Source organism: Pseudomonas sp. LB3P81, assembly GCF_054897965.1.
Genome location: NZ_JBUBVG010000001.1, coordinates 5,490,154 through 5,603,039, shown reverse-complemented (window position 1 = coordinate 5,603,039; position 112,886 = coordinate 5,490,154). Strand labels below are relative to the sequence as shown.

At 59.0% G+C, this 112,886-nt stretch carries 111 protein-coding genes and 1 pseudogene (2 of these 112 only partly in view); 69 read left to right on the top strand and 43 right to left on the bottom strand.

All coding sequences use genetic code 11. From position 1 onward, the window contains the following. On the bottom strand, positions 1-296 hold the start of the coding sequence (ggt, locus tag ACYZTL_RS26065; RefSeq protein ID WP_461954147.1) for a gamma-glutamyltransferase. 1,432 nt of this gene lie to the left of the window's left edge; the window shows 296 of its 1,728 coding nt (coding positions 1-296); the start codon lies at positions 294-296; its stop codon lies off the left edge, out of view. A gap of 150 nt (positions 297-446) precedes the next feature. On the opposite strand from ggt, the gene ACYZTL_RS26060 reads away from it, so the two are divergent. Continuing rightward, a complete protein-coding gene (locus ACYZTL_RS26060; protein ID WP_461954376.1) occupies positions 447-959 on the top strand; it encodes a methylated-DNA--[protein]-cysteine S-methyltransferase in 513 nt (170 codons plus the stop codon). A gap of 119 nt (positions 960-1,078) precedes the next feature. Here ACYZTL_RS26060 and ACYZTL_RS26055 read toward each other — a convergent pair whose 3' ends face one another. Together ACYZTL_RS26055 and ACYZTL_RS26050 are read right to left on the bottom strand one after the other, a co-directional pair. Further along, positions 1,079-1,669: an NUDIX domain-containing protein gene (locus ACYZTL_RS26055; protein WP_461954146.1), complete on the bottom strand. Its 591-nt coding sequence runs from the start codon at positions 1,667-1,669 to the stop codon at positions 1,079-1,081. Positions 1,670-1,721: 52 nt separating this feature from the next. Continuing rightward, a complete protein-coding gene (locus tag ACYZTL_RS26050) occupies positions 1,722-2,159 on the bottom strand; it encodes a hemerythrin domain-containing protein (RefSeq protein ID WP_461954145.1) in 438 nt (145 codons plus the stop codon). Positions 2,160-2,307: 148 nt separating this feature from the next. Between ACYZTL_RS26050 and ACYZTL_RS26045 the strand changes: the two genes are divergently transcribed. Further along, positions 2,308-2,733 (top strand): GNAT family N-acetyltransferase, encoded by a 426-nt coding sequence (locus ACYZTL_RS26045; protein WP_461954144.1) that lies wholly within the window; start codon positions 2,308-2,310, stop codon positions 2,731-2,733. Positions 2,734-2,796: 63 nt separating this feature from the next. On the opposite strand, the gene ACYZTL_RS26040 is transcribed toward ACYZTL_RS26045, so the two are convergent. Next, complete coding sequence (locus ACYZTL_RS26040; protein WP_008029480.1) at positions 2,797-3,147, bottom strand: hypothetical protein; 351 nt, start codon at positions 3,145-3,147, stop codon at positions 2,797-2,799. 160 nt (positions 3,148-3,307) lie between these two features. Here ACYZTL_RS26040 and ACYZTL_RS26035 point away from each other — a divergent pair, with 160 nt between their 5' ends. The 8 genes from ACYZTL_RS26035 (at position 3,308) to ACYZTL_RS26000 (ending at position 7,592) form a co-directional block, all read left to right on the top strand. After that, the gene (locus ACYZTL_RS26035; RefSeq protein WP_084321269.1) at positions 3,308-3,553 is read left to right on the top strand and encodes a hypothetical protein; all 246 of its coding nucleotides are present in this window, start codon (positions 3,308-3,310) and stop codon (positions 3,551-3,553) included. A 20-nt stretch (positions 3,554-3,573) separates the two neighbouring features. Continuing rightward, a complete protein-coding gene (locus ACYZTL_RS26030) occupies positions 3,574-3,903 on the top strand; it encodes a DUF6388 family protein (protein ID WP_461954143.1) in 330 nt (109 codons plus the stop codon). Positions 3,904-4,120: 217 nt separating this feature from the next. After that, the gene (gene tusD, locus ACYZTL_RS26025; RefSeq protein WP_461954142.1) at positions 4,121-4,513 is read left to right on the top strand and encodes a sulfurtransferase complex subunit TusD; all 393 of its coding nucleotides are present in this window, start codon (positions 4,121-4,123) and stop codon (positions 4,511-4,513) included. Between the two features lies 1 nt (position 4,514). Next, positions 4,515-4,877: a sulfurtransferase complex subunit TusC gene (gene tusC, locus ACYZTL_RS26020; RefSeq protein WP_461954141.1), complete on the top strand. Its 363-nt coding sequence runs from the start codon at positions 4,515-4,517 to the stop codon at positions 4,875-4,877. Next, the gene (tusB, locus tag ACYZTL_RS26015; protein WP_461954140.1) at positions 4,877-5,170 is read left to right on the top strand and encodes a sulfurtransferase complex subunit TusB; all 294 of its coding nucleotides are present in this window, start codon (positions 4,877-4,879) and stop codon (positions 5,168-5,170) included. The genes tusC and tusB overlap by 1 nt, the downstream gene beginning before the upstream one ends. Continuing rightward, a complete protein-coding gene (locus tag ACYZTL_RS26010; protein ID WP_461954139.1) occupies positions 5,167-5,502 on the top strand; it encodes a TusE/DsrC/DsvC family sulfur relay protein in 336 nt (111 codons plus the stop codon). The genes tusB and ACYZTL_RS26010 overlap by 4 nt, the downstream gene beginning before the upstream one ends. After that, complete coding sequence (locus tag ACYZTL_RS26005) at positions 5,499-6,500, top strand: glycosyl transferase family protein (protein WP_461954138.1); 1,002 nt, start codon at positions 5,499-5,501, stop codon at positions 6,498-6,500. Before ACYZTL_RS26010 ends, ACYZTL_RS26005 begins: the two co-directional genes overlap by 4 nt. 90 nt (positions 6,501-6,590) lie before the next feature. Continuing rightward, the gene (locus ACYZTL_RS26000; protein ID WP_461954137.1) at positions 6,591-7,592 is read left to right on the top strand and encodes a glutathione S-transferase family protein; all 1,002 of its coding nucleotides are present in this window, start codon (positions 6,591-6,593) and stop codon (positions 7,590-7,592) included. Positions 7,593-7,709: 117 nt separating this feature from the next. On the opposite strand, the gene cysG is transcribed toward ACYZTL_RS26000, so the two are convergent. From cysG to ACYZTL_RS25980, 4 genes are read right to left on the bottom strand one after another with little or no spacing between them, the layout of a single operon-like run. After that, entirely contained in the window at positions 7,710-9,104 is a 1,395-nt protein-coding gene (cysG, locus tag ACYZTL_RS25995) for a siroheme synthase CysG (protein ID WP_461954136.1), read from the bottom strand. Next, the gene (serS, locus tag ACYZTL_RS25990) at positions 9,105-10,385 is read right to left on the bottom strand and encodes a serine--tRNA ligase (protein WP_461954135.1); all 1,281 of its coding nucleotides are present in this window, start codon (positions 10,383-10,385) and stop codon (positions 9,105-9,107) included. 15 nt (positions 10,386-10,400) lie between these two features. Further along, on the bottom strand, positions 10,401-10,775 hold the full coding sequence (gene crcB / locus ACYZTL_RS25985; protein WP_461954134.1) for a fluoride efflux transporter CrcB: 375 nt from the start codon (positions 10,773-10,775) through the stop codon (positions 10,401-10,403). Further along, positions 10,775-12,097, bottom strand: coding sequence for a replication-associated recombination protein A (locus ACYZTL_RS25980; RefSeq protein ID WP_461954133.1), 1,323 nt, complete (start codon positions 12,095-12,097; stop codon positions 10,775-10,777). The genes crcB and ACYZTL_RS25980 overlap by 1 nt, the downstream gene beginning before the upstream one ends. Positions 12,098-12,157: 60 nt before the next feature. Here ACYZTL_RS25980 and ACYZTL_RS25975 point away from each other — a divergent pair. Further along, positions 12,158-12,235 (top strand): annotated as a pseudogene (locus ACYZTL_RS25975) (YqgE/AlgH family protein); the annotation flags it as partial. Between the two features lie 13 nt (positions 12,236-12,248). Here ACYZTL_RS25975 and lolA read toward each other — a convergent pair. Together lolA and ACYZTL_RS25965 are read right to left on the bottom strand one after the other, a co-directional pair. Beyond that, complete coding sequence (gene lolA / locus ACYZTL_RS25970) at positions 12,249-12,872, bottom strand: outer membrane lipoprotein chaperone LolA (protein WP_461954132.1); 624 nt, start codon at positions 12,870-12,872, stop codon at positions 12,249-12,251. 65 nt (positions 12,873-12,937) lie between these two features. After that, positions 12,938-15,346, bottom strand: coding sequence for a DNA translocase FtsK (locus tag ACYZTL_RS25965; RefSeq protein WP_461954131.1), 2,409 nt, complete (start codon positions 15,344-15,346; stop codon positions 12,938-12,940). A 294-nt stretch (positions 15,347-15,640) separates the two neighbouring features. On the opposite strand from ACYZTL_RS25965, the gene trxB reads away from it, so the two are divergent. From trxB to infA, 4 genes are all read left to right on the top strand, one after another. After that, positions 15,641-16,600: a thioredoxin-disulfide reductase gene (gene trxB / locus ACYZTL_RS25960; RefSeq protein ID WP_461954130.1), complete on the top strand. Its 960-nt coding sequence runs from the start codon at positions 15,641-15,643 to the stop codon at positions 16,598-16,600. A gap of 63 nt (positions 16,601-16,663) precedes the next feature. Then, positions 16,664-17,344 carry a leucyl/phenylalanyl-tRNA--protein transferase gene (gene aat / locus ACYZTL_RS25955; RefSeq protein WP_461954129.1) on the top strand — a complete coding sequence of 227 codons (681 nt, stop codon included), beginning with the start codon at positions 16,664-16,666 and terminating at the stop codon, positions 17,342-17,344. Between the two features lie 57 nt (positions 17,345-17,401). Then, on the top strand, positions 17,402-18,109 hold the full coding sequence (locus ACYZTL_RS25950) for an arginyltransferase (protein WP_461954128.1): 708 nt from the start codon (positions 17,402-17,404) through the stop codon (positions 18,107-18,109). Between the two features lie 100 nt (positions 18,110-18,209). Continuing rightward, complete coding sequence (infA, locus tag ACYZTL_RS25945) at positions 18,210-18,428, top strand: translation initiation factor IF-1 (protein WP_002553999.1); 219 nt, start codon at positions 18,210-18,212, stop codon at positions 18,426-18,428. A gap of 344 nt (positions 18,429-18,772) precedes the next feature. Here the strand turns inward: infA and clpA are convergent, their stop codons facing one another. Further along, the gene (gene clpA, locus ACYZTL_RS25940; protein ID WP_461954127.1) at positions 18,773-21,043 is read right to left on the bottom strand and encodes an ATP-dependent Clp protease ATP-binding subunit ClpA; all 2,271 of its coding nucleotides are present in this window, start codon (positions 21,041-21,043) and stop codon (positions 18,773-18,775) included. A 30-nt stretch (positions 21,044-21,073) separates the two neighbouring features. After that, positions 21,074-21,436: an ATP-dependent Clp protease adapter ClpS gene (clpS, locus tag ACYZTL_RS25935; RefSeq protein ID WP_046032480.1), complete on the bottom strand. Its 363-nt coding sequence runs from the start codon at positions 21,434-21,436 to the stop codon at positions 21,074-21,076. Positions 21,437-21,661: 225 nt separating this feature from the next. Here clpS and ACYZTL_RS25930 point away from each other — a divergent pair, with 225 nt between their 5' ends. Next, positions 21,662-21,943, top strand: coding sequence for a cold shock domain-containing protein (locus ACYZTL_RS25930; protein WP_461954126.1), 282 nt, complete (start codon positions 21,662-21,664; stop codon positions 21,941-21,943). Positions 21,944-22,004: 61 nt separating this feature from the next. Here the strand turns inward: ACYZTL_RS25930 and icd are convergent, their stop codons facing one another. Further along, positions 22,005-23,261, bottom strand: a complete 1,257-nt coding sequence (gene icd / locus ACYZTL_RS25925; protein WP_038982523.1) for an NADP-dependent isocitrate dehydrogenase — start codon at positions 23,259-23,261, stop codon at positions 22,005-22,007. Positions 23,262-23,751: 490 nt separating this feature from the next. On the opposite strand from icd, the gene ACYZTL_RS25920 reads away from it, so the two are divergent. The 25 genes from ACYZTL_RS25920 to ACYZTL_RS25800 all read left to right on the top strand — a co-directional run bounded on the left by ACYZTL_RS25920 (position 23,752) and on the right by ACYZTL_RS25800 (position 50,998). Continuing rightward, positions 23,752-25,977, top strand: a complete 2,226-nt coding sequence (locus tag ACYZTL_RS25920; RefSeq protein ID WP_461954125.1) for an NADP-dependent isocitrate dehydrogenase — start codon at positions 23,752-23,754, stop codon at positions 25,975-25,977. Positions 25,978-26,206: 229 nt separating this feature from the next. Further along, a complete protein-coding gene (locus ACYZTL_RS25915) occupies positions 26,207-26,653 on the top strand; it encodes an NUDIX hydrolase (RefSeq protein ID WP_461954124.1) in 447 nt (148 codons plus the stop codon). A 59-nt stretch (positions 26,654-26,712) separates the two neighbouring features. Beyond that, entirely contained in the window at positions 26,713-27,858 is a 1,146-nt protein-coding gene (mnmA, locus tag ACYZTL_RS25910; RefSeq protein ID WP_461954123.1) for a tRNA 2-thiouridine(34) synthase MnmA, read from the top strand. Continuing rightward, on the top strand, positions 27,855-28,478 hold the full coding sequence (hflD, locus tag ACYZTL_RS25905; protein WP_017339598.1) for a high frequency lysogenization protein HflD: 624 nt from the start codon (positions 27,855-27,857) through the stop codon (positions 28,476-28,478). Before mnmA ends, hflD begins: the two co-directional genes overlap by 4 nt. Before the next feature lie 127 nt (positions 28,479-28,605). Then, positions 28,606-29,976, top strand: coding sequence for an adenylosuccinate lyase (gene purB, locus ACYZTL_RS25900; RefSeq protein ID WP_017339599.1), 1,371 nt, complete (start codon positions 28,606-28,608; stop codon positions 29,974-29,976). Positions 29,977-30,062: 86 nt separating this feature from the next. Next, a complete protein-coding gene (locus ACYZTL_RS25895) occupies positions 30,063-31,232 on the top strand; it encodes a ribosomal protein uL16 3-hydroxylase (RefSeq protein WP_461954122.1) in 1,170 nt (389 codons plus the stop codon). Next, a complete protein-coding gene (locus ACYZTL_RS25890; RefSeq protein ID WP_461954121.1) occupies positions 31,225-31,650 on the top strand; it encodes a GNAT family N-acetyltransferase in 426 nt (141 codons plus the stop codon). The genes ACYZTL_RS25895 and ACYZTL_RS25890 overlap by 8 nt, the downstream gene beginning before the upstream one ends. A 392-nt stretch (positions 31,651-32,042) precedes the next feature. After that, the gene (locus ACYZTL_RS25885) at positions 32,043-32,804 is read left to right on the top strand and encodes a secretin N-terminal domain-containing protein (RefSeq protein ID WP_461954120.1); all 762 of its coding nucleotides are present in this window, start codon (positions 32,043-32,045) and stop codon (positions 32,802-32,804) included. Between the two features lie 474 nt (positions 32,805-33,278). Next, entirely contained in the window at positions 33,279-34,604 is a 1,326-nt protein-coding gene (aceA, locus tag ACYZTL_RS25880) for an isocitrate lyase (protein WP_461954119.1), read from the top strand. A gap of 136 nt (positions 34,605-34,740) precedes the next feature. After that, positions 34,741-34,947, top strand: coding sequence for a hypothetical protein (locus ACYZTL_RS25875; RefSeq protein WP_461954118.1), 207 nt, complete (start codon positions 34,741-34,743; stop codon positions 34,945-34,947). A gap of 209 nt (positions 34,948-35,156) precedes the next feature. After that, on the top strand, positions 35,157-35,570 hold the full coding sequence (locus ACYZTL_RS25870) for an NADH-quinone oxidoreductase subunit A (protein ID WP_003223812.1): 414 nt from the start codon (positions 35,157-35,159) through the stop codon (positions 35,568-35,570). A 10-nt stretch (positions 35,571-35,580) separates the two neighbouring features. Then, the gene (locus tag ACYZTL_RS25865; protein WP_007946424.1) at positions 35,581-36,255 is read left to right on the top strand and encodes a NuoB/complex I 20 kDa subunit family protein; all 675 of its coding nucleotides are present in this window, start codon (positions 35,581-35,583) and stop codon (positions 36,253-36,255) included. 73 nt (positions 36,256-36,328) lie between these two features. Then, positions 36,329-38,113, top strand: coding sequence for an NADH-quinone oxidoreductase subunit C/D (nuoC, locus tag ACYZTL_RS25860; protein WP_461954117.1), 1,785 nt, complete (start codon positions 36,329-36,331; stop codon positions 38,111-38,113). Positions 38,114-38,115: 2 nt separating this feature from the next. Beyond that, positions 38,116-38,613 carry an NADH-quinone oxidoreductase subunit NuoE gene (gene nuoE, locus ACYZTL_RS25855; protein ID WP_461954116.1) on the top strand — a complete coding sequence of 166 codons (498 nt, stop codon included), beginning with the start codon at positions 38,116-38,118 and terminating at the stop codon, positions 38,611-38,613. Beyond that, positions 38,610-39,965: an NADH-quinone oxidoreductase subunit NuoF gene (nuoF, locus tag ACYZTL_RS25850; protein WP_461954115.1), complete on the top strand. Its 1,356-nt coding sequence runs from the start codon at positions 38,610-38,612 to the stop codon at positions 39,963-39,965. The genes nuoE and nuoF overlap by 4 nt, the downstream gene beginning before the upstream one ends. 137 nt (positions 39,966-40,102) lie before the next feature. Continuing rightward, entirely contained in the window at positions 40,103-42,817 is a 2,715-nt protein-coding gene (gene nuoG, locus ACYZTL_RS25845) for an NADH-quinone oxidoreductase subunit NuoG (protein ID WP_461954114.1), read from the top strand. Then, the gene (gene nuoH, locus ACYZTL_RS25840; RefSeq protein WP_461954113.1) at positions 42,814-43,821 is read left to right on the top strand and encodes an NADH-quinone oxidoreductase subunit NuoH; all 1,008 of its coding nucleotides are present in this window, start codon (positions 42,814-42,816) and stop codon (positions 43,819-43,821) included. The genes nuoG and nuoH overlap by 4 nt, the downstream gene beginning before the upstream one ends. A 12-nt stretch (positions 43,822-43,833) precedes the next feature. Beyond that, on the top strand, positions 43,834-44,379 hold the full coding sequence (gene nuoI / locus ACYZTL_RS25835; RefSeq protein WP_197678900.1) for an NADH-quinone oxidoreductase subunit NuoI: 546 nt from the start codon (positions 43,834-43,836) through the stop codon (positions 44,377-44,379). Between the two features lie 9 nt (positions 44,380-44,388). Then, complete coding sequence (gene nuoJ, locus ACYZTL_RS25830) at positions 44,389-44,892, top strand: NADH-quinone oxidoreductase subunit J (RefSeq protein ID WP_461954112.1); 504 nt, start codon at positions 44,389-44,391, stop codon at positions 44,890-44,892. Positions 44,893-44,894: 2 nt separating this feature from the next. Then, complete coding sequence (gene nuoK / locus ACYZTL_RS25825; protein ID WP_007940879.1) at positions 44,895-45,203, top strand: NADH-quinone oxidoreductase subunit NuoK; 309 nt, start codon at positions 44,895-44,897, stop codon at positions 45,201-45,203. Next, on the top strand, positions 45,200-47,053 hold the full coding sequence (gene nuoL, locus ACYZTL_RS25820) for an NADH-quinone oxidoreductase subunit L (RefSeq protein WP_461954111.1): 1,854 nt from the start codon (positions 45,200-45,202) through the stop codon (positions 47,051-47,053). The genes nuoK and nuoL overlap by 4 nt, the downstream gene beginning before the upstream one ends. A gap of 39 nt (positions 47,054-47,092) precedes the next feature. After that, positions 47,093-48,625 (top strand): NADH-quinone oxidoreductase subunit M, encoded by a 1,533-nt coding sequence (nuoM, locus tag ACYZTL_RS25815; protein ID WP_461954110.1) that lies wholly within the window; start codon positions 47,093-47,095, stop codon positions 48,623-48,625. 7 nt (positions 48,626-48,632) lie between these two features. Then, positions 48,633-50,096, top strand: a complete 1,464-nt coding sequence (gene nuoN / locus ACYZTL_RS25810) for an NADH-quinone oxidoreductase subunit NuoN (RefSeq protein WP_461954109.1) — start codon at positions 48,633-48,635, stop codon at positions 50,094-50,096. Positions 50,097-50,343: 247 nt separating this feature from the next. Continuing rightward, on the top strand, positions 50,344-50,694 hold the full coding sequence (locus ACYZTL_RS25805) for a toxin (RefSeq protein ID WP_461954375.1): 351 nt from the start codon (positions 50,344-50,346) through the stop codon (positions 50,692-50,694). Further along, positions 50,684-50,998 carry a helix-turn-helix domain-containing protein gene (locus ACYZTL_RS25800; protein WP_461954108.1) on the top strand — a complete coding sequence of 105 codons (315 nt, stop codon included), beginning with the start codon at positions 50,684-50,686 and terminating at the stop codon, positions 50,996-50,998. Before ACYZTL_RS25805 ends, ACYZTL_RS25800 begins: the two co-directional genes overlap by 11 nt. A gap of 266 nt (positions 50,999-51,264) precedes the next feature. Here the strand turns inward: ACYZTL_RS25800 and ACYZTL_RS25795 are convergent, their stop codons facing one another. The 6 genes from ACYZTL_RS25795 to ACYZTL_RS25770 are packed head-to-tail and all read right to left on the bottom strand — an operon-like array spanning position 51,265 to position 57,219. Then, the gene (locus ACYZTL_RS25795) at positions 51,265-53,007 is read right to left on the bottom strand and encodes an ABC transporter substrate-binding protein (protein ID WP_461954107.1); all 1,743 of its coding nucleotides are present in this window, start codon (positions 53,005-53,007) and stop codon (positions 51,265-51,267) included. A gap of 47 nt (positions 53,008-53,054) precedes the next feature. After that, on the bottom strand, positions 53,055-53,327 hold the full coding sequence (locus tag ACYZTL_RS25790; protein WP_461954106.1) for a DUF2160 domain-containing protein: 273 nt from the start codon (positions 53,325-53,327) through the stop codon (positions 53,055-53,057). Between the two features lie 10 nt (positions 53,328-53,337). After that, positions 53,338-54,138 (bottom strand): carbohydrate ABC transporter permease, encoded by an 801-nt coding sequence (locus ACYZTL_RS25785; RefSeq protein ID WP_017339615.1) that lies wholly within the window; start codon positions 54,136-54,138, stop codon positions 53,338-53,340. A gap of 8 nt (positions 54,139-54,146) precedes the next feature. Then, complete coding sequence (locus tag ACYZTL_RS25780) at positions 54,147-55,013, bottom strand: carbohydrate ABC transporter permease (protein WP_461954105.1); 867 nt, start codon at positions 55,011-55,013, stop codon at positions 54,147-54,149. Then, entirely contained in the window at positions 55,010-56,125 is a 1,116-nt protein-coding gene (locus ACYZTL_RS25775) for an ABC transporter ATP-binding protein (protein WP_461954104.1), read from the bottom strand. Before ACYZTL_RS25775 ends, ACYZTL_RS25780 begins: the two co-directional genes overlap by 4 nt. Further along, positions 56,125-57,219, bottom strand: coding sequence for an ABC transporter ATP-binding protein (locus ACYZTL_RS25770; RefSeq protein ID WP_461954103.1), 1,095 nt, complete (start codon positions 57,217-57,219; stop codon positions 56,125-56,127). Before ACYZTL_RS25770 ends, ACYZTL_RS25775 begins: the two co-directional genes overlap by 1 nt. A gap of 377 nt (positions 57,220-57,596) precedes the next feature. Here ACYZTL_RS25770 and ACYZTL_RS25765 point away from each other — a divergent pair, with 377 nt between their 5' ends. Then, positions 57,597-59,477 (top strand): sigma-54-dependent Fis family transcriptional regulator, encoded by a 1,881-nt coding sequence (locus tag ACYZTL_RS25765; protein ID WP_461954102.1) that lies wholly within the window; start codon positions 57,597-57,599, stop codon positions 59,475-59,477. A 147-nt stretch (positions 59,478-59,624) separates the two neighbouring features. On the opposite strand, the gene cysS is transcribed toward ACYZTL_RS25765, so the two are convergent. Next, complete coding sequence (cysS, locus tag ACYZTL_RS25760; RefSeq protein WP_461954101.1) at positions 59,625-61,007, bottom strand: cysteine--tRNA ligase; 1,383 nt, start codon at positions 61,005-61,007, stop codon at positions 59,625-59,627. 17 nt (positions 61,008-61,024) lie between these two features. Next, a complete protein-coding gene (locus ACYZTL_RS25755; protein ID WP_461954100.1) occupies positions 61,025-62,722 on the bottom strand; it encodes a glutamine--tRNA ligase/YqeY domain fusion protein in 1,698 nt (565 codons plus the stop codon). A gap of 259 nt (positions 62,723-62,981) precedes the next feature. On the opposite strand from ACYZTL_RS25755, the gene ACYZTL_RS25750 reads away from it, so the two are divergent. Then, positions 62,982-63,485, top strand: a complete 504-nt coding sequence (locus tag ACYZTL_RS25750) for a peptidylprolyl isomerase (RefSeq protein WP_461954099.1) — start codon at positions 62,982-62,984, stop codon at positions 63,483-63,485. Next, the gene (lpxH, locus tag ACYZTL_RS25745; protein WP_461954098.1) at positions 63,482-64,210 is read left to right on the top strand and encodes a UDP-2,3-diacylglucosamine diphosphatase; all 729 of its coding nucleotides are present in this window, start codon (positions 63,482-63,484) and stop codon (positions 64,208-64,210) included. The genes ACYZTL_RS25750 and lpxH overlap by 4 nt, the downstream gene beginning before the upstream one ends. A 97-nt stretch (positions 64,211-64,307) precedes the next feature. Here lpxH and ACYZTL_RS25740 read toward each other — a convergent pair whose 3' ends face one another. The 7 genes from ACYZTL_RS25740 to ACYZTL_RS25710 all read right to left on the bottom strand — a co-directional run bounded on the left by ACYZTL_RS25740 (position 64,308) and on the right by ACYZTL_RS25710 (position 75,543). Beyond that, on the bottom strand, positions 64,308-65,837 hold the full coding sequence (locus ACYZTL_RS25740) for a DHA2 family efflux MFS transporter permease subunit (protein WP_461954097.1): 1,530 nt from the start codon (positions 65,835-65,837) through the stop codon (positions 64,308-64,310). A 225-nt stretch (positions 65,838-66,062) separates the two neighbouring features. Further along, a complete protein-coding gene (locus ACYZTL_RS25735) occupies positions 66,063-67,265 on the bottom strand; it encodes an HlyD family secretion protein (protein WP_461954096.1) in 1,203 nt (400 codons plus the stop codon). Positions 67,266-67,280: 15 nt separating this feature from the next. Then, the gene (locus ACYZTL_RS25730; RefSeq protein ID WP_461954095.1) at positions 67,281-68,750 is read right to left on the bottom strand and encodes an efflux transporter outer membrane subunit; all 1,470 of its coding nucleotides are present in this window, start codon (positions 68,748-68,750) and stop codon (positions 67,281-67,283) included. Further along, positions 68,747-69,220: a MarR family winged helix-turn-helix transcriptional regulator gene (locus ACYZTL_RS25725; RefSeq protein ID WP_461954094.1), complete on the bottom strand. Its 474-nt coding sequence runs from the start codon at positions 69,218-69,220 to the stop codon at positions 68,747-68,749. The genes ACYZTL_RS25730 and ACYZTL_RS25725 overlap by 4 nt, the downstream gene beginning before the upstream one ends. 213 nt (positions 69,221-69,433) lie before the next feature. Then, positions 69,434-73,102 (bottom strand): translocation/assembly module TamB domain-containing protein, encoded by a 3,669-nt coding sequence (locus ACYZTL_RS25720; protein WP_461954093.1) that lies wholly within the window; start codon positions 73,100-73,102, stop codon positions 69,434-69,436. Beyond that, the gene (locus ACYZTL_RS25715) at positions 73,099-74,826 is read right to left on the bottom strand and encodes an autotransporter assembly complex protein TamA (RefSeq protein ID WP_461954092.1); all 1,728 of its coding nucleotides are present in this window, start codon (positions 74,824-74,826) and stop codon (positions 73,099-73,101) included. The genes ACYZTL_RS25720 and ACYZTL_RS25715 overlap by 4 nt, the downstream gene beginning before the upstream one ends. Before the next feature lie 66 nt (positions 74,827-74,892). After that, positions 74,893-75,543, bottom strand: coding sequence for a GNAT family N-acetyltransferase (locus tag ACYZTL_RS25710; protein WP_461954091.1), 651 nt, complete (start codon positions 75,541-75,543; stop codon positions 74,893-74,895). A gap of 309 nt (positions 75,544-75,852) precedes the next feature. Here ACYZTL_RS25710 and xthA point away from each other — a divergent pair, with 309 nt between their 5' ends. After that, positions 75,853-76,665: an exodeoxyribonuclease III gene (gene xthA, locus ACYZTL_RS25705; RefSeq protein ID WP_461954090.1), complete on the top strand. Its 813-nt coding sequence runs from the start codon at positions 75,853-75,855 to the stop codon at positions 76,663-76,665. A 150-nt stretch (positions 76,666-76,815) separates the two neighbouring features. Continuing rightward, positions 76,816-78,156 (top strand): substrate-binding domain-containing protein, encoded by a 1,341-nt coding sequence (locus ACYZTL_RS25700; protein WP_461954089.1) that lies wholly within the window; start codon positions 76,816-76,818, stop codon positions 78,154-78,156. Between the two features lie 168 nt (positions 78,157-78,324). Here ACYZTL_RS25700 and ACYZTL_RS25695 read toward each other — a convergent pair whose 3' ends face one another. Both ACYZTL_RS25695 and ACYZTL_RS25690 read right to left on the bottom strand, forming a co-directional pair. Next, positions 78,325-78,843 carry an ankyrin repeat domain-containing protein gene (locus ACYZTL_RS25695; protein WP_201112685.1) on the bottom strand — a complete coding sequence of 173 codons (519 nt, stop codon included), beginning with the start codon at positions 78,841-78,843 and terminating at the stop codon, positions 78,325-78,327. A gap of 96 nt (positions 78,844-78,939) precedes the next feature. Next, complete coding sequence (locus ACYZTL_RS25690) at positions 78,940-80,778, bottom strand: long-chain-acyl-CoA synthetase (RefSeq protein ID WP_461954088.1); 1,839 nt, start codon at positions 80,776-80,778, stop codon at positions 78,940-78,942. Positions 80,779-81,121: 343 nt separating this feature from the next. On the opposite strand from ACYZTL_RS25690, the gene ACYZTL_RS25685 reads away from it, so the two are divergent. Continuing rightward, on the top strand, positions 81,122-81,400 hold the full coding sequence (locus ACYZTL_RS25685; protein WP_017339634.1) for a DUF3509 domain-containing protein: 279 nt from the start codon (positions 81,122-81,124) through the stop codon (positions 81,398-81,400). A gap of 109 nt (positions 81,401-81,509) precedes the next feature. Here the strand turns inward: ACYZTL_RS25685 and mtnC are convergent, their stop codons facing one another. From mtnC to aroC, 5 genes are read right to left on the bottom strand one after another with little or no spacing between them, the layout of a single operon-like run. Then, complete coding sequence (mtnC, locus tag ACYZTL_RS25680; protein ID WP_461954087.1) at positions 81,510-82,193, bottom strand: acireductone synthase; 684 nt, start codon at positions 82,191-82,193, stop codon at positions 81,510-81,512. Between the two features lie 4 nt (positions 82,194-82,197). Beyond that, positions 82,198-82,743: a 1,2-dihydroxy-3-keto-5-methylthiopentene dioxygenase gene (locus tag ACYZTL_RS25675; RefSeq protein ID WP_034151296.1), complete on the bottom strand. Its 546-nt coding sequence runs from the start codon at positions 82,741-82,743 to the stop codon at positions 82,198-82,200. Between the two features lie 25 nt (positions 82,744-82,768). Beyond that, on the bottom strand, positions 82,769-83,395 hold the full coding sequence (locus ACYZTL_RS25670; protein ID WP_461954086.1) for a methylthioribulose 1-phosphate dehydratase: 627 nt from the start codon (positions 83,393-83,395) through the stop codon (positions 82,769-82,771). Then, entirely contained in the window at positions 83,392-84,537 is a 1,146-nt protein-coding gene (locus tag ACYZTL_RS25665; protein WP_461954085.1) for an MFS transporter, read from the bottom strand. Before ACYZTL_RS25665 ends, ACYZTL_RS25670 begins: the two co-directional genes overlap by 4 nt. A 34-nt stretch (positions 84,538-84,571) precedes the next feature. After that, positions 84,572-85,663: a chorismate synthase gene (aroC, locus tag ACYZTL_RS25660; RefSeq protein WP_461954084.1), complete on the bottom strand. Its 1,092-nt coding sequence runs from the start codon at positions 85,661-85,663 to the stop codon at positions 84,572-84,574. Positions 85,664-85,792: 129 nt separating this feature from the next. On the opposite strand from aroC, the gene ACYZTL_RS25655 reads away from it, so the two are divergent. Together ACYZTL_RS25655 and ACYZTL_RS25650 are read left to right on the top strand one after the other, a co-directional pair. Further along, positions 85,793-86,746, top strand: a complete 954-nt coding sequence (locus tag ACYZTL_RS25655) for an alpha/beta hydrolase (RefSeq protein WP_461954374.1) — start codon at positions 85,793-85,795, stop codon at positions 86,744-86,746. A 98-nt stretch (positions 86,747-86,844) separates the two neighbouring features. Then, complete coding sequence (locus tag ACYZTL_RS25650) at positions 86,845-87,636, top strand: hypothetical protein (RefSeq protein ID WP_461954083.1); 792 nt, start codon at positions 86,845-86,847, stop codon at positions 87,634-87,636. Between the two features lie 160 nt (positions 87,637-87,796). Here ACYZTL_RS25650 and prmB read toward each other — a convergent pair whose 3' ends face one another. Further along, entirely contained in the window at positions 87,797-88,705 is a 909-nt protein-coding gene (gene prmB / locus ACYZTL_RS25645; protein ID WP_461954082.1) for a 50S ribosomal protein L3 N(5)-glutamine methyltransferase, read from the bottom strand. 239 nt (positions 88,706-88,944) lie between these two features. On the opposite strand from prmB, the gene ACYZTL_RS25640 reads away from it, so the two are divergent. The 3 genes from ACYZTL_RS25640 to ACYZTL_RS25630 all read left to right on the top strand — a co-directional run bounded on the left by ACYZTL_RS25640 (position 88,945) and on the right by ACYZTL_RS25630 (position 90,632). Beyond that, a complete protein-coding gene (locus ACYZTL_RS25640) occupies positions 88,945-89,535 on the top strand; it encodes a cysteine hydrolase family protein (protein ID WP_461954081.1) in 591 nt (196 codons plus the stop codon). Between the two features lie 131 nt (positions 89,536-89,666). Then, positions 89,667-89,987 (top strand): hypothetical protein, encoded by a 321-nt coding sequence (locus tag ACYZTL_RS25635; RefSeq protein WP_461954080.1) that lies wholly within the window; start codon positions 89,667-89,669, stop codon positions 89,985-89,987. 87 nt (positions 89,988-90,074) lie between these two features. Then, positions 90,075-90,632, top strand: coding sequence for a Smr/MutS family protein (locus ACYZTL_RS25630; RefSeq protein ID WP_461954079.1), 558 nt, complete (start codon positions 90,075-90,077; stop codon positions 90,630-90,632). 252 nt (positions 90,633-90,884) lie between these two features. Here the strand turns inward: ACYZTL_RS25630 and ACYZTL_RS25625 are convergent, their stop codons facing one another. Next, entirely contained in the window at positions 90,885-91,718 is an 834-nt protein-coding gene (locus ACYZTL_RS25625) for a MinD/ParA family protein (RefSeq protein WP_461954078.1), read from the bottom strand. 136 nt (positions 91,719-91,854) lie between these two features. On the opposite strand from ACYZTL_RS25625, the gene ACYZTL_RS25620 reads away from it, so the two are divergent. Continuing rightward, complete coding sequence (locus ACYZTL_RS25620) at positions 91,855-92,025, top strand: hypothetical protein (protein WP_461954077.1); 171 nt, start codon at positions 91,855-91,857, stop codon at positions 92,023-92,025. Positions 92,026-92,066: 41 nt separating this feature from the next. Here the strand turns inward: ACYZTL_RS25620 and ACYZTL_RS25615 are convergent, their stop codons facing one another. Both ACYZTL_RS25615 and ACYZTL_RS25610 read right to left on the bottom strand, forming a co-directional pair. Continuing rightward, complete coding sequence (locus ACYZTL_RS25615; protein WP_461954076.1) at positions 92,067-92,309, bottom strand: hypothetical protein; 243 nt, start codon at positions 92,307-92,309, stop codon at positions 92,067-92,069. 100 nt (positions 92,310-92,409) lie between these two features. Beyond that, on the bottom strand, positions 92,410-92,652 hold the full coding sequence (locus ACYZTL_RS25610) for a hypothetical protein (RefSeq protein WP_461954075.1): 243 nt from the start codon (positions 92,650-92,652) through the stop codon (positions 92,410-92,412). 532 nt (positions 92,653-93,184) lie between these two features. Here ACYZTL_RS25610 and ACYZTL_RS25605 point away from each other — a divergent pair. Then, entirely contained in the window at positions 93,185-93,814 is a 630-nt protein-coding gene (locus ACYZTL_RS25605; protein ID WP_461954074.1) for a hypothetical protein, read from the top strand. A 77-nt stretch (positions 93,815-93,891) separates the two neighbouring features. Here the strand turns inward: ACYZTL_RS25605 and ACYZTL_RS25600 are convergent, their stop codons facing one another. Continuing rightward, positions 93,892-94,437, bottom strand: coding sequence for a hypothetical protein (locus tag ACYZTL_RS25600; protein WP_461954073.1), 546 nt, complete (start codon positions 94,435-94,437; stop codon positions 93,892-93,894). A gap of 296 nt (positions 94,438-94,733) precedes the next feature. Between ACYZTL_RS25600 and ACYZTL_RS25595 the strand changes: the two genes are divergently transcribed. Continuing rightward, the gene (locus tag ACYZTL_RS25595; RefSeq protein ID WP_461954072.1) at positions 94,734-95,177 is read left to right on the top strand and encodes a hypothetical protein; all 444 of its coding nucleotides are present in this window, start codon (positions 94,734-94,736) and stop codon (positions 95,175-95,177) included. Next, positions 95,177-95,743 carry a hypothetical protein gene (locus ACYZTL_RS25590; protein ID WP_461954071.1) on the top strand — a complete coding sequence of 189 codons (567 nt, stop codon included), beginning with the start codon at positions 95,177-95,179 and terminating at the stop codon, positions 95,741-95,743. The genes ACYZTL_RS25595 and ACYZTL_RS25590 overlap by 1 nt, the downstream gene beginning before the upstream one ends. Before the next feature lie 31 nt (positions 95,744-95,774). On the opposite strand, the gene ACYZTL_RS25585 is transcribed toward ACYZTL_RS25590, so the two are convergent. Beyond that, the gene (locus ACYZTL_RS25585) at positions 95,775-96,245 is read right to left on the bottom strand and encodes a hypothetical protein (protein WP_461954070.1); all 471 of its coding nucleotides are present in this window, start codon (positions 96,243-96,245) and stop codon (positions 95,775-95,777) included. An 87-nt stretch (positions 96,246-96,332) separates the two neighbouring features. On the opposite strand from ACYZTL_RS25585, the gene ACYZTL_RS25580 reads away from it, so the two are divergent. The 4 genes from ACYZTL_RS25580 (at position 96,333) to ACYZTL_RS25565 (ending at position 98,497) form a co-directional block, all read left to right on the top strand. Further along, on the top strand, positions 96,333-96,779 hold the full coding sequence (locus ACYZTL_RS25580; RefSeq protein WP_461954069.1) for a hypothetical protein: 447 nt from the start codon (positions 96,333-96,335) through the stop codon (positions 96,777-96,779). A gap of 66 nt (positions 96,780-96,845) precedes the next feature. Beyond that, positions 96,846-97,457: a site-specific integrase gene (locus ACYZTL_RS25575; protein ID WP_461954373.1), complete on the top strand. Its 612-nt coding sequence runs from the start codon at positions 96,846-96,848 to the stop codon at positions 97,455-97,457. A 22-nt stretch (positions 97,458-97,479) separates the two neighbouring features. After that, positions 97,480-98,025: a GTP cyclohydrolase I FolE gene (gene folE, locus ACYZTL_RS25570; RefSeq protein WP_032832746.1), complete on the top strand. Its 546-nt coding sequence runs from the start codon at positions 97,480-97,482 to the stop codon at positions 98,023-98,025. 100 nt (positions 98,026-98,125) lie between these two features. Beyond that, a complete protein-coding gene (locus tag ACYZTL_RS25565) occupies positions 98,126-98,497 on the top strand; it encodes a glutathione S-transferase N-terminal domain-containing protein (RefSeq protein ID WP_438660711.1) in 372 nt (123 codons plus the stop codon). Positions 98,498-98,666: 169 nt separating this feature from the next. Here the strand turns inward: ACYZTL_RS25565 and ACYZTL_RS25560 are convergent, their stop codons facing one another. Beyond that, on the bottom strand, positions 98,667-99,833 hold the full coding sequence (locus ACYZTL_RS25560; protein WP_461954068.1) for an aminotransferase-like domain-containing protein: 1,167 nt from the start codon (positions 99,831-99,833) through the stop codon (positions 98,667-98,669). An 83-nt stretch (positions 99,834-99,916) separates the two neighbouring features. Here ACYZTL_RS25560 and ACYZTL_RS25555 point away from each other — a divergent pair, with 83 nt between their 5' ends. The 7 genes from ACYZTL_RS25555 to ACYZTL_RS25525 all read left to right on the top strand — a co-directional run bounded on the left by ACYZTL_RS25555 (position 99,917) and on the right by ACYZTL_RS25525 (position 110,692). Further along, positions 99,917-100,363, top strand: coding sequence for a MarR family winged helix-turn-helix transcriptional regulator (locus ACYZTL_RS25555; RefSeq protein WP_461954067.1), 447 nt, complete (start codon positions 99,917-99,919; stop codon positions 100,361-100,363). 247 nt (positions 100,364-100,610) lie between these two features. Further along, on the top strand, positions 100,611-101,960 hold the full coding sequence (locus ACYZTL_RS25550; RefSeq protein ID WP_461954066.1) for an NCS2 family permease: 1,350 nt from the start codon (positions 100,611-100,613) through the stop codon (positions 101,958-101,960). Between the two features lie 185 nt (positions 101,961-102,145). After that, entirely contained in the window at positions 102,146-102,775 is a 630-nt protein-coding gene (locus tag ACYZTL_RS25545) for a LysE family translocator (RefSeq protein ID WP_461954065.1), read from the top strand. Between the two features lie 213 nt (positions 102,776-102,988). Further along, a complete protein-coding gene (locus ACYZTL_RS25540; RefSeq protein ID WP_461954064.1) occupies positions 102,989-106,240 on the top strand; it encodes a calcium-binding protein in 3,252 nt (1,083 codons plus the stop codon). A 40-nt stretch (positions 106,241-106,280) separates the two neighbouring features. After that, complete coding sequence (locus ACYZTL_RS25535) at positions 106,281-107,894, top strand: hypothetical protein (RefSeq protein WP_461954063.1); 1,614 nt, start codon at positions 106,281-106,283, stop codon at positions 107,892-107,894. Positions 107,895-108,155: 261 nt separating this feature from the next. Beyond that, positions 108,156-108,611 (top strand): hypothetical protein, encoded by a 456-nt coding sequence (locus tag ACYZTL_RS25530; RefSeq protein ID WP_461954062.1) that lies wholly within the window; start codon positions 108,156-108,158, stop codon positions 108,609-108,611. Positions 108,612-109,099: 488 nt separating this feature from the next. Next, entirely contained in the window at positions 109,100-110,692 is a 1,593-nt protein-coding gene (locus ACYZTL_RS25525) for a hypothetical protein (RefSeq protein ID WP_461954061.1), read from the top strand. Positions 110,693-110,794: 102 nt separating this feature from the next. On the opposite strand, the gene uraH is transcribed toward ACYZTL_RS25525, so the two are convergent. Further along, positions 110,795-111,148, bottom strand: a complete 354-nt coding sequence (gene uraH / locus ACYZTL_RS25520; protein ID WP_461954060.1) for a hydroxyisourate hydrolase — start codon at positions 111,146-111,148, stop codon at positions 110,795-110,797. A 420-nt stretch (positions 111,149-111,568) separates the two neighbouring features. Here uraH and puuE point away from each other — a divergent pair, with 420 nt between their 5' ends. After that, positions 111,569-112,495 (top strand): allantoinase PuuE, encoded by a 927-nt coding sequence (gene puuE / locus ACYZTL_RS25515; protein WP_461954059.1) that lies wholly within the window; start codon positions 111,569-111,571, stop codon positions 112,493-112,495. Next, positions 112,492-112,886, top strand: the 5' portion of a protein-coding gene (uraD, locus tag ACYZTL_RS25510; protein WP_461954058.1) for a 2-oxo-4-hydroxy-4-carboxy-5-ureidoimidazoline decarboxylase. Its footprint extends 121 nt past the window's final position; only the first 395 of its 516 coding nucleotides appear in the window; it begins with the start codon at positions 112,492-112,494; the stop codon falls past the right edge of the window. Before puuE ends, uraD begins: the two co-directional genes overlap by 4 nt.

The following is a 112,886-nucleotide window of genomic DNA, read 5'->3' as shown; positions in this document are numbered from 1 at the left end:
AAGTCGAGGAAGGTCTTGCGCCCGTCCGCCAGTTGAATGGTCATGAAACCGCCGCCACCCAGGTTACCCGCCGCGGGATACACCACCGCCAGCGCATACCCGACCGCGACGGCGGCATCCACGGCGTTGCCACCGTTCTTGAGCACATCCACGCCCACATGGCTGGCCAGATGCTGGGCGGTGACCACCATGCCGTTTTCGGCTGCGACGGGCGCGACGGAGGCCGCGTGGGCCATCAGGCAGCTGAGCGCCAAGGAGGTCGCGATGAGCGATTTGGCAAAAGGTTCGAACTTCATGAGTCGGTCTCTTTTTGTTTTTAGGGTCGGTAAAAAAACAGAGATAACGTTTCAAGAGCAGTACGCAGTATGGCTGGGATTACGTATTGCGCCTCCCGATCAGGCAGTATGCTTGCCCCCCCTGCTCACCTGTTTTCGGAGTTCGCCGGCATGACGTTTACCTTCACCACCCTGGCCTCCCCGGTCGGCGAATTGAAGCTGGTTGCGAACGGTTCAAGACTGGCGGCCATCCTCTGGGAAAACGACAAACCGAACCGTGTGCGGCTTGGTCCGATGAGCGAAGCCCCGGACAACCCGATCCTTGTCCGCGCCCGACAGCAGCTGACGGAATACTTTGCCGGCACACGAAATCGCTTCGATCTGGAACTGGATTTCGCCGGGACGGACTTTCAGAAGAAGGTGTGGCAGGCGCTATTGACCATTCCGTTCGGCGAGACGCGCAGCTACAGCCAGATTGCCGAGCAGATCGGCAACCCGAGCGCGGTTCGCGCGGTGGGGGCGGCGAATGGCAAGAACCCGATCTCGATTGTTGCGCCGTGTCATCGGGTGATTGGCACGTCGGGGAAACTGACAGGATTTGCGGGTGGGCTTGAGGCGAAGGAATGGTTGCTGACGCTGGAAGGCGGCCATTGGGGCGGAACGGGAAGACTGGAAGGCTTTTGATTTCGTAGGAGCTGCCGCAGGCTGCGATCTTTTGATCTTCCGGCGTTCGCAAAAACGCTAAAAATCAAGATCAAAAGATCGCAGCCTGCGGCAGCTCCTACGGGGATTGTGTACGTTTGTTAAGCCGTGAAGATGTTTTTCATCGCCGCATACTGCAACAGCATGATGGTCTTCGCATCGCAGATTTCGCCGCGATAAAACGCCTCGAGCGCCTCATCGAACGACCACTCCAGCACTTCCAGTTCTTCGGTCTCTTCCTCCAGCCCACCACCCTCGCCCACCTTCGAGGCAGCGTCGTATTCGGCGATGAAGAAGTGCAGTTTTTCAGTCACCGAGCCGGGGCTCATGTAGGCCTCGAAGACCTTCTGCACATGGTGCACGCGATAACCGGTTTCCTCTTCTGCTTCATCGCGTATGCGCTCTTCCGGCGCGGCACCTTCAAGCAACCCTGCCGCCACTTCGATCAGCAAACCGTCGTGGTCGTTGACGAATACCGGTAACCGGAACTGCCGCGTCAACACGACGGTTTTCTTTTCCCGGTTGAAGAGCAGAATCGCCGCGCCATTGCCACGGTCGTAGACCTCGCGAGTCTGGCGCTGCCATTCGCCGTTGTTGCGCTGGTAATCAAAGGTGATTTTCTTCAGCAAGTACCAGTCGTGGGACAACACCTGTGACTCGATGATGTTGACCCGCTCGGCTGTGTTCGGCATGACAAGGCGTCCTTATATCGTCAGAAGACGCCCATCTTAGACGAAAAGACCCTCATGAAAGTTGAGCCTTGTATTCCTTCTCATATTGCCCGGCGAGCGTTTCTTTCTGCTTGTCGTCGAGCAACTTGCCGGCCATCTGGAAGAACTTCTGCTCTTCCTCTTCCAAGTGGTGATGGACCTTCTCGGAGAGTTTCTTCGCGGTCGCCAGCCAGGCCGGGCTGGACATCTCGGTCTCGTCGAGTTCTTCCATCATTTCGTCCATCTCGTGGTGTTCGGAAATCGCATGACGGCTGAGGTCGACGCCGTTGTCGAATTCCATCAACGGGATATAGAAATGCCGCTCTTCAGCGGTTTCGTGCGCCTGGAGTTCGGACTTGAGCTGTTTGTACGCCTCGACGCGTTCCGGGGTGTCGCCGCTGGTCTTGATCAATGCATTGGCGTAGGTGCGTTGGCGTTCATGGCTTTCGCGCAAGGCTTCAAAAATGTTCAAGGCGTGAGGCCCTCATCGGCTGCGTTCTGGAATGACGCTGTAAAGGCTAGACATCTGCGCGCTGGCGACGGTTCCTCTGTTCATCGGGAATAGAACAATCGTCGCGAACCGGATACGCTCGTGCCCCACCGCCATAAGGATGTAGCTGATGACACTGACCATCGAACTGTCGCAAAACCCGACACCGGAAGATCGCGAGGCGATCCTTGCACCGTTGCGGGCCTACAACGTCGCGCAAGCGGGTGACGGCAAAGCGCAACCGCTGGCCTTGCTGGTGCGCGATGACCAAGGTGAAATCCTTGGCGGGCTGTATGGACGGTTTTTCTATCAGTGGTTGTTTATCGAGTTGCTCTCGGTGCCGGAACAGGGCCGAGGACAAGGCATCGGCTCCAGACTGATGCAGATGGCCGAAGACCTGGCACGGGAAAAGGAATGCGTGGGGATCTGGCTGGACACCTTCGACTTTCAGGCGCCGGAGTTTTACAAGAAGCTGGGCTACAGCGAACTGGGCCAGATCGTTGACTACCCGCCGGGTCACAAGCGCTTCTTCTTCCAGAAGCGCCTGAGCAACTGATCAAGCCCCATTTACCTGATCGACACCGCCGCTCCCACAGGGGTACTGCGTCAACCCATCAGATCAGAGGCAGGTCGCCAGTGCCGCCAACCGGCGCTTGGCGACAAAGTCGTCATGCTGCGCGTAGTAACTCAACGCCGTACCCGACGCATCGGTGGTCACGTCCACAAAGGACTCCGCCGATCGCGTGTAGACAGTCGACCCGCCCTTCTTGCCCGGTTGCAGATACGCGCCCGCATCAACGCCGAACACCGCCTCGTCCTGCCAGGCGAACTGCACGCACTGGGCAACGACCTTTTCCGGTTTGTCCGACGTCAGGGTTTTGTACGGGGTTCCGGTACGGGCATCGTTCATTACCGATCCCGCACATCCCGCCAGCAACGTTGCGGCCAGCGCCACCATCAGAATTCGCATTGCATGTGCTCATCAAGAAAAAGCGGACTGTATCACCGTGGGCTGGCGTATCGTTCTGCTTTACTGCATTTATACCGCGACACCGCGCAACGATTCGCGCACCCTGTCGCGCCAAACGCTGCATCGCCCTTATTTCCGGGCCCATTTTTCTGGAACGTCCATGACACCCAACGCCGAATTTTACAAACCGACTGCTGAATATGCCGACAAGCTGATCAGCCAGATCGGCCAGACACCTTCGTGGATCGCCAAACGAATCGGCGTCACCGACAAGCGGATTCGTTACATCCTCGACGGCGAACGCACCGTCAAGGGCGAAACCACGCCGATCCAGATGACCTATTGCGAACAGTTTGCCCTCGAATGCCTCGCCGCAGCGGCCAAGGCCAAGAAACAATCTTCGTAACCCATTCTCAAGGAGCGACCATGGCGGCAACCGAACAGCAACACGAGCAGGCGCTGCAGAAGTTTCTCGATGAGCGCCCCGAGCTGCGCCACGCACTCGACAACCTCAACCCGCTGCTAGCCCAGGCCAAGGGTGAAACAGCGGAGCAATTCCGCGACGAGCGCTTGCATGAAGCGTTCGAAGCCGAGGCCGAACAACTGGGGTTGTTCGCCTGGGAGCTGACCCTGCAACTGACCGCCGCCACGCCTGAAGAGTATGAAACCCGGCGTCTGGAAGTGCACAGGGAAGTGGCCGAGATGGCGGGGATGGACTGGCTGGAGTATTGCGAGTTGTATGGATTGGGTAAGTAGCTGTCGCTGATCGAGGCTATTGCTACAGATGGCGTCTGCGACCACGATCTCACTGTAGGAGCTGCCGCAGGCTGCGATCTTTTGATTTGCTTTTAAGATCAAGATCAAAAGATCGCAGCCTGCGGCAGCTCCTACAGATCACCTCCCCCGGGAAAGCCCTTCGCCGCCCCGGCGATAAAGCTTTATCATGGCCGCAGTTTCGCTGATCGAGTCCGTCATGAAGTTCGCCATCGCGCTGTTTTCCGCCGCCCATGCACCCTCCTCGCGCCGCGCCTTGCTGTTCGCCCAGGCTGCGCTGGCCGGCGGGCATGAAATTGTCCGGCTGTTTTTCTATCAGGATGGCGTGTACAACGCCTCCGCCAGCGTGGTCACGCCGCAGGATGAACAGGATTTGCCCAAGCAATGGCGTGCGTTTGTCACCGAGCACCAGCTGGACGGCGTGGTCTGCATCGCCGCCGCCCTGCGCCGTGGTGTATTGAACGAAGAAGAGGCCGGGCGCTATCAGCGTGAAGCCATTGCGGTCGGCGCGCCGTGGGAATTGTCCGGTCTCGGCCAGTTGCATGACGCAGTGCAGGATGCCGACCGCCTGATCTGCTTCGGAGGTGCGTGACATGCCGAGATCCCTGCTGATTATCAGCCGTCAGGCACCGTGGTCCGGGCCGAATGCGCGGGAAGCGCTGGACATCGTGCTCGCCGGCGGCGCGTTCGACCTGCCGATCGGCTTGCTGTTTCTCGATGACGGGGTGTTCCAGCTCGCCGCGAAACAGGACGCCAGGGCCCTGCAACAAAAAGACCTGAGCGCCAACCTGCAAGCGTTGCCGATGTTCGGCGTCGAAGACCTCTTCGTCTGTGGCGACAGCGCCGCTGAACGCGGTCTGGACCCGACAGGTTTGGCACTCGAAGAAGCCCAGGTGCTGGCCGCCGACGAAATCACCGCCCTCATTGACCGTTACGACCAGGTGATCACCCTCTGATGTCGACTTTGCATGTGTTGTCTCATTCCCCGTTCGGCGACGATCGCCTGACCAGTTGCTTGCGCGTGATCGGCGCGAACGATGCGCTGCTGCTGACCGGCGACGCGGTGTATGCGTTGCGCCCTGGCACCGCGCCTTTCAGTGCGCTGAATGATCGCACCCCGACGCTGTTCGTGCTGGCCGAAGACGCCCAGGCACGCGCGCTGGAGATTCCTGACATGGCCAAGGCCATCGACTATCCCGCCTTCGTCGAGCTGTCGATTCACTACGACAAGGTCAACAGTTGGCTATGAATTCACTGACCGTCGGCGCTCGCGCCATCGAGCTGGACAAGGATGGATTCCTGGTTGAACTGAGCGACTGGTCCAGCGACGTGGCCACCGCCCTCGCCGCCGCCGAAGACATCGAGTTGAGCCCTGACCATTGGGAAATCCTCGAACTGCTGCGCAGCTTCTACGCCGAATTCCAGCTATCCCCGGCCACTCGCCCGTTGATCAAATACACCGCTTTGAGGCTCGGCCCGGAAAAAGGCAACAGCCTGCACCTGAACCGACTGTTCAAAGGCACCCCTGCCAAACTCGCCGCGAAACTGGCGGGCCTGCCCAAACCGACGAACTGCTTATGACCGACTACCCAGCGCTGACCCTCAAAACCCCCGCCGAGCACCCTTTCGCTCAATTTGTGCGGATCCTCGGCAAAGGCAAGCGCGGCGCCCGCGACCTGACCCGGGAAGAAGCTCGCTTAGCCATGGGCATGGTGCTTGACGACAAGGTCGAGGACACCCAGCTCGGTGCGTTTCTGATGCTGTTGCGGCACAAGGAAGAAAGCGCCGAAGAAATGGCCGGGTTCACCGAAGCCTTGCGTGAACGTTTGCAGGCACCGGCGTTGAATGTCGATCTGGACTGGCCGACCTACGCCGGCAAGAAGCGTCATCTGCCGTGGTATCTGCTGGCAGCCAAGTGCCTGGCACAAAATGGCGTGCGGATTTTCATGCACGGCGGCGGCGCACACACCGCCGGGCGGCTGTACAGCGAGCAACTGCTGGATGAACTGAAAATCCCGTTGTGCCGCAACTGGCAACAGGTTGGATCAGCCCTCGATAACGGTGGCCTGGCGTTCATGCCGCTGGTGGATTGGGCGCCGCAACTTCAACGCATGATCGACCTGCGCAACACCCTCGGCCTGCGTTCGCCGATCCATTCCCTGGCGCGAATTCTCAACCCGTTGAATGCTCGCTGTGGCCTGCAAAGCATTTTCCACCCCGGCTATCAGGCGGTGCACCGCGATGCCAGCGGCTTGCTCGGCGACACCGCAATCGTGGTCAAGGGCGATGGCGGCGAGATCGAGATCAACCCGGACGCCGACAGCCACTTGTACGGCACCACCGGCGGCGAGAGCTGGGATGAGGAATGGCCGCAGCTTTCGAGCCAGCGCCACGTCAAACCCGCCTCGCTCGACCCCGAGCATTTGAAAGCCGTATGGCGTGGCGACGTGGTCGACAGCTATCCGCAAATGGCGCTGATTTCGACCATGGCCCTCGCCCTGCGCGGCCTCGGCAAGAATCCCGAGCAAGCCTTTGCAACCGCCCAGCAGTATTGGGACGCTCGGGACGGATCGATTTAACCGATCATAAGCCCCCAACCTTTGCGCTTTTTTATCGAACCCATCCGAATAGACTCCTCTCCAACGCTTATCGGTTGAGGAGTCTTGAACATGGGTTTGTTAGTTGAAGGTCGCTGGCATGACCAGTGGTACGAAAGCAGCAAGGACGGCGCATTCCAGCGTGAGCAGGCGCAACGTCGCAACTGGTTGACCGCCGACGGCAAACCCGGCCCGACCGGTGTCGGTGGCTTTGCGGCCGAAGCGGGTCGCTATCACTTATACGTGTCCCTCGCCTGTCCGTGGGCGCATCGCACGCTGATCCTGCGCAAACTCAAAGGCCTCGAAAGCCTGATCGACGTGTCGGTGGTCAGCTGGTTGATGCTGGAAAACGGCTGGACCTTCGACAAGCACTTTGGCTCGACCGGCGACAAGCTCGATAACTTCGACTTTATGCACCAGCGCTATACCGCGGATACCGCCGACTACACCGGCCGCGTCACCGTGCCGGTACTCTGGGACAAACAGCAGAATCGCATCGTCAACAACGAGTCGGCGGAGATCATCCGCATGTTCAATGGCGCGTTCGATGACTTGACCGGCAATGACCTGGATTTCTATCCGGCGCCGTTGCGCGGCGAGATCGATGCGCTGAACGAACGGATTTATCCAGCGGTGAACAACGGCGTGTATCGCGCGGGATTTGCGACGTCACAGAAGGCTTATGAAGAGGCGTTCGATGATGTGTTTGCCGAGCTGGATCGACTGGAAACGCTGTTAGGCGCCAATCGTTATCTGGTGGGCGAATACCTGACCGAAGCGGACATTCGGCTGTTCACCACGCTGATTCGCTTTGATGCGGTGTACCACGGCCACTTCAAGTGCAACCTGCGGCGGATTGCCGATTATCCGAACCTGTCGAACTGGCTGCGGGAGATTTATCAGTGGCCGGGGATTGCCGGGACGGTGGATTTCGAGCACATCAAGCATCACTACTATGGCAGCCACAAGACCATTAACCCGACCGGGGTCGTGCCGAAAGGGCCGGCGCAGGATTTCACGGCACCACATGATCGGGCGCGGTTGAGTGGGAAAGGGGTTTGGCGCAGGGCCTGAGGTTTGTGCCGTTTTTGAGGCCCCCAATCGCTAGCAGGCTAGCTCCTACACTGGATTTGTGTCGTTCACAAATCCCCTGTGGGAGCTAGCCTGCTAGCGATTGGAGCGACTCGGTGTTCAGACCTGCCCCTGAGCCCCTTCAAACCAAGCCAGTTTCTCGCGCAATTGCACCACTTCCCCAACAATCACCAGCGTCGGCGCATGCACTTCATGCTCCGCCACCAGCCGTGGAAGATCGGCCAACGTGCCGGTAAACACCCGTTGATTGACCGTGGTGCCCTGCTGGATCAACGCCGCCGGGGTATCCGCCCCGCGACCATGCTTGATCAACTGCTCGCAAATGATCGGCAAGCCCACCAGCCCCATGTAAAACACCAGGGTTTGCGCGGGTGCGACCAGATCGGCCCAAGGCAAATCGGTGGAACCGTCCTTCAAGTGGCCAGTGACAAATCGCACCGACTGCGCGTAATCGCGGTGGGTCAACGGAATCCCGGCATACGCCGCGCAACCGCTGGCCGCCGTGATCCCCGGCACGACCTGGAACGGAATGCCATGGGCCGCCAATTCTTCGATCTCTTCACCGCCGCGTCCGAAAATAAACGGATCACCGCCCTTCAACCGCACGACGCGCTTGCCCTGTTTGGCCAGATCCACCAGTTGCTGGTTGATCTGATCCTGCGGCACGGCGTGATCGGCGCGACGCTTGCCGACATAGACCCGCTCGGCATCGCGACGGCATAACTCCAGAATCGCCGGTGCCACCAGACGGTCATACAGCACCACATCGGCTTGCTGCATCAGGCGCAAGGCGCGGAAGGTCAGCAGATCCGGATCACCTGGACCCGCACCCACCAAATAGACTTCGCCAGTGGCGACAGGTGCTTCGCCATCGATTTTTGCCTGCAACAGACGCTCGGCTTCGGCGCCCTGCCCGGCCAGTTGCCGGTCGGCAATCGGGCCCTGGAAGACATCTTCCCAGAACGCCCGGCGCTGCTGTACATCCGGGAACAGACCTTTGACCTGGTTGCGAAAACGCGCCGCCAGGCCGGCCAGTTGACCGTATGTTGAAGGAATCCAGGTTTCGATTTTCGCGCGGATCAGACGCGCCAGCACCGGCGCATCGCCGCCGCTGGACACGGCGATGATCAGCGGCGAACGGTCGACGATCGCCGGGAAAATCACGCTGCACAGCGCAGGCGCATCCACCACATTGACCGGCACGCAACGGCGATGGGCATCGGCGGACACCTGCGCGTTCAGAGGCTCATCGTCGGTAGCGGCAATGATCAGCCCGCAACCCTCCAGATCCGCTTCAACGTAACCACGCAACAGGCACTCGCCACCGCTGCCGGAAACCAGCTCGCGCAGTTGCGGTTCGATTTCAGGCGCGACCACCCGCAGCAGCGCACCGGCTTCGGCCAGCAGGCGGGATTTGCGCAAGGCAATCTCCCCCCCACCGACGACCAACACACGACTGCCGCGAAGGTTGTGAAACAGCGGCAGATAATCCATTTAGCCGATGACCTCAAGGCCACCCATGTACGGTTTCAGCACGTCAGGCACACGGATCGAACCGTCGGCCTGCTGGTAGTTTTCCAGCACGGCCACCAGGGTACGACCGACCGCCAGGCCGGAACCGTTCAGGGTGTGAACCAGCTCAGGCTTGCCGGTTTCCGGGTTGCGGAAACGCGCCTGCATGCGACGGGCCTGGAAATCGCCGCAGTTGGAGCACGACGAAATCTCGCGGTACTTGTCCTGGCTCGGAATCCACACTTCCAGGTCGTAGGTCTTGACCGCGCTGAAGCCCATGTCGCCGGTGCACAGCGCCAGAGTGCGGTAAGGCAGTTCCAGCAGTTGCAGAACTTTCTCGGCGTTGGCGGTCAGGCCTTCCAGCGCTTCCATCGAGGTCGACGGCTCAACGATCTGAACCATCTCGACTTTGTCGAACTGGTGCTGACGAATCATGCCGCGCGTGTCGCGACCCGACGCGCCGGCTTCGCTGCGGAAGCACGGGGTATGGGCGACGAACTTGATCGGCAGCAGTTTCGAATCAACGATTTCGCCGGCGACGATGTTGGTCAGCGACACTTCTGCAGTCGGGATCAGGTACAGATCGGCTTCGCCTTCGCGAGCGATCTTGAACAGGTCTTCTTCGAATTTCGGCAACTGACCGGTGCCTTGCAGCGCCGGCGCCTGGACCAGATAAGGCGTGTAAGCCTCTTCGTAACCGTGCTCGGTGACGTGCAGGTTGATCATGAACTGCGCCAGGGCACGGTGCAGACGTGCGATCGGGCCGCGCAACAGGGCGAAACGCGCGCCGGACAGCTTGGCGGCAGTTTCGAAATCCAGCCAGCCGAACTTCTCGCCCAAGGCGACGTGGTCCTGAACCGGGAAATCGAACGCGGTCGGGGTGCCCCAGCGGCGCACTTCGACGTTGCCGTCTTCGTCATCACCGATTGGCACGGACTCGTGCGGCAGGTTCGGGATGCCGAGCAGGATCGAGTCCAGATCGGTCTGGATCCCGTCCAGCTCGACTTTACCCTCGCTCAATTCGTTGGCCATGCGCTCGACGTCGGCCATCAACGGCGCGATGTCTTCGCCACGCTGCTTGGCCTGACCGATGGATTTGGAGCGCGCATTACGTTCAGCCTGCAGTGCTTCGGTGCGGGTCTGGACGGTCTTGCGCTGTTCTTCCAGCGCTTCGATGCGCGCAACATCCAGCGTGTAGCCACGGGATGCCAGGCGGTCCGCTACGTCCTGAAGGTTGCTACGTAACAGTTTGGAATCGAGCATGTCGGTCTCTCGTTATCAAAGTTTGGTCAAGGACAGGCCAGCCCAGGTGGCGAGCAGCCCGCCGAATACACTGATGGCAGCATAGCCCAGGGCCAGCGGCACCTGCCCGCTTTCCAGCAGGCGCACCGTATCCAGTGAAAAGGATGAAAAAGTCGTCAGCCCCCCGAGGAAGCCGACAATCAGCCCGGCGCGCACTTCAAAAGGCACCTCCGGGCGTATCAAAAACAGACCGTATAGAACGCCGATCAGCAAACAGCCGACGATATTAACGGCCAGCGTCGCGGTATAGAAGTGCCGCGGCCAATTAGCATTGATCCAGTTACCCGTGGCGAAACGCAACAGCGTGCCGGCGATCCCGCCGATGGAAACCGCAACGATCAATGGAAGCACTATTTTCTCCGCTGCCGGGGGCTGAGACGGTCAAGTTGTGCAAGGTGATTGAGCTTCTCGCCGATCTTAAGCTCCAGGCCGCGCGGCACCGGCTGATAGAACGGCTGCGGCTCAAGCGCTTCGGGGAAGTAGTCTTCGCCGGCGGCGTAAGCGTCCGGTTCATCGTGGGCATAACGGTATTCGTCGCCATAACCGAGTTGCTTCATCAGCTTGGTCGGCGCGTTGCGCAGGTGCAACGGCACTTCGAGCGAACCGTGTTCGGTGGCGCTGCGCATGGCAGCCTTGAAACCCATGTACACCGCGTTGCTTTTCGGCGCGCAAGCCAGATAGGTAATGGCCTGAGCCACCGCCAACTCGCCTTCCGGGCTGCCGAGGCGCTCCTGCACTTCCCAAGCCGCCAGGCAAAGGCTCAGGGCGCGGGGATCGGCATTGCCGATGTCTTCGCTGGCCATGCGCACCACGCGCCGCGCCAGGTACAACGGATCGCAACCGCCGTCGATCATCCGCGCGAACCAGTACAACGCGCCATCCGGATTGGATCCACGTACTGATTTATGCAGCGCGGAAATCTGGTCGTAAAACGCTTCGCCGCCCTTGTCGAATCGGCGGCGGGTATCGCCGAGCAGACTTTGCAGCAGATCGACGCCGATCTCGCTGTTGTCTTCGGCGAGGTCCGAGGCGTTTTCCAGCAGATTAAGCAGCCGCCGGCCATCGCCGTCAGCGGCGGACAACAGCATCTGGAAACCTTCATCGCTGAGGGTCAGTTGCCGTTTGCCCAGGCCACGCTCTTCGGTCAGCGCGCGATGCACCAGTTTGCGCAGGGCCGCTTCGTCGAGGCTTTTGAGCACGTAGACGCGCGCCCGGGAGAGCAACGCGTTATTGAGTTCGAACGAGGGGTTTTCCGTGGTCGCGCCGATGAAAATCAGCGTGCCGTCTTCAACGTACGGCAGAAATGCATCCTGCTGCGACTTGTTGAAACGATGAACTTCATCGACGAACAGGATGGTGCGCTTGCCGTACTGACCGGCCTGCTGCTTGGCGATTTCCACCGCCTGACGGATTTCCTTCACGCCGGCCAATACTGCCGAGACCGTTTCGAAGTGCGCATCCGAGACTTCCGCCAGCAACCGCGCCAGGGTGGTTTTGCCCACACCCGGCGGGCCCCAGAAAATCATCGAGTGCAGGGCACCCTGCTCGAGCGCTTCGCGCAAAGGCTTGCCGCGAGCGAGCACGTGTTCCTGACCGACGTACTCGTCCAGATTGGCCGCGCGCAAACGGGCGGCCAGAGGCTGAGCAATCGGGGCACTGCGAAACAGGTCCATCACTGCTTATGAAACCTCACTATAAACACCGCAGCCACTGTAGGAGCGAGCTTGCTCGCGATGGTCGTCAACGATAACGCGGCATGCCTGACACCCCGCGGTGCCCTGAAGTCCATCGCGAGCAAGCTCGCTCCTACAAGGGTTCTGCTTTTTACTCTTGGATGACGTCCGCGCCTTTAGGGATGTCGAACTTGAACTTGGACGCCGGGATCGGCTCGTTGGCCCTCACGCCGGTAAACAAGATGTTGGTGCGCTGACCGACGCTGTCGATCAGTTGCATGTCATTGACCAGGCCATTGCGGAACGACAGGCGCAGGCTGTCGAACAGGGTGTCCTTGGTTTTCGGCTTCAAGGTGAAGTCGATCACGCCGCCGGCTTCCTTGGCGCTGATGGCGAAGCTCTGGCTGATCTTGGACACGTCACCGGACAGCAACAACGCCGGGGTCTGGCTCAAACGCAGATCGAGCGTCTTGATGGTGGCCTGTTCCAGGTCCGGGTCCCACAGCGTGACTTTCTTGCCGTCGGAAACCACGACTTGCTCGGCCGGCGCATCGGTGTGCCAGTAAAACAGGCCTGGACGCTGCAGCGACATTTCACCGGCCGTTTCCTGCAGCTGGGTGCCGCTGCCATCTAGGGTCAGCTGCGAGAAGCGCGCAGTCAGGGTCTGGGATTTTTCCAGCAGTTGGGTCAGACGCGCCACGTCCTTGTCATCGGCGTGGGCCGAGAGCGTGGTCAAAGCCAGTACCGGCAGCAACAGCATGCGGATAAGACGCATGGGAGTCCTCATAACATTCGTGGGAGTTCGGACGGCGCGTCACTGCGCCATCCTTTCAATTCAAATCAGTCGCGTACCGGGCCAGGCGCCAGGACTTCACGCGAACCGTTGGTATTCATGGACGTCACGACCCCGGCCATTTCCATGGCTTCGATCATGCGGGCGGCGCGGTTGTAGCCGATTTTCAGCTTGCGCTGAACCGCGGAGATGGACGCGCGACGGCTTTCCAGTACGAACTGCACCGCTTCGTCGTACAACGCGTCGGTTTCGGCATCGTCATCACCGCCACCGCCGCCATTCTCAAAGCCGCTGCCGGCCTCTTCGACACCGGCCAGGATCTCGTCGTTGTATTCCGGTGCGCCACGCAGTTTCCAGGCTTCAACCACCCGGTGAACCTCGTCATCGGACACGAACGCGCCGTGAACCCGAATCGGCAGACTGGTGCCCGGCGGCATGTAGAGCATGTCACCGTGGCCCAGCAGTTGCTCGGCGCCGCCCTGGTCGATGATGGTCCGCGAATCGATCTTGCTCGACACCTGGAACGCCATGCGCGTCGGGATGTTCGCCTTGATCAGACCGGTGATCACGTCAACCGACGGACGCTGGGTCGCGAGGATCAAGTGAATACCGGCCGCACGAGCCTTCTGGGCGATACGGGCGATCAGTTCTTCAACCTTCTTGCCGACGATCATCATCATGTCGGCAAATTCGTCGACCACCACAACGATGGTCGGCAGCTTGGTCAGCAGCGGTGCTTCGTCGTGAATGCTTTCACGCTTGTACAGAGGATCGGTCAGCGGCTCGCCGGCGTCCTGGGCTTCCTTGACCTTGGCGTTGAAGCCGGACAGGTTACGTACGCCCATCTTCGCCATCAGTTTGTAGCGCCGCTCCATCTCCGCCACGCTCCAGCGCAGGGCGTTGGCCGCGTCCTTCATGTCGGTCACGACCGGGCACAGCAGGTGCGGAATGCCTTCGTAGATCGACAGTTCAAGCATTTTCGGGTCGATCATGATCAGCTTGGCGTCTTCCGGGCCGGACTTGAACAGGATCGACAGGATCATCGCGTTCACACCCACCGACTTACCGGAACCGGTCGTACCGGCCACCAGCAAGTGCGGCATTTTGGCGAGGTCGGTGATGACCGGCTTGCCGCCGATGTCGTGACCCAGGGCCAGAGTCACCGGGGATTTGAAGTTGTCGTACTCAGGGGTCGACAGCACTTCGGAGAAGCGCACGATCTGACGGTCTTCGTTCGGAATCTCGATACCGACGGTGGTCTTGCCCGGAATCACTTCCACCACCCGCACGCTGGTCACGGCCAGGGAGCGCGCGAGGTCTTTGGCGAGGTTGGAGATGCGGCTGACCTTGACCCCGGCGGCGGGCTGGATTTCGTAACGGGTAATCACCGGGCCGGGATGAATCGAATCCACCGAGACTTCGACGCCGAATTCCTTGAGCTTGATTTCCAGCAAGTGGCCGACGGCTGCCAGGGATTCAGGCGAGTAATTGAGTTGTTTCTTTTCCGCAGGATCGAGAATCGAGATCGGCGGCAAGGTGCCTTCGACGGCGCTGTCGACGAACAGCGGCGCCTGTTTTTCCTTTTCCACGCGTTGGCTTGGCGCGGCGGGTTTCGGCGGAGCCGGCGCAATCACCGGCGGCACCTGCTTCTCGCGGTCCGACATGTGCTTGCTCAGGGCCTGCTCGCGCTCGATCAGGCGCTCCTTGACCTTGGCCTGCTCGCGTTTGTCGGTGACGGTCGGCGCAACCACGTCATGCACGCGATCGTCGACTTCACGCAACTGCGCAACCAGTTGCTTGCGCTCGACACGGGCCGCCCACCAGCGATTGGCGGCGCCCTGGAACAGTTCGAGCAGGTCGAGGGTGATCTTGCCGGTGACGTCCATCACCTTGAACCATGACAGGTCGGTGAACACCGTCAGGCCGAACAGGAACAGTGCGATGAACAGCAAGGTGCTGCCTTGAATGTTCAGCGCGTTCCTGGCCAGGTCGCCCAGGCTTTCCCCCAACGCACCGCCCGCACCGGCCGGCAGACCGGTCGGGGTATGGAAATGGATGTGGGCCAGGGCCGCGCCCGACAGCACCAGGAACACCAGACCGATCAGGCGCCACGAGAACAGCCAGCCGCTCCACTGCCACGGTTCGTGACGTTGACGGAAGATCTGCCAGGCCTTGATCGCCAGCAACATCGGGAAGATGTAGGCGAAGTAACCCAGCACCATGAACAGGATGTCGGCACTGTACGAGCCGACCGGTCCGCCGAAGTTCTGGACATCGTCGATCTTGCTGTTATGGCTCCAGCCCGGATCGTCCTTGCCGTAAGTCAGCAAGGCCATCATCAGGAACAGGCACAAGCCGCCGATGGCGATCAATGCACCTTCCTTGAGTCGGTAGTGCAAATGCTGGCGCCAGAGCGGAACGACGGCTGGTTTAGGTGCTGCGGTGGATTTCTTCAAAACGCTTCTTTTCCTGCGCCTATGGCGCGTCCATCTGTTGATGACTATAAAAAACTGCCCAATCCAGGCAGGTAAAAAAGTTAACAGGCGTAACTGGGACTACTTTTAACACTGCACTCCGGTTTTTATAAACACGGTATGCACTGAATATTCAAGTGACCGGCACGCATTGTACGGGTTTGTTCGTACGATGCCATGCTGGCAGGCCATGGAACAGCATAGCTAACGGCACACAACCTGCGATTCAATTTGAGCACGCATTCTCTTTTGTGACAAAGGCTTATGAGGTGTTTTATGAGCGAATCCAAGCATTGCCGCCTGATCATTCTGGGTTCCGGCCCTGCCGGTTACAGCGCGGCCGTTTATGCCGCCCGCGCCAACCTCAAACCGGTGGTCATTACCGGGATACAGGCAGGTGGCCAGCTCACCACCACTGTCGAAGTCGACAACTGGCCCGGCGACGTCGAAGGCCTGACCGGCCCGGTACTGATGGAACGCATGCAAAAACACGCCGAGCGCTTTGACACAGAGATCGTTTACGACCACATCCACACCGCCAAGTTGCAACAGCGCCCCTTCGAACTTACCGGCGACAGCGGCACTTACACCTGCGATGCATTGATTATCGCCACCGGTGCTTCGGCGCAATACCTGGGTCTGCCCTCGGAAGAGACATTTGCCGGCAGAGGGGTTTCGGCCTGCGCGACGTGTGACGGGTTCTTCTATCGCAATCAGGTGGTCGCCGTAGTCGGTGGCGGCAATACCGCCGTTGAAGAAGCGCTGTACTTGTCCAACATCGCCAAGGAAGTTCACCTGATTCATCGACGCGACAAGTTGCGCTCGGAGAAAATCCTTCAGGACAAACTCTTCGAAAAAGCCGCCAACGGCAATATTCGCCTGCACTGGAATCAAAATCTCGATGAAGTCCTGGGCGATGCCAGCGGCGTGACCGGCGCCCGCCTGCGGGACAGCCATACCGGCCAAACCAGTGAGCTGCCGCTGGCCGGCGTGTTCATTGCCATCGGCCACAAGCCCAACACTGACCTGTTCATCGGCCAGTTGGACATGCACAACGGCTATCTGCGGGTCAGAGGCGGCAGCGAAGGCGATGCCACGGCCACCGAGATCCCCGGCGTGTTTGCCGCCGGTGATGTGGCGGATCACGTTTATCGCCAGGCTGTCACCTCTGCCGGGGCCGGTTGCATGGCCGCGCTGGACGCTGAAAAATACCTCGACGACATTCCGACCGTTTAACGGCAAACTTCAAGGTGGGCTTAGCGCCCACCACTGCCCTCCCCCTCTGTAAGCCCGGATGCCATGCTGACTTGGTTACAACGCAACACCCTGACGTTCCCGCCGCTGGAAAAAGCCATGCGCGATCCCAACGGATTGCTGGCGGCGGGCGGCGATCTGTCCGCCGATCGTCTGATTCAGGCCTATCGCCATGGCTGCTTTCCGTGGTTCTCGGAAGGCCAGCCGATTCTCTGGTGGTCGCCGGATCCGCGCACCGTGCTGTTTCCCGACGAACTGCATGTCTCGCGCAGCCTGAACAAATTGCTGCGCCAGCAACGCTACCAGGTGACCTTCGATCAGGATTTTTCCGCGGTCATTCGCGCGTGCGCAGCGCCGCGGGATTACGCCGACGGGACGTGGATCACCGAAGCGATGCAGAACGCCTACCTCGCACTGCACCAGCGTGGTTACGCGCACTCGGTTGAGGTCTGGGACCAAGGTGAACTGGTCGGCGGGCTTTATGGACTAGCGATGGGCCAGTTGTTTTTCGGCGAATCCATGTTCAGCCGCGCTGACAATGCCTCCAAATTTGGCTTTGCCACACTGGTCAAACATCTGAAAGACTCGGGTTTCGTGCTGATTGATTGCCAGATGCCCACCGACCATTTGCACAGCCTGGGCGCCCGGGCCATTCCTCGTCGCGAGTTTGCCCGCTACCTTGCGCAGCATCTGGATCAACCCAGCCGTGCCACCTGGGTTTGCTGAGCGACTTTCGCGCGTGTGGCTTACACTTAATTCAAAAGCTTATCCCGAGGGTTGATCATGACCGAGTTGGCGCGTTTGAAGTTTTATGCCACTCAGCCCCACTCTTGCAGTTATCTGCCCGAGGAGCAGGCCACGACCTTGTTCCTCGACCCTAGTCAGCCCATGGATGTGCATGTCTATGCAGACCTGTCTGAAATGGGTTTTCGTCGCAGCGGCGATCATCTTTACCGGCCCCATTGTCAGAATTGCAATGCGTGTGTACCGGCGCGCATTCCCGTGGCGCAATTTACGCCCAACCGTCAGCAGAAACGCATTTTCAAGCGCAACGCCGACTTGCAGATACGCCCCGCCAGACCCAAGTTCAGCGAGGAATACTTCGACCTGTATCAGCGCTACATCGAACAGCGGCATGCCGATGGCGATATGTACCCGCCGAGTCGTGACCAGTTCTCGACCTTCCTGGTGCGTGACTTGCCATTTTCGCGGTTTTACGAATTTCGCCTGGACGGGCAGTTGCTGGCCGTGGCAGTGACTGACTTACTGCCGAACGGTCTGTCGGCGGTCTACACCTTCTACGAACCCTCTGAAGAGCGACGCAGCCTGGGGCGCTACGCGATCCTCTGGCAAATCGCCGAGGCCCAACGGCTGCGGCTGGAGGCGGTCTATCTGGGCTACTGGATCAAAAACTGCAAAAAGATGAGCTACAAGACCCAATATCGCCCCATCGAACTGCTGATTAATCAACGCTGGGTCATCCTAAACTAGAACCCCTTGGCTTAAACCCCATTTTTCGGGCACAATGCACGCCGCTTTTGCCTGGCGCAGTTGCACCGGGCCATTCATTGGACACCGAGGGCTTTACTGCATGTCGAAAGAAGACAGCTTCGAAATGGAAGGCACTGTCGTCGACACCCTGCCCAACACCATGTTTCGCGTGGAGTTGGAAAATGGGCACGTCGTAACCGCGCATATCTCCGGCAAGATGCGCAAGAACTACATTCGTATTCTTACCGGTGACAAAGTGCGCGTCGAGCTGACGCCCTATGACTTGAGCAAAGGGCGCATCACTTACCGCGCTCGCTAAGGTAGGAGCGAGCTTGCTCGCGAAAAACCTGAGGGCACCGCGTCAAGTCAGACACCCCGCCTCATCGTTGACGACCATCGCGAGCAAGCTTGCTCCTACAGAGATAGAGCTCGCTCGCTAATCAAGTCAATACAAGACGCCCGGCTTATGCCGGGCGTTTTTGTTTGTCTGCGAAACACGGACAATGTGGGAGCGGGCTTGCTCGCGAAGGCGGTGGCACATTCAACATTGATGCAAGCTGACCCACCGCATTCGCGAGCAAGCCCGCTCCCACAAGGGATTGTGTGTTTCTCGAGACAGCAAAAAGGCGCCTTTCGGCGCCTTTTGCTTTGTTGCGGTTAACGTCAGGCCATTTCCGCCGTGGTTTCGAACTCGAAGGTCAGCTCGCCGTCCTTCAGATCGATATGCACCACGCCGCCATGGTCGGCCAGTTCGCCAAAGAGAATCTCTTCCGCCAGCGGACGCTTGATCTTGTCCTGGATCAAACGCGCCATCGGCCGAGCGCCCATTGCCGAGTCGTAGCCACCTTCTGCCAGCCAGTTGCGCGCCGCGTCGGTTACTTCCAGCTGCACGCGCTTGTCTTCCAGCTGCGCCTGAAGCTCGGTAAGGAACTTGTCCACCACGCTTTTGATGACCTCATGGCTGAGGCGACCAAACTGGATAATGGTGTCCAGACGGTTACGGAACTCCGGCGTGAAGCTCTTCTTGATCACTTCCATCGCATCGGACGAGTGGTCCTGATGGGTGAAACCGATCGAAGCACGCGCTGCGGTTTCGGCACCGGCGTTGGTCGTCATGATGACGATCACGTTACGGAAGTCCGCCTTGCGCCCGTTGTTATCGGTCAGCGTACCGTGGTCCATGACCTGCAACAGCAGGTTGAAGACTTCCGGATGCGCCTTCTCGATTTCATCGAGCAACAGCACGCAGTGAGGCTGCTTGGTGATGGCTTCGGTCAGCAAACCGCCCTGATCAAACCCGACATAGCCCGGAGGCGCACCGATCAGACGCGATACGGTGTGGCGCTCCATGTATTCGGACATGTCGAAGCGAACCAGCTCGATACCCAACGCCTTGGCCAACTGACGCGCCGCTTCGGTTTTACCGACACCGGTCGGGCCTGCGAACAGGAACGAACCGACAGGCTTGTCAGGCGACTTGAGGCCGGCACGGGACAGTTTGATCGCGGTCGACAGCGAGTCGATCGCAGCATCCTGGCCAAACACCGTCAGCTTCAGGTCACGCTCAAGGTTACGCAGCAGCTCTTTGTCGGAGCTGGTGACGTGCTTGGGCGGAATCCGCGCGATTTTCGCGACGATGTCCTCGACCTGAGGCACTTCGATGCGTTTCACGCGCTTCTCGATTGGCTGCAGACGCTGGTAGGCGCCCGCCTCGTCGATCACGTCGATGGCCTTGTCCGGCATGTGCCGGTCATTGATGTAACGCGACGCCAGTTCGGCGGCGGCGCGCAGGGCTTCATCACTGTATTCGATGTTGTGATGGAGCTCGAAACGCCCTTTAAGGCCGCGCAGGATGCCGATGGTGTCTTCCACCGAAGGCTCCGACACATCGACCTTCTGGAAGCGTCGTGCCAGGGCACGGTCCTTCTCGAAGATCCCGCGGAATTCCTGGAAGGTGGTCGAACCGATGCAACGGATATCACCGGACGACAGCAGCGGCTTGAGCAGGTTCGAGGCATCCATGACGCCACCGGACGCAGCACCCGCACCGATGATGGTGTGGATTTCGTCGATGAACAGGATCGCCTGCGGACGTTTTTTCAGCTCGTTGAGCAACGCCTTGAAGCGCTTCTCGAAATCGCCGCGGTATTTGGTCCCGGCCAGCAAGGCGCCCAGATCGAGGGAATACACCACGCTGTTGGCCAGCAGGTCCGGCACCTGGTTGTCGACGATGCGTTTGGCCAGGCCTTCGGCAATCGCGGTTTTACCCACGCCCGCCTCGCCCACCAGCAGCGGATTGTTTTTGCGCCGACGCGCGAGAATCTGCGCGACACGCTCGACTTCGAGCTCACGACCGACCAGCGGATCGATACGACCCTGGCGCGCGAGTTCGTTGAGGTTGCTGGCATAAGCATCCAGAGGATTGCCTGAAGAAGAAGACTCACCGCCCTCGTCGTCCTGCATATCTTGCTCACCTTCAGAGTGATCGCCATGCCCCGGCACTTTGGAAATGCCGTGTGCGATGTAGTTGACGACATCGATGCGCGCAACGCTCTGCTGTTTCAGCAGGAACACTGCCTGACTTTCTTGCTCACTGAAGATCGCAACCAGCACGTTGGCGCCAGTCACTTCGCGTTTGCCCGAGCTCTGTACGTGGAAAACAGCACGCTGCAGGACACGCTGGAAGCCCAGGGTAGGTTGGGTCTCGCGATCCTCGTCATGAACGGGAATCAACGGCGTGGTGGAGTCGATGAACTCCTGCAGATCATGCTTGAGTTTGTCGAGGTTTGCGCCGCAGGCACGCAAAACGGTGGCGGCAGCCTCATTATCCAATAGGGCCAGCAGGAGGTGTTCGACGGTCATGAACTCATGACGCTTCGAACGGGCCTCCTTGAAGGCAAGATTGAGGGTGACTTCGAGCTCGCGGTTTAACATAGCTTCACCTCATACCCAAGTGGTCGGCGATTAACCGTCCTTCTCGATTTCACAGAGTAGCGGATGCTGGCTTTCCCTGGCGTACTGGTTGACCTGCATGGCCTTGGTCTCGGCAATGTCGCGGGTAAACACTCCACATACTGCCCGTCCTTCTGTGTGGACGGCCAGCATGACCTTGGTCGCCAGCTCGCGATTCAGGTTAAAAAACACCTCGAGCACTTCGACGACGAAATCCATCGGTGTGTAGTCATCGTTGAACAAAACCACCTTGTACATCGGCGGCGCCTGTAAAGCAGGCTTGGCCTCCTGAACAGCAATGCCTGCGGAATCGTCGTCGTGTGAATCAGGGCGATCCTGATTGAATGTTAGTCGAATCTGGCTGATTGCATGCATGGAAAGAAAGGTTCGTCAGTTGTGCGAATACAGTAGTGGGGACGGTCATGAACGATTTCAACACCGACTGCCTTGTCACCTTGACTATCGGCAAAACGGTGTTACAACCAATAGAGCCCACAGTGGGTAAAAAAGGTCCGCGGAGTCAATCTTAATTACAGGATCTGACTGCGGATGTACTGGATGATACTCCAGTGATGGAGTCTGTTGCAGAGGGATATGAGCATGGCTGTCGGTAAGGTGAAATGGTTCAACAATGCCAAGGGATTCGGTTTCATTAACACCGACGCCAGAGAAGGTCGTGACGAAGAAGGTCATCTTATTGATTTCTTTGCCCACTATTCGGTCATTGAGATGGACGGATACAAGACCCTCAAGGCGGGACAAGCCGTAAGTTTCGAGATCGTCCAGGGACCCAAAGGGTTGCATGCAGTGAAGATTACGTCTGCTCCTGTCGAGAATGGACAGACCGCACCTGCCACCCAGCAGCAAACAGTGTCGAGCTGAGGCAACCCGCCATCCATTCATAAAAAAACCGCCCGAAGGCGGTTTTTTTGTGCCAAATCGCTTACATGTGCGAAATCAGTGCATCACCAAACCCGGAAGACGACACCAGCTTCGCGCCTTCCATCAGACGTTCGAAATCATAGGTCACGGTCTTCGCAGAGATCGCGCCGTTGGTGCCCTTGATGATCAGGTCGGCCGCTTCGGTCCAGCCCATGTGACGCAGCATCATCTCGGCGGACAGGATCAACGAACCCGGGTTGACCTGGTCCTTGCCGGCGTACTTCGGCGCAGTACCGTGAGTCGCTTCGAACATGGCCACGGTGTCGGACAGGTTGGCACCCGGCGCGATACCAATACCGCCCACTTCGGCCGCCAGGGCGTCGGAGAGGTAGTCGCCATTCAGGTTCAGGGTCGCGATAACATCGTATTCGGCCGGGCGCAGCAGGATCTGCTGGAGCATGGCGTCGGCGATGGCATCCTTGACGATGACGTTCTTGCCGGTTTTCGGGTTCTTGAACTGCATCCACGGACCGCCGTCCAGCAGGGTCGCGCCGAATTCTTCAGCTGCCACTTCGTAGGCCCATTCCTTGAAGGCACCTTCGGTGAACTTCATGATGTTGCCTTTGTGCACGATGGTCAGCGAGTCGCGGTCGTTGTCGACCACATACTGCAGGGCCTTGCGCGCCAGACGCTTGGTGCCTTCCAGCGAAACCGGCTTGACGCCGATACCGCAGTTTTCGTCGAAACGGATCTTGGTGACGCCCATTTCTTCTTTGAGGAACTTGATGACCTTGGTCGCTTCAGGCGAACCGGCCTTCCATTCGATACCGGCATAAATGTCTTCCGAGTTTTCGCGGAAGATCGTCATGTCGACGTCACCTGGTTTCTTGACCGGGCTCGGCACACCTTCGAACCAGCGCACCGGGCGCAGGCAGACGTACAGGTCGAGTTGCTGACGCAGGGCCACGTTCAGGGAACGGATGCCGCCGCCGACCGGCGTGGTCAGAGGGCCCTTGATGGAAACCACGTAATCCTTGACCGCGTCCAGGGTTTCCTGAGGCAGCCAGGTGTCCTGATCGTAAACCTGAGTCGCTTTCTCCCCGGCGTAGACTTCCATCCAGGAAATTTTGCGCTCGCCGCCGTAAGCCTTCTTAACAGCAGCATCAACAACCTTGATCATGACCGGGCTGATATCAACACCAATACCATCGCCTTCGATGAAGGGGATGATCGGGTTGTTAGGAACATTGAGAGAATGGTCCGCGTTGACGGTGATTTTGTCGCCGACTGCTGGAACCTGAATCTTCTTGTATCCCATGCTGAACTCCATTGTTTGGATTGAACATCTGGCTTCGTCCGAGCGTACCCCAGTTGAATCGGCACGCAAACCCTATGTTCCATCCATCCGCCGCAAAGCTGCGCAGTTCGCGACATACAAGCCTGAAAGCAAAGGGAAAAGCGCCAAACTCAAGCACGACGCAAGACTCTACGCCCCCCACACCTCAGCGACCTTTAGACCAATGGACGAGAATCGTTGCACATGAACCATCGGCAGATTGCCAGCTACCTATGTATAATGCCGCCCGCTGACCCAAGAGTCACCACGGCCGACCTCTCTACTACGAGACTTCGGGCCTGAAAAAGCAGGTCTGTTACCGCAGCCCATACGCTTGACGCTCGACTGCCCCAACATCTACCGCGCACAAATCTCGACATTCGGCTCATGGATGACTTTGAACGAACGCGCTTACCGGCGCCCCTCGAGTTTCTGCGCACGCTTTAGCAAAGAAGAGAGAGTTAATCCGAATATGCCCACCCGCTCGAAGATCATCTATACCTTCACCGACGAAGCCCCGGCCCTCGCCACCTATTCACTGTTGCCTATCGTAGAAGCGTTCACCGCTTCGGCTGATATCGCCGTTGAAACCCGCGATATCTCTCTTGCAGGGCGCATCCTGGCCAGCTTCCCCGAGCAATTGGGTGACAAAGCCGTAGCCGACCACCTCGCCGAACTGGGCGACCTGGCCGTTACGCCTGAAGCCAACATCATCAAGCTGCCGAACATCAGTGCTTCGGTTCCGCAACTGCAGGCCGCGATCAAAGAGCTGCAAGCCCAGGGCTTCGCACTGCCGGACTACCCGGAAACCGTGACCAGCGACGCCGACAAAGAAGCCAAGTCGCGTTACGACAAAATCAAGGGCAGCGCCGTGAACCCGGTTCTGCGCGAAGGCAACTCCGATCGTCGCGCACCGCTGTCGGTCAAGAACTACGCACGCAAGCACCCGCACAAAATGGGCGCCTGGGCTGCGGACTCCAAGTCCCACGTCGCGCACATGAGCACCGGTGATTTCTACGGCAGCGAAAAAGCTGCCCTGATCGACGCCGCTGACGCCGTCAAAATCGAACTGATCGCTCAGGACGGCACCACCACCGTCCTGAAAGAAAAGACCACCGTGCAAGCCGGTGAGATCCTCGATTGCGCGGTCATGAGCAAAAACGCTCTGCGCAGCTTCATCGCTGCCGAGATCGAAGACGCCAAGGCCAAGGGTGTGCTGCTGTCGGTTCACCTGAAAGCCACCATGATGAAGGTCTCCGACCCGATCATGTTCGGCCAGATCGTTGCCGAGTTCTATAAAGACGCACTGGCCAAGCACGCTGACGTGCTGGCCCAGATCGGCTTTAACCTGAACAACGGCATCGGCGACCTGTACGCTCGCATCAAGGCCCTGCCGGCCGAGCAACAAGCGCAGATCGAAGCGGACATCCAGGCGGTCTACGCCGTTCGTCCTTCGCTGGCGATGGTCAACTCCGACAAAGGCATCACCAACCTGCACGTGCCGAGCGACGTGATCGTCGACGCCTCGATGCCGGCGATGATCCGTGACTCCGGCAAGATGTGGGGCACTGACGGTCAGTTGCACGACACCAAGGCTGTGATCCCGGATCGCTGCTACGCCACCATCTACCAGGCGGTGATCGAAGACTGCAAGAAGCACGGCGCTTTCGATCCAACCACCATGGGCAGCGTGCCAAACGTTGGCCTGATGGCGAAAAAAGCCGAAGAGTACGGTTCGCACGACAAGACTTTCCAGATCAAGACCAACGGTGTTGTCCGCGTTACTGACAGCAAAGGAGCCTTGTTGCTGGAACAGTCGGTTGAAGCCGGCGACATCTTCCGCATGTGCCAGACCAAAGACGCGCCGATCCAGGACTGGGTCAAACTGGCCGTCAACCGCGCTCGCGCGAGCAGCACACCAGCGATTTTCTGGCTGGACCCAATGCGCGCTCACGACGGCGTAGTGATCGAGAAAGTTCAGGCTTACCTGAAGGATCACGACACCTCGGGCCTGGACATCCGCATCATGTCGCCGGTTGACGCGATGGCGTTCACCCTGGGCCGCACTCGCGAAGGCAAGGACACCATCTCGGTGACCGGCAACGTATTGCGCGACTACCTGACCGACCTGTTCCCGATCATGGAACTGGGCACCAGCGCCAAGATGCTGTCGATCGTTCCGCTGATGAATGGCGGCGGTCTGTTCGAAACCGGCGCTGGCGGTTCGGCACCGAAGCACGTTCAGCAGCTGCTGGAAGAGAACTTCCTGCGCTGGGATTCCCTGGGCGAGTTCCTGGCTCTGGCCGCTTCCCTTGAGCATCTGGGTGTTACTTACAACAACCCTAAAGCTCTGGTTTTGGCCAAGACCCTGGATCAGGCCACCGGCCAGTTCCTGGACAACAACAAGTCGCCATCGCGCAAAGTCGGCAACATCGACAACCGCGGCAGCCACTTCTACCTGGCGCTGTACTGGGCTCAGGCCCTGGCCGCCCAGACTGAAGATGCCGCACTGCAAGCGCAGTTCGGCGAGCTGGCAAAAACCCTGACCGAGAACGAAGCAACCATCGTTGCCGAGCTCAATGCCGTTCAGGGCAAGCCAGTGGACATCGGCGGTTACTACCACGCCAATGCCGAGCTGATCAGCAAGGCCATGCGCCCGAGCAACACTTTCAACGCCGCGATCGCTGCGTTGGTTTAAGGTTGTAAGGGAACATCACAAACCCCGGCCATGTGCCGGGGTTTGTGTTTCTGGCCTCAACACAATTTTACCTGCCGAAACCCGACCCTGTGGGAGCGAGCCTGCTCGCGAAAGCGATATATCATTCAACATTGATGTGACTGACCTACCGCTTTCGCGAGCAGGCTCGCTCCCACAGGGGCCGGTTTCCACATTGAAATCTTTGAACCCCTGAATTTGAGGAAATCCCATGGATTGGCTACCCCACATCACCGTCGCCACCATCGTCGAAGACAACGGTCGCTTTCTAATGGTCGAAGAAACCAAGCACGGACGAACGGTGCTCAATCAGCCCGCCGGCCACCTCGACCCGGACGAAACCCTGATCGAAGCCGCCGTACGCGAAACCCTCGAAGAAACCGGCTGGGACGTCGAGCCGACCGGCGTGGTGGGCATTTACCTCTACACCGCCCCGAGCAACGGCGTGACTTATCAGCGAGTCTGCTTCACTGCAAAACCTCTCAAGCATCACGCCAATTACCCACTGGACGACGGGATCGTCGGCGCAAAGTGGCTGACACGTGACGAACTGCTGGCACAACGCGCAAACTGGCGCAGTGAGCTGATCATCCGCTGTATCGATGATTATCTGGACGGCAAACACTTCGGTCTCGAACTGATCCGCCCTTCTCTTTAGCCTTGCGGGCTTCGGCCTGCTAGAATCGCGTCCTTTTTCAAGACACTCATTGAATCCCTATGCGTGATCCAGCCCCTTCTGACACACAAAAGAAGCGCGTCATTGTCGGCATGTCCGGCGGCGTGGACTCTTCCGTTTCCGCCCTCCTGCTGATCGAGCAGGGTTACGAGGTGGAAGGCCTGTTCATGAAGAACTGGGAAGAAGACGATGGAACGGAATACTGCACCGCCATGGATGACCTGGCGGACGCCCAGGCTGTGTGCGACAAGATTGGCATCAAGCTGCACACCGCCAACTTCGCCGCCGAGTACTGGGACAACGTGTTCGAGCACTTCCTGGCCGAATACAAGGCCGGTCGCACGCCAAACCCGGACATCCTGTGCAACCGCGAGATCAAGTTCAAGGCGTTCCTCGACTACGCCATGGTGCTTGGCGCCGACCTGATCGCCACCGGTCACTACGTGCGCCGCCGCGACATTGATGGCCGCACCGAATTGCTCAAGGGCCTGGACCCGAACAAGGACCAGAGCTACTTCCTGCACGCGGTTGGCGGCGAACAGATCGCCAAGACGCTGTTCCCGGTCGGCGAGCTGGAAAAACCCCAGGTACGTGCGATTGCCGAGAAATACGAACTGGCGACCGCGAAGAAAAAGGATTCCACCGGGATCTGCTTTATCGGCGAGCGCCGCTTCAGCGATTTCCTCAAGCAATACCTGCCGGCTCAGCCAGGCGAAATCAAGACCACCGAAGGTGAAGTCATCGGCCGTCACCACGGCTTGATGTACCACACCATCGGCCAGCGCCAGGGCCTGGGCATCGGCGGTTTGAAAGACGCCAGCGACGAGCCGTGGTATGTGCTGATCAAGGACCTGGAACACAACGAACTGATCGTTGGCCAGGGCAATGACCATCCGTACCTGTTCTCCCGCGCCCTGCTCGCCTCGGACATCTATTGGGTCAACCCGGTCGACCTGAGCGAGCCGCGTAAGCTGACCGCCAAAGTTCGTTATCGCCAGAGCGACCAGCCGTGCACGCTGGAAAAGACCGCTACCGGTTACCGCGCGACCTTCGATGACCCGCAACGCGCGGTCACCCCGGGTCAGTCCGTGGTGTTCTACGACGGTGAAATCTGCCTCGGCGGCGGCGTGATCGAAGTGGCGGAACCGTGGACGAGCAAAGGCACTCTTCAAGGCGAGCAGCAATGAGCCCCACTCAGGAGCAACTGACGGCCCTCGGCGGGGTGTTTCTCGCTGCCGTGCTGGTCGACAAGATCGCCAAGACCGGCCAGACCACCGAAGCCGGCTTGACCTGCATGCTCGGCAGCCTGCTGATTCGCGACCCCAAGGACACGCTGGAAGTCTACGGCGGCGACGACATCAACTTGCGCGAAGGCTATCGCGCCCTGATTGGCGCCCTCGAACGCGACCCAAGCACCCTTCAGCGCGAACCGTTGCGCTACGCCCTGGCGATGCTGGGGCTGGAGCGCCAACTGGCCAAACGCGGCGACATGCTCGACGTGATCGGCAAGCGCCTGCCGCAGATCCAGTCTCAGGTCGAGCACTTCGGCCCGGCCCACGAAAATGTGATCGCGGCGTGCGGTGCGCTATATCAAGACACGCTGAGCACTTTGCGCCAACGGATTCAGGTCCACGGCGACATGCGCAATCTGCAGCAACCGAGCAACGCGTCGAAGATCCGCGCGCTGTTGCTGGCGGGGATTCGTTCGGCACGCCTGTGGCGGCAGTTGGGCGGTCATCGCTGGCAGTTGGTGGTCAGCCGTCGCAAGTTGCTCAAAGAGCTTTACCCGCTGATGCGCAGCAGCTGAACCGCGCCCGCAACACCGCTTTGTAGTCAGTAACGCGTAATACGCTGGTCAGTTGGCAACGGACCAGCGGATTTTTTCATGTATGATACGCGCCCCATTTCGTTGCCCGACTGTCCGAGAACACCCCATGCAGCTTTCTTCGCTCACTGCGGTTTCCCCTGTTGACGGCCGCTACGCCGGCAAAACCCAGGCCCTGCGCCCAATTTTCAGCGAATACGGCCTGATCCGTGCTCGCGTTCTGGTTGAAGTGCGCTGGCTCCAGCGCCTGGCCGCTCACCCTGCCATCAGCGAAGTACCGGCGTTCTCCGCCGAAGCCAACGCTGTGCTGAACACCCTGGCGGAAAACTTCTCTCTGGAGCACGCCGAGCGTGTCAAAGAGATCGAGCGCACCACCAACCACGACGTCAAAGCCATCGAATACCTGCTCAAAGAGCAAGCGGCCAAGCTGCCGGAACTGGCTGCCGTCAGCGAATTCATCCACTTTGCCTGCACCAGCGAAGACATCAACAACCTGTCCCACGCCCTGATGCTGCGCGAAGGCCGTGATGACGTGATGCTGCCGCTGATGCGCCAGACCGCCGAAGCCATTCGTGAACTGGCCATCCGCTTCGCCGACGTGCCAATGCTGTCGCGCACCCACGGTCAACCGGCCTCGCCGACCACCCTGGGCAAAGAGCTGGCGAACGTGGTGTACCGTCTGGAGCGTCAAATCGCTCAGGTCGCTGCCGTTCCGCTGCTGGGCAAGATCAACGGCGCTGTCGGCAACTACAACGCTCACCTGTCGGCCTACCCTGAGATCGACTGGGAAGAAAACGCCCGAGCCTTCATCGAAGACGAGCTGGGCCTGGGCTTCAACCCATACACTACGCAGATCGAACCGCACGACTACATCGCAGAGCTGTTCGACGCGATCGCCCGCTTCAACACCATCCTGATCGACTTCGACCGCGACATCTGGGGCTACATTTCCCTGGGTTATTTCAAACAGCGCACCATCGCTGGCGAAATCGGTTCGTCGACCATGCCGCACAAGGTCAACCCGATCGACTTCGAAAACTCCGAAGGCAACCTGGGTATCGCTAACGCACTGTTCCAGCACCTGGCGAGCAAGCTGCCGATCTCCCGCTGGCAGCGCGACCTGACCGACTCCACCGTTCTGCGCAACCTCGGTGTCGGCTTCGCCCACAGCGTGATCGCGTACGAAGCCAGCCTCAAAGGCATCAGCAAACTGGAGCTCAACGCTCAGAAGATCGCTGCTGACCTCGACGCTTGCTGGGAAGTATTGGCCGAGCCGATCCAGACCGTGATGCGTCGCTACAACATCGAAAACCCGTACGAGAAACTGAAAGAGTTGACACGCGGCAAGGGCATCAGCCCTGAAGCGCTGCAAACTTTCATCGACGGCCTGGACATGCCTGCCGCCGCCAAGGCCGAGCTGAAATTGCTCACCCCGGCGAACTACATCGGCAACGCTGTAGAGCAAGCCAAGCGCATCTGATCGACCGTTTTACCCGTTTGAGACGCCCGGCAGCGCCGGGCGTTTTTATTCCCGTCTGAAAAGTGCTTTTTTTCAATAGGTTACACATGAATCCTGATATTCCTCTTCAACTTCTGGGCGGCATCACGGCGCGCGAATTCCTGCGTGACTACTGGCAGAAAAAACCGCTGCTGATCCGCCAGGCAATTCCCGATTTCGAAAGCCCTATCGACGCCGACGAACTGGCCGGCCTGGCGCTGGAAGAAGAAGTCGAATCGCGCCTGCTGATCGAGCACGGTGAGCGCCCTTGGGAACTGCGCCGCGGCCCGTTTGCCGAAGACGAATTCAGCAAGTTGCCAGAAACCGAGTGGACTCTGCTGGTTCAAGCCGTTGACCAGTTCGTGCCGGAAGTCAGCGAATTGCTGGAACATTTTCGCTTCCTGCCGAGCTGGCGCGTCGACGACGTAATGATCAGCTTCGCCGCTCCGGGTGGCAGTGTTGGTCCACACTTCGATAACTACGATGTGTTCCTGTTGCAGGGTCACGGCAAGCGCAACTGGAAAATCGGCCAGATGTGCAACTCCGAGAGCCCGCTGATGCAACACGCGGACCTGCGCATCCTCGCTGATTTCGACGCTACTGAAGAATGGGTTCTGGAACCCGGCGACATGCTCTACTTGCCACCGCGCCTGGCGCACTGGGGCGTGGCCGTCGATGACTGCATGACCTATTCGGTAGGTTTCCGCGCACCAAGCGCCGCTGAAGTGCTGACCCACTTCACCGACTTCCTCAGCCAGTTCCTCACGGACGAAGAGCGTTACACCGACGCCGATGCCCTGCCGGCGGTCGATCCGCATCAGATCCAGCACGATGCCCTTGATCGCCTTAAAAGCCTGCTGGCCGAGCACATGAGCGACGAGCGTCTGCTGCTGACCTGGTTCGGCCAGTACATGACTGAACCGCGCTACCCGGAACTGGTGGTCGGCCCGGAAGAAATCGAAGAAGACGACCTGCTCGCCAGCCTTGAGCAAGGCGCCGTGCTGATTCGCAACCCGAGCGCGCGCCTGGCCTGGTCCGAAGTCGATGACGACCTGCTGCTGTTCGCCAGCGGCCAGAGCCGTTACCTGCCGGGCAAACTGCGCGACCTGCTGAAAATGATCTGCGCCGCCGACGCGCTGCACATCGACAACCTCGGCGAGTGGCTGAGCGACGAAGACGGTCGCGGCCTGCTGTGCGAACTGGTCAAGCAAGGAAGCCTGGGGTTTGCCGATGAGTAAAATTCACGTACGTGTCGCAGACTGGCAAAAGGACAACGCCGAGATCCGGCGCATTCGTGAGACGGTGTTCATCGCCGAGCAATCCGTTCCGCCTGAACTGGAATGGGATGCAGATGACGCAACAGCAGTGCATTTCCTGGCCTTCGAAAGCGACTTTCCGATTGGCACCGCCCGCCTGTTGCCCGATGGGCATATCGGCCGGGTTTCGGTGTTGAAGGACTGGCGCGGCCTGAAGGTGGGCGATGCGCTGATGCAGGCGGCGATCGGCGAAGCCGAGCAGCGCGGACTGCAGCAGCAGATGCTGAGCGCGCAGGTGCAGGCCACTGCGTTCTATGAGCGCCTGGGCTTCAGCCTGGTCAGTGAGGAGTTCCTGGAAGCCGGGATTCCGCATGTGGACATGGTGCGTCACTCCGCCTAAGACCTTGTGGCGAGGGGATTTATCCCCGTTCGGCTGCGAAGCAGTCGCCGAGACATGCGGTGCACCTAATGCACTGTGATTGAGGTTTTGGGGCCGCTTCGCGACCCAACGGGGATAAATCCCCTCGCCACAAACGCCTGAAAGCACACCACAAAACGCCCCGTCATCGACCGATGCCGGGGCGTTTTGCTGTCTACGATTCAACTTGCCCCACGCCGGGCCGACAAACTGGCAATATCAGATCACCTGTAGGAGCAGCCGGTCGACGCTCGATTGCTCGCGATGGTCGTCAACGATAACGCTGGAGGCCTGACACCCCTCTGCGCTCTCACGTCCATCGCGAGCGGCTCGCTCCTACATATCAAGACATCAAGAAGTCGGAGATATCGGAAATGTCCCTACGCACCCTGCTCACCACGCTGCTGCTGACCTGCAGTTTTTCGGTCATGGCCGCCACCGAGATCGTGCCGCTGAACTACCACACTAGCGCCGACATGCTGCCGATGGCCCAGGATTTCATCGGCAAGGATGGCCGGGTCAGCGCTTACGGCAACCAGCTGATCGTCAATGCCGATCAGCGCAAGATCGACGAACTTAAAGCCCTGATCGCCCAACTCGATACCCAGCCAAAGCGCCTGCTGATTACCGTCGACACCAACGAAAACAACTTCCAGGGCGACCAGGGTTATTCGGTCAATGGCGCCAAACCGAGCCAGACCCGAATCATCAATCGCAGCACCGAAAGCCGTGACGGTGGCATTCAGCAAGTCCAGGCCAGCGAAGGCGCACCGGCGCTGATCCAGGTCGGCCAGAGCGTGCCGCTGACCAGCACGCAGATCGATCCCTATGGCGATCCGCGCAGCCAGACCGAGTACCGCAACGTCACCCAGGGTTTCTATGTCACCGCCAGCGTCACCGGCGACATCGTTCACCTGTCGATCAGCACCAACCGTGACCGCATGAGCCAGGAACGTGCCGATGTAGTGAACGTGCAAAGCACCGACACAACCGTCACCGGACGCCTTGGGGAATGGATCACCCTGGCCGGCGTGAATCGCCAGACTCAGGCCGACAAACAGGCCCTGACCCGCAGCTACTCGACTCAGGGCCGGGATGACATGACCCTGCGGGTGAAAGTCGACACTTTGGACTAAAGCATCAAAAACTGACTGACTAGTCGTATAAGACCAAAGATGTAGTGCTTGAAAAAAAGCACTACAAAACGTTTGACGAGTCAAAAAAGCGAAGGCATGATGGCCTCGCTCCCGCTAATCAGGGGCCCTGGCAAGGGCCTTCGAGGCGACGTTCGCACCCACTCTGCGAGCCGCTTCGTGTCTGTACCGCCCACAAGGTGTGTTTGACGAGATTGCCGACTGGAACGAAGTTGTCCCGAGGGACGGAAGCGTATTTAGGTAAACCGGCATCACACTGAAGTTCGTATAAAGGCCCACGACGCCCGAATGCGCTCGCCAGTTCGCCCTTACCTGCTCACTTCCCCTCGAGCCCATCGTTCATCCCGTCGCCAATCCCGCCGAATCCGACTTGACCGCCTAAGCTTCTGGTCAGCGAGCGCATGAATTTTTCACCGCAGAACAACTTTCCGTAAAGACGCGACGAGGTTTATCTCCATGGCACTGACACGCGAACAGCAAATTGCAGCCCTCGAAAAAGACTGGGCTGAAAACCCACGCTGGAAAGGCGTGACACGCGCTTACTCCGCTGCTGACGTCGTCCGCCTGCGTGGCTCGGTTCAACCTGAGCACACCTTTGCAAAAATGGGCGCCGAGAAGCTCTGGAACCTGGTGACCCAGGGTGCCAAGCCGTCCTTCCGTCCCGAGAAAGATTTCGTCAACTGCATGGGCGCCCTGACCGGCGGCCAGGCTGTACAACAAGTCAAAGCCGGTATCCAGGCGATCTACCTGTCGGGCTGGCAAGTGGCTGCGGACAACAACTCCGCCGAATCGATGTACCCGGATCAGTCGCTGTACCCGGTGGACTCCGTTCCAACCGTGGTCAAGCGCATCAACAACTCGTTCCGTCGTGCCGACCAGATCCAGTGGAAAGCCGGCAAGAACCCGGGCGACGAAGGCTACATCGACTACTTCGCACCGATCGTGGCTGACGCTGAAGCCGGTTTCGGCGGCGTACTGAACGCTTACGAGCTGATGAAGAGCATGATCGAAGCAGGCGCCGCCGGCGTTCACTTCGAAGACCAACTGGCTTCCGTGAAAAAATGCGGCCACATGGGCGGCAAAGTACTGGTTCCTACCCAGGAAGCTGTGCAGAAGCTGACCGCTGCCCGTCTGGCAGCTGACGTTGCCGGTACACCGACCATCATCCTGGCCCGTACCGACGCCAACGCAGCTGACCTGCTGACTTCCGACTGCGACCCGTACGACCAGCCATTCGTGACTGGCGAACGCACCCAGGAAGGCTTCTACAAAGTGCGCGCCGGCCTGGACCAGGCGATCGCTCGCGGCCTGGCTTACGCTCCGTACGCCGACCTGATCTGGTGCGAAACCGCCAAGCCGGATCTGGACGAGGCTCGTCGCTTCGCTGAAGCGATCAAAAAGGAATACCCGGACCAACTGCTGTCGTACAACTGCTCGCCTTCCTTCAACTGGAAGAAAAACCTGGACGACGCGACCATCGCCAAGTTCCAGCGCGAACTGTCCGCCATGGGCTACAAGCACCAGTTCATCACCCTGGCCGGCATTCACAACATGTGGCACAGCATGTTCAACCTGGCGCACGACTACGCCCGCAACGACATGACTGCCTACGTGAAGCTGCAAGAGCAGGAATTCGCCGACGCTGCCAAGGGTTACACCTTCGTGGCTCACCAGCAGGAAGTGGGCACCGGCTACTTCGACGACATGACCACCGTGATCCAGGGCGGCTCGTCTTCGGTAACCGCACTGACCGGTTCGACTGAAGAAGAACAGTTCCACTGATCTGATTCACCTGAACAAACGGCCGTTGCGGACCGGATAAAAAACAACCGCAACGCCGCACATCTGACGCCCCGACTGGTTCGGGGCGTTTTTTTGCCTGCGATTTCATAAATACCGCTCCCACAGGGGTCCGGTGGTGACTCTGTGGAAAAACATTGATCCAGAGCGGTATCGCGATCAGAAAAACGAGCTAAAACGTGCATTGCCGCTACTTGCAGTAACGCGCATAAAAGACAACTTCCCACTCCCCCACCCGTTAAACAGTTTAAAAACCAAGACAAACAATATTGATTATCATTTAGCAGCAACTATGTTCGTTACATTCTCTACAAAACAATATTGATGAAAACCCGGCTAATGCCCGCAACGCATGGGCTGCGTGGCTTTGGAGGTGCGCTATGTCCTTATTCCGCTAAATAATTTCGCTATCTGAATTTTACTTGCACGGTGTTTAGCCATAAAATCAGCGGGATTGATTGCTGCGACATATCGTCACTGCGTTGTTTCTTTTTCAAGCTCAGAGACCTTTGCTCTCTGTCAAGGATTACCAGCATGCCCGAAGCGACAGGACTCATGGCCCACAACTGGGGCTTTGCCATTTTCCTTCTGGGCGTTGTCGGCCTTTGCGCCTTCATGCTCGGTGTTTCCAGCCTCCTCGGGTCAAAAGCCTGGGGCCGCAGCAAAAATGAACCGTTCGAATCCGGCATGCTACCTACAGGTGGCGCCCGCTTGCGGCTCTCAGCCAAATTCTATCTGGTCGCGATGCTCTTCGTGATCTTCGATATCGAAGCCCTTTTTCTCTTTGCCTGGTCTGTGTCCGTCCGCGAAAGCGGCTGGACCGGATTCGTCGAAGCTCTCGTTTTCATAGCAATTCTGTTGGCAGGCCTTGTCTACCTATTCCGAGTGGGCGCCCTTGACTGGGCTCCTGAAGCTCGTCGTAAGCGGCAAGCGAAGCTGAAACAATGAGGCTTTGGCAATGCAATACAATCTCACCAGGATCGACCCCGATGCTCCTAACGAGCAGTATCCGATTGGCGAACGGGAAACCGTTTCCGATCCGTTAGAAGATCAAGTCCACAAAAACATCTTCATGGGCAAGCTCGAAGACGTGCTTAACGGCACGATCAACTGGGGGCGCAAGAACTCCCTGTGGCCGTATAACTTCGGTCTTTCGTGCTGCTACGTGGAAATGACCACCGCCTTCACGGCGCCCCACGACATCGCGCGCTTTGGCGCCGAGGTTATCCGGGCATCGCCGCGCCAGGCGGATTTCATGGTTATCGCCGGTACCTGCTTCATCAAGATGGCGCCGATCATTCAGCGTCTCTACGAGCAAATGCTCGAGCCTAAATGGGTTATTTCCATGGGTTCATGCGCCAACTCCGGTGGCATGTACGACATCTACTCTGTCGTTCAAGGGGTGGACAAGTTCCTGCCCGTGGACGTCTACGTGCCTGGCTGCCCGCCCCGCCCTGAAGCTTTTCTGCAAGGCTTGATGCTTTTGCAGGAGTCGATTGGCCAGGAGCGTCGTCCACTTTCCTGGGTCGTTGGTGATCAAGGCGTTTATCGCGCCGAGATGCCTTCCGAAAAGGAAAAGCGCCGCGAACAGCGTATCGCAGTCACCAACCTGCGCAGCCCCGACGAAGTCTGATCCAGTTCTGCTGTTTCAAAGAAACGAAAAACTGGCTTCATTCTTTACGTTGACCGAAAGCGATAAAATAACCATGACTACAGGCAGTGCTCTGTACATCCCGCCTTATAAGGCAGACGACCAGGATGTGGTCGTCGAACTGAACAACCGTTTTGGCCCCGAGGCGTTCACCGCCCAGCCTACCCGCACCGGCATGCCGGTGCTTTGGGTTGCGCGTGCCAAACTCGTCGAAGTAATGACCTTCCTGCGTAACCTGCCCAAGCCGTACGTCATGCTTTATGACCTGCACGGCGTGGACGAGCGTCTGCGCACCAAGCGTCAAGGGCTGCCGAACGGCGTCGACTTCACCGTGTTCTATCACTTGATGTCGATCGAACGTAATAGTGACGTGATGATCAAGGTCGCCTTGTCCGAGAGCGACCTCAGCGTGCCGACCGTCACCGGGATCTGGCCGAACGCCAACTGGTACGAGCGTGAAGTATGGGACATGTACGGCATCGACTTTGCCGGCCACCCGCACCTGACCCGCATCATGATGCCGCCGACCTGGGAAGGTCACCCGTTGCGCAAGGACTTCCCGGCCCGTGCCACCGAGTTCGACCCGTTCACCCTGAACCTGGCCAAGCAACAGCTTGAGGAAGAAGCCGCGCGCTTCAAGCCTGAAGACTGGGGCATGAAGCGTTCTGGTGCGAACGAGGACTACATGTTCCTCAACCTCGGTCCCAACCACCCTTCCGCGCACGGTGCGTTCCGCATCATCCTGCAGCTGGACGGTGAAGAGATCGTCGATTGCGTACCGGACGTTGGTTACCACCACCGTGGTGCCGAGAAGATGGCCGAGCGTCAGTCCTGGCACAGCTTCATCCCGTACACCGACCGTATCGACTACCTCGGCGGCGTGATGAACAACCTGCCGTACGTGCTCTCGGTCGAGAAGCTGGCCGGCATCAAGGTGCCGGAGAAGGTCGACGTCATCCGCATCATGATGGCCGAGTTCTTCCGGATCACCAGCCACCTGCTGTTCCTGGGTACCTACATCCAGGACGTCGGCGCCATGACCCCGGTGTTCTTCACCTTCACCGACCGTCAGCGTGCCTACACCGTGATCGAAGCCATCACCGGTTTCCGTCTGCACCCGGCCTGGTACCGCATCGGTGGCGTCGCCCACGACCTGCCGCGCGGCTGGGAAAAGCTGGTCAAGGATTTCGTCGAGTGGATGCCCAAGCGTCTGGACGAATACCAGAAAGCCGCCCTGGACAACAGCATCCTGCGTGGCCGGACCATCGGCGTCGCCGACTACAACACCAAAGAGGCCCTGGAATGGGGTGTCACCGGTGCCGGCCTGCGTTCGACCGGTTGCGACTTCGACCTGCGTAAAGCGCGCCCGTATTCCGGTTACGAGAACTTCGAATTCGAAGTGCCGCTGGCCGCCAATGGCGATGCCTACGATCGTTGCATCGTGCGCGTCGAAGAAATGCGCCAGAGCATCAAGATCATCGACCAGTGCATGCGCAACATGCCGGAAGGCCCGTACAAGGCGGATCACCCGCTGACCACGCCGCCGCCGAAAGAGCGCACGCTGCAACACATCGAGACCCTGATCACGCACTTCCTGCAAGTTTCGTGGGGCCCGGTCATGCCGGCCAACGAATCCTTCCAGATGATTGAAGCGACCAAGGGCATCAACAGTTATTACCTGACGAGCGATGGCGGCACCATGAGCTACCGCACCCGGATTCGCACCCCAAGCTTCCCGCACCTGCAGCAGATCCCCTCGGTGATCAAAGGCAGCATGGTCGCGGACTTGATCGCGTACCTGGGTAGTATCGATTTCGTTATGGCCGACGTGGACCGCTAAGCATGAACAACACGCTTATCCAGACAGACCGTTTCACCCTGAGTGAAACCGAGCGCTCGGCCATCGAGCACGAGCTGCATCACTACGAAGACCCGCGCGCGGCGTCGATCGAAGCCCTGAAGATCGTCCAGAAGGAACGTGGCTGGGTGCCTGACGGCGCGCTCTACGCCATCGGCGAGATCCTCGGCATTCCGGCGAGCGACGTTGAAGGCGTGGCTACTTTCTATAGCCAGATCTTCCGTCAGCCGGTCGGCCGTCACATCATTCGCGTCTGCGACAGCATGGTCTGCTACATCGGCGGCCACGAGTCCGTGGTCGGCGAAATCCAGAGCAAGCTGGGCATCGGCCTGGGTCAGACCACCGCCGACGGTCGTTTCACCCTGCTGCCGGTCTGCTGCCTCGGCAACTGCGACAAGGCGCCGGCGTTGATGATCGACGACGACACTTTCGGTGATGTGCAGCCTGCCGGCGTTGCCAAATTGCTCGAGGGCTACGTATGACCCTGACTTCCTTCGGTCCTGCCAACCGCATCAAGCGTTCGGCCGAGACTCATCCGTTGACCTGGCGTCTGCGTGACGACGGCGAAGCTGTCTGGCTCGACGAGTACCAGGCCAAGAACGGCTACGCCGCTGCGCGCAAGGCCTTCGCCGACATGGCTCAGGACGACATCGTCCAGACCGTGAAAGACGCCGGCCTCAAAGGTCGCGGCGGTGCAGGCTTCCCCACGGGCGTTAAGTGGGGCCTGATGCCGAAAGACGAATCCATCAACATCCGCTACCTGCTGTGCAACGCGGATGAAATGGAGCCGAACACCTGGAAAGACCGCATGCTGATGGAGCAACTGCCCCATCTGCTGATCGAAGGCATGCTGATCAGTGCCCGCGCGCTGAAAACCTACCGTGGCTACATCTTCCTGCGTGGCGAGTACACCACCGCCGCCAAGCACCTCAACCGTGCCGTGGAAGAAGCCAAAGCAGCCGGCCTGCTGGGCAAGAACATCCTGGGCAGCGGCTTCGATTTCGAACTGTTCGTCCACACCGGCGCCGGGCGTTACATCTGCGGTGAAGAAACCGCTCTGATCAACTCCCTGGAAGGCCGCCGTGCCAACCCGCGCTCCAAGCCGCCCTTCCCTGCCGCCGTTGGCGTGTGGGGCAAGCCGACTTGCGTGAACAACGTTGAAACCCTGTGCAACGTCCCGGCGATCATTGCCGACGGCGTGGACTGGTACAAATCGTTGGCCCGCGAAGGCAGCGAAGACATGGGCACCAAGCTCATGGGCTTCTCCGGCAAGGTCAAGAACCCGGGCCTGTGGGAATTGCCGTTCGGCGTCACCGGTCGCGAGCTGTTCGAAGACTACGCCGGCGGCATGCGCGACGGTTACAAGCTCAAGTGCTGGCAGCCAGGCGGCGCCGGTACCGGTTTCCTGTTGCCGGAACACCTCGACGCACAAATGTACGCCGGCGGCATTGCCAAAGTGGGCACCCGTATGGGTACCGGCCTGGCCATGGCGGTGGACGACAGCGTCAACATGGTGTCCCTGCTGCGCAACATGGAAGAGTTCTTCGCCCGTGAGTCGTGCGGTTTCTGCACACCGTGCCGTGACGGTTTGCCGTGGAGCGTCAAGCTGCTGCGCGCCATCGAGAACGGTGAAGGGCAAGCCGGCGACATCGAGACCCTGCTGGGTCTGGTCGGTTTCCTCGGCCCAGGCAAGACCTTCTGTGCTCACGCACCGGGCGCCGTGGAGCCGTTGGGCAGCGCAATCAAATACTTCCGTCCAGAGTTCGAAGCCGGCATCGCGCCCACCAGCGCCGTCGTCCCGCCTCTGGCAAGGCCGATCGTAGTCGGCGCTTAACGCTTTAAAAAGGCGAAGGGTCCGTGCCCTTCGCCTTTCGTTCGATGACGCCTTTTATGGGCTGTTTGGATTCGGACGAATAACAAGATTCCATTAGCCACGCCCGCTGACACCGGGCCAACGAAGAACTTTGAACCATGGCCACTATCCACGTAGACGGCAAAGAGCTCGAAGTCGATGGGGCAGACAACCTGTTACAGGCATGTCTGTCGCTAGGCCTCGATATCCCGTATTTCTGCTGGCACCCAGCCCTAGGCAGCGTTGGCGCTTGCCGCCAGTGCGCGGTCAAGCAGTACACCGACGAGAACGACAAGCGTGGTCGGATCGTCATGTCGTGCATGACTCCCGCCACCGACGGCAGCTGGATCTCCATCGACGACGAAGAAGCGAAAGTGTTCCGCGCCAGCGTCGTTGAATGGCTGATGACCAACCACCCGCACGACTGCCCGGTCTGTGAGGAAGGCGGTCACTGCCACCTGCAAGACATGACCGTGATGACCGGTCACAACGAGCGCCGTTATCGCTTCACCAAGCGTACTCACCAGAACCAGCAACTGGGCCCGTTCATTTCCCACGAAATGAACCGCTGCATCGCTTGCTACCGCTGCGTGCGCTTCTATAAGGATTACGCTGGTGGCACCGACCTCGGTGTGTTCGGCGCCCACGACAACGTGTACTTCGGTCGCGTTGAAGACGGCGTGCTGGAAAGCGAGTTCTCCGGCAACCTCACCGAGGTCTGCCCGACCGGTGTGTTCACCGACAAGACTCACTCCGAGCGCTACAACCGCAAGTGGGACATGCAGTTCTCGCCGAGCATCTGCCATGGCTGCTCCAGCGGTTGCAACATTTCCCCGGGCGAACGTTACGGTGAACTGCGTCGGATCGAAAACCGTTTCAACGGTTCGGTCAACCAGTACTTCCTGTGCGACCGTGGCCGTTTCGGCTATGGCTACGTCAACCGCGAAGACCGCCCGCGTCAGCCACTGCTGGCCAACGGCACCAAACTGGGCCTCGACGAAGCGCTGGATAAAGCCGCTGACCTGCTGCGCGGTCGCAACATCGTCGGTATCGGTTCGCCCCGCGCCAGCCTCGAAAGCAACTACGCGTTGCGCGAACTGGTGGGTGCCGAGCACTTCTACTCCGGTATCGAAGCCGCCGAGCTGGAGCGCATTCGTCTGGTCATGCAGGTGCTGAAAGACAGCCCGCTGCCGATCCCGAACATGCGCGACATCGAAGATCACGATGCGATCTTCGTCCTCGGGGAAGACCTGACCCAGACTGCCGCCCGTATGGCGCTGTCCCTGCGTCAATCGGTCAAAGGCAAGGCCGAAGACATGGCCGACGCCATGCGTGTTCAGCCTTGGCTCGACGCCGCCGTGAAGAACATCGGTCAGCATGAATTGAACCCGCTGTTCATCGCCAGCCTGGCTGAAACCAAGCTCGACGACATCGCCGAAGAGTGCGTTCACGCCGCTCCGGACGACCTGGCCCGCATCGGTTTCGCCGTGGCTCACGCCCTCGACGCCAGCGCTCCTGCAGTTGAAGGCCTCGACGCCGAAGCCCTCGAGCTGGCCAAGCGCATTGCCGACGCCCTGCTCGCGGCCAAGCGTCCACTGATCATTGCCGGCACCTCGCTGGGTTCCAAGGCGCTGATCGAAGCCGCCGCGAACATCGCCAAAGCCCTGAAGCTGCGCGAGAAGAACGGCTCCATCAGCCTGATCGTGCCAGAGGCCAACAGCCTCGGCCTGGCCATGCTCGGTGGCGAATCGGTCGACGCAGCACTGCAAGCGGTCATCGACGGCCGTGCCGACGCCATCGTCGTGCTGGAAAACGATCTGTACACCCGCACTGACAAAGCCCGTGTCGATGCTGCCCTGAACGCCGCGAAAGCGGTGATCGTGGCGGACCATCAGAAAACCGCCACCAGCGATCGCGCGCACCTGGTCCTGCCAGCCGCCAGCTTCGCTGAAGGCGACGGTACGCTGGTCAGCCAGGAAGGCCGCGCCCAGCGCTTCTTCCAGGTCTTTGATCCGAAGTACATGGACGCGAGCATCCTGGTTCACGAAGGCTGGCGCTGGCTGCATGCCCTGCGCTCAACCTTGCTGAACCAGCCGATCGACTGGACCCAACTGGACCACGTCACCGCTGCCGTGGCTTCGAGCACGCCGCAACTGGCGCGCATCGTCGATGCCGCTCCGTCCGCCGCATTCCGCATCAAGGGCATGAAACTGGCCCGTGAACCGCTGCGTTACTCGGGTCGTACCGCCATGCGTGCCGACATCAACGTGCACGAACCGCGTACTCCGCAAGACAACGACACCGCGTTCAACTTCTCGATGGAAGGTTACTCGGGCTCGGCCGAACCGCGTCAGCAAGTGCCATTCGCCTGGTCTCCGGGCTGGAACTCGCCGCAAGCCTGGAACAAGTTCCAGGACGAAGTCGGTGGTCACATCCGCGCTGGCGACCCAGGCACCCGCCTGATCGAAAGCAGCGGTGACTCGCTGAACTGGTTCGCTGCTGTTCCGCGTGCGTTCAACCCGGCGCCGGGCACCTGGCAGGTCGTGCCGTTCTTCCACCTGCTCGGCAGCGAAGAGAACTCTTCGAAAGCCGCACCGGTTCAGGAACGTATCCCGGCTGCTTACGTGGCGCTGGCCAAGTCCGAAGCCGATCGTCTGGGTGTCAATGACGGCGCCATGCTGAGCTTGAACGTCGCTGGCCAGACCCTGCGTCTGCCGCTGCGCATCAACGAAGAGCTGGGTGCCGGTCTGGTCGCATTGCCGGCCGGTATCGCGGGCATTCCGCCAGCGATCTTTGGCAAATCCGTTGACGGTCTGCAGGAGGCAGCGCTATGACTTGGTTCACTCCTGAAGTGATCGACGTGATCATCTCGGTCATCCAGGCCATCGTGATTCTGCTCGCCGTGGTGGTCTGCGGCGCGTTGCTGAGCTGGGTCGAGCGTCGTTTGCTCGCCCTCTGGCAGGACCGTTACGGTCCGAACCGCGTCGGCCCGTTCGGCGCGTTCCAGATCGCGGCCGACATGATCAAGATGTTCTTCAAGGAAGACTGGACGCCACCGTTCGCCGACAAGATGATCTTCACCCTGGCACCGGTCGTGGCGATGAGCGCCCTGCTGATTGCCTTCGCGATCATCCCGATCACCCCGACCTGGGGCGTGGCGGACCTGAACATCGGCATTCTGTTCTTCTTCGCCATGGCGGGTCTGTCGGTCTACGCGGTGCTGTTCGCCGGCTGGTCGAGCAACAACAAGTTCGCCCTGCTGGGCAGCTTGCGGGCCTCGGCGCAAACCGTGTCGTACGAAGTGTTCATGGGCCTGTCGCTGATGGGCATCGTGATCCAGGCCGGCTCGTTCAACATGCGCGACATCGTTGACTATCAAGCCCAGAACCTGTGGTTCATCATTCCGCAGATCTTCGGTTTCCTGACCTTCTTCATCGCCGGCGTCGCCGTGACTCACCGTCACCCGTTCGACCAGCCGGAAGCGGAGCAGGAACTGGCCGACGGTTACCACATTGAATACGCCGGCATGAAATGGGGCATGTTCTTCGTCGGTGAGTACATCGGCATCGTGCTGATTTCGGCGCTGCTGGTGACCTTGTTCTTCGGTGGCTGGCACGGTCCGTTCGGTATTCTGCCGCAGATCCCGTTCATCTGGTTCGCGCTGAAAACCGCGTTCTTCATCATGATCTTCATCCTGCTGCGCGCCTCGATTCCGCGCCCACGGTATGACCAAGTGATGGATTTCAGCTGGAAGTTCTGCCTGCCGCTGACCCTCGTCAACATGCTGGTGACCGCTGCGATCGTGTTGCTCAACACGCCCGCCGTCGCGGCTCAGTGAGGATAGAGAATCATGAAGTACATATTTGACATCGTGCATGGCTTCTTCACCCAGCTTCGCAGCCTGGTGATGATTTTCAGCCACGCCTTCCGCAAGCGCGACACGCTGCAGTACCCGGAAGAAGCCGTGTACCTGCCGCCGCGCTACCGTGGCCGTATCGTCCTGACCCGCGACCCTGATGGCGAAGAGCGTTGTGTAGCCTGCAACCTGTGCGCCGTGGCGTGCCCGGTCGGGTGCATCTCGCTGCAGAAAGCTGAAACCGAAGACGGTCGCTGGTACCCGGACTTCTTCCGCATCAACTTCTCGCGCTGCATTTTCTGCGGCCTCTGCGAGGAAGCCTGCCCGACCACCGCGATCCAGCTGACACCGGATTTCGAGATGGCCGAGTTCAAACGTCAGGACCTGGTTTACGAGAAAGAAGATCTGCTGATCTCCGGCCCCGGCAAAAACCCTGATTACAACTTCTATCGTGTTGCAGGTATGGCGATTGCCGGTAAGCCCAAAGGCGCCGCGCAGAATGAAGCCGAACCGATCAACGTGAAGAGCTTGCTGCCTTAAGGAAGAAAGATGGAATTCGCTTTCTATTTCGCATCGGGTATCGCTGTGGTGTCCACGCTTCGCGTGATCACCCACACCAACCCTGTGCACGCCCTGCTCTACCTGATCATTTCGCTGATCGCCGTGGCCATGACGTTCTTCGCCCTCGGCGCACCGTTTGCCGGTGTTCTGGAAGTGATCGCCTACGCTGGCGCCATCATGGTGCTGTTCGTGTTCGTGGTGATGATGCTGAACCTGGGCCCGGCCTCGGTTCAGCAAGAGCGCGTCTGGCTCAAGCCCGGCATCTGGCTCGGCCCGGTGATTCTCGGCACCCTGCTGCTGGTTGAGCTGCTGTACGTGCTGTTCGCCCACCAGAGCGGTCAGGCCGTCGGCCACACCACTGTAGACGCCAAGGCCGTGGGCATTAGCCTGTTCGGTCCTTATCTGCTGGTGGTCGAACTCGCCTCGATGCTGCTGCTCGCCGCAGCCGTCACGGCGTTCCACTTGGGCCGCAACGAAGCCAAGGAGCAATGACGATGCCTGCTATCCCTTTGGAGCATGGTCTGGCGGTCGCCGGCATCCTGTTCTGCCTCGGTCTGGTCGGCCTGATGGTCCGCCGCAACATTCTCTTCGTGCTGATGAGCCTGGAGGTCATGATGAATGCCTCCGCTTTGGCGTTCATCGTTGCCGGTAGCCGCTGGGCGCAGCCGGATGGACAGATCATGTTCATCCTGGTGATCAGCCTGGCAGCCGCCGAGGCCAGTATCGGCCTGGCGATTCTGTTGCAGCTGTATCGCCGCTTCCACACTCTCGATATCGACGCTGCCAGCGAGATGCGCGGATGAATCTTCTCTATCTGACTTTCGTATTCCCTCTCATAGGTTTCCTGCTGCTGGCGTTCTCCCGTGGACGCCTCTCGGAAAACCTGTCGGCGCTGATCGGCGTCGGTTCCATCGGCTTGTCTGCCATCGTCACGGCTTACGTGATCTGGCAATTCAACGTCGCGCCACCTGAAGGCGGTCACTACACCCAGGTGTTGTGGCAGTGGATGGCGGTGGAAGGCTTCACGCCGAACTTCGCGCTGTACCTGGATGGTCTGTCCCTGACCATGCTCGGTGTGGTCGTCGGCGTCGGCTTCCTGATCCACCTGTTCGCGTCCTGGTACATGCGCGGTGAAGCCGGTTACTCGCGCTTCTTCGCCTACACCAACCTGTTTATCGCCAGCATGCTGTTCCTGGTCCTGGGCGATAACCTGTTGTTCCTGTACTTCGGCTGGGAAGGCGTGGGCCTGTGCTCGTACCTGTTGATCGGTTTCTACTACAGCAACCGCAACAACGGTAACGCGGCACTCAAAGCCTTTATCGTGACCCGCATCGGCGACGTGTTCATGGCCATCGGCCTGTTCATCCTGTTCGCACAACTGGGCACGCTGAACGTTCAGGAACTGCTGGTGCTGGCACCGCAGAAATTCCAGGCGGGCGACTTCTGGATGGTCATGGCCACCCTGATGCTGCTGGGCGGCGCTGTCGGTAAATCCGCGCAACTGCCGCTGCAAACCTGGCTGGCGGATGCGATGGCCGGTCCTACCCCGGTTTCGGCACTGATCCACGCTGCGACCATGGTGACCGCCGGTGTTTACCTGATCGCCCGTACCCACGGTCTGTTCACCCTGGCGCCGGAAATCCTGCACCTGGTCGGCATCGTCGGCGGCGTGACCCTGGTTCTGGCCGGTTTTGCCGCGCTGGTGCAGACCGACATCAAACGTATCCTCGCCTACTCGACCATGAGCCAGATCGGCTACATGTTCCTGGCACTGGGCGTGGGTGCCTGGGATGGCGCGATCTTCCACCTGATGACCCACGCGTTCTTCAAGGCGCTGTTGTTCCTTGCTTCCGGTTCGGTGATCGTTGCCTGCCACCACGAGCAGAACATCTTCAAGATGGGCGGCCTGTGGAAGAAACTGCCACTGGCCTACGCCAGCTTCATCGTCGGCGGCGCGGCCCTGGCGGCCCTGCCACTGGTGACCGCAGGCTTCTACTCCAAGGACGAAATCCTTTGGGAAGCGTTCGCCAGCGGCAACAACGGTCTGCTGTACGCAGGTCTGGTCGGTGCGTTCATGACCTCGCTGTACACCTTCCGCCTGATCTTCATCGCGTTCCACGGTGAAGTGAAGACCGAAGCGCACGCCGGTCACGGCATCGCTCACTGGCTGCCACTGTCGGTGCTGATCGTATTGTCCACCGCCATTGGCGCGATGATCGTTCCGCCGCTGCACGGTGTGCTGCCGGAAAGCGTCGGCCATGCGGGCGGCGAAGCCAAGCACAGCCTGGAAATCGCTTCGGGCGCCATTGCCCTGGCCGGTATCCTGCTGGCCGCGCTGCTGTTCCTCGGCAAGCGTCGCTTCGTCACTGCAATCGCCAACAGCGGCATTGGCCGTTTCCTGTCGGCCTGGTGGTTCGCTGCCTGGGGCTTCGACTGGATCTACGACAAACTGTTCGTCAAGCCATACCTGGCGATCAACCACATGCTGCGCAAAGACCCGCTTGACCAGACCATCGGTCTGATCCCGCGCATGGCCAAAGGCGGTCACACCGCCCTGAGCCGTACCGAGACTGGTCAACTGCGTTGGTATGCCGCCTCGATGGCTGCTGGTGCCGTGCTGGTCATCGGCGCCGTCGTGCTGGTAGCGGTCTGATATGAACCTTGCGAACTTGCGAAAGGAATTGAGCCCGTCATGATTCTGCCTTGGCTAATCCTGATCCCCTTTATCGGCGGCCTGCTGTGCTGGATGGGTGAGCGCTTCGGCGCCACCCTCCCCCGCTGGATTGCGCTGATCACCATGTCCCTGTTGCTCTCCCTCGGCCTCTGGCTGTGGGCCAACGGTGACTATTCATTTGCCCCGGCGCCTGGCGCCGATCCGACCTGGGTGCTTGAGTTCAAGCACATCTGGATCGAACGCTTCGGCATCAGCGTGCACCTGGCCCTCGACGGCCTGTCGCTGCTGATGATCCTGCTGACCGGTCTGCTGGGTGTGCTCTCGGTACTCTGCTCGTGGAAAGAGATTCAACGTCACGTTGGCTTCTTCCACCTGAACCTGATGTGGATCCTGGGCGGTGTCGTCGGCGTGTTCCTCGCCCTCGACCTGTTCATGTTCTTCTTCTTCTGGGAAATGATGCTGGTGCCGATGTACTTCCTCATCGCGCTCTGGGGTCACAGTTCTTCGGACGGCAAGAAGACCCGGATCTACGCGGCGACCAAGTTCTTCATCTTCACTCAGGCCTCTGGCCTGATCATGTTGGTGGCGATCCTGGGTCTGGTTCTGGTCAACTTCAACGACACCGGCGTGATTACTTTCAACTACGCCGACCTGTTGAAAACCAAGATGTCGCTGACCACCGAGTACATCCTGATGCTCGGCTTCTTCATCGCGTTCGCGGTGAAGCTGCCTGTGGTGCCGTTCCACTCCTGGTTGCCTGACGCTCACGCCCAGGCGCCAACCGCGGGTTCGGTCGACCTGGCCGGTATCTTGTTGAAAACCGCTGCTTACGGTCTGCTGCGTTTCGCCCTGCCGCTGTTCCCGAATGCGTCGGCCGAGTTCGCGCCGATTGCCATGACCCTCGGTCTGATCGGGATCTTCTACGGTGCGTTCCTGGCCTTCGCACAAACCGACATCAAGCGTCTGATCGCCTTCTCGTCCGTTTCCCACATGGGCTTCGTACTGATCGGCATCTACTCCGGCAGCCAACTGGCGCTGCAGGGCGCGGTGATGCAGATGCTGGCGCACGGTCTGTCGGCCGCGGCACTCTTTATCCTCAGCGGTCAGCTGTACGAGCGCACCCACACCCGCGACATGCGCGAAATGGGTGGCCTGTGGTCGAAGATCGCTTACCTGCCAGCCCTCAGCCTGTTCTTTGCAGCAGCGTCCCTGGGCTTGCCGGGTACCGGTAACTTCGTCGGTGAGTTCCTGATCCTGATCGGCACCTTCCCGTTCGCTCCGTGGGTCACCATCATCGCGACGTCCGGTCTGGTGTTCGGTTCGGTCTACTCGCTGATCATGATCCACCGTGCGTACTTCGGTCCGGCCAAATCGGACGCGGTACTGCATGGCATGGACGGTCGCGAACTGATCATGGTGGTCGGGCTTGCGGCGCTGCTGATCTACATCGGCGTGTACCCGCAACCGTTCCTCGATACCTCTGCTGCGACGATGCATGGCGTGCAGCAATGGCTCGGCACCGCCTTCACTCAACTCGCTTCGGCCCGGTAAGAGCGCTATGGAATTCACGACTCAACACTTTATCGCGCTAGCGCCGTTGTTGATCACCAGCGCCACGATCATCGTGGTGATGCTGGCAATCGCCTGGCGCCGCAACCACTCGCAGACCTTTCTGATTTCCGTGGCAGGTCTGAACCTGGCGTTGCTGTCGATCCTGCCAGCCCTGAAAGTCGCACCACTGGCTGTGACTCCACTGCTGCAGATCGATAGCTTCGCCTGCTTGTACATGGCGCTGATCCTGGTCGCCACCCTCGCCTGTGTGACCCTCGCCCACGCCTACCTCGGCGATGGCGGTTCGGGCTACCCGGGCAACCGCGAAGAACTGTACCTGCTGATCCTGATGTCCGCCGCCGGTGGCCTGGTTCTGGTCAGCGCGCAGCACCTGGCCGGGTTGTTCGTCGGTCTGGAGCTGCTCTCGGTGCCGGTCTACGGTCTGGTGGCGTACGCCTTCTTCAACAAGCGTTCGCTGGAAGCCGGTATCAAGTACATGGTGCTGTCGGCCGCCGGTTCCGCGTTCCTGTTGTTCGGTATGGCCCTGCTCTACGCCGATTCCGGCAGCCTGAGCTTCGTCGGTATCGGCCAGGCCCTCGCGGCCACCGGCCTGCCAAGCTCGCTGGCGCAACTGGGCCTGGGCATGATGCTGATCGGTCTGGCGTTCAAGCTGTCGCTGGTGCCGTTCCACCTCTGGACCCCGGACGTTTACGAAGGTGCTCCGGCACCGGTGGCCGCGTTCCTGGCGACTGCTTCGAAAGTCGCTGTGTTCGCGGTGATGGTGCGTCTGTTCCAGATCTCGCCAGCGGCGAGCAGCGGTGTACTCAGCGACGTACTGACCATCATCGCCATCGCGTCGATCCTGTTCGGTAACCTGCTGGCACTGACCCAAAGCAACCTCAAGCGTCTGCTGGGTTACTCGTCCATCGCTCACTTCGGTTACCTGCTGATTGCCCTGGTGGCGAGCAAGGGTCTGGCCGTGGAAGCCATCGGCGTGTACCTGGTCACCTACGTCATCACCAGCCTCGGCGCCTTCGGCGTGATCACCCTGATGTCCTCGCCATACAACGGCCGTGACGCCGATGCCCTGTACGAATACCGCGGCCTGTTCTGGCGCCGTCCGTACCTGACCGCCGTCCTGACCGTGATGATGCTGTCCCTGGCCGGCATCCCGCTGACCGCGGGCTTCATCGGCAAGTTCTACATCATCGCCACCGGTGTCGAGTCGCACCAATGGTGGCTGGTCGGTTCCCTGGTACTGGGCAGCGCCATCGGCGTGTTCTACTACCTGCGCGTCATGGTCACCCTGTACCTGATCGAACCAAACCTGCGTCGCCACGATGCGCAACTGCACTGGGAACAACGTGCAGGCGGCGTGATGCTGCTGGCCATCGCCGTACTGGCGTTCTTCCTCGGGCTGTATCCGCAGCCGTTGCTGGCACTGGTTCAGCAGTCGGGGTTGGCGGGTTGATCGTTTAGCGATACTCGGTAGAAAACAGAAACGGCACCTTCGGGTGCCGTTTTTGCGTTTGAGGCCAACACTCCAACTTCCTACGCACCTCCGCACTTCGCGAATCCCCTCGCGGACGAAGCAGCCGCATCCTACATCCCGTTCCTGCGTTCGACCTTAACGTAATGACTTGACCGAATTGGCGGGAACAGAAGCCTTGACCTATTCGATTCTCGTGATAGAAATATACGCAGGTAACGTACAGAACATGGATGCTCTTTTTGTCGAATTACGGATGTTTCAAAAGTACCGAGACGATTATCTGGATGACGATCTGTTTCGCAGCTTTCAGCTGGAACTGCTGAAAAACCCCGAAGCGGGCGACCTCATTGAGGGTACAGGTGGGCTGCGCAAGATCCGGTTCAACGACCAGCGCCGCGGCAAAGGCAAACGCAGCGGATTACGGGTGATTTATTACTGGTGGTCAGGCTTCGATCAGTTCTGGCTGTTCACCGTGTACAGCAAAGACGAGCAAGACGACTTGTCGTCTGCTCAGAAAAAACTTTTCAGACAAACGCTGGACAGAGAAATCAAAACGAGAACCCACTATGAAACGTGACATTTTTTCTGAACTGATGGATGGCCTTGAAGCCTTGGCCGATGAGCGCCAAGGCAAGATCACACTGCGAACCCACAAGGTTCAGCTACCAAAATTGATGCCCGTCACCGCCGAGGAGGTGGTAGCCATCCGCCAACAGCTCAACCTCTCTCGATCGGTGTTCGCGATGTATCTGCGTACCAACACCCGAACCCTCGAAAACTGGGAACAGGGACGGGCTACGCCCAACGCCCAAGCCACGACACTGATCCGTCTGGTTGAGCGCTTTCCGCAAACGATTGAACAGCTCGCAGCCCTGTCCTGAACTCAGAGGGTCTTGCACCCAACCTTGCATTGAGAGTTCTGATTTACACCCGGTACTTCTATCGGATATTTGTTCGGCTGGAGAAGCATGTCGTCCGGGATGGCCTCTTCGCGGGCAAGCCCGCTCCCACAGGGATCTACGGCGTGTACAAAATTACGGACACAACACAAACCACTGTGGGAGCGGGCTTGCCCGCGATGACGGTGGTGCAGCCACAAACAAAAACGGCACCTCCCGGTGCCGTTCGCCTTTCACTATCAAGCGTTTTACTTGCGCGCCGCCTCCCACGATTTCAGCAGTTCGGCATAGCTCACGGTTTCGCCTTTAGGCTTTTCGTTCGCCAGTTTCGGTTTCGGTGCACCCGGCTGATCAAACCAGTATTGCGCATCGCGCTCTGGGTTCATTTTCGGGGCGCAGGTGGCTTGAGCCTTCGAGCGTTCCAGACGGGTCATGATCGCGTCCTGATCCTTGGCCAGACCGTCGAGTGCCTGTTGCGGGGTTTTCTCGCCGCTCGCGGCTTCGGCGATGTGGCTCCACCACAGTTGCGCCAGACGCGGATAGTCCGGCACGTTGGTCCCGGTTGGCGTCCATTGCACACGGGCCGGGCTGCGGTAGAACTCCACCAGGCCACCGAGTTTCGGTGCCAGGTCGGTCATGGCTTGCGAATTGATGTCCGACTCACGGATCGGGGTCAGGCCGACGATGGTTTTCTTCAGCGAGACGGTTTTCGACGTCACGAACTGCGCATAGAGCCAGGCTGCGAGTTTCTGTTTCTCAGGCGTGGACTTCATGAACGTCCAGGAACCGGCGTCCTGATAACCGAGCTTCATGCCCTCCTCCCAGTACGGGCCTTTCGGCGACGGCGCCATGCGCCATCTCGGCGTGCCGTCGGCGTTCATCACCGGCAGGCCCGGTTTGGTCATGTCGGCGGTGAATGCGGTGTACCAGAAAATCTGCTGGGCGATGTTGCCCTGGGACGGCACCGGACCGGATTCGGAGAAGGTCATGCCCGCCGCTTCCGGTGGCGCGTATTTCTTCAGCCAGTCCACATATTTGGTGGTGGCAAACACTGCCGCCGGGCCATTGGTGTCGCCGCCGCGGGTTACGCTGGAGCCGACTGGATGGCAGTCCTCGACGCGGATGCCCCACTCGTCCACCGGCAATCCGTTGGGGATGCCTTTGTCGCCGGCGCCGGCCATGGAGAACCAGGCGTCGGTGAAGCGCCAACCCAGCGACGGGTCTTTCTTGCCGTAGTCCATGTGCCCGTAAACGCGCTTGCCGTCGATTTCCTTGACGTCTTCACTGAAGAATTTGGCGATGTCTTCATAGGCCGACCAGTTCACCGGAACACCCAACTCGTAACCGTACTTGTCCTTGAACTTGGCTTTCAGGTCCGCACGCTCGAACCAGTCGGCGCGGAACCAGTACAGGTTGGCGAACTGCTGGTCGGGCAACTGATAGATCTTGCCGTCCGGCGCGGTGGTGAAGGAGATGCCGATGAAGTCCTTGATGTCCAGGGTCGGCGAGGTGAAGTTCTTGCCCTCGTTGGCCATCAGGTCGGTGATCGATTCGGTCTTGCCGTAGCGAAAGTGCGTACCGATCAGGTCCGAGTCGTTGACCCAGCCGTCATAGATGTTTTTGTCCGATTGCATCTGGGTCTGCAGCTTTTCCACCACGTCGCCTTCCTGCAGCAAGTCGTGGGTCAGCTTGATCCCGGTGATCTCGGTAAAGGCCTTGGCCAGCGTCTTGGACTCGTATTCGTGGGTGGCGATGGTTTCCGATACCACTTTGATGCTCATCCCGCGAAACGGCTCCGCCGCCTTGATGAACCACTTCAGCTCTTCGAGTTGTTGTTCGGGCGTCAGCGTGGATGGCTTGAACTCACTGCCGATCCATTTCTTCGCGGCGTCTTCATAGGCATCGGCCCAGGCCGAAGCGCTCAGACCGCTGAGTGCCAGCATGGCTGCCAATGAAATGCTATGTCGCAGCTTATTGTTTTTGTCGAACATAGAGACCTCCTTATTGGGTTTCGGAGCAACATTGCCGAGCGATTCGACTAGCCCCAACGCATCACAGCCAACAGCCACACCAGGGACAACGCGAACGCTACCCAGATGCTCCAGTCGGTGACGCCGATTACCAGCAAATGCAGGTAGGCGCTGCCGAGAAGACCGATAAACAGCCGATCGCCACGGGTGGTGGCAATCGGCAAAAAACCACGCCGAAGAATGCTCGGCGAACGCAGTTCCCAAGTCGTCATGCCCACCAGAATCAGGCCAATGACGATGAAGAACGCCGCTGTGGGGACCGTCCAACTCATCCATTCCATCATCAGTTCCTCATACCCGGCCGAGGGCAAAGCCCTTGGCCACATGGTTGCGAACAAACCAGATCACCAGCATGCCCGGCAAGATGGTCAATACCCCCGCCGCCGCCAGCACGCCCCAGTCGATCCCGGACGCCGAAACTGTGCGGGTCATCACCGCAGCAATCGGTTTGGCATTCACCGACGTCAGCGTCCGCGCCAGCAGCAGTTCGACCCAGGAAAACATGAAGCAGAAAAACGCCGTCACGCCGATCCCGGAGCCAATCAGCGGAACGAAAATTTTCACGAAGAACTTGGGAAAACTGTAGCCATCAATGTAGGCGGTTTCGTCGATTTCTTTCGGAACGCCGGACATGAAGCCCTCAAGAATCCACACCGCCAGCGGCACGTTAAACAGGCAATGCGCCAGTGCCACCGCGATGTGCGTGTCGAACAGACCGATCGAGGAATACAGCTGGAAGAACGGCAACAGAAACACCGCCGGCGGTGCCATGCGGTTGGTCAGCAGCCAGAAGAACAGGTGCTTGTCGCCGAGGAAGCGATAACGCGAGAACGCGTACGCTGCCGGCAACGCCACGCTCAGGGAAATCACCGTGTTCAGGCTCACGTAATACAGCGAGTTGAGGTAACCGGTGTACCAGGCCGGGTCGGTGAAGATCACCTTGTAGTTGGCGAAGGTGAAATCCTGCGGAAACAGCGTCAGGCCGCTGAGGATTTCGGTGTTGCTCTTGAAGGACATGTTCAGCAGCCAGTAGATCGGCACCAGCAAGAACAGGATGTAGATCAGCAATGGAATCAGCTTTCTCTTGCTCATGATGGGCCTCAGCGGTTGGCGTCAGAGTGAGTCATGGCGGTGTAGAACAGCCAGGACACCAACAGAATGATCAGGAAGTACACCAGCGAGAAAGCCGCCGCCGGGCCGAGGTCGAACTGCCCGATGGCCATTTGCGTCAGGGTCTGGCTGAGGAAGGTCGTGGCATTCCCCGGTCCGCCGCCCGTGAGCACGAACGGCTCGGTGTAGATCATGAAACTGTCCATGAAGCGCAGCATCACCGCGATCAACAGCACGCTCTTGAGCTTGGGCAACTGGATGTGTCGGAAAACCGCCCAGGCCGATGCGCGATCAATCCGTGCCGCCTGGTAGTAAACGTCCGGAATCGCCCGCAACCCGGAGAAACACAACAGCGCCACTAGTGACGTCCAGTGCCAGACGTCCATCACCAGCACGGTGACCCAGGCGTCCATGGTGTTCGCCGCATAGTTGTAGCTGATGCCCATGGCATTGAGACTCGACCCGAGTAAACCGATGTCGGCTCGGCCAAAAATCTGCCAGATCGTCCCGACCACGTTCCACGGAATCAGCAGCGGAATGGCCAGAATGATCAACACCAATGAAGACCAGCGGCCCTTGGTCGGCATGGTCAGGGCGATGGCGATGCCCAACGGGATTTCGATCAGCAACACGCAGGCTGAGTAGATGAACTGGCGGAGTAGCGAGTCATGCAAGCGGGGATCGAGCAGCACCTGCTTGTACCAGTCGTCACCCACGAAGTAGCGGCTGGACTGGTCGAAGATGTCCTGCACCGAATAGTTGACCACGGTCATCATCGGGATCACCGCACTGAACGCCACCAGCAAAAACACCGGCAACACCAGCCACCAGGCCTTGTTGTTCTGCACCTTGTTCATGGCTGCTCCCCGTTATTGGCTTGCGCTGGCAACAGATAATCGTCGGCATAGACCATCAACCATTGCGCCGGGAAGCTGATATACGCCGTGCCTTCCGGCACCGGTTTGTCTTCCGCCAACCTCACTTTCAACGGCACGCCGTCGAGGTTCAGGGTCATGATCTTGTAGGTACCAAGGTCTTCGACGTGTACGACCTGTGCCTGCATCGCGTCATCAAACGGCTCGTCCCACACATGCACGAATTCCGGACGGATGCCGACCTTCAGGGTTTTCCATTCGGATTCGGCGATACGTTTTTGCTGGGCGTCAGACAGTGGTAAGTGAGTCGAAGCAAACCCGACACCACCCGGTTGCGGCTGCACTTCGATCAGGTTCATGCCAGGGCTGCCAATGAAATAACCGACAAAGGTATGGCTCGGCCGCTCGAACAATTCCCGTGGCGTACCGAATTGCACGATCTGCCCGCCGTACATCACCGCAATCTTGTCGGCGAACGTCGAGGCTTCCAGCTGATCGTGGGTGACGTAGACCATGGTGATGTTGAACTGCTCGTGGATCTGCTTGAGCTTGCGCCGCAGTTTCCACTTCAGGTGCGGGTCGATCACCGTCAGCGGTTCATCAAAGAGGATCGCCGACACGTCATCGCGTACCAGACCACGGCCCATGGAGACTTTCTGTTTTTCGTCGGCGGTGAGGTTGCGCGCCTTCTTGCTCAGCAGTGCCTGAAGGTCGAGGACTTCGGCAATTTCCTGCACCTTGCTGTGAATGTTCGCTTCCGCCATGCCCTGATTGCGCAGCGGGAAGGCCAGGTTGTCAAACACCGTCATGGTGTCGTAGACCACTGGAAACTGGAAAACCTGGGCAATGTTGCGCTTTTCCGGGGTCAGGTCGTTGACCGCTTTGCCGTCGAACAGCACATGACCCTGGGACGGACTGAGCAACCCGGAAATGATGTTGAGCAAGGTCGATTTGCCGCAGCCCGAAGGCCCGAGCAAGGCATAGGCACCGCCCTGCTCCCAGATGTGGTCCATCTCGCGGATCGCATAATCCTCGGGGCCGGTTGGCGTGCGGGTGTAGCTATGGGCGAGGTTCTGCAAACGGATTTCGGCCATCAGGCAACCCTCGCGATACGGCGACCGGGCGCTTGGACCAGCCGCCCCTGCGCATCGAACACAAACAGTTTATGGGTCGGGATGTAGATGCGAATCGGCGCATCGACGTCGTATTCGTGAACCCCGGGCAAATGCAGCACCAGCAGGAAATGCTCGTTGCGCACGTGGAGGAAGGTTTCCGAACCGCTGATCTCGGCGACCTCGACGGTCACCGCCAGTTCAAGGTCATCGTCGTTGCTCGGCACCAGCGAGATATGGCTCGGACGCACGCCGAAGCGGAACTCGCCCTCGCCTACCGGGCGCAAATCCACGTTCAACGGGAAGTGCACGAAATTGGCGAAGCTGACTTCGTTGCCGGCGATACGCCCCGGCATCAGGTTGATCGGCGGTTCGGAGAACAGCTCCGCCGCCAGCACCGATTGCGGCTGGTGATAGACCTCGGAGGACTTGCCGCTCTGGATCACCCGGCCCTCATGAAGAATGGTGGTCGTGCCGCCCAGCGCCAACGCTTCGTTGGGCTCGGTGGTGGCGTAGATGGCGATGGTGTGCCGCGCCATGAACAGCTCGCGCATTTCCTGACGCAGTTCTTCGCGCAGTTTGTAGTCGAGGTTGACCAGCGGCTCGTCGAAGAGGATCAGTTCGGCGTCCTTGACCAATGCGCGGGCCATGGCCGTGCGCTGTTGCTGGCCGCCGGAGAGTTCCAGCGGGTAGCGCTGGAGAAACTTCTCGATGCGCAGCATCTTCGCGGTTTCCAGCACTTTGCTCTGGATCAGCTCGTTGGAGACACCGCCCTGGCGCAACGGCGAGGCGATGTTCTCGAACACCGTCATGGTCGGGTAATTGATGAACTGCTGATAAACCATCGACACGTTGCGCAAACGCACGGGGCGTTGGGTGACGTCGACGCCGTTCATCAGGATGCGGCCGCTGTCGGGCTTGTCCAGACCGGCCATCAGGCGCATGAGGCTGGTTTTGCCGGACAGCGTACGGCCGAGCAAAACGTTGAAGGAACCGGGTTCAAAACTAAGGCACGCATCGTCGATCCAGGTCTGGCCCTCGACGGTGCGGCTGACGTGCTCCAGAGTGAGTGACATGGCTCGGCCTTTTTATTATTGGAGTCAAGCGACCGGAGCTACAGAGCGACTTTCGTGCCACAAATTGCAAGTTATTGATCTGTTTTGAAAATCTCTCAACAAGAGGAAAAACCGAGTTCGTTGCTGAACAGAAATGAACAACCATGACTGAACAATTGAACACTTCAAAGATTGACAATGAACAATAGTGAACAACACTCTACGGACTGTTCACGGTCCCGTAGGAGCTGCCGAAGGCTGCGATTTTTTGATTTTTGGCATCAGAAAATTCGCCGAAGATCAAAAAATCGCAGCCTTCGGCAGCTCCTACAGGGGTATCGTGCGCAGAACTGAAGTACTCATAAAAACAATAAAAGCTTGCTCAGAGATCGACTGTCATGGCCGCACCTGCCCCCGCGTTATCCCACGACGCCATCATTCAGGACTCCTGGTCCCGTTGCCGCGCGTTCGGCCTCGATCACCAAAGCCCCCCTGCATTCGATCAACTGCCCGCCGAAGACATTGCACAGTTGCTGGAAAGCCAGCACTCGCTGGTGCAGACCACCCATCAGGAAGTCCTGCCGTATTACGAAAACATCCTGAGCAATTCCAATTGCCTGATCATGCTCGCCGACAATCAGGGCCAGGTCCTGACTTCCTGGGGCACCCAGCGCTTCATCGAGCCGAGCCTGACCCGCGGTTTCAGCGCGGGCGCGAGCTGGATGGAACGCTGCAGCGGCACCAATGCGATCGGCACCGCACTGGCCTGCGAGCAGGCGGTGCACATCGAGCACGATGAACACTTCCTCAAGGCCAACCGCTTCATGACCGGTTCCGCCGCGCCGATTTTCGATGCCGAACGCAAGGTGATCGCCGTGCTGGACGTGTCCAGCGACAGTTACCTGCCGCCGTCCCATACCCTCGGCATGGTCAAGATGATGAGCCAGACCGTGGAAAACCGGCTGATCCTCAACCTGTTCCATGGCCAGCACTTTCAACTGACGTTCAACACCGGGTTGAACAATCTCGACAGCCAATGGGCCGGGTTGCTGATTTTCGATGAAACGGGACAAGTGCTGTCGGCCAATCGCCGGGCCGATAATTTGCTCGGCATCAGTCTGTCGCGAGTCAGTGTCGAGAGCCTGTTCAAGGTGTCGCTGCTGGAACTGCTGAATCAGCCGGATGACTTGCCCTTCTCCCTCCAGGCCTCCGGGCGTAACCGCTTCCAGTGTCTGTTGAAGCGTCCGAAACAGGCACCGATTCAGGCGCGGCTGTTCTCAGAAACAAAGAGTTCAGAAACAAAGAGCGCAGAAACAAAGAGCGCTGAACCCGCCGTGACCGCGACCGCCGCGATCAGCCTCAATACGCTGCACTTCGGCGACAGTCGCGTGGAAAAAGCCGTGCGCCAGGCCGAGCGCTTGCTGGAGAAAGACATTCCGCTGTTGATCCACGGCGAAACCGGGGTCGGCAAGGAAGTCTTCGTCAAAGCCCTGCATCAGGCCAGTTCGCGGAGCAAACAACCGTTCATTGCCGTCAACTGCGCGGCGATCCCCGCCGAACTGGTGGAGTCGGAGCTGTTTGGCTACGAGAAAGGTGCGTTCACCGGCGCGAATCAGAAAGGCAGCATCGGGCTGATCCGCAAGGCTGACAAAGGCACGCTGTTCCTCGATGAAATTGGCGACATGCCATTGCCGACTCAGGCGCGGCTATTAAGGGTTTTGCAGGAACGTTGCGTTCAACCGGTAGGTAGCAGCGAGTTGTACCCGGTGGACATTCGCATCATCTCGGCGACCAACCGCTCGTTGCGCGAGCAGGTTCAGTTGGGCCGGTTTCGCGAAGATCTTTATTACCGGATCGGCGGTTTGACCCTGGAATTGCCGCCGTTGCGCGAACGCAGCGATAAACAGGCACTGTTCCAACGGTTGTGGGAGCAGCATCGCGATCCGGCGCAGTGGGCCGGGTTGAGCCGTGAAGTGATGGAGTTATTCGGCCGTCATCCGTGGCCAGGGAATTTAAGGCAGGTCAGCAGCGTGATGCAGGTGGCGCTGGCGATGGCCGAGGAACAACCGGTGCGGCCGGAGCATTTGCCGGATGATTTTTTTGTCGATCTGGAGATGGAGCCGGTGGATTCACCGGAAACGCTCGCGGTGGATTTGAATGATGCCGAGGATTTGAATCGGCAGTTGCAGGCGGCTGGGGGGAATATCTCCCATTTAGCCCGCAGGCTCGGGGTTAGCCGCAATACCCTTTACAAGCGGTTGCGCCAATCGGAAGGTTAAAAGCCTGGATCAAAAGATCGCAGCCTTCGGCAGCTCCTACATTCGAATGGCGTATGCCCCGTAGGAGCTGCCGAAGGCTGCGATCTTTTGATCTCAAAAACAAAAAACCCGCACTAGGCGGGTTTTGTTTTGCAGCATGCGAAGCAATCAGTCAGCCAGACGCCAGGTCGTGCCGCCCTTGCCGTCTTCCAGCACCACGCCCATGGCGGTGAGCTGGTCGCGGATACGGTCGGACTCAGCCCAGTCTTTACCCGCACGAGCCGCCAGACGCGCAGCAATCAACGCATCAACCTCAGCCGCATCAACCCGCCCTTCAGCACCGGCCTGCAGGAAGTCATCAGCCTCAAGCTGCAACACACCCAACACACTGGCCAGTTCCTTCAAGCGTGCCGCCAGACCCGCCGCCGCATCAAGATCGCTCTCACGCAGACGGTTGATCTCGCGAACCATCTCGAACAGCACCGCACAGGCTTCCGGCGTGCCAAAGTCGTCGTTCATCACCTGAGTGAAGCGCTCGACAAAGGCTTCGCCACCGGCCGGCGCCACGTTCGGCAGGCCTTTCAACGCATGGTAGAAACGCTCGAGTGCGCCTTTGGCATCCTTGAGGTTGTCTTCCGAATAGTTGATCGCGCTGCGGTAATGGCTCGACACCAACAGGTAACGCACGACTTCCGGGTGATACTTTTCCAGCACGTCGCGAATGGTGAAGAAGTTGTTCAAGGACTTGGACATCTTCTCGCCATTGATGCGAATCATCCCGCAATGCATCCACGCGTTGGCGTAGGTCTTGCCGGTGGCCGCTTCGCTCTGGGCGATTTCGTTTTCGTGGTGCGGGAACTCAAGGTCGCTGCCGCCGCCATGAATGTCGAAGGTCTCGCCGAGGCAGCAGGTCGACATCACCGAGCACTCGATGTGCCAGCCCGGACGACCGTCACCCCACGGCGATGGCCAGCTCGGCTCGCCCGGCTTGGCGCCTTTCCACAGCACGAAGTCCAGCGGGTCCTGTTTGGACTCGTCGACTTCGATGCGCGCGCCGATGCGCAGGTCTTCGATCTTCTTGCGCGACAACTTGCCGTAGCCCATGAACTTGGCGACGCGGTAGTACACGTCGCCATTGCCCGGAGCGTAGGCGTAACCCTTGTCGATCAGGGTCTGGATCATCGCGTGCATGCCGGGAATATGTCCGGTGGCGCGCGGTTCCATGTCCGGCTTCTGGATGTTCAGGCGCGCTTCGTCTTCGTGCATCGCCGCGATCATGCGCTCGGTCAACGCTTCGAACGACTCGCCGTTCTCGTTGGCCCGATTGATGATTTTGTCGTCAATGTCGGTGATGTTGCGCACATAAGTCAGGTCGTAGCCGCTGAACCGCAACCAACGGGTCACCAGGTCGAACGCGACCATGCTGCGGCCATGGCCCAGGTGGCAGTAGTCGTACACGGTCATCCCGCAGACGTACATGCGCACCTTGTTGCCATCCAGCGGCTTGAAGACTTCTTTGCTCTTGGTGAGCGTGTTGTAGATCGAAAGCACGTTAGAGGTTCCTTGAATCACTGGCCCCACGAATCACGCAAGGTCACGGTACGGTTGAACACCGGACGACCTGGTTTCGAGTCCTTGATATCCGCGCAGAAATAACCTTCGCGCTCGAACTGGAAACGGTCTTCCGGCTGTGCATTGCCCAGCGAAGGCTCGGCACGACAACCGGTCAGCACTTGCAGCGAATCAGGGTTGATGTTGTCCAGGAAACTGGCGCTGTCTTCGGCCTTCTCAGGGTTCGGCGAGCGGAACAGGCGATCGTACAGACGCACTTCGCACTCGACGCTGGCCGCGGCCGGCACCCAGTGAATCACGCCTTTGACCTTGCGGCCTTCAGGGTTCTTGCCCAGGGTTTCCGGGTCGTACGAGCAACGCAGTTCGACGATGTTGCCCTCGGCGTCCTTGATCGCTTCGTCGGCACGGATCACGTAGCTGCCGCGCAGACGCACTTCGCCAGTCGGTTCCAGGCGTTTGTAGCCTTTTGGCGGCTCTTCCATGAAGTCTTCACGGTCGATGTAGAGCTCCCGGGCGAACGGCAGAACGCGCACGCCCATGTCTTCTTTCGGGTGGCACGCCAGTTCGAGGTTCTCGACCTGCCCTTCCGGGTAGTTGGTGATCACGACTTTCAGCGGACGCAGCACGCACATGGCACGCGGGGCGCTGTGGTCGAGGTCGTCACGGATGCTGAATTCGAGCATGCCGAAGTCGACCACACCGTCGGAACGGTTGGTGCCGATCATTTCGCAGAAGTTGCGGATCGATTTCGGCGTGTAGCCACGGCGGCGGAAGCCGGACAGCGTGGACATGCGCGGATCGTCCCAACCGTGAACGTGTCTCTCGTCCACAAGCTGCTTGAGCTTGCGCTTGCTGGTGATGGTGTAGTTCAGGTTCAGACGGCTGAATTCGTACTGGCGCGGGTTGGCCGGGACAGGCAGGTGCTCGAGGAACCACTCGTACAGCGGACGGTGGCTTTCGAACTCCAGGGTGCAGATCGAGTGGGTGATGCCTTCAATGGCGTCCGACTGACCGTGGGTGAAGTCGTAGTTCGGGTAGATGCACCACTTGTCGCCGGTCTGGTGGTGATGCGCGTGACGGATGCGGTACATGATCGGGTCGCGCAGGTTCATGTTCGGCGAGGCCATGTCGATCTTCGCCCGCAGCACGCGTGCGCCGTCCGGGAATTCACCGGCGCGCATGCGGGCGAACCAGTCGAGGTTTTCTTCGACGGAGCGATCACGGAACGGGCTGTTCTTGCCCGGCTCGGTCAGGCTGCCACGGTATTCCTTGGCCTGTTCCGGGCTCAGGTCATCGACGTAGGCCTTGCCGGCCTTGATCAGCTCGACGGCCCAGTCGTGCAACTGGTCGAAATACTGCGAGGCGTAGCGCACTTCGCCGGACCATTCGAAGCCCAGCCATTTGACGTCGCTTTCGATCGCGTCGATGTATTCCTGGTCTTCCTTGGCCGGGTTGGTGTCGTCGAAACGCAGGTGGGTGACGCCGCCAAACTCCTGGGCCAGACCGAAGTTCACACAGATCGACTTGGCGTGACCGATGTGCAGGTAACCGTTGGGTTCAGGCGGGAAACGGGTGACGATCTGCGTGTGCTTACCCGAGTCCAGGTCCGCCTGGATGATCGGGCGCAGGAAATTGACCGGCACGGCAGGGCCGGTCTTGGAATTCGAGGTAGGGTCGACAGTGGGCTTGCTCATAGGATCCTTGAACGTACAAGTGCGCGGCCAGTTGGCCAAATCAAAGCGGCGGTTAAAACAAAGCGGCTTATCATAGCCGATGCCGTCAAGCCGCTGACAGTACAGGCCCGAAAACGGCTGCATTTAATCGGATGCAAATGAAAAACAGCCTCGAAATTCGCGCCCGGCACGCTAAACTGCGCAACTCGGCCGACATCGGCCGGACCGGTTGAGGGCTCAACAGCCTCGAAACCCACGAATTTCTAAAAGAGTACCGATCATGACCCAAGTCAAACTGACCACCAACCATGGCGACATCGTCCTGGAACTGAACGCTGAAAAGGCACCGCTGACCGTTGCCAACTTCATCGAGTACGTCAAAGCCGGTCACTACGAAAACACCGTTTTCCACCGCGTCATCGGTAACTTCATGATCCAGGGCGGCGGTTTCGAGCCAGGCATGAAAGAAAAGAAAGACAAGCGCCCAAGCATCCAGAACGAAGCCGACAACGGCCTGCCGAACGAGAAGTACAGCGTCGCCATGGCCCGCACCATGGAGCCGCATTCGGCTTCCGCCCAGTTCTTCATCAACGTCGCTGACAACAGCTTCCTGAACCACAGCGCCAAGACCACTCAGGGCTGGGGCTACGCGGTATTCGCCAAAGTCGTTGAAGGCACCGACGTTGTCGACAAGATCAAAGGTGTTTCCACCACCATGAAATCCGGCCACCAGGACGTACCGGCAGAAGACGTGATCATCGAGAAAGCCGAGATCATTGAGTGATACTGCTGATTTCAGACTTGCATCTGGAAGAGGAGCGCCCGGACATTACCCGGGCGTTTCTGGATTTGCTCGCCGGGCGCGCCCGCTCGGCGAGTGCGCTGTACATCCTGGGTGACTTTTTCGAGGCGTGGATTGGCGACGACGCCATGACGCCCTTTCAGCGTTCCATCTGCCAGGCCCTGCGCGAACTCAGCGACAGCGGCACGGCCATTTTTCTGATGCACGGCAATCGCGACTTCATGCTCGGCCAGGCCTTCTGCAAACAGGCCGGCTGTACGTTGCTGAAGGACCCGAGTGTCGTGCAGCTCTACGGCGAGCCGGTGCTGTTGATGCACGGCGACAGCCTCTGCACCCGCGACGAGGCTTATATGAAGCTGCGTCGTTACCTGCGTAACCCGATCACCCTGTTCATCCTGCGCCACTTGCCCCTGCGCACTCGCCATAAACTGGCGCGCAAACTACGCAGCGAAAGCCGTGCGCAAACGCGGATGAAGGCCAATGACATTGTGGATGTCACGCTGGAAGAAGTGCCGCGGATCATGCAGGACTATGGCGTGAAAACGCTGATTCATGGCCATACCCATCGCCCCGCTATCCACAAGTTGCAGATTGGCGAGCAAGCGGCCAAGCGCATTGTGTTGGGGGATTGGGATCGTCAAGGGTGGGCGTTGCAGGTGGATGAGCACGGGTTTGCGTTGGCACCGTTTGATTTCGTAGCGTCTTAAGATCAAAAGATCGCAGCCTTCGGCAGCTCCTACAGGTGTACACATAACCCTGTAGGAGCTGCCGAAGGCTGCGATCTTTTCAACAGGCGCCGCTAAATCAATGTCCTGCCGCCGCTGGCCCCGCCTTCGCCGCAAACGGCGGCTTCGCCAGCCACACAATCACGATCAACCCAATGAACGCCCACCCCAGCAGCGTGAAGTAATCCACGGTGGAAAGCATGTACGCCTGACTGGTCAGCACATGATCCAGCTGCGCATACGCCGGGTTGCTCGCACCGCCCAGGCTGTTCAACGCCTCGCGGGTCGCGGGTTCATAAGTACTGATGCTTTCGCTCATATAGGCATGATGCTGATCCGCTCGGCGAATCCAGATCCACGTGGTCAACGACGCCGCAAAACTGCCGCCCAACGTCCGCAGAAAGGTCGCGAGACCCGCGCCGTCGGCGATCTGGCTCGGTGGCAGGTCCGACATCAATATGCTCAAGGTCGGCATGAAGAACAGCGCCACGCCAATCCCCATGAACAGTTGCACCAGCGCGATGTGCTGGAAGTCCACTTCGTTGGTAAAACCGGCGCGCATGAAGCAGCTCAGGCCAATCGCCAGGAACGCCAGACCGGCCAGCAACCGCAGGTCGAACTTGTGCGCGTACTTGCCGACAAACGGCGAGAGGATCACCGGCAGAATCCCGATCGGCGCCACCGCCAGACCGGCCCAAGTCGCGGTGTAGCCCATCTGGGTTTGCAGCCATTGCGGCAGGATCAGGTTGATCCCGAAGAACCCGGCGTAACCCAACACCAGCACAAGCGTGCCGATGCGGAAGTTGCGGTAGGCGAACAGCCGCAGGTTGACCACCGGGTGCTGGTCGGTCATTTCCCAAATCACAAACACCGCCAGTGCAACCACCGAAATCGCTGCGCCAATGAGGATGAAGTTGGATTCGAACCAGTCAAGGTCGTTGCCCTTGTCGAGGATCACCTGCAACGCCCCGACGCCGATGATCAGGGTGATCAGCCCCACGTAATCCATAGGCTGATAACTGGTCACCACCGGACGCGCCTTGAGCTGCGAACGCACCACCATCACCGCAAAAATCCCGATCGGCACGTTGATGAAGAAGATCCACGGCCAACTGTAGCTGTCGGTGATCCAGCCACCCAGAATCGGCCCGGCAATCGGCGCGACCACCGTGACCATCGCCAGCAACGCCAGGGCCATGCCGCGCCTGGCGGGCGGATAGACCGCGATCAGTAGAGTCTGGGTCATCGGGTACAACGGCCCCGCCACCAGACCTTGCAGCACCCGAAAGCCGATCAGTTCCGGCATCGAAGTGGAAATGCCGCAGAGAAACGAAGCCAGCACGAACAGAATGGTCGCCCAGAGAAACAGCTTCACCTCACCAAACCGCCGGCTGAGCCAACCGGTCAGCGGCAGCGCGATGGCGTTGCTCACCGCAAACGAGGTGATCACCCAGGTGCCCTGCTCCGAACTCACGCCCAGGTTGCCGGAAATCGTCGGCAACGCCACGTTGGCGATGGTGGTGTCGAGCACTTGCATGAAGGTCGCCAGCGACAGGCCGATGGTGCTGAGCAGCAGGCTGGGCGGCGTGAAAGACGCGTTATTGCTCATCGCGAATCCTTTGAAACCTGATTGGCGCTGCGCTTGTTACAGACGCAGCTGACCTTGTGGGAGCGAGCCTTTGTGGCTAAGTGGATTTATGTGGTGAGGGGATTTATCCCCGTTCGGCTGCGAAGCAGTCGTAAACGCGGTTTGACTTTAAAATGCTGGGGCCGCTTCGCAGCCCAACGGGGATAAATCCCCTCACCACAAAGGCTCGCTCCCACAAGGTCGGTGTCAGCGTTGAACGGTTTTGCTGACCGCTGCGCTGTTGTCGTGGATCAACTGCGTGATCAATGCATCCGCCTCGGCCAACTGGCGGTCGTAGACGTTGGTGCTGAACGAGGCCTTTTGCGGCGGCTGTTGCGCCAGCACCGGGCCGCTCTGATCGCGCAGGTTCACATCGACCTGAGTCGACAGGCCAACGCGCAACGGGTGTTTGGCCAGTTCTTCGGCGTTGATGTGGATCCGCACCGGTACACGCTGCACGATCTTGATCCAGTTACCGGTGGCGTTCTGCGCCGGCAGCAGGGCAAATGCGCTGCCGGTGCCCGCGCCGAGGCTGTCGATGGTGCCGCTGAACTTCACGTCGCTGCCGTAGAGGTCGGCCTGGATATCGACCGGCTGGCCGATGCGCATGTCGCGCAGCTGGGTTTCCTTGAAGTTGGCGTCGATCCACAGCTGATCCAGCGGAATCACCGCCATCAACGCGGTGCCCGGCTGGACCCGTTGACCGAGTTGTACAGAGCGCTTGGCGACGTAACCGGTCACCGGTGCAATCAAGGTGCTGCGGGAATTGTTCAGGTACGCTTGGCGCAGTTGCGCGGCAGCCGACATCACGTCCGGGTGCGACGACACCACGGTGTCATCGACCAGGGCGCTGGTGGTTTTCAGTTGCTGCCTGGCGTTGGCCAGGGCGTTTTGCGCCGAGGTCAGGTCATCGCGAGCGTGGGACAGTTCTTCCTGGGAGATCGCCCCGCCAGCGGCGAGATTCTTCCGGCGATTAAAGTTGTCCTGGGCTTTCTGTACTTCAGCCTGCTGGGCGTTGACCTGGGCTTTCATGCCGTCGACGTTGCTGTACAAACCGCGTACCTGGCGCACGGTGCGGGCCAGGTTGGCCTCTGCACTTTGCAGACCGACCTGCGCGTCGTTCGGGTCGAAGTTGACCAACACCTGGCCTTCATGGACCAGGTCGCCATCGTCGGCGCCAATGCTGACCACGGTGCCGGTGACCAGCGGCGTGATTTCCACCACGTTGCCGTTCACATAGGCGTCGTCGGTGCTTTCGTTCCAGCGCCCATAGAATTCGTGATAACCCCAGACGCCGACGCCGGCGAGGATCACCACGATCGCCAGTATCACCAGCATGACTTTGCGTTTGCGCGGGTTGCTGGTGTCTGGGGTGTTGTCAGCGGTTTGAGTATTTTCGGCAGTGGCCATGACAGTTACCTTGAATTAGTTGTGCTGCGTGGCTGGGGTTGCGTTGGCCGCGGTCAGGGTTTCGCCCTGAAAACCGCCGCCCAGCGCCTGCATCAATTGGATCGACAGGTCGATCTGCTCGGCATTCAGGTTGGCCAGCTGACGCTGGGCCTGGAGCAATTGCTGCTCGATGCTGAGCACGTCCAGGTAGTTTCCTATGCCGGAACCGTAACGCTGGACCACGGTGTTGTAAGAATCCTGGGCAATATCGGTCGCGTGCTGCTGAGCGCCGATCTGCCGGCCGATATCGCGCAACTGGTTGAGGGTGTCGCTGACATCACCCAGCGCTCTCACCAGGCTTTTGTTGTACTGCGCCACCGCGAGGTCGTAATCGGCGTCGCGGGCATCAAGGTCGGCGCGCAGGCGGCCGCCGTCGAAAATCGGCACCGAGATCGTCGGCGCAATGTTGAAGAAACGACTGGCGGAACCGAACATCGCGTCGCCCAACAACGATTCGGCACCGGCAGCGGCACTCAGGTTGAGGTTGGGATAAAACCGGGTCTTGCCGGCGTCGATATTCTTGCTCGCCGCCTCGACGCGCCAACGCGCAGCGACCAGATCCGGACGACGACCGAGCAACTCGGCGGGCAGGACCGACGGCAACGCGACGGCGCTGGCCTGAAGAATCTTCGGCCGTGCGATTTCGTTGCCGCGATCCGGACCTTTGCCAAGCAATACCGCCAAGGCGATTTTCGCGCTTTGCAGGCGTTTCTCGGCGTCGATCAGGCTGGCTTCGGAAGTGGCTTCGAGGCTTTCGGTTTGCTGGAACTGGTACTGGCTGTCGATCCCCGAGCTCAGGCGACGCTGGCTCAGGTCGAGCATTTGTTTGGTGCGCTTAAGGTCTTCGCTGGCCAGGTCATAGACGATGTGCGCCTGCCCCAGATCGCTGTAGGCGCGGGCAACGTCGGCAGCCAACGTCAGTTGCGCGGCCTGCTGATCGACTTCGGCAGCGCGGGCCTGGCCCAACGCAGCTTCCCAGGCGTCACGCTGACCGCCCCAGAGGTCGAAGTTGTAATTGAAACTGGCGCCGATGTTACGCACGGTGGAGTACGCATCGCCCTCGCCCCTCGGGTCTTGATCGCGGGCCAGACGCGAACGGCTGACGCCGGCGCTGGCATCGAGGGTCGGCATCCGCGCAGCGTCGGCGGCATACGCAGCGGCGCTGGCCTGATGCGCGCGGGCGTCGGCGATCTGCATGTCGGGGCTGTCGTGCAGGGCTTCGCGAATCAGACCGTCGAGTTGTGGGTCGCCAAGGCTTTTCCACCAATCGCTTTTCGGCCAGGCCGCGGGCGACAGGGTCACGCCGCTGAGGGATTGCCCGGCCTTGAGGGTTTTCGCATCGAGGCTTTTGCCTTCGGTGGTCAGGCCGCTGTAGCTGGCGCAACCGGCCAGGGTCATGGCCGCCAGCACCAGGCTCAGGCCGGCACGCAAGGTTTTGCTGCTCATTTGTCACCTACCCGCAGCAGCGTGATCGGGTCACCGGCTGCCACCAAAATTTTCTTCAGGATCTGTTCCAGGGTTTTCAGCTCGTCCGGGGTGATCGCGCCGGCCAGTTCGTTCATGGCGTCGGCGCCGATTTCCGGCAGGCGGTCAGCCAACTGCTGGCCTTGCTCAGTTAACACAAGCTGCACCTGACGACGATCCGCTTCGGAACGTTGGCGGGCGAGGAAACCTTTCTGTTCCAGACGATCGAGCATGCGGGTCATCGAACCACTGTCGAGCGACAGATGGCGGCACAGCTCGGCCGGGGAATCGACGCCGTACTGGGCCATGATGATCAGCACTTTGAACTGCGCGGCGGTGATGCCGTGGGGTTCCATATGCGTGTCGATGAGCCGGTCCTTGAGCAGCGCGGCGCGCCCGAGCAAGAGGCCGAGATGGCAAGTGTGGAATTCGTCCGGGGTGAAATGTTTCATCTGACCACCAATTAGCTGCCTAGGCAGAGAATGTATGACGAGATGTTACTGCCTAGGCAGCGAATGTCAACGCAATAGTTAGGTTGCTTGGTATTTAGCGGATAAACGGCGGGTTGGAAAAACAAAAAGATCGCAGCCTTCGGCAGCTCCTACAGGTGTACACAAAACCCTGTAGGAGCTGCCGAAGGCTGCGATCTTTTGATCTTGAGGGGACTAAAAGTCCCGCTTGTAGAAGATATCCAGCGAACTGGCCACGCCGCCCGCCGCTTCGAGGTAAACCTTCTTGCTCAGCTTGTAGCGCAACGCAATGGTGTTGGCCGGCTCAAACACGCCAACCCCATAACGCAGGCTGAGCTTCTCGGAGAGGTTGCCGCTGGCGACCACGCTCGTGGCGTTGCCGCTGCCTTGGGTATCGAGCTGGAAATCCTGAATCCCCAGATCGCTGGCCAGTTTGCCGGTCACCCCGGAACTGCCCATCAAGCCCAGGCCGAGCGCGGCTTGGGCCAGCATGTTGTTGTCTTCACCGGTGGTGCTCAGCGGACGCCCGAGCACCAGATAGGACAAGGCCTGTTCCTGACTCATCGCCGGCTCGGAGAAAATCTGCGTGGTCGGCTGCTCGGCGCTGCCGCTCAGGCGAATACCGGCGATGACGTCGTCGGTCTGGCGAATCGCCTCGATGTCCAGATACGGCTGATCGATCGGGCCGGCAAACAGCAAACGCGCCCGGCGCACCGTCAACCGTTGGCCGTAAGCGCGATAACGCCCGTCGTTGAGCCACAGCTCGCCGCGCGTGTCCATGTTGTCGCCGATGTGCACATGCCCTTGCAGGTTGGCGGTCAGGCCAAATCCGGCGAAGCTCAGTTTGTCCTCACCGACCGCCACATCGATGTCCATTTTCATCGCCAGCGGCGGTTTACCCTCTTCGGTTTGCTGCCCGATAATCACCGTGTCATCGGACACTTTGACCGTCGATGGCGGCAACTCGCGCACGGTGATTTCACCTCGGGGCACCAGTACTTTGCCGGCGATGGCCAGCTCGTCGCCCTTCATCGAGATCTTCAGGTCCGGCGCCACTTCAAGCTTGGCGTACGGCTCGACCGTGACTGGCAATTGCGTGCCCTTGAGCGCCAGATCCACCACCAGCGCCTGACCCCAGCCGATAGTGCCGTTCAGGCTGCCCTGCCCGCTCTTGCCGCTTTTCCAGCCGCCGTTCAATTGCACGGTTTCGCCGGCGATCACCGCTTGAAGTTGCAAGGCTTCAAGGTCCATCGGCAGCTCGGGCCCGGAGATTTCACCATCGCTGAGCAGCAGATTGCCGTTCACCAAAGGCGCCATCAGCGTGCCCGCGATCGTGCCGCTGCCATTCAGGCGCCCGCTCAGTTTCTCGACCATCGGCACAAACGGTCGCGCCACGGACAAATCGAGGCCATTGAGCCGGAACGCGCCGGTCAGCGGTTTGTTCTTCGGCAGCGGATTGATCTGCGCCTGCACACTCAATTCGCCGAGCTTGCCGCCGACGAAGTTGAGGTCAGTGTCGATGCGCTTGGGTGTGAGTTTGCTGGTGAGTTTCAGGGTCTGGTACGGGAAATCCAGCCACTGATCCTTGTCCTTGATGCGCAAGGTGCCGCCGCTGGCATCGAGGCTGATCTGGCCGTTCGGGCCACTGGCCGGCAGGTCCAGTTGCAAGTCGGCGTTGAGCCGGCCCTTCCAGGCGAAATCCTTCGGCAGCCACTGCGCCAGGCTGTCGATCGGGAATTGCTTGAGGTGGTAACGCAGCTTCGGCTCCGGCATCAGGCGCTGGTCTTCACCGCACAGACTGGCCGGCCCGGACATCCAGCAATGGGCGCCGAAGTTGATTTTGCCGTCCGCCAGCCGTTCGAGTTTCGCCGGACCTTGCAGCTTCCAGTCCTGACCGCCGAGCTGGATATCGCCACTGGCCAGACGCCCGCGCCAGTTGCCTTTGTCCAGATTGCCGTCGAAGCCAAGGGCCAACTTCAGCTGCGGGCCTTGCAGATCGAGCGCCAGTTTCTGGTTTTTGATATCGCCCTGACCGCTGGCGGTCAACGTCCCCAGTGACGTGTCGCCGGCCCGAATGCCGCTGCCCTTGAAGTCGATTTTCGCCCGCTGCGCGCTGTCGAGGGTGGCGTCGAGGTTGAGGCTTTGCAGGCGATTGTCTTCGAACGCCAGTTGCGTGCCCTGCAACCCGAGCTTGCCTTGCGGCGCCTTGAGCGTACCGGCGACATCGACGCGGCCGTTGAGCTGACCGCGCAATTGCGGCCAGAGCTGCGCCAGGCGCGGCAGCTTGAGGTCGATCTGGCCGGCGAGTTTCTGTTGCAGGCTGCCCTTGCCGGTGATGCTGTTATCGCCCAGACGGATTTGCAGCGCGCTGAGGTTCCATTGCTCGCCGCTGCCTTCGGCCTTGGCTTGCAGAACGGCCGGCTGTCCACGCAGTTTGCCCTTCAGATCAAGGTCCGCGTTCAGGCTGAGTGTTTCGTTCTTCATCTCGCCTTTGCTGCGCAGTGGTCCGGCCAGAATGCCCGGCAGCTCCGCGATCCAATACGCCGGGTTGATCGCCGATAGGTCGAGCGCGGTATCCCAGGCGATGCCATCGGCAAATTGCAGGTTCAGGTGCCCTTCGGCCTTGCCCTGCCCGGCTTCGAGCTGGATTTGTTGCAGGTAGATCTTCGTCAGGTCACCGGCGAACGGGCTGCTCAGGCTGAACGCCCCGGCCGGGCCATCCAGCGCGGCCTTGAAATTGCCAAGGTATTTACCGTCGGTGTAAGAGACTTCACCGTTGAAGCTGCGCAGGGCCACTTCCGGTTCGTCGATCAGCGGATAGAGCCGGTGCCAGGGGAAATCCAGCCAGTCGATTTTCGCCGTGGCGTTCAGGCCTTTGCTCCAGTCCAGAACGCCGGTGAGCTTGAGGCTTTGCTTGTCGTTGGCGGTCAGGTCCAGCGCGGCGATCTGCGCGCCGTTGGCGTCGACTTTGCCTTGCAGCAACAACGCGACCGGGCCTTGCTCGGCGGGCAGCGTGGCGTTGCCGCGCAACTGGTAACCGTTTTTCAGGTCGCCGTCGCCGGTGAGTTCAAGCTGATTGAGTTGCAGCGTATCCGGCAAATCGGCGCTGGGCTTGAAGCCATCAGCGGTGATCCGCACCTTGGCCGGCAGGTTGTCCACCAGCGGCTGCAACTCCCCGGTCAGTTGGCCGTTCAGGTAACCGCTGCTGTCGGCTGTGAGCGTCAAGGTTTTCAGCAGGTCGCCGTCAATTTTCAGCGCCAGCGCCCAGGGTTCGGGCGCAGGCAGGGTCAGTTTGCCTTCGGCCTTGAGCGGCCAGTTGCCGGTGGGCTGCAGCAGACCGGACAGGTTCAGGCTCAGATCGTCGCGTTGCAGTTGCACGGAATCGATCTGTAAACCCTGCTCGGTCCAGTGCGCCGCCAGTTGCAGGCCTTTGAGTTCTTCGCTGCCGTTGAACAGCAGACGGCCCACCTGCACGTCGCCCAGCTCGATGGCCAGTGGCAATTTCAGGTCCGGCAGCGTAATCGGTCCGTTGCTTTCTTCGTCGCTGCCCGGCGGGAATTGCAGGCTCACCTGATCGGCCTTCAACTGCTCGATGCACAGGGTCATGCGCGTCAGGCACAACGGCGACCAGGCAAAAATCACCTGGCTCAGTTCAACCCGGCTAGTGTCCTGCTGCCAGACCAGATGGTCGGCGCTCCACTGTCCGCCCAGACGACCATGGAAATTCTCGACGGTCAAACCCGGCACAAACCCGAGCGCCCAGCGGCTGCCCGTCGCCGTGCCCAGCACCGTGGTCACGGTCAGCAGCACCAGCATCAGCATCGCGAGAATCGTCAGCAGCGTTACTTTCAAACCACGCTTCACAGCTCAGGCCCCATGGAAAAGTGCAGTCGAATGCCGCCGTCGTCGTCCATCGCGTGAGCCAGATCGAGGCGAATCGGCCCCACCGGCGACACCCAGCGCACGCCGATACCGACGCCGGTCTTGAGGTCGGGCAGTTCGAGTTTGTTGAAGGAGTTGCCCTGGTCGATAAACGTCGCGACCCGCCATTTTTCGGCGATGGAGTATTGATACTCGACGCTGCCGGCAATCATGTAGCGGCCACCGATGCGGTCGCCGTCGGAGTTTTCCGGGGACAGGCTCTGATAGTCATACCCGCGCACGCTCTGATCGCCACCGGCGAAGAAGCGCAGCGACGGCGGCACCGATTTGTAGCCGTTGGTGGCGCTGCCGCCTACCTGCACCCGACCGAGGAAGCGGTGTTTATCAAAGGCCGTGGTCAGGCCTTTGACCAGCGCCGTGCCGTAAAGCAGGTTGGTGTCGGAGCCCAATCCTTCCTTGGCGACTTTGGTTTCGAATTGCAGGCGATAGCCGTTGTGCGGGTCGATGCGGTTGTCGCTTTTCAGGTAGGAATAGCTGACGCCAGGCATCAGCAAGGTGCTGAGCCCCGAGTCGTCGCCAAGTCGATATTCTTCGCGCTGCCATTTCAGCGACACCACCCGCTGCCAGCCGCTTGGCAACTTGCTGTGCCACTCGGGGCCGAGGGTCAGCAGTTTGCTCAGACTGTCCTTGTCGGCGATTTCTTCATTTTGATAGCCACCGGCGAAGCGCAGTTTGTCGGTGAGCGGCGGGTCCAGCGGAATGTCGTAGAACAGCCCGACGTTCTGCCGTGGCGCCGAGACTTCGGTTTCCCAACCATAACTGTGGCCCTGGGGATTGACCCAGTGCCGGGTCCAGTTGGCCTTGACCCGTGGGCCGACGTCGGTGGAGTAACCCAGACCGAGGCCCATGGTCCGCGGTTTGCGGGTTTCGAGTTTGACGTCCACCGGGATCACGTCGTTTTTGGACGCGGTCGGCGCGGCGTCGACGCGCACGCCTTCGAAGTAGCCGCTTGCCTGCAGATTCTGATTCAGCTCAGCGATCAGTTCGGAGTCATAAGGCGCACCCGCCTTGAACGGCACCATGCGTTGCAGCAGCTCTTCGTCGAACGGCGTATCGCCTTCGAAACTGACCTTGCCGAGGGCATAACGCGGACCGCTTTCGTAGATCAGTTCGATATCGGCAACGCCCGCTCGCGGGTCGACCGACAGCTTCTGCCGAGTGAAGTAGCCACTGAAAAAGCCGAAACGTGAAGCCTGGTTCTGGATCAGGCGCTTGGCGTCTTCGTAGCGGCCATGATTGAGCACCGCGCCGGTTTTCAGCGCGTCGCTTTTCGGTACACGAAAGGATTTGAGGGAAGCGGCAGGACCGTCGATGCGAATAGTGACATTGCGCAAATGCACTGGCTCGCCCGGATCGATGTTAAGCACCAGGCGCGGCGTCTTGCCGCCCTTCACGTCGCTGTCGATTTGCGGCTGGTAATAACCCAGCGCCTGGGCGGCCTTGCGCGCCTGTTCTTCGGCGCCACGACTGAAGCGCAACAAGGCTTCTTCGTCACGATCGCCGAGGCTGCCGATATAGCCTTCTATATTGGCCTTCAGTTCGTCGTTGGACGGTTTGATCCGTACATCCAATTCACTTTGCGCCAGCGCCGCGCAGCTGGTGATCAGCATCAGCACGCCGCTGGTTATTCTTCCTGGAAACTTCATAGGCGCGGATGCTATCACGAGCTTGGGAGCGTGATAGAGCCTCGCGTGCCGCGAAAGTTCTACCGTTTATGCCGAGGCGGTTTGCAGCACCTGCGGATTGGCATGAAAAAACACGTGTTCGCGGATCGGCCCGATGGCCACCTCGCCGATTTCCTCATAACCCTGACGCTTGTAGAACTCCAGATAACGCGGATTCCCGGTATCGAGCACCACACCTTCAGAGTGCTCATCGACCGCGCACCAGTTGTGCACTGCCTGCAACAGCTGCTCGCCAAAGTGCTTGCCCTGGAATTGCGGATGAATCCCCAGCAACGGCAACAGGTGCACCGAGTCGGACGGCACGCACGCCATCACCGCATCGTGGTACTCGAGGTAGCGGCGGGTGCAGCGAAACCCGGTGCTGAGCACCATCCGCAGGCGCCAGGCCCAGCTTTCGGTGATGCCCAGGCGACGTTGCGGCGGCGCGATCAGCGCGATGCCGATCAAGCGGTCGTTGACCAGCAGGCCAATGGCCGGCAAATCCTGAAGAAAGTGTTGTTTGACCAGTTCGCGCACGGTGGCGCGGACCCGCTGTTCATAACCGGGGCGTTCGGCTTCGAAGAGGTATCCGAAAGTCGGCTCGTGGCGGTAGGCCTGGTACAACAGGGAACGGGCTTCACGGGAATAGCCGCTGTCGAGCATGTGGATATCGGCGATGGCGGTCGAGGTTTCGGGCATAGCGGTCATTCTCCCCGGCACAGCTCGGGTGGCTGCGCTCTTACTGGTACGAGCCTTTGGGGGGCTTCACAGTTCCCCAGACAGGTATAGACCAAGTCAGGATCTTCATCGACTGAGCTGCCGCCTTCGCGGGCAAGCCCGCTCCCACAGTTTTTGTGTACTACACGGCCCCCTGTGGGAGCGGGCTTGCCCGCGAAGAGGCCGGCGCTGCCAGTACAGATCTGATAGAACACAGTGAATCCCCTCACCCCACCCTAGCCCCAATCCCACAGGTCAGCTAGCATCGCCCTTTTGCCAGGACTGCCGACCATGAAGATCGTCTCCTTCAACATCAACGGGCTGCGCGCTCGCCCCCATCAGCTGGCGGCGCTGATCGAAAAGCATCAACCCGACGTGATCGGCCTGCAGGAAACCAAGGTCCACGACGACCAGTTCCCGCTGGCCGAGGTTCAGGCGCTGGGCTATCACGTGTATTTCCACGGGCAAAAGGGTCACTACGGTGTCGCCCTGCTCTCGCGTCAGGAACCGCTGGCGTTGCACAAAGGTTTCGTCACCGATGAAGAGGACGCTCAGCGCCGCTTCATCTGGGGCACCTTCGCCGACGCCAATGGCGTGCCGGTGACCATCATGAACGGCTATTTCCCACAGGGCGAAAGTCGTGACCATCCGACCAAATTCCCGGCCAAGGAACGTTTCTACAACGATCTGCAGCACTTGCTGGAAAGCCAGTTCAACAATGAACAGCCGCTGGTGGTGATGGGCGACGTGAACATTTCCCCGGAAGACTGCGACATCGGCATCGGCCCGGACAACATGAAACGCTGGCTGAAAACCGGCAAATGCAGCTTCCTGCCGGAAGAACGCGAGTGGATGGCCCGCCTGAAGAACTGGGGCCTGGTGGACAGCTTCCGCCACCTGAACCCTGACGTGGCCGACCGTTTCAGCTGGTTCGACTACCGCAGCCGCGGGTTTGAGGATGAACCCAAACGCGGCCTGCGGATTGACGTGATCATGGCGTCCCACGGCTTGTTGCCGCGAGTGAAGGATGCCGGCGTGGATTACGAACTGCGCGGGATGGAAAAGCCCTCGGACCATGCGCCGATCTGGCTTGAGTTGAGCTAAAAGCAAAAGATCGCAGCCTGCGGCAGCTCCTACATGGATATACCAGTCCTGTAGGAGCTGCCGCAGGCTGCGATCTTTTGACTTGTCATTTTTCGGAAACCTTACTGACTTATTCTCCCCGCACTTTCTTTGGCTTTATAAGGTGCCGGCATGACGCTGCGCGTTTTATTCCTGTTAATGCTGTGCGCCGGACTGCCAGTCACCGCATCGGCGGGTGACTTGCCGACGCCCAAAAAGGGGCCGGTGATGCGCATCCAGGGTTCCAACACCATCGGCGCGGCGTTGGGCCCGGCACTGGTCGAGGGCCTGATGCGCGAGCAGGGCTTGCACAAGGTCCACAGCGAAGCCCCGGACACCGCCAACGAACTGCGGGTGGTCGGCGAAACCGCGCAGGGTCGGCGGGTCGAGGTGGAAGTCGCGGCCCACGGCTCCAGCACCGGCTTCACCGCCCTGAAAAATGCCACCGCGGACCTTGCCGCCTCTTCGCGCCCGATCAAGGACAGCGAACTGGTGGCCCTGCAATCCCTCGGCGATCTGAAGAGCCCCGGTGCCGAGCAAGTCATCGCCATTGATGGCCTGGCAATCATCCTTCATCCGCAAAACCCGCTGAATCAACTCAACACCGAGCAACTGGCGCGCATCTTCAGCGGCGAAACCCACACCTGGGAAGAACTCGGTGGCAGCGGCGGAGCGATTCATCTGTACGCACGAGATGACCACTCGGGCACTTACGACACCTTCAAGGAAGTGGTGCTCAGCCGTCGTGGGAAAACGCTGAACAGCGCAGCGAAACGTTTCGAATCCAGCGAGCAATTGTCCGACGCGGTCAGCCTCGATCCGCAGGGCATCGGCTTCATCGGCCTGCCCTACGTGCGCCAGGCCAAAGCCGTGGCGATCGTCGATGGCCAGTCCCAGGCCATGTTGCCGCTCAGCAATCTGATTGCCACCGAAGACTATCCGCTGTCGCGCCGGCTGTTCTTTTACCTGCCGCCCAACGGCAAAAATCCCTGGGCCGAAGCCTTGGTGGCGTTCGCCCAAAGCAGCAAAGGCCAGGCCATCGTCGCGGCCAACGGGTTTATTGCCCAGACCGTCCAGGCCATGGCCGTCACACCGAATGCGCTGATGCCGGAGGGTTACCAGGCACTCAGCCGCCACGCCCAACGCCTGACCGTGAATTTCCGTTTCGAAGAAGGCAGCGCAACGCTGGATAACAAGGCCCGACAGGACCTGACGCGGGTGCTCGATTACATCCAGCAGAACGAGAAGACCCACCAGCAGGTGACGCTGGTGGGGTTTGGCGATGCCAAGAGCGATCCGGCGCGGGCCGACCTGCTGTCGAAACTGCGGGCCATGGCGGTGCGGCGGGAGCTGGTGAAAAGCGGTGTGGTGTTTCGCGAGATTCGCGGCTTTGGCGCCGAGATGCCGGTGGCGGCCAACAGTGCGGATGAAGGGCGGATCAAGAATCGGCGGGTTGAGGTTTGGGTGTACTGACATCACGAAACTTGGGATTTGTAACAACACTGTGGCGAGTGAGCTTGCTCGCGCTTGAGTGCGCAGCACTCACAAAAATCTGCAATTCATGCCAGATTTTGGGGCCGCTTCGCGACCCAGCGGGAGCAAGCTCCCTCGCCACAGGTTTTTCGTTTGCCTTAAGTGCCGTTAGCCGAGCAATTTCTCCAGTTGCGCCGTGGTATCCACCGCCCCCATCGTCTTGGCGGCATCCAGCGCGGACACGCCATTGGCATCCTTGGCTTTCGGATCGGCGCCTTTGCTGATCAGGTAATCGACGATTTCAACGCGGTTGAACATTGCCGCCATCATCAGCGCCGTGCGACCGTCGAATGACGAACCTTCCACCTGCGCGCCACCTTCGACCAGCGCCTTGACCACCGCCAGGTCACCCTTGAACGCCGCGCCGGCAATCGGGCTCTGGCCGTTGTCGTTGCGGATCTCCGGGTCAGCCTTGTGTTCCAGCAGCACTTTCACGGTTTCCACATGGCCGTGGTAAGCGGCCAGCATCAGCAAGGTGTCGCCCTTGTGGTTGCGCAGGTTCGGCGGCAGGCCTTTGGTCAGCAGCGCAGCCATCATGGCCGCATCGCCCTCGCGCGCCTTGTTGAAGACCTGTTCGGCAAACTCGGCGGCTTCTTCCGGGGTCATCTGGCGGCTTTGATCGGACATTGGAGACTCCACTTACAGTTATTCGCAAAGCCGACAGTTTCCCGAGCGCCCCTGACACTGTCACTTATTTTTTCTCAAGGCGCGCCATAGCCACAATCAATAGCGGTACTTGCCGCCGTGGATTTCCGTCAGCAATTGTTCAGTGACCTGCACGTAAGTCTCGGTTCCCGGTAGCCAGGCGTAGATTGGATCATCACCGGTTTTGCCTGGGTCGAAGGCTTCGTCCTTGAGCCGGGTCTTCTGGTACTTGAAGGTGCCAGTGGTCTCCATTTTCACTTTCACCCGCAGGAACAACGGCACCGCATACGCCGGCATGTGCTCGCGGGCGAAGGCCAGCAGTTCGCTGAAATCCAGGGTCGCCAGGGACTCGGCAGGTGTGATCGCCGCCATCCCCGCGCGGCCGTTTGTGTTGCGCACTTCCACGCCATAGGCCACGGCTTCGGAAATGTTCGGGTGTTGCAGCAGGATGTTTTCGACCTCGGTGGTCGAGACGTTTTCCCCCTTCCAGCGGTAGGTGTCGCCCAGGCGATCGACGAACTGCGCATGGCCAAAACCGATGTTGCGCAGCAGGTCGCCGGTGTTGAAGTAACGGTCGCCCTTTTCGAACACGTCGTGGAGCACGACTTTTTCGGTCTTCTGTGGATCGGTGTAGCCGTCCAGCGGCGCCTTGTCGTCGATCTTCGCCAGCAACAGCCCCTGCTCGCCTTTGGCCACTTTGCGCATGAAGCCCGTGGCGTCCCGGGTCGGCGCGCCGCTGTCGTGGTCGTAGGCCGCCAGTTCCCAGGACATCAGGGAAAAACCGACGGTGTTGTCGAAGTTCAGAATGTTGGTGAAGCCGATGTTGCCGTCGCTGGCGGCGTACAACTCGCAGATGTGATTCACGCCAAAGCGCGTCTTGAATTCGCGCCATGCACCGGGGCGCAGGCCGTTGCCGATCATTTTTGTCACGCCGTGCTGGTTGTCGTCGGCACTCGGCGGTTGATCGACGAGGTAGCGGCACAGTTCACCGACATAACCGAGGGTGGTCGCACGGTAGTTGCGCACATCGCTCCAGAACTGGCTGGCGCTGAACTTGCGGCGAATGGCAAACCCCGAGGCGCCGCTGATGGCCGAGCCCCAGCACACGCACAGCCCGGTGGCGTGATAGAGCGGCAAGGTGCAATAGACGATGTCCTCGGGGCGCATGTCCAGCGCGATCAAGCCGAAGCTCGCGGCGCTGCGCATCCAGCGGCCGTGCTTGAATACGCCGGCCTTGGGCAAGCCGGTGGTGCCCGAGGTGTAGATATAGAAACAAGGATCGTCGAAAAAAACCTGCTGGCTGCTGGCAGGGTTGTCGCTGGGGCTGTCGGCCGTCGCCGACATCAGGTTAATGAAGCCGTCGGGCGCAATGCCCGGCTGGTTGTAAGTCTCTTGATCAGCGACAAACCAGGTGCGCGCCGCGTTGATCGAGACCCGCTCGCGCACCGCTGAAAACGCCGGCACCAGCTCCTCACCGACGATGATCGCCGCAGGCGCCACCAGGTTCAGGCTATGGGCCAGGGTATCGCGAGTCTGCGAGGTGTTGAGCAAGGCGCTGATCGCGCCGACCTTGGCCACCGCCAGGATCGTCACCAGCAGCTCCGGACGATTCTCGATGAAGACCGCCACCACGTCGCCCTTGCGGATGCCTTGGGCAATCAGGTGATGGGCAATGCGATTGGCCCACTGATTGACTTGTGAATAGCTGAGCACCATGGCGCCCTGCAGCAATGCCGGGCCATCGGGATTGCGCAACGTTGCCTGCTCGAAGCTCCAGCCCAGGCCACACGGCTGGGTCGGGTCCTTGACGTTGGCAGCTTTCATGCCCTTCACCACCCGCGGGATGGCTTTGGCAATCAAAGGCAGTTTGCGGAGCATCATGCCCCAGGTAATCGTGTCGTTCGTCGTGTAGCTCATGGATGCTCCCGTGCGATTTTTTTATTGTCGGGCGACGGTGATTGAGCCCGAAAATACGTCAACGGTTCTTGAGCTGTACACGCGGTTTTTGAAATGTTTTGTATCCGCGGACGAGGCCTGCGACATCGCGATCCCCGACGCATCGATTGGTTCCATGAAATCGACGCCAACCTCGCAAAATGCAGGATGCACGATGGCCAATCATGCAGATTGCACGAAAACGGAAAACAGACTGAAAATTATCTTATTGATTTATAACGATTTTTAAAAATAAGGGTGCTGGCACAATCACTGCAACTACCTCTGCATGCTTGCCATTCAAGCGCTTACGGAGCTGATAGACATGAACTTGATCCAGGAAAAATTTTCGTCCCTGTTCTCCAACTTCGAAGTGACCACCCAACCTCGTCCGGACGGTGGCATTCTGCTGACCTTGCGCAGCACCGAAGGCAAAGTGTTCAAACGCTCGATTTCTTACCAGCAACTGCATGCCGGTGATCAGCTGTCATGGGTGATCAGCGCCATCCGCCGCGACCTGGCTGAACAGGCCAGTGAACTGCCACAGATCTCCATGCTGCAGAGCCAGCAGCGGTTTGCGTTGCCGACTTATCATTCGGCATAAACCGTTTTAACGCTGCAAACAAACAGGCCGTGAAAGCTTTCGCTTCACGGCCTGAGTTGTTTCTGAAGTTGCACCCAATCCCGCTCCCACAGGGTTTGTGTATCGACGGTTAGAACGCGGAAGGATTGATCCGCGCAAAGCTGTCCACGGTCACATGCCCTGCCAGTTCCCCGCCTTCACGGGCCAGCCCACACGTCGCCATACCCGCCGTGCGCGCCGCGTCCAGCTCCTCGACAATGTCCGACAGGAACAGAATCTGCGCAGCCTCAAGGCCAATCGCTTGGGCAATGCGCTGGTAAGACTGCGCTTCACGCTTGGGCCCCGACGTGGTGTCGAAGTAGCCGCTGAACAACGGCGCCAAATCCCCCGCTTCCGAGCAGCCGAAAATCAGTTTTTGCGCCTGAATCGAACCCGAAGAGTAAACAAACAGTTTGAAACCCTCCTGATACCAGCGCTTCAGCGCTTCGACGGCGTCCGGGTACACGTGGCCTTTCAACTGCCCGGCCTGATAGCCCTGCGCCCAGACCATGCCTTGCAAGGCCTTGAGCGGCGTGGCTTTGCGGTCTTCGGCGATCCAGCCCAGGAGGATCTCGATCACGCGCTCGACGTCCGCGTCCGGCTCATCGCTGTCCCGGCGAACGGCGGCCAGTTGCTCAGCCACGTCGGCGCGCGTGGCGTGCTGGCGAACGAAGTCCGGCAGGTGTTTGGCGGCGTATGGAAACAGCACGTCGAACACAAAACTCACCGCGCTGGTGGTGCCTTCGATGTCGGTGAGAATCGCTTTGATCGGCATCGGCTCAGTCCTCAAGACGCGGGAAGCGGCTGGCGATGTCTTCGCCGGTGAAATTGGCCACCCAGCCTTCGGGATTGTTGAACAGGCGGATCGCGACGAAATGCGGATGCTCGCCCATATCGAACCAGTGCGGCGTGCCGGCCGGCACCGAGATCAGGTCGTTCTTCTCGCACAGCACGGCGTACACGTAATCGTCGATGTGCAGGGTGAACAAGCCACGGCCGGCGACGAAGAATCGTACTTCGTCTTCGCCATGGCGGTGTTCGTCGAGGAACTTGGCGCGCAGCTCGGCTTTTTGCGGGTGGTCGCTGTTCAGGCTGATCACATCGACGGTGATGTAGCCGCGCTCGGTCATGAGTTTGTCGATCTGCTCCTGATACGCGGCGATCACCTCTTCCTGGCTGGCGCCCGGCTGAATTTTCGCCGCCGCTTGCCAGCGGTCGAAGCGCACGCCCTGCTCGGCCAGGGTCGAAGCGATGTCTTCGAAATGGGTCAGCACCTTGTTCGGAATATCAGGGCTTGAGACGTGGTAGACGGACAGGCTGCTCATCAGGGCAACTCCTTAACTTAACGGTTCATGCTTTACGGTTGAAGAGCGAGCGCGTCTTCAACTCGCACTCGAACAAAAATTCAAAGGCCTCGATCTGCCGCAGGGCATCGCTCATGCGCGCGCCCCAAGTGTAGAGGCCATGACCGCGGATCAGATAGCCGACGCAATCGGGATGGGCTTCCAGCCAAGGCTGCACCTCGGCGGCGAGCCGCGCAATGTCCTGATCGTTATCGAAAATCGGCACAAGCACCCGGGATTCGTGGGTCGAGACGCCGCTAAAGGCTTTTTGCAGTTCGTAGTCTTCGAACTCGATGAAATCTTCCGGCGTCAGGCGCGACAGCACCGTGGCGTTCACCGAATGGGTGTGCAGCACCGCGCCGATCTCCGGGCGCCAGCTATAGAGCTGGGTGTGCAACAGGGTTTCGGCGGACGGCTTCTTGCCCGGTTCCAGGCTGTTGCCCGACAGATCCGTGGCCAGCACATCATCGAGGCCCAACTGGCCTTTGTGCTTGCCGGACACCGTCAGCAAGGCTTCGGTCGGCGACAGCCGGGTCGAATAATTGCTGCTGGTGGCCGGCGACCAGCCGCGGCCATACAGAAAACGCCCGGCGTCGATGATTTCCTGGGCGAGGTGTTCACGGGTAAGGCTCATGGCCTGTCCTCTTGCATACGTGTGGCAATGATAACGGCAGCGGCGAACGCTGCCAGACTGGCAATACTAAAGGTGAACGTGGCCCCGAGGGCATTCCAGCTATAACCGGAGTACAACGCACCCAGTGCGCCGCCGGTGCCGGCCAGCGCGGCATACAACGCCTGGCCCTGCCCTTGCTGGCGCGCACCGAAGCTACGTTGCACGAATTGGATGGCAGCCGCGTGAAAGCTGCCAAACGTCGCCGCGTGCAGCACTTGGGCAAACAGCAGCACCCAGACAAATTCGGCGAACGAACCCAGCAACAACCAGCGCAGCGCCGCCAGCAGAAAACTCGCCAGCAGCACCCGGCGCACCGAGAAGCGCGCAAGGATCTTGCTCATGGCCAGAAACATCAACACTTCGGCCACCACGCCGAGCGCCCAGAGCATGCCGATCAAGCCACGGCTGTACCCCAATCGTTCAAGGTGCAAGGTCAGAAAGGTGTAATACGGACCGTGGCTCATCTGCATCAGCGCCACGCAGCCGTAAAACGCCAACACACCGGGGCTGCGCAGTTGCTTGAGAAACCCGTCAACCGCCAGTCTTTCACCCTGAACCGGTTGGGCATTCGGCACCCACAGGCTGCTGACCACAATTCCGGCCATGATCAGCACCAGCGCCACCGGGTAAATGTCGAGGCTGAGCCATTCGAACAACCGCCCCAGCGCAACCACGCTGATGATGAAACCGATGGAGCCCCACAAACGAATCTGGCTGTAACGCTGCGTCTGACCCTTCAAATGCGCCAGGGTGATGACTTCGAACTGCGGCAACACCGCGTGCCAGAAAAACGCATGCAAGGCCATGACCATCGCCAGCCAGGCGTAGGTCTTGCTGACGAAAATCAGCGAAAACGTCAGCAACGTGCAGACCGCGCCGAAACGCACGATGGCCAGCCGCCGGCCGGTGTAGTCACCGAGCCAGCCCCAGATGTTCGGTGCGAAGCAACGCATCAGCATCGGGATCGCTACCAGCTCGCCGATGCGTGCGCTGGAAAAACCCAGGTGATCGAAGTACAGCGCCAGAAACGGCGCTGTCGAACCGAGCAAGGCGAAATAGAACAGATAGAAACTGGAGAGCCGCCAGTACGGAAGCGCCGCCACGGCCGTCAGACCGCAGCGGCGTAAAGATCAGCCATCAAAGCTGACCCAGCACCGGCGTGCTCACGCGCACATCGGCATTCTGCCCGCGGTGACGCAGCAGGTGATCCATCAGCACGATGGCCATCATCGCTTCGGCAATCGGCGTGGCGCGGATGCCGACGCACGGGTCGTGACGGCCCTTGGTGACGACCTCTACCGGGTTGCCATGGATGTCGATGGACCGGCCCGGCGTGGTGATGCTGGAGGTCGGCTTCAATGCCAGATGCGCAACAATTGGCTGACCGGACGAGATCCCGCCCAAAATGCCGCCCGCGTTGTTGCTGAGGAAACCTTCCGGCGTCATTTCATCGCGGTGTTCGGTGCCGCGCTGAGAAACACTGGCGAAACCGGCGCCGATTTCCACGCCTTTGACCGCGTTGATGCTCATCAGCGCATGGGCCAGTTCGGCATCGAGACGGTCGAAGATCGGCTCGCCGAGGCCCGGCATCACGCCTTCGGCGACGACGGTAATCTTCGCGCCGACCGAATCCTGGTCGCGACGCAACTGGTCCATATAGGCTTCCAGTTCTGGCACCTTGTCCGGATCAGGGCTGAAAAAGGCGTTCTCTTCCACCGAATCCCAGGTCTTGAACGGGATCTCGATCGGGCCAAGCTGGCTCATGTAGCCACGAATGACGATGCCCTGGGTGGCCAGGTATTTCTTGGCAATCGCCCCGGCCGCCACGCGCATGGCGGTTTCCCGCGCCGAGCTGCGACCGCCGCCGCGGTAATCGCGCTCGCCGTACTTGTGGTGATAGGTGTAGTCGGCGTGGGCCGGGCGGAACAGGTCCTTGATCGCCGAGTAGTCCTTGGACTTCTGGTCGGTGTTGCGGATCAACAGGCCGATAGGGCAACCGGTGGTGCGGCCTTCGAATATGCCGGAGAGGATTTCGACTTCGTCCGCTTCCTGGCGCTGCGTGGTGTGGCGGCTGGTGCCGGGTTTGCGGCGATCGAGGTCGCGCTGCAAATCCTCCAGGGAAATCTCCAGACCCGGCGGGCAGCCGTCGACAATGGCGACCAACGCCGGACCATGGCTTTCGCCTGCGGTGGTGACAGTGAACAGCTTGCCGTAGGTATTGCCGGACATGCAGGACGCTCCGTGAAATGAACCTGAATACGTAATGCGCGCCAGTATACGCAGGCTACCCAAGTAGTTCATCCTCGAACCTTATGGGTGCCCGCGAGTCCAACCGACACCTTTGTGAATCATGGCGTGATGATGCTGCGAGTTTTAGCCTTGAGCCTTACTTTGTTTACCGGCTTCGTACAGGCCACGGTCCTGCAACGGCCGATCACACTGGATACCGGCACCGGGGAGCTTTTCGGCTCGTTGTTGCTGCCAAAATCCGACAAACCCGTGCCGGTTGTCCTGATCATTTCCGGCTCCGGCCCTACAGATCGTGACGGCAACAACCCCGACGGTGGGCGCAACGACAGCCTCAAGCGCCTCGCCTGGGTGCTGGCCAAACACAACATTGCCAGCGTGCGTTACGACAAGCGCGGCGTAGCGGCGAGCCTGGCGGCGACGCCGGACGAACGCAATCTGTCCGTGGAGGCCTATGTGGCCGACGCCGAAGCCTGGGGCCAGAAGCTCAAAACCGATCCGCGATTCGGCCCACTGATTCTGCTGGGCCACAGCGAAGGCGCACTGATCGCCAGCCTCGCGGCACCGGCCGTCGATGCCGCGGCGGTGATTTCCATGTCCGGCAGCGCCCGGCCGATCGATCAGGTGTTGCGCCAGCAACTGGGCAATCGCCTGCCGCCGCCACTGATGCTGCGCAGCAACGAATTGCTGGACAGCCTCAAGGCCGGCCGCACCGACGACAATGTGCCGCCGCAGTTGCAGGTGATTTTCCGCCCGAGTGTGCAGCCGTACCTGATTTCGCTGTTCCGCCAGGACCCGGCGGCGGCGTTCGCTAAATTGAAAATGCCGGCGTTGATCATTCAGGGCAGCAATGACATTCAGGTCGGTGTCGGCGACGCCAGGATGCTCAAGGCCGCCAAACCCGACGCCGAACTGGCGCTGATCGAGGGCATGAACCACGTCATGCGCATCGTGCCCAACGACGTCAAACGGCAATTGGCCTCTTATAAAGATCCGCAATTGCCACTCGCGGCCGAGCTCGGCACGCGAATCCTCGGGTTTATTGACGGACTTCGCTCCAGTTAAGCGCTTTTGCCCTCCAGTCCTGAAAAAAACGGCCGATAAGCCTTTGTCACCAGCGTTATGACTGGCGACAAGCTGAGCTTGGACAGGATCTCGCCGTTATGACTGATACCCCGACTTCACCCGACACCACCGCTGAAAAAGACGCACCGCCAGCGGTCGAGCTGCCATGGGCGGACGTACACGTCGAGCACCACAAGATGCTCCGTCTGGCGCCGTTGCAGACCGATCGCAACACTGGCGGGCGGCCCTTGCGCTTTGTCGAATTCGGCTACGCCGAACGCAACGACAAGCAACACAGCCTGTTGCGCATGACCATTTCGCTGCCAGGCCAGCGGGTGCGCAAGGAACAGAATAACCTTGATGTGTGGGTCGATCACGCCAGCAAACGTGTGCATTTCGGGCCGGACAGCGGTTTGCAGATTGAACCGATGAATCGCGGCATCGGGCGCTACATGGCGGCCCAAGGCATTACCTGGGCGAAAAAGCGCTGGCCCGGCTACACCGTCGACGGCACCGACCTGAGCAACAAGGACGCGCTGAACGAAGACACGCGCCTGCGCCGCGATCATTTTCTGCGGGTGCACGGTTTCGACGTAGCCTATGCCGACGCCCAGCATTTGAAGGGCAGCGTCAAAGAGGTGCAGGTCGGCGACCTGTTGGCCGACTGGAACACCGAAAAGCTGCAGCAGGTGGAAATTCTCGAGGCTGCGCAGATGCTCCAACAGGCTGAGCAGAACCTGGCCGAGCAGGAAGTGAAGCTGAAGAAGCACGAGGAAAAGGTCAGCAAGTACAAGCGTGAAGACGCGGGGCTGCGTTTCACCATTACGTGCCTGGTGGCGTTTGCGGTGTTTCAGGCGGGGTTGTTGATCTGGATTGCGACGCACCGATAATCAGCGTCAAACCCAATTGTGGCGAGGGAGCTTGCTCCCGCTGGGCTGCGAAGCAGCCCTGAAACCAGACGCCGCATTCATCCAGATAAACCGCGGCCGCTTGTTTTGCGACCGCTTCGCGCTCGAGCGGGAGCAAGCTCCCTCGCCACAGTGATCGGGGTTACACGCGGGACGCGAACAACGCCTGATGCTCGCGGCACTGCTCGGCGCTCAACATGAACACACCATGCCCGCCGCGCTCGAAATCGAGCCAGGCGAAGTCGACTTCCGGGTACAACGCTTCAACGTGAACCTGGCTGTTGCCCACTTCGACAATCAGCAAGCCCTTCTCGGTCAGGTGCTCCGCTGCTTCGGCAAGCATGCGACGCACCAGGTTCAACCCATCGTCTCCACACGCCAGACCCAGCTCGGGCTCGTGCTGGTATTCCTCTGGCATATCAGCAAAATCTTCCGCATCGACGTAAGGCGGATTCGACACGATCAGGTCGAAACGCTGACCCGGCAAACCGTCGAAGCCATCGCCCTGCACCGTGTACACACGTTCATCGACGCCATGACGCTCGATGTTCTTGTTGGCCACTTCCAGCGCTTCGAACGACAGGTCGGCCAGCACCACTTCGGCGTTCTGGAACTCATAGGCACAAGCAATACCGATGCAGCCAGAGCCGGTGCACAGGTCGAGAATCCGCGCAGGCTCGGCGCCGAGCCATGGTTCAAAATGCTTCTCGATCAGCTCGCCAATGGGGGAACGCGGGATCAACACGCGCTCGTCGACAATGAACGACATGCCGCAGAACCAGGCTTCACCCAGCAGGTAAGCGGTCGGGATGCGTTCTTCGATACGGCGCTTGAGCATGCGTTGCAGTTTGACCACCTCGTCCTCTTCGAGGTTGCAGTCGAGGTAACTGTCAGCAATTTCCCACGGCAGGTGCAACGCACCCAACACCAGTTGACGGGCTTCGTCCCAGGCGTTGTCGGTCCCATGGCCGAAAAACAGATCCTCCCCATGGAAGTGGCTGACGGCCCAACGGATATGGTCACGCAGGGTACGAAGTCGGGAAGTGATCACGGGGGCAAACTCCAGAAAAAACGACTGGCGATTCTACCAGCCAAAACGCGCCACGACGACGCAGGAAAAACATCGGCTCAGATGTAGGACATATCCATTTTTTGCGTTGGCCATTGAACAAAACGAGTATCTTGACCACGCTGTGGGCCAGCAACGACGGCCCCTGCGATGGTAGCGATTCACAGAAGCGCTCAGCCAGAGGACAATGTCGCAAAAGCCCCACTCGAAGGAGCCCCAGAATGTCCGTTCCAAAAACGATGTTTCAACTCAGTGGCCGCGGTTATGCAGCAGCCAATCTGGGCCATGCGACCCTGGTTATCATCGATGCCCAGAAAGAATACCTCAGCGGCCCCCTGGCCCTGGTCGGCATGGATGCTGCCGTCGCGAACATCAAGCAACTGGTGAGCGCTGCCCGCGCCGCCGGCCGGCCGATCGTGCATGTGCGTCACCTTGGCACCGTCGGCGGGCTGTTCGACCCGCAAGGCGAGCGCGGTGAGTTCATCCCGGGGCTGGAACCACAGGCCGACGAAACCGTCATCGGCAAACTGCTGCCGAGTGCGTTTCACGGCACCGAACTGCTGGAGCGCCTACAGAATCTCGGTTCGCTGGACCTGATCGTTTGCGGGTTCATGAGCCATTCCAGCGTCAGCACCACCGTTCGTGCCGCGAAAAACCTGGGCTTTCGTTGCACTCTGGTTGAAGACGCCTGCGCAACGCGCGATTTGCCCTACAAGGGCGGCGTGTTGAGCGCAGACCACGTTCAACAGACCGAAATGGCGATCATGGCGGACAACTTCGCCACCCTCGCCCTGACCCACGATCTGATCTGATCTACGCTTGATGAGCGGTTCATGCCGCCGCTCATCCGCAAAAGCCTCTCATTAGTTGTAAATGTCTTAGCCTCAGGAACATCCCGGTCAACTCCCGGTCGAAGGGCCGATACCCATTGAGGAAGGTCGGAATGAAGTTATCCGATGGTTTTGACGCACGCCGCTTGCGGCCCAAAGGCCAACGCAACTGGCGTTTTCGTTTCGGCGCAGCGTTCGCTGCCTTACTGGCAACGTGCGGTGTGTTGCTGGCGATGGCCGGCGCCGCGAGCTTGCTGGGCCGCCCGCCGGCACTCGGCGAGCTGAACGCCAGCCCGCTGGGCTCGGCCATCATTCTGGCGGTCGGCCTGTTCCTGCTCTATCTGGGCGTATGGCTGTGGCGGCGTTGCCGTCGCCGTGCGCGCCAGTCGCAAGAGTTGAACATGTCCCCGCATTTGATGAAAAAACACGACTGAATTGAAGGCTCGGCAGGTTGGCGGGCCCCAATTGTTATCGATCGTGTCTCGACTTGGGTAAACTGGCCGCCCTTCGCGGAGGCTGACATGCAAGAAGACGATTTTTCCCTGTTCAAAAGCGCGATCCATGGCGTCAAGCCGATCAAGCACGACCGCGCCGAAACCGGCAAACCCAAGGCTGACCGCGCGCAGATCGCCAAGCTGCGCCAAGCCGCCACCGTGCGCACCGATGCCACTACCGTTGACGGTCTGTCCGATCAGTTCGTGATCGACGTCGGTCCGGAAGACGAGCTGATGTGGGCGCGCGACGGCGTGCAGGAAAGCCAGATGCGCAAGCTCAAGATCGGCCAGATCCCGTTCGAAGGCAGCCTCGACCTGCACGGCATGAACGTGGAAAAGGCCCGGGAAACCCTCTGGGCTTTTCTGGCCGAAGCGACCAAATTCGAAATCCGCTGCGTGCGCGTCACCCACGGCAAGGCCGTGCGCCTGGACGGCAAGCGCCCGATGATCAAAAGCCACGTCAACACCTGGCTGCGCCAGCATTCACAAGTGCTCGGCTTCACCTCGTGCCAGGCCAAACACGGCGGCGCCGGAGCGGTTTATGTGATGCTTAAACGCACCATGATGGAAGGTCGCGACGAGTAAAGCTGTTGCGTCAAGCTTGCAGCGCCGTGTTTGCCACCGTACCCTTGCCCTTTGCGTAAAACCCCACAGGTAGTTTCATGTCCCTGGAACAGAATTACACCGCGATTCTAAAGGGGTAAGGCACCGTACTCAGGGCCAATGAAACCGGGCACTTCCTTACTTTGGAATACCCGGTTTTAACCTGCTTTACACGGTCAGTGGTACAAAAATTGGTACAAGCTTCATTCCCTCCCTAGGCGCCGCTCATACTGCCTAGAGAGGACTGTCACCTTCTCGATTTTTTACGCGCTGCTCAACGAAGAACTCCACATGCCCTCTGGGGCTGCTCGGCAATGGCCAAGCATCGACCTTTCGGGCGATTGCCAGAAATGCTTGGGCGCACTTGGAGCGTGGAAAGTGTTCGTAGACGGCTCGCTGCTTCTGCACGGCCCTACGCACGCACTCATCGTACGGAACCGCTCCCACATACCGCAGGGCTACGTGGAGGAAGTGATCGGTGAGCTTGGTCAATTTAGCGAACGAGGCGCGACCCTCCTGCGGGCTCTGCGCCATGTTGACCAGCACCCGGAAACGGTCCATTCCGTAATCACGATTAAGCAGTTTGATCAGTGCGTATGCATCACTGATCGAGGTCGGTTCGTCACAGACCACCAGCAAGACTTCGTGGGCTGCCCGAACGAGACTGACCACCGACGAGCCGATGCCCGAAGCGGTGTCAATCACCAGCACATCGAGACTGTTATCGATTTCACTGAAGGCATGGATCAGGCCTGCGTGCTGAGCCGGAGACAAATGCACCATGCTCTGGATGCCTGAAGCCGCGGGGACGATTCGCACCCCGCCCGGACCCTGCATCAGTACATCAGATAGCTCACAGCGACCTTCAATTAAATCGGCAAGCGTGTACTGCGGGGAAAGCCCCAACAGGTCATCGATATTCGCCAAGCCAAGATCGCCATCTAGCAATATTACGCGCCTTCCAAGTTCCGCAAGCGCCAATGAAAGGTTCAAAGCCACAGTCGTCTTGCCGACGCCACCCTTTCCGCCGGTCACGGCGATGACTTGTACAGAATGCACACCATCCATGTTATCGATTCCCTTCCATGTGCAATGCGTGCGAGTTGTCGCTATCCATCCCCAGATACGCAATGGTAACTGAAAAATGCAGACTCATGGCTCCTAGACGCCGGCAAGCGGGTCGCCCAGCTCAGCAGCATGTTCGATGCCCCCCCAGTACGCCGCCGACTACGCCGAGCGCATCCGCAAGCTGGGGCGGTGCCGCGACGTAATAATCAGAGCGAAGATCAAGCTGCCTCAGGACGATTTGAGGCGAAAGTCAGCGACCAAGCTTTCGTGGCTGGACTACTCGCCGGAATCGACAGCGGCCGACTGACCCACCCTCACCGATTGCGCCTGAGCGCCGGCGGACAGCAATTAGCTGTCGCGCTGAATCCATCTGGAGGCCAGCTCGATACCGCGTCGCCTGGCTTCGCCAAATGTGCTCCAGGTGCCTATTTCCTCGCCGAGCTTTATCGGCTTATCCCTGCCCTTCAGCAAAATAACGATCCCGATGGGGGCTGCGTTTAAGGTCTCACCCCAAAAGAAATCGATCGTCGCCTGCTCCCCGCTGGAATGGACGTAATCCACCGGTCCTGGCCGGTCAGTCACCAAGCGCATATCTATCTCCCTGATGCCCGGATCTGGGCAATCAAGCAATAGCCCATAAATTCAAATGACGCCAATCGCCTGACCCACCCTCACCTATGGCGCTAAGAGCTTATCCATTACCTCGGTCATACCAATTGTTGGCCAGCTCAATCCCGCACATTTTTGCATCGTCAATGCTCTGGAATGGGCCGTCAGACTCACCTATCAGGCATTCGCCCCTTGGGTCTAGTTGCGCCACCACCCGCACGCCGACGGGTACGGGATCGTTATCAGCGCCCCATTTGAAGCGCACAAGTGCCTGGTTGCCGCTGGCGTGTGAGTGAAAGAACCCCGGCGACCTATCGATAGCCATAGATGAACCCTCTTTGATCCGGACTGATTACGGATCATCAACCAATAGCCCACTTCAACGAATCATGCCAGCCGGCCGGGCATGACCCGGCATAGGACGCCCCATATGGCGCCGAACCATCGCTGCGATGTAGTTGGCACTTCAGCGGGGCGAAATAAGAAACCCATTTATTCCGACGTTACCGGTTTACCAGAACGACTCGGCAAGTGGTCAGATCGCTCTTTAGTGACACGATGTAATAAAGAAACGTTGTAGTCGTAGGTCGATATCAACGGTGCGGGTCCCTCGTGCCGAGCCATCTCGAGCCATTGTCTTGTTCGTTCAACATCAAAGAATTCGTTCTTGAACTTCATCTTCGCAACCAGGTTCGCTGAGACCCTAAAGTGTCCACACCCAGACGAGCATCTGACCTCTGACCAGCTGCTAGTGATGTGGGCAGTTTTAGAGGCTGCCTGGCAAATTAAACATTGCATGTTCGATCTCCTTTTCGATGACCAACTCACTGTAGCCGAACACCGGCCAAGGTTCCTCCATGCCCACAGAATACAAAATCGCTGAGCCACTGAAGGTTGTGCGCTCGACGGTGACGAAGCTGGTGATCACCGGCGCGCCGCGGCTCGACTCGATCACCGTGTTCCTCGAGGACTTCGGCAGGCGCGACTGCCCGACCGAGTCCAATCCGAACTACCAGACTGCCCAAGGCAAGATCACGATCAACTGCCGGGACAAGAGTTGGAATGCTTATTGGGGTGGCATGGGCCCGCGCACCGTCGCGGAGTTTGTCGCCGATTGCGGTTGGGATTACGTTCTGAACTGCCTGGATCGAGGCATCAGCTCCACCGTATTCAGCGGTGACGCGCTGCATACCTTGGCCAAGAAGTGCATCGTCCAGCGCCGTAGGCAACAGACCGGACGTCACGACTGGGAAATGGGCGAGCTGAGCAAAGGTGAAGCCTGCGAGCTTTGGCATGACATCGATGTTCTGCGCAGCATCGAGAGCTCAAACGAATGCTGGCATCACAGCAAGCTGCTGACCGAGCTGTTCGGCGAGGAGTGGCCTTACCCGCTCGATGGTAAGGCCGTCGAAGAAAACCACGAATTCACGTACCTGCGCCGCGTGGTCGAAGCGGTTCAACAAGCCCTCCGCCAAGAACAACAGTAGGTGGCCGCATGAAGCGCATCTACCTCAGCGGGCCAATGCCTGGCCTGCCCGAGATCGAATTACAGCTTGCGTAGACATTATTTACCTTGCACCACTCGAACATGTGCATGGCTTATGGTCTTGTAGACACGAATCGATCGTAAAAGCGGCCACCAGTCGTATAGAAAAATCTGCATCGGTCGCCACATTGCTACCCAGCCACCGATCACCAGGCTTTCGTGCGCTATGTTGACGACAGCGCCAGCGCCAAGTTGACGAATAACATCGGCCAAGATTAGGCACAGGCTCACAAAGGCGATGCCGATCAATAGGCTAATACGTCCTTCCCAAAGGAGAAGCTTCAACTTACCGCGTACGAGACCTGCTTTATGATCAAAGTAATTGTGGATTGCCTCGACCATGATCGCGCTTGGATCGACTTCTGCGGGCAGGTGCTCAAGGTGGATTGTAATCCTGAGCTGGCAGTCTGACTTGAATTGCGCCGCCCAGGTCTCGATGAACGCTTCCGCGTCGCGATCAAGATCCTTGTTAAGAAAAGGTGTCGGATCCATCGAGTTGAACAACTGCCCAAGTTCGCGTACCCGGAGTTGAAGGTGCTGCTCTGATGATGACTTTTTTTTCATCGCGCTACCCAATTGTCATGCGTTGGCAGTTTCGAGTCTCGCGACTCGCTTTCGCTGCACATCAGTCCTGTGGTCGACCTTTCTCCAGCTCTACCGTATCTCGCTGCTTGGGAACCAAACAAGTGGTTGGATATACCTTGGGCGAATATTTATACGCACTCCAGAAAGGCAACTCCAAGAATATGCTTTTCCCGGATTAACGGCCGGCGAAAAATAAAACGCCTGAACAACACCCCGCAGTAACTCCCTCCCCCTTCAAAGTCAGCCGTGATAGCGGCAAAGGAACAGTCATGCCCATGGAAAAGATAAAGGTCGGACCGGACCATTACCGCTTTGTCGATGAAATCGGCCCTGACGGCCTCGAAATACACTGCATCACCTACACGGTGATCGGTGAAACGGCGCAGTGCTGGTACATCGCTGATGGATACACCATGGACATAATTAACGGTTACCAGCACAGCTGGACGGCAGACGCCGTGAAGAAACGCCGCAAGCGCGTGCTCAAGGAAACCGATGCGCATAGCAAGCGCTTTGCATATCCAGACAAGGCCCACGCCCTGCGCTCGTACAAATTGCGCAAGTCGCGCCAGCTTGGGCATGCCGAGCTTACCTTGGAGCGCGCCCGTGCGGCGCTGGGTTACTTCGGTGACTTGTCGGTGGTGAATGAGGCGACAGTCGCCGAAAAGTTGATCATCCCCAACGAGTACATCCAGAGCCTGGGCTGGGGCGACTACTGATGATCATCGACGACGTAATGACCGACAAAATCACCCTCCACGGCCTGGGCTTCGTGCAGGTCCAGCTCAAGGGCAATCAGCGGCTGCATGTCTGGCACCCGGAGTTGCCGCGCCGCGCCTGCTTCGAGCACTCGGCGATCCACGATCACCGCTTCGACTTCACTTCCCGCGTGCTGGTCGGAACGCAGATCAACCACGTTTACGCCATGCAGAGAAAGCATGACGGCGAATTCGTGCTGTACCTGCACGAAGGCAAGCGATCAGCAAATGGCGGGCGCCCATGGACTCCGGATGGTCACGCTGATTTAACGCCGCTCCCCTCGTTTGAGGTGCCGGCTGGGAAGGATTACGACAGCACCGCGTACGTTTATCACCGCACCGAGCCCGGCGGTGATGGGCGTGTGGCGACAATCATGGCGAAGCGCGGCGAGTACCCGGCCGGCGCCCACTCGACTTGCCGAGTAGGCATCGAGCCCGACACGGTCTTCGACTGGTTCCAGTGGTCACCGGCCCAGCTCTGGGAGGTCGTCAGCGATGTGCTGCTCGGCCAGAAGGTGGCGCCATGATAATCGCCCCTCACGACATGCTCAGGCTCATCTACAAGGGGCTAATATTTTGATCTTCAAGTGCGCCACGAAGCTCTGGGATATTAGCCATCCACTTGAGCGTCAAGTCATACAGCACAGTCGAAAGAAGCTTGCTTTCCTCAATAACGTCGTCACATAGCTGACCAATTTTTAGGCGTTGCTCATCAGTAGCTTGGACGCCTGGCCAGCCTGTTTCTTCAACTATTCGATGAACAATCCTGTGACGCTTTTCAATGAGGGCGTTTATTCGATCTTCGAGCTCCTGCGAGGGAACCGCTTCGGATATTTCCTTCAACAAAGCTTTGACCGGCTGCTTGAAAGCAGTATCCATCCTCACCGGAACGATATCTTCTATAGTCCTGACGTCTGGTTGCTTGAACGCAAATTTAGCGGCTAAGACAAAAATCTTTTCGAATAACTGCGAGCTCACTGTCGCCATTCCGATTGCTTTGTATAGGGCGGAGTTTTCTTCGTTTTCCATCTGCTATCCCGTCGTAAACCTAATTTACAAACTCTCAACCACCTTACCCCAACTAGCCTGCCGGTGAACGGCGGGCGAGGCTCACTCATGTCCGGAATAGAACGAATCATTGAAGCCCTGACACGGCCGTCAGCACCAGCAATAGAAATGCTGACGATTGATCGCCAGATGGTCGAGCGAGCGCTGGCATGGATGGAAAGCCATCCGGATATTGCACACGCCGGACCGGCCCTCTGCGAAGAAGTCTGTGCGTTTCGCCAAGCTCTGGCTGAACCAAAGGTCGAACTCTGGGCGATTCACAGTGTTGGACCTGGCGAGGAATACCCCTGCCTCAACAAGGAAGACGCCGAGCGCCGAGCCCAGGAACTGCGGGCCATGGGCGACAGGATGAAGGCTGAGCGCATCGCGCGCGGCGAAAGCGTTGAGCACTGGTCAGACTGGGTAACGAACGTTATCCCTTCTCCATGGGAGCCGGCCGAGCACTTCGAAATCATGGCTGAGGAATGGATGGAAGACGCTGACCAGCTCCGCTAATGAGGTGAGCAAGCTGATCGATGAGCGCAAAGAACTCGTTGAGGTACTGACGGGCGTCCTCAAGCGCTGCGACAAAGAGTTCGGTGGCATCGGTTATACGCGGCCTACTTTGAGTTCGCGTTTTATACCGGCATGCGGCCAGGTGAGATAGCGGCGTTGCGCTGGGATGAGGTGGATACAGAGGGTCGTGTCGCCAACGTGTGCAGAATCGTGGCTGACTACAAGATCGAGGAGCGCACAAAAACCCGCGAGACACGGCGAGTCATGCTGAACAGCAGGGCATTGAATGCGATTGTGGTGACCAGGAGCGTGGCCGCGTTGAGGGCGAAACAGAGCCGGCGCCAGCACAAGCAATCGCCATACGTGTTCCCGCCGACCAAGAACTTTGAGTTCATCCAGCAGGCCAGCGTGACCGACAAACACTTCAAGGCGGCACTGGTGGCACTGAAGATCAGAGCCAGACGGCAATACAACTGCCGGCACACTTACGCTACCATGTGCCTAATGGCAGGCATGAACCTCGGGTTCATTGCGAATCAGCTCGGCCACAGCGTGCAAATGCTGCTGACGACTTATGCCCGGTGGATCAATTCCAGTGAAGACTGGAGCGAAGTCGGGAAGCTGGAGCAAAGCCTGATTGGTACAAAATTGGTACAGACAGAAACCGTACCCCTCTAGAACCCATACGGAATACAGCTCTGTGACACTGGAACAGAATTACACCGCGATTCTCGGCCAACTGGGCGAGGACGTCTCCCGCGAGGGCCTGCTCGACACGCCCAAGCGTGCCGCCAAAGCCATGCAGTACCTCTGCCGCGGTTATGAACAGACACTGGAAGAAGTCACCAACGGTGCCTTGTTCAGCTCCGACAACAGCGAAATGGTGCTGGTGAAAGACATCGAGCTGTACTCGTTGTGCGAACACCACCTGCTGCCGTTCATCGGCAAGGCCCACGTCGCTTACATCCCGAGTGGCAAAGTGCTGGGCCTGTCGAAAGTCGCGCGGATCGTCGATATGTACGCCCGCCGCCTGCAGATCCAGGAAAACCTCAGCCGCCAGATCGCCGATGCGGTCCAGCAAGTCACCGGCGCCCTGGGCGTTGCGGTGGTGATCGAGGCCAAGCACATGTGCATGATGATGCGCGGTGTGGAGAAGCAGAATTCGACGATGATCACCTCGGTGATGCTCGGTGAGTTCCGCGAAAACGCGGCCACTCGCAGCGAATTCCTCAGCCTGATCAAGTAATTCGTACCACGAAGAAAACCGGCATTCATCGCCGGTTTTTTTTCGTCTGTGAAAAATCAGGTAAGCTGCGCGCCTTCTTTCGCCCCGTGAGGCTTGTACCGTGTTCGTTAAAGCGCTTCGTGTCGGCCTCGGCCAACTGATCATCTTCATCGACTTCATCACCCGCCCCGGCAAGAAGCAGCGCCCCGCCGCTGCTCAGGCTCAGGTCGAAACGGCAGCCAAAGGCCTGACGCTGTATCAGTTCCACGCCTGCCCGTTCTGCGTGAAAACCCGCCGCACCTTGCGCCGCTTGAATGTGCCGGTGGCGTTGCGTGATGCGAAGAACAACGAGCAGGATCGTCAGGCGCTGCTGGAACAGGGTGGCAAGATCAAGGTGCCGTGCCTGCGTATTGAAGAGAATGGCCAGACCACCTGGATGTATGAGTCCAAGGTGATTATTGATTATCTGGATAAGCGATTTGCTGCGGCCTGATGGTTTTGCGGTGATTTGACTGGCCTCTTCGCGAGCAAGCCCGCTCCCACATTTGACCGTACTCCCCTGTGGGAGCGGGCTTGCTCGCGAAGAGGCCGGCAAAAACACCACAAAACCCAGACAAAAATAAACCGGCCCTTGAGCCGGTTTATTCGTTTCTACCCTACCCTCAGGCTGCTTTTGCTGCCCGCGCCTGACGCACAACCCCCGCCAACCGCTTAAGCCCTTCATCCAGCCGTGCCGGGTCGATATGGCTGAAGTTCAGCCGCAGATGCCCATGATGATTGTCCGGCTCAGGAAAAAACGGTTCACCCGGCATGAACGCCACATCCGCCGCCAGCGCCGCCTTGAGCAACGTTCGCGTATCCAGCGGTTGCTTCAATGTCAGCCAGAAAAACAACCCGCCTTGCGGCACGTTCCAATCGGCCAGATCAGAGAAATGGGTTTCCAGCGCCGACTGAAACGCGTCCCGCCGCCCCCGGTAAAAGCCCCGCAATTCACTCAGGTGATGCTGAAATTTCTCTGTGCCGATCCATTGCAGCGCTTGCCACTGGCCGACGCGATTGGTGTGCAGGTCTGCCGATTGCTTGAGCTTGAGCAAGTGCGGAAACAGGTCCGGACTGGCGATCAGGTAACCCACCCGCAACCCCGGCAACAGGGTTTTCGACACGGTGCCGGTGTAGATCCAGCTGGTTTTTTTCAAGCGGCTGACGATTGGCGTGGCACTGCCGCCATCAAACGTCAGTTCGCGGTAGGGCTCGTCTTCGATCAGGGTGACGCCGAACTCATCCAGCAACGCGGCGACCGCGTCACGCTTGGCCTCGCTGTAGCGCACCGCCGAGGGGTTCTGGAAGGTCGGGATCAGGTAGATGAACGCGGGTTTGTGCCTTTCCAGTCGCGCACGCAGCTCGACCAGATTCGGACCATCGGCCTCCAGCGGCACGGTGATGCAGTCGGCACCGAACAGTTGAAAGATCTGCAACGCGGCCAGGTAAGTCGGCGCTTCGAGCAGGATCTCGGTGCCTTTGTCGATGTAGAGTTTCGCCGCCAGATCGAGGGTTTGCTGGGAACCGCTGACCACCAACACCTGGCTCGCCTTGCACGGCACGCCCAATGCTCGCGCCTCGGCCGCCAGCGCTTCACGCAGCGCCGGCTCGCCTTCGCTCATGCCGTATTGGCCGATGGACAGCGGCATCTCGTCCCATTCGACTGTCGGCAGCATGGCTTCGGCCGGCAAGCCACCCGCGAACGACATCACTTCCGGCCGTTGGGCGGCGGCAAGGATTTCACGGATCAGAGAACTTTTAAGGCGCGAGACACGTTCGGAAAAAGCCATAGGGGGTCACCGGTAGCGAGGCCTGAGGAAAATGAGTCAAACTGGTTGACCGAAATTACGACAACCCGAACGGATACGTCAACATGCTTGACCTTAAAAATCCCGCCTCCCAACAGCAGGCCATGGAAGCGTTTTTCTTCGGCTACCAGGCGTTCACCGCCAAGGCCGACGAAATGCTCGAGCGTCGCGGCTTGAGCCGGGTGCATCAACGCATCGTGTTTTTCATTGCCCGTTACCCGAACCTGAGCGTCAAGGAATTGCTGGCGTTGCTGGGGGTGAGCAAGCAGGCGTTGAATATTCCGTTGCGCCAGTTGGTGGAAATGCATCTGGTGGACAGCGTTGCGTCGCAGACCGACAAGCGTAAGCGGTTGCTGGAATTGACCGATGACGGTGCACGGTTTGAACAGTCGTTGCGGCGTGAGCAGGTGAAATTGCTGGAGCGGGTGTTTGCCGAGGCTGGGGAGACGGCGGTGAATGGGTGGTTGGCGGTGAATCTGGCATTGGGGAAAAGCCAGGTGTCTGCAGACTGAATGTCTTGCCTGTTAGATATGTATTGGCCGACGAAGGCGTCTTAACAGGCGATATATCCCTATTGCCAAACTTTTCGTCTACAAAATCAAAAACATTATTTGCATTATTTGTATACAAAAGCATAATCCACTGCGTGCGAGTTCCTGACCAAACGGTCAACAAATTCGCGATTGCCTCAAAGGGCCGCTGCCACCCTCATGGGTCCGGCCCTGGAAATAACAATAAAACTCTTGAGGAGTACTCGCTGTGGAAAGCCGCAAATCCGAAGCCCCGACGCTGGAACTCTCGCCGCCGTTACGCACTGGCTGGCTGGAGCGCATCTTCAAACTCAGCTTGCATGGCACCACGGTGAAGACCGAGCTGATTGCCGGTCTGACAACCTTCATCACCATGGCTTACATCATCTTCGTCAACCCCAATATCATGGCTGACGCCGGGATCGATCACGGCGCCGCGTTCGTCGCCACTTGCATCGCCGCCGCACTGGGCTGCCTGTTGATGGGCCTCTACGCCAACTGGCCGGTCGGCCTGGCGCCTGGCATGGGGCTCAACGCGTTTTTCACTTACACCGTGGTCGGCACCATGGGCTACAACTGGGAAACCGCGCTCGGTGCGGTGTTTGTGTCCGGCGTGTTGTTCATGATCCTGACCTTTTCCCGGATCCGCGAATGGCTGCTCAACAGCATTCCAGTGAGCCTGCGCTTTGCGATGGGCGCGGGGGTCGGTTTGTTTCTCGGGTTGATCGGCTTGAAAACCGCCGGTATCGTCGTCGATAGCCCGGCCACCCTGATCAAGCTTGGCTCGTTGCGCGAACCTGGCCCGCTGCTGGCCGCCATCTGCTTCCTGATGATCGCCGTGCTCAGCTACCACAAGGTTTTCGGCGCGATCCTCATCAGCATCATCACCGTGACGCTGGCCGGTTGGGGCCTGGGCCTGGTGCATTACGAGGGCATCATGTCGGCACCGCCGAGCCTGGCACCGACCTGGATGGCCATGAACGTTGCCGGCGTGTTCAACGTCAGCATGATCAGCGTGGTACTGGCCTTCCTCTTCGTGCACATGTTCGACACCGCCGGCACCTTGATGGGCGTCGCCCAGCGGGCCAACCTGGTGGGCGCTGACGGCCGGATCGAAAACCTTTCCCGCGCCATGAAAGCCGATAGCGCCTCCAGCGTTTTCGGGGCGGTGGTCGGTGTCCCGCCAGTAACAAGCTACGTTGAAAGTGCCGCGGGTGTTGCCGCTGGAGGTCGGACTGGTCTTACCGCCGTGACCGTCGGTGTGCTATTTATTGCAGCCATGTTTTTCGCACCGCTCGCTGGCATGATTCCCGCGTATGCCACCGCCGGCGCGCTGATTTATGTAGCCATGCTGATGATGGGCGGCATGGCGCACATCGAATGGGACGAAGCGACCGACAGCATTCCGGCGATCGTCACCGCGATCATGATGCCGCTGACCTTCTCGGTCGCCGACGGTATCGCGCTGGGCTTCATCACCTACGTGGCGCTGAAGGCCGGGACCGGCAAGTACAAGGAAATTTCCGTCAGCCTGTGGGTGCTCTGCGCGATCTTCATCGCCAAGTTCATCTTCCTGTAAGCGGAACTGCTGATTGTAGGAGCGAGCTTGCTCGCGATGGGCTCAAGAACGCCGCGTTGCCCCAGAAGCCGCGCGTAATCGTTAACGACCATCGCGAGCCTGCTCGCTCCTACAAAAAGCCACATTCACATCAGTGAACAGCCTCACCCCGTCGGGTGAGGCTTTTGTGCAAATGGAGGAAAGTGATGAGTCTGGAAACCTGGCTGCTGTTCAGCGGCGCTGCGCTGGTGGTGATCCTGATCCCGGGGCCACTGTCGTTGTTGATGATCAGCAACAGTCTGAACTACGGTTTACGCCGCTCCTACCCTGCGTTTCTGGGGGGCGTGTTTGCTTCGATCTGTCTGTTGAGTGCTTCCGCACTAGGATTGGGGGCATTGTTGTTGGCCTCGGAACAGCTGTTCAGCGCGTTGAAAATCGTCGGTGCGCTGTACCTGTTCTACCTGGCCTGGCAGAGCTGGCAGCAATCGCGTCAGCCTTCCCAAGGCGCCGAAGTGCCTCAGGCGGCGCCGGTGCCGCGCTTTCGCGCACTGTTCGGCCGCGCGTTCATGCTGGGTGCCAGCAACCCGAAAGACATTCTGTTCTTCGCCGCGTTCCTGCCGCAGTTCCTGAGCGCCGAGCAGCCGTTTCTGCCGCAACTGCTGGTGATGATCGCCACCTGGACCGTGCTGGATCTGCTGTGCAAATTGGCCTATGGGCTGGGCGCCCACGGCGCAGCCAGGTATTTGCGCTCCGGTAAAGGCCAGAGCTGGTTCAACCGGATCAGCGCAGGTTTATTCGGTGGCGCAGGCACCGCCTCTCTGTTGAGTGGGCACTGAAACCTCAAGCCTGTAGCGGCTCCCCTTCCCGCCCATCCCGGCAAACAGAATGCCGCGGATGGGCTTCGACGTAGTCCGGTTCCCCTGCGTCCTCGCCTAGTGGAATGTCATCGGCAGAAACACACGCCCTACATAGTTATCGCTTTCTCAACAACGCACTTCCCTACAGTTCGGATCAACGTTTGTTCATAACAGCCCGACAAGGAAGTATGTATGGCACAAGATTTCGCCCTTTCCGACGCAACAGACTACGACGCAATCAAAATCACGGATATTGAACCGCTTTCTTTGGCTGCGGCCGATCAGGAGATCGTCGACTTTATCCACAGCAACGGTAAGTCGACTCTAGAGGAGCAGCGCCCTCGATCCGCCAACAAGCGCGAACGGGTGCTACGGGCCCTGGATCAGCACTACGGGCCGCTCACTATTGGCCAATTTACGGTCAGCCGCATAGAGCTGCATCTGATGAATGCGACGGTTCTCAGCGAGCCTCTGGATATCGACAACACCAACTTTCGCCGCACACCCCAGGCGTTTATCGATGGCTTGCGACTGAACCCGATTGATGTCGAAAGTCGAATCCGGGCGAGCGGTAATGTCGGCGACTACAGGATCCCGACATTGCTGTTCGAAATAGCCACACATCGTTCGATAGGCGCTGCGCCGCTGCTCGATGAGGCGCAAGACAGCCATGCACGGAAGATCGACAGGCTCCTGAAAGCCGCTCAGAAACTGGACATTAGCGATACCCCATTACCCGAAAATGTCCCCGGCTGGGTCAACAAGCAAAAAAGCAAAGCCGTGAACGCCATGGGGGTCGGGCTTCAGGCGTTCGGCATCTACAGCGGTTTGATGGGCATCAGCGATGCCATCAAAAGAGGTGATCGTACCGAAGCGACCATCAGTGGCGGCGCGGTAGTGACGGAAGTCGGTTCGCTGATCATCGAACGAGGCCTGGTGAAAACCGCCCAGGAGATGATCGAAAGCAGCGGTCACATCTACAAGGGTTTTGCCAGGACCCAGTTTGGCCTGCGCCTGTCGCGCGGAGCAGGGTTGATCGCAGGCGCGCTGAGCTTGCCTTTCGACTTTTACTTTGCGGTCAAGGCGTTAAACGACGCCTCCCAGACCACGGGCAAGCAGGCCCTGGATCATTACGTCGCCGCCGGCTTGAGTCTGACCAGCGCCGCGTTGACCTTGATTATTGGCTCGGCGGCGCTGGCTGGCTTTGCCAGTGCTGGCCCGGTGGGAATTGCCGCGGCAGCCATTCTGATCATCGGATCGCAAATCTATAGCGCCGTTCGCCTGGTGGACGATATCGACGATTACATTGAATTGAGTGTCGATGAGCGCTTCATTACCGGGCTTCGTGCAGCTATTTTCATGAGCCCACCGCAGCACATTCAGGACCGGTACACCATTGCCGTAACGAAAGATCAGCAATCGAAAATGCTCACCAAGCGAGCACGAAAGTGGCTCGACGGACAATTGAAGGACACCGTCGAAACCATCGTGAATGGCAAGGTAGAGGTTTCACTGAAAGCCCATCGATTGTTTTGGTTCGAGTGGGATGCCCAAGGACGCGAATCAACGCCCTCAAAAGAGATCAAGGTTCCGGAGATTGAGGGCGGAAACGACCTCATCGACGCTCGTGACGGAGTTCCCGAGGGGCATTCCGGGGTCGTGAAAGGGACAGAGGGTGCAACGAAAGCAACGCTGTGGCTGCTGGGAGGCGGAAACGACGATGTCATTGGTGCTCAAAAAAAACCCAATAATTTCAGCTATGACACGGGCATCAAACAGCTGACTGGAGGTGAGAAGGACGATCAATTCCTGTTCGAGGGAGGTGTGCAGGCACTGAAGGCGCCGCACCTCCAGACAGCAAGCTCTATCAAAGGTTTAGACGGCAACGACACATTGGTATTCAACGGCCATCTGGACGGCCGAGACGCCACTGTCTACCACGGTTTCATTATTGATCTGGAAAGCGGCGTGGTACGCATGGAACACGACGACGGGACTTCTTCCCAGGTCCACACGATGGTGAAAAGTATAGAAAACGTTGAGACGCTGTCCGGTGCCAGTAACGTCGTATATGGGACAAACAGTGCCAACCTGATCGTTTCCAGAGGCAATGACCGAATTTACGGCCGCGATGGCGATGACACGATTTATCTGATGGGCGCTAATGGAAGAGCCTTTGGCAATGCAGGCAAAGACCACTATTACGTTGCCCACAAAAGCGGCACGGTCACCATCAACGAGGACGCTGGGGAAGAAAGCGTCATCTACATAGGCGGGTCGTTTGAAACCATCAAGACATGGTCCATCGAAGACACCTCTCTGATGGTTTCCTCGCTGTGTGGAATAGACGGGGAATTGCCAGAAAGAAAGCTGATCATTAAGGACATTTATAAAACAGAGGGCGACAAACGCCTGCTTCAGGGACAGAAATTACGTTTCGTGACCCTTGACGGGTTTGAACTCACACCTGACTTTCCCGAAGAACTGGACGGTACCGACCACCACAGCATTGAAGTCTTGATTCTGGCGAAAGGAAAAAGGCCGGCGCCATTGATCATCAATCGCCCTGAACATGATTTATCTTACAGCAAACACTCAAACTACTTCATTAATAGAGACACTCCGCAAACCGTCTTCAAAATCACAAAAAAAGACCCCGACGCCCTTAATACGCTTTATATCGATTATGACAGTGCGGACATGACCGACGCACAAGCCACCTACACGATTCACCCCGACACACAGTATGCCAATCACAATGCGACCGTCAGCAACATCACCTTGCAGCTTAACTTTAATAATAAATCAATAAAATTCGACCACTTTACAACGGACGGACACTTCACCTATTCGAACAACCTCCGTTCGAACATAATGACCAGAAAGATCAAATTGAATCACGCATTAATCATGACAATGCGCGACGGTGTGTCTTATCGAATAACCCCTCCTCACATACATCATGCTTACGGAGATACACCGGGCATTGTACGAATAGACGGTTGGGGCATGTTGAAAAAGCGCACAGGAAGCTACCTCTTCCTCCCCCCCGAAGAAAGCAAAGCCATCGTACTCGAGTCTCATCCCCAGGTAGTCGAGCTTCCTGCCTCCTTGCAAAACACAGCAACTGTGCTCCAAGGAAAAGGCTCGGCCTATCATGTAAAATTCGAATCAGACACCCAACTTATAATATCTACACCGGGCGCACTCACAAAAACATCCAACGCATCGACCTGGTACTTATATACGAGCCTCCTGGAACCAAACATTAAAAAGATATTAAAAAACAGGTTACTGATCGGACACACCATCATCCAGCTCCCGGAATACAACGATGACGACACACCGATTGAGGAAATATACATAATCACCGGATTCAACACCCGATATAAAGTCGATCTTGTTTTCGATGAAATCTACCTCCACTCGACCGGATCAAATTAAATCAGCCACACCACGAACAAACCACTGGAGCAATAATGGCATGAAGCCCCCAAAGAAAATTAAAACACCCAACACACCGGAAACGGATCTCCCGGCAAGAAACACCTCTGGCGAAGACGCCACAATACACCGGTTCAACTTACCCGATATCAACATCCCCAACTCTGCCACCAGTTCATCGGGAAGCCGGCGCCCTGAAAGCGAATCCAACAATACCCTGCAACAACCACGGATCGAGGTGGTGGACATATCCACGCAAGGACCGCCCGTAATCGGCGCCGTTGGCGCGACATCCGACATCAACTTTCTGCCCCCTCTTCTGGTACCGAGATTATCTGCGCCCCGTGCCAACGGAATACGTTATGGCCAGCGCAACTCGATGTATGCAGAAATCGAAAATGAAGGTGTAACCCTTGTCCGACGCCGAGAGGATGACGAATACCAGGCGTCTTCGGCAAGCGAACTGAACGCGTCAGGACCTATTCTCGAAAGAATCGCCGGAACCGCCTACTGGCGCAGGAAAAACACAGACGTTGCAGATGACCCTAGTCGCAACCCTCAACCAGGAAGCACTGCGGACGAAAAAGCCGGTCCGAGCACACACAAGCGGCCACGCCTGGATGAAGAGGACGGAAGTCTGGCCGAAGCGCATCCACTTCTCGTGGACCTGCTCAAGCAGCCCACCTCTCCCGTGGATCTGTCTTCAGCTTTATTGCGAAACTGGGGACACTCGACAAAACCCCACTCAGTGGAGTCCCTGGAGATCAACGGGCTTCACTATCGAATCGTGCCCCATGGATCGCCGGAGCAAACTGGAATTGCTTTTCTGGAACACCCCCGGTTTTCGCCTTCACGCTATGAAGCCTTCGAACAGATGCTGCGGGATGATCTATCGCTGCAACCCAAATGGGCAGTTAAAAAGAACGGCCAGTGGGAAGTGCTGGAAAACCGCGTTCCATTCGAAAGGAGCTTGACCGGTTACGTAGCCGAAACCTTCAGGGACTTCTCGGATGAGTCATTGAATAAGGTTGCAAAAACTCTTTTCAATCGAGCCAATGATTCGGACGTTATCAACAGTCAGGGCCTTATGGCCTTGAAACAGACTTTTCGCAACTGGGCTGACGCAGGCATCACCCCTATCCCACGAAGGGAATTGACCGACCCCCTGCTGATGCTGCCCGTCATCCACAGAACGACCCGCACTGGCTGGCTGGCGACCCCCCCTTCCGATGCGGCTGGAACATTGCGCAGGCTGGACTTTACCCCCCGTGAGTTCCTGCCTGAGTGGAATAACTTTAGAGCCAACTCTTCCAATGACAACCTCAAGCGATTGGTAAAAGGTGTGTTGGAACGCAATGGTTATGACGTTTTTCCTTTGACGAATGAACACCAGGGTCCAGCGCTGGTTTTTACCCGTAAGAACCACGATACCGTTTTTTTCCTGAACCTCGACAGTATCGATGGCCATGGAATCAGGGACACCGCTCCGCCGGGCAATGAGCTCTCTGATCCACACCTGAGTACCCGAATCGGTGATCCTGCACAAGATGCACTTCGCACTGCATACGATCAGAACAGAGTGGCCTGGCTGCTGGGTGGCACCCAGACGACCACAGCGGGATGGCAGTCGGTTTTCATTATCAGGGAAGGTTGACACCCACGTCCTGGCTCGCCGGCCATGCCGGCGAGAACGCTCACCCATACAAGCACTCATTCGAAATGACGCGGATTTACAACAGCAGGTTTATCCATGAGTCCAAAACACCCTATTTGTCACAAAGCCCCGGGCACTTCAAATGAAGGTCCCAGCGGCAGACGCGACTCAATACAGGACAATTTTCCCAGGCGCCCTACCGACCCGCTACTCATGCTTCCGGTAACGCCCATGGTTCCAGGACCAGGGACGTCCCGGAGTATGGAGCTTCCTCTGCTTTCGGATCAGGTACCTTTACAGCGACTGGAATTTGACCCGGGCAAGCTCCTGGAGGAGTGGCGATATTTCACCACAACCCAAAATGGCGCAGACCTCAAGCGATTCATGACTAACCTGTTGACGCGCTATGGATACACTGTATTTGCACCAACCAGTGCCGATGCCTGGCCAGCATTGGTGTTCCAGCGAACAGGGCATGATTTTGGGTTCTACATGACCTTGCATCGCGTTCTCGGTAAAAGAATCCATATTCCATCTACCAGCCATCGGGGGTTCTCCCCGGACAGGTTGCCGAAACTAATCGGCCTACCGGCGATGCAAGCAGTTCAAGGCGCCCAAGCGGTGAACAAACTGATCTGGCTGAAAGGTGGGAGTCAGAGTTCAGCAGATCGCCCGGGCTCCATCTTTATCGTGCGATCGGATGATCCAAGGGTTTAAAGCGACATTAAAAAATGGGTTCTTCCCAAGGTTGCGTGAAGAACCCAAAAAATGCCCACAGAGCGAACGCACTGGCAGCCAGGCCCGAATACAAACGTACTGATCATCGTATAAATATGTACCCCACTTGGGTCATTGAGCCTGATTAAGATCGATAGCTCCAATGCCGGGACCTCAGTTCCCGACGACATTGAAGAACCCTATCGATCATCCTTTTCAGAGCACTAATCATGTCCCCCAAGCCGCCAAAACCTCCTGCCCCTACACGCGTTCCCGAGACTCCATCGACATCAAGAGGAACGTCCGCAGGTGACAACACAAACAGTTCCACCATCGTTGCCAACGTTCATGGCATACACGACAGGCATGACAATTTAATACCGCCACCGCGACCCACGGATACATTGCCGGGGAGTATTGCTCATCAACCAACTGTCGCCGTCATTACCGATTTGCCTGTGCATCCGACTGTGTCGCCTGAACTACTGATGTCATGGCCACGCAATCAACTGGATCAACTCATACGCATCGGTGACTCCGGGTTGTACATGAGCAGAGAGAATAAACTGTACGCCGATATAAAAAACACGGGCATCGGCAGAATTGAACCGAATGCAAATGGCGTGTACGCACTTCATTTTCCTTTCGCACCAGACAGACCTGGCCCGATGGTGAAGAAAACAAGGGGGAAGCCACAGTGGGTTGTTTCAAGTCCAGCCCCGGATGCACAAGGCCCGAGCACGTCCAGCCAAGCCACCCACTCAACCGTAAGACTGCTTGATCCGTCTTTTACCAGACTGCTGCCACCTCCCGATGATGAGGGTATTCGCCGCTTCAAATCTCGAAGTTTCGTCGACATTCAAGGTGAAGGCATCGTCATGGTTCGCAGAAATGCGGATGAACATCTGCAGGAAACTACTCCAACCGAGCTCAATCCGAGCGGACCGGTGCTGGAGAAAATAGAAGGAACAACGTCCTGGCGGCGCATGAGTACGACGATAGATCAGTTGGATGACGGGCCGGGGCCCAGCAAACGCCGACGCATTGATCCTGAACCGCTTGACCACTCGACAGATTCCTCCCCGCAAGAATTGCCGCAGATTTTTCCAAGTGACCTGATCAACCCGAATGCCTATCTATGGGCGTCGTGGGGAAAAGTCGAAAAACCTGCTTCCACCGAATCGATCCAGATAGGCGACTTGCATTATCAAGTGGTGCACCAGGGCAAGTATCCCCCTGCGAGTATTGTTTACCTGCAAAACCCGAAATTTGCGCCATCGCGCTTTGAAAACTTCGAAAACATGCTGCTGGACACTCCAGCGCTACAACCTGTGCCGGCTGTTTTAAACGGTCACCAACAATGGGAAGTGCAAGCAAAAACCTATCTGTTTGATAAACCGATGACGCAGTCTGTCGCGGACGCCTTCAATGATTTTACGGAGGTCACATCCACGGCTGTCGCCAGGCAACTCTTTGTACGCTCGGGAGATTCAGAGGTCATCGCCCAGGACGGCTTGTATACCACCTCTGTAACTCTGCACCATTGGAAAAACGCTTCGGGCTTACCTGATCTTGCATTCGAAAACCCACTGGATCTTTTGCCTGTTGCCCCTCGGGCCGACAACGCCGGACAAGTCATCCCGGTGCAACCGCTCGCTTCCACCGATCCGTTGCAACGACTGGATTTCAGCCTCAGCCGTTATCAGACGGAATGGGCACGCTTCTCAGCGACTCCATCTGACGGCGAACTACGGCTGCTGGTCAGCAGCATACTGCGTGGTAATGGCTACGACGTCTTCCCTTTGGGGGAGGATCATCGCCTCCCGAAACTAGTATTCAAACGCGAATTTCACGAAAAAATCTACTTTATGAAACTTGGCAAACTGCAAGGCGATAACATAAAACCAAGCTGGACGCCTGGCTCAGAGCTTTCGGCCCCCAACCTGGAAAATGCCATCGGTCGGGATGCACTGTCCGCACTGCAGCAAGCAGACGCACAAGGGAATGTGGTGTGGTTGCTCGGAGGCCTGAAAACAACAGGAGCCGACGGGGACTTTGTCTTTATCCTCAGGGAGCGCTGATACAGGTCGTATGCCCATAAAAAAGCCCGCAGTGTGAGCGGGCGAAAGACCAAAGAAGCTATATGCGCAGTCGCTTCTCGGAGGAGGCAGCTGCTTGGGGGATCAGCTGCCGCGGTACGTGGAATAGCTATAAGGCGAAATCAGCAACGGCACATGGTAGTGATCCTGTTCCGCAGAGATACCAAACCGCAGCACCACCACATCCAGGAACGCAGGCGTAGGCAGCTGAACGCCACGGGCGCGGTAGTAATCGCCCGCATGAAACTGAACCTGATAGACCCCGGAACGGTAGTCATCACCCTGCAGCAGCGGTGCATCGACACGGCCGTCGCTGTTGGTTATCGCGCTGGCGACCCATTCCAGTTGCGAGCCTTCAACGCGGTACAACTCGACCTTGATCGAGCTGCCCGGGCAACCGTGTGCAGCGTCCAAAACGTGTGTAGTCAAACGTCCCATTGATTCTGCGCGCCTGCCTGCGTGGAGCAGTCAGGCCTCGCGCCTCCCGAAGTCAGTTGAAAAGGAGACCGCACCGATTCGGAGCACGAAACGCTGCGGCGAGCGACTGATTAAGACACTTTTCAAAAAAATTGTACACAATAAAAACGACATTTTTTATGCTGCCCCCGCCAACCGGGGATTTGCAGTGACTCTGCCGTTAAACCATATGATCAATGGACCTTCCATCTATTAGCTGACCAATCAGGCAGGTTTCTTGCACTATCATCTGAAGATGACAACTGATGAAAAATGCGAAAATTCAGGCTTACAAATTGGATATAAAGTTGTATACAATCAGCCCATCGCTGTGACGCCAGCCTGTCTTCCCACTTCCAGGCACGCCACACAATCTGTCAACGAATAAGAAGGAAGACTGCAGTGAGCGCTGACTACCCACGCGACCTGATCGGTTACGGCAGTAACCCTCCTCACCCACACTGGCCGGGCAACGCCCGCATCGCCCTGTCCTTCGTGCTCAATTACGAAGAAGGCGGCGAACGCAATATCCTGCACGGCGATAAAGAATCCGAAGCCTTCCTTTCGGAAATGGTCTCGGCGCAGCCGCTGCAAGGCGCGCGCAACATGAGTATGGAATCCCTTTACGAGTATGGCAGCCGCGCCGGCGTCTGGCGGGTTCTGAAGCTGTTCAAGGAATTCGACATTCCGCTGACCATCTTCGCCGTGGCCATGGCCGCCCAGCGTCACCCGGATGTGATCCGCGCGATGGTCGAGGCCGGTCACGAGATCTGCAGCCACGGCTACCGCTGGATCGACTATCAGTACATGGACGAAGCGCAGGAACGCGAGCACATGCTCGAAGCGATCCGCGTCCTCACCGAAATCACCGGTGAACGCCCACTGGGCTGGTACACCGGCCGCACCGGTCCGAACACCCGTCGCCTGGTGATGGAAGAAGGCGGTTTCCTCTACGACAGCGACACCTACGACGACGACCTGCCCTACTGGGAACCGAACAACCCGACCGGCAAGCCGCATTTGGTGATCCCGTACACCCTGGACACCAACGACATGCGCTTCACCCAGGTCCAGGGTTTCAACAAGGGCGACGATTTCTTCGAGTACCTGAAAGACGCGTTCGATGTGCTGTACGCCGAAGGCGCCGAAGCACCGAAGATGCTGTCGATCGGCCTGCACTGCCGGCTGATCGGCCGTCCGGCGCGCCTGGCCTCGCTCAAACGCTTTATCGAATACGCTAAAAGTCATGAACAGGTGTGGTTCAGCCGTCGCGTCGACATCGCTCGCCACTGGCACGCAACCCACCCGTACCAAGGGGCTGCCCAATGAGCACCTTTCAAACCCTGAAGCCCTCGAGCCTGAGCCGCGACGCGTTCGTCGCCGCTTTCGCCGACATCTACGAACATTCGCCATGGGTGGCCGAGAAGGCCTTCGACCTGGGCCAGGACGCGTCGATCGACGAGATCGAAACCCTGCACCAGCGCATGAGCGACATCCTGTTGAGCGCCGATCATGCAAGCCAGCTTGAACTGATCAACGCTCACCCGGACCTGGCCGGCAAAGCCGCCGTCCAGGGCGAACTGACCGAAGCCAGCACCAACGAACAGGCTGGCGCCGGTATTCACCAATGCACGGCCGAAGAGTTCCAGCGCTTCACCGAGCTGAACGACGCCTACAAGGCCAAGTTCAAGTTTCCCTTCATCATGGCGGTAAAAGGCAG

Bases quoted from the DNA above. Each gene is read 5' to 3' on its own strand.
- ACYZTL_RS26060 (WP_461954376.1), top strand. From the start codon at position 447: ATGACGTTTACCTTCACCACCCTGGCCTCCCCGGTCGGCGAATTGAAG.
- ACYZTL_RS26055 (WP_461954146.1), bottom strand. From the start codon at position 1,669: ATGCCGAACACAGCCGAGCGGGTCAACATCATCGAGTCACAGGTGTTG.
- ACYZTL_RS26045 (WP_461954144.1), top strand. From the start codon at position 2,308: ATGACACTGACCATCGAACTGTCGCAAAACCCGACACCGGAAGATCGC.
- ACYZTL_RS26040 (WP_008029480.1), bottom strand. From the start codon at position 3,147: ATGCGAATTCTGATGGTGGCGCTGGCCGCAACGTTGCTGGCGGGATGT.
- ACYZTL_RS26035 (WP_084321269.1), top strand. From the start codon at position 3,308: ATGACACCCAACGCCGAATTTTACAAACCGACTGCTGAATATGCCGAC.
- ACYZTL_RS26030 (WP_461954143.1), top strand. From the start codon at position 3,574: ATGGCGGCAACCGAACAGCAACACGAGCAGGCGCTGCAGAAGTTTCTC.
- tusD (WP_461954142.1), top strand. From the start codon at position 4,121: ATGAAGTTCGCCATCGCGCTGTTTTCCGCCGCCCATGCACCCTCCTCG.
- tusC (WP_461954141.1), top strand. From the start codon at position 4,515: ATGCCGAGATCCCTGCTGATTATCAGCCGTCAGGCACCGTGGTCCGGG.
- tusB (WP_461954140.1), top strand. From the start codon at position 4,877: ATGTCGACTTTGCATGTGTTGTCTCATTCCCCGTTCGGCGACGATCGC.
- ACYZTL_RS26010 (WP_461954139.1), top strand. From the start codon at position 5,167: ATGAATTCACTGACCGTCGGCGCTCGCGCCATCGAGCTGGACAAGGAT.
- ACYZTL_RS26005 (WP_461954138.1), top strand. From the start codon at position 5,499: ATGACCGACTACCCAGCGCTGACCCTCAAAACCCCCGCCGAGCACCCT.
- ACYZTL_RS26000 (WP_461954137.1), top strand. From the start codon at position 6,591: ATGGGTTTGTTAGTTGAAGGTCGCTGGCATGACCAGTGGTACGAAAGC.
- cysG (WP_461954136.1), bottom strand. From the start codon at position 9,104: ATGGATTATCTGCCGCTGTTTCACAACCTTCGCGGCAGTCGTGTGTTG.
- serS (WP_461954135.1), bottom strand. From the start codon at position 10,385: ATGCTCGATTCCAAACTGTTACGTAGCAACCTTCAGGACGTAGCGGAC.
- ACYZTL_RS25980 (WP_461954133.1), bottom strand. From the start codon at position 12,097: ATGGACCTGTTTCGCAGTGCCCCGATTGCTCAGCCTCTGGCCGCCCGT.
- lolA (WP_461954132.1), bottom strand. From the start codon at position 12,872: ATGCGTCTTATCCGCATGCTGTTGCTGCCGGTACTGGCTTTGACCACG.
- trxB (WP_461954130.1), top strand. From the start codon at position 15,641: ATGAGCGAATCCAAGCATTGCCGCCTGATCATTCTGGGTTCCGGCCCT.
- aat (WP_461954129.1), top strand. From the start codon at position 16,664: ATGCTGACTTGGTTACAACGCAACACCCTGACGTTCCCGCCGCTGGAA.
- ACYZTL_RS25950 (WP_461954128.1), top strand. From the start codon at position 17,402: ATGACCGAGTTGGCGCGTTTGAAGTTTTATGCCACTCAGCCCCACTCT.
- infA (WP_002553999.1), top strand. From the start codon at position 18,210: ATGTCGAAAGAAGACAGCTTCGAAATGGAAGGCACTGTCGTCGACACC.
- clpA (WP_461954127.1), bottom strand. From the start codon at position 21,043: ATGTTAAACCGCGAGCTCGAAGTCACCCTCAATCTTGCCTTCAAGGAG.
- clpS (WP_046032480.1), bottom strand. From the start codon at position 21,436: ATGCATGCAATCAGCCAGATTCGACTAACATTCAATCAGGATCGCCCT.
- ACYZTL_RS25930 (WP_461954126.1), top strand. From the start codon at position 21,662: ATGGCTGTCGGTAAGGTGAAATGGTTCAACAATGCCAAGGGATTCGGT.
- icd (WP_038982523.1), bottom strand. From the start codon at position 23,261: ATGGGATACAAGAAGATTCAGGTTCCAGCAGTCGGCGACAAAATCACC.
- ACYZTL_RS25920 (WP_461954125.1), top strand. From the start codon at position 23,752: ATGCCCACCCGCTCGAAGATCATCTATACCTTCACCGACGAAGCCCCG.
- ACYZTL_RS25915 (WP_461954124.1), top strand. From the start codon at position 26,207: ATGGATTGGCTACCCCACATCACCGTCGCCACCATCGTCGAAGACAAC.
- mnmA (WP_461954123.1), top strand. From the start codon at position 26,713: ATGCGTGATCCAGCCCCTTCTGACACACAAAAGAAGCGCGTCATTGTC.
- hflD (WP_017339598.1), top strand. From the start codon at position 27,855: ATGAGCCCCACTCAGGAGCAACTGACGGCCCTCGGCGGGGTGTTTCTC.
- purB (WP_017339599.1), top strand. From the start codon at position 28,606: ATGCAGCTTTCTTCGCTCACTGCGGTTTCCCCTGTTGACGGCCGCTAC.
- ACYZTL_RS25895 (WP_461954122.1), top strand. From the start codon at position 30,063: ATGAATCCTGATATTCCTCTTCAACTTCTGGGCGGCATCACGGCGCGC.
- ACYZTL_RS25890 (WP_461954121.1), top strand. From the start codon at position 31,225: ATGAGTAAAATTCACGTACGTGTCGCAGACTGGCAAAAGGACAACGCC.
- ACYZTL_RS25885 (WP_461954120.1), top strand. From the start codon at position 32,043: ATGTCCCTACGCACCCTGCTCACCACGCTGCTGCTGACCTGCAGTTTT.
- aceA (WP_461954119.1), top strand. From the start codon at position 33,279: ATGGCACTGACACGCGAACAGCAAATTGCAGCCCTCGAAAAAGACTGG.
- ACYZTL_RS25870 (WP_003223812.1), top strand. From the start codon at position 35,157: ATGCCCGAAGCGACAGGACTCATGGCCCACAACTGGGGCTTTGCCATT.
- ACYZTL_RS25865 (WP_007946424.1), top strand. From the start codon at position 35,581: ATGCAATACAATCTCACCAGGATCGACCCCGATGCTCCTAACGAGCAG.
- nuoC (WP_461954117.1), top strand. From the start codon at position 36,329: ATGACTACAGGCAGTGCTCTGTACATCCCGCCTTATAAGGCAGACGAC.
- nuoE (WP_461954116.1), top strand. From the start codon at position 38,116: ATGAACAACACGCTTATCCAGACAGACCGTTTCACCCTGAGTGAAACC.
- nuoF (WP_461954115.1), top strand. From the start codon at position 38,610: ATGACCCTGACTTCCTTCGGTCCTGCCAACCGCATCAAGCGTTCGGCC.
- nuoG (WP_461954114.1), top strand. From the start codon at position 40,103: ATGGCCACTATCCACGTAGACGGCAAAGAGCTCGAAGTCGATGGGGCA.
- nuoH (WP_461954113.1), top strand. From the start codon at position 42,814: ATGACTTGGTTCACTCCTGAAGTGATCGACGTGATCATCTCGGTCATC.
- nuoI (WP_197678900.1), top strand. From the start codon at position 43,834: ATGAAGTACATATTTGACATCGTGCATGGCTTCTTCACCCAGCTTCGC.
- nuoJ (WP_461954112.1), top strand. From the start codon at position 44,389: ATGGAATTCGCTTTCTATTTCGCATCGGGTATCGCTGTGGTGTCCACG.
- nuoK (WP_007940879.1), top strand. From the start codon at position 44,895: ATGCCTGCTATCCCTTTGGAGCATGGTCTGGCGGTCGCCGGCATCCTG.
- nuoL (WP_461954111.1), top strand. From the start codon at position 45,200: ATGAATCTTCTCTATCTGACTTTCGTATTCCCTCTCATAGGTTTCCTG.
- nuoM (WP_461954110.1), top strand. From the start codon at position 47,093: ATGATTCTGCCTTGGCTAATCCTGATCCCCTTTATCGGCGGCCTGCTG.
- nuoN (WP_461954109.1), top strand. From the start codon at position 48,633: ATGGAATTCACGACTCAACACTTTATCGCGCTAGCGCCGTTGTTGATC.
- ACYZTL_RS25805 (WP_461954375.1), top strand. From the start codon at position 50,344: ATGGATGCTCTTTTTGTCGAATTACGGATGTTTCAAAAGTACCGAGAC.
- ACYZTL_RS25800 (WP_461954108.1), top strand. From the start codon at position 50,684: ATGAAACGTGACATTTTTTCTGAACTGATGGATGGCCTTGAAGCCTTG.
- ACYZTL_RS25795 (WP_461954107.1), bottom strand. From the start codon at position 53,007: ATGTTCGACAAAAACAATAAGCTGCGACATAGCATTTCATTGGCAGCC.
- ACYZTL_RS25790 (WP_461954106.1), bottom strand. From the start codon at position 53,327: ATGGAATGGATGAGTTGGACGGTCCCCACAGCGGCGTTCTTCATCGTC.
- ACYZTL_RS25785 (WP_017339615.1), bottom strand. From the start codon at position 54,138: ATGAGCAAGAGAAAGCTGATTCCATTGCTGATCTACATCCTGTTCTTG.
- ACYZTL_RS25780 (WP_461954105.1), bottom strand. From the start codon at position 55,013: ATGAACAAGGTGCAGAACAACAAGGCCTGGTGGCTGGTGTTGCCGGTG.
- ACYZTL_RS25775 (WP_461954104.1), bottom strand. From the start codon at position 56,125: ATGGCCGAAATCCGTTTGCAGAACCTCGCCCATAGCTACACCCGCACG.
- ACYZTL_RS25770 (WP_461954103.1), bottom strand. From the start codon at position 57,219: ATGTCACTCACTCTGGAGCACGTCAGCCGCACCGTCGAGGGCCAGACC.
- ACYZTL_RS25765 (WP_461954102.1), top strand. From the start codon at position 57,597: ATGGCCGCACCTGCCCCCGCGTTATCCCACGACGCCATCATTCAGGAC.
- ACYZTL_RS25755 (WP_461954100.1), bottom strand. From the start codon at position 62,722: ATGAGCAAGCCCACTGTCGACCCTACCTCGAATTCCAAGACCGGCCCT.
- ACYZTL_RS25750 (WP_461954099.1), top strand. From the start codon at position 62,982: ATGACCCAAGTCAAACTGACCACCAACCATGGCGACATCGTCCTGGAA.
- ACYZTL_RS25740 (WP_461954097.1), bottom strand. From the start codon at position 65,837: ATGAGCAATAACGCGTCTTTCACGCCGCCCAGCCTGCTGCTCAGCACC.
- ACYZTL_RS25735 (WP_461954096.1), bottom strand. From the start codon at position 67,265: ATGGCCACTGCCGAAAATACTCAAACCGCTGACAACACCCCAGACACC.
- ACYZTL_RS25730 (WP_461954095.1), bottom strand. From the start codon at position 68,750: ATGAGCAGCAAAACCTTGCGTGCCGGCCTGAGCCTGGTGCTGGCGGCC.
- ACYZTL_RS25725 (WP_461954094.1), bottom strand. From the start codon at position 69,220: ATGAAACATTTCACCCCGGACGAATTCCACACTTGCCATCTCGGCCTC.
- ACYZTL_RS25715 (WP_461954092.1), bottom strand. From the start codon at position 74,826: ATGAAGTTTCCAGGAAGAATAACCAGCGGCGTGCTGATGCTGATCACC.
- ACYZTL_RS25710 (WP_461954091.1), bottom strand. From the start codon at position 75,543: ATGCCCGAAACCTCGACCGCCATCGCCGATATCCACATGCTCGACAGC.
- xthA (WP_461954090.1), top strand. From the start codon at position 75,853: ATGAAGATCGTCTCCTTCAACATCAACGGGCTGCGCGCTCGCCCCCAT.
- ACYZTL_RS25700 (WP_461954089.1), top strand. From the start codon at position 76,816: ATGACGCTGCGCGTTTTATTCCTGTTAATGCTGTGCGCCGGACTGCCA.
- ACYZTL_RS25695 (WP_201112685.1), bottom strand. From the start codon at position 78,843: ATGTCCGATCAAAGCCGCCAGATGACCCCGGAAGAAGCCGCCGAGTTT.
- ACYZTL_RS25690 (WP_461954088.1), bottom strand. From the start codon at position 80,778: ATGAGCTACACGACGAACGACACGATTACCTGGGGCATGATGCTCCGC.
- ACYZTL_RS25685 (WP_017339634.1), top strand. From the start codon at position 81,122: ATGAACTTGATCCAGGAAAAATTTTCGTCCCTGTTCTCCAACTTCGAA.
- mtnC (WP_461954087.1), bottom strand. From the start codon at position 82,193: ATGCCGATCAAAGCGATTCTCACCGACATCGAAGGCACCACCAGCGCG.
- ACYZTL_RS25675 (WP_034151296.1), bottom strand. From the start codon at position 82,743: ATGAGCAGCCTGTCCGTCTACCACGTCTCAAGCCCTGATATTCCGAAC.
- ACYZTL_RS25670 (WP_461954086.1), bottom strand. From the start codon at position 83,395: ATGAGCCTTACCCGTGAACACCTCGCCCAGGAAATCATCGACGCCGGG.
- aroC (WP_461954084.1), bottom strand. From the start codon at position 85,663: ATGTCCGGCAATACCTACGGCAAGCTGTTCACTGTCACCACCGCAGGC.
- ACYZTL_RS25655 (WP_461954374.1), top strand. From the start codon at position 85,793: ATGATGCTGCGAGTTTTAGCCTTGAGCCTTACTTTGTTTACCGGCTTC.
- ACYZTL_RS25650 (WP_461954083.1), top strand. From the start codon at position 86,845: ATGACTGATACCCCGACTTCACCCGACACCACCGCTGAAAAAGACGCA.
- ACYZTL_RS25640 (WP_461954081.1), top strand. From the start codon at position 88,945: ATGTCCGTTCCAAAAACGATGTTTCAACTCAGTGGCCGCGGTTATGCA.
- ACYZTL_RS25635 (WP_461954080.1), top strand. From the start codon at position 89,667: ATGAAGTTATCCGATGGTTTTGACGCACGCCGCTTGCGGCCCAAAGGC.
- ACYZTL_RS25630 (WP_461954079.1), top strand. From the start codon at position 90,075: ATGCAAGAAGACGATTTTTCCCTGTTCAAAAGCGCGATCCATGGCGTC.
- ACYZTL_RS25625 (WP_461954078.1), bottom strand. From the start codon at position 91,718: ATGGATGGTGTGCATTCTGTACAAGTCATCGCCGTGACCGGCGGAAAG.
- ACYZTL_RS25620 (WP_461954077.1), top strand. From the start codon at position 91,855: ATGCCCCCCCAGTACGCCGCCGACTACGCCGAGCGCATCCGCAAGCTG.
- ACYZTL_RS25615 (WP_461954076.1), bottom strand. From the start codon at position 92,309: ATGCGCTTGGTGACTGACCGGCCAGGACCGGTGGATTACGTCCATTCC.
- ACYZTL_RS25610 (WP_461954075.1), bottom strand. From the start codon at position 92,652: ATGGCTATCGATAGGTCGCCGGGGTTCTTTCACTCACACGCCAGCGGC.
- ACYZTL_RS25605 (WP_461954074.1), top strand. From the start codon at position 93,185: ATGCCCACAGAATACAAAATCGCTGAGCCACTGAAGGTTGTGCGCTCG.
- ACYZTL_RS25600 (WP_461954073.1), bottom strand. From the start codon at position 94,437: ATGAAAAAAAAGTCATCATCAGAGCAGCACCTTCAACTCCGGGTACGC.
- ACYZTL_RS25595 (WP_461954072.1), top strand. From the start codon at position 94,734: ATGGAAAAGATAAAGGTCGGACCGGACCATTACCGCTTTGTCGATGAA.
- ACYZTL_RS25590 (WP_461954071.1), top strand. From the start codon at position 95,177: ATGATCATCGACGACGTAATGACCGACAAAATCACCCTCCACGGCCTG.
- ACYZTL_RS25585 (WP_461954070.1), bottom strand. From the start codon at position 96,245: ATGGAAAACGAAGAAAACTCCGCCCTATACAAAGCAATCGGAATGGCG.
- ACYZTL_RS25580 (WP_461954069.1), top strand. From the start codon at position 96,333: ATGTCCGGAATAGAACGAATCATTGAAGCCCTGACACGGCCGTCAGCA.
- ACYZTL_RS25560 (WP_461954068.1), bottom strand. From the start codon at position 99,833: ATGGCTTTTTCCGAACGTGTCTCGCGCCTTAAAAGTTCTCTGATCCGT.
- ACYZTL_RS25555 (WP_461954067.1), top strand. From the start codon at position 99,917: ATGCTTGACCTTAAAAATCCCGCCTCCCAACAGCAGGCCATGGAAGCG.
- ACYZTL_RS25545 (WP_461954065.1), top strand. From the start codon at position 102,146: ATGAGTCTGGAAACCTGGCTGCTGTTCAGCGGCGCTGCGCTGGTGGTG.
- ACYZTL_RS25540 (WP_461954064.1), top strand. From the start codon at position 102,989: ATGGCACAAGATTTCGCCCTTTCCGACGCAACAGACTACGACGCAATC.
- ACYZTL_RS25535 (WP_461954063.1), top strand. From the start codon at position 106,281: ATGAAGCCCCCAAAGAAAATTAAAACACCCAACACACCGGAAACGGAT.
- ACYZTL_RS25530 (WP_461954062.1), top strand. From the start codon at position 108,156: ATGGAGCTTCCTCTGCTTTCGGATCAGGTACCTTTACAGCGACTGGAA.
- ACYZTL_RS25525 (WP_461954061.1), top strand. From the start codon at position 109,100: ATGTCATGGCCACGCAATCAACTGGATCAACTCATACGCATCGGTGAC.
- uraH (WP_461954060.1), bottom strand. From the start codon at position 111,148: ATGGGACGTTTGACTACACACGTTTTGGACGCTGCACACGGTTGCCCG.